Source organism: Streptomonospora arabica, assembly GCF_039531585.1.
Classification (GTDB): Bacteria; Actinomycetota; Actinomycetes; order Streptosporangiales; family Streptosporangiaceae; genus Streptomonospora; species Streptomonospora halophila.
In genome coordinates, this window is the sequence record NZ_BAAAQI010000012.1 from 57,407 (window position 1) to 158,093 (window position 100,687).

Genomic DNA, 100,687 nt, shown 5'->3' on the forward strand with positions numbered 1-100,687 from the left:
GCGGGCGTCGGTCTCCTTGTCCAGCTGCTTGGAGGTGGTGCCCGAGGAGACCAGGCTGTGGAAGCCGGAGACGGCGCCGCAGGCGATGGTCACGAACAGCAGCGGGAACCAGGGCGGAGAGCCGGCGGGCACGTCGTTGACGACCGGGGCGACGATCCTGTCCCAGCCGACCACCACGCCCAGGAAGATGACCGCCAGCGCCAGCACCATCTGCAGCTGGTTCACGTAGTCGCGCGGCTGCAGGAGCATCCACACCGGCAGGCGCGAGGCGAAGAACGCGTAGACGAAGATCAGCAGCACCCACAGGGTCTGGGCCGACATGCCCAGCGCTCCGGCGAGCGGGTCCAGCGAGACCGGCACCGCCACGCCCAGCGGGATGAAGGCGTAGACGACGACCAGGCAGATGATCGAGGGGACCAGCGCCGCGGTCCGGCGGCGGTAGACGATCTGGCCCAGTCCGATGGCCAGCGGGATGGTGACCAGCACCGGCAGCACCGCGGCCGGGTTGCCGTCCAGCAGGATGCCGATGACCACCGCGAAGACCGCGTTGACCATGGTGAGCAGGAAGAACAGGATCAGCAGGAACAGCACGCGCGAGCGGGCGCTGATCACCTCGCCCGCCAGTGTTCCGATGCTCTTGGCCTTGTGGCGCACCGAGACCGCCAGCGCGCCGAAGTCGTGCACGCCGGCGGCGAAGACCGTGCCCGCCACCACCCAGAGCAGGGCCGGTCCCCAGCCCCAGAAGACCGCGACGGCCGGCCCCACGATCGGGGCGGCTCCGGCAACCGAGATGAAGTGGTGGCTGAAGACGATGTGCTTGTTGGTGGGGACGAAGTCGATACCGTCGCGGTAGGTGTGGGCCGGTGTCACGAACGCCGGGTCGAGCGCGTAGACGCGCTTGGCCAAGTACGCCGAGTAGTACCGGTAGCCCAGTGCGAATATCGCGAGGACCACGACCATGACTACGGCTGCTGGCATTGGCTGTCCTTAGGTCACACGTCTGCACACGCGGCCTGCACCCCTTCCGAGCCGCGCATCGGCCCGGCATCGGATGGAGCGGCCGATCGCCGAGGCGCCGCGGACCGGGACACAAACCATCGAAGATCGAATAAAGTCTCCAGAAATTAACACGTGTCTCCTCGCGTACAAAGGGCTGGCCTTGCTGAACATGGTCACGGTTTGGCGGCGATCGACGACCGCCGAGATGTGCTGGTCCGGGTCCGACGGCCCCGTCGGCATCCCGGTGGTGCCGCTCGTGTGGGACGACCTCCCGTGCGTGGCGCTGCCCATGGCCCACCTGGACGCGGTCGACACCATGACCTCGGGGCGGGCCGCCTTCGCCGTCACCGAGCAGGCGTCCGAGGACGCTTCGGGCGGGACCCTGGCCGCGGGACCGGTCGACATCCGCTTCGACCTCGACGGCAAGCGCTTCGCCGACCACCTGCTGGAGCAGGAGATCGTCAAGCACCCGCCGACGCGGCTGCGCGCCGACGGGCTGATGGCGCGGCGCGAGAACTGGTGGTGGATGCCGCGGGTGCTGATCACCCTGACGGCGCTGGAGCAGGAGCACGAGATCCCCGCTCGCAGGCGCGGCGAGGACGCGCTGCTGGTGCGCCCGGGCGCCGAGGGCGCGGCGCCGCGCGTGGACACGGTCACCGCGCGCGCCTGGCCCGAGGAGCCCGGCGGCGCGGTCGAGCTGTGGCGCCGCGACGGTGCGGCGCTGGAGGGCGCGGGGGAGCCGGCCTTCGCCTTCGCCCACCGCCACAGCCCCGACTTCGAGCGCTGGGAGCGCTGGTGGCGCACCGGCCGCACCGAGGGCGAGCACCTCGCGGTCACCGGCGGCACCGGAACCCCCGCCGAGACGCCCCTCCCCCCTTACAACCTGCCCCCTTACAACCTGCTCTCGCGCTACCGCAACCACCGCGACGTCGTCCGCGCCTGCCGCCAGGGCATCGCCAGGGCCGAGGCGCGCAGCGCGGGGCAGACCTGACCTGCCGGCGGCGGCCCGGCCCGACGGGCCCTCGCATGCGCGGTCGCGCCGATGACGGCGAAGACCGGAAGCGGCGCCGGGGCGGCGCCGGGGTCCGCTGCAGACGGGTGACACCCGGCCGCTGACCCGCGGTGCGGGCCGGCAGGCGGAAGACGGTTCGTCGTCCCGGTCCGGGCACGGCCGGTGGAACGCGGCGGACGGCACCGGTCGCGGCTCCCCGGCCGTGCGACGCGGGCCCCGCCTCGAACGAGCACCCGGAGTGCGACCGCGTCGACCCGTCGTGTCCGGATTCGGCCAGCTGCTGCGCGGCACCCGCGCAGCGCCCGGCCCTGCACTGGGAGGACTCCGGCCCCTCCCCCGCCCTCGGCACCGGCCGGGATTTGCGTTTCCGCAATACGGGACAAACTTCCGATTTCATCCGCGATGCGCGCTCTAAGGTAATACCCGGACTGCCCCGGAAAGGCGTGGCGAAAGGGTAAACGGGTGAATACGGAGATCCCCCCAGGCCTCGCGGACGGCATCGACCCCAGTGCGATCACGATCCCCCCGGTCAAGGTCGAGGACCTGGAAGAGGCGGCACGCGCCGTCAAAGGCGACGGCCAGGACGTCTCCGACATCGGCAACGACATCAAATCCGCCTGGGGCGGCCTGCAGGGCATCTACAGCGCGCCCGAGGACGAGACCCTCTTCTCCGCGATCGACCCCGTGGCCACCAAGGGCGACGAGGTCGGCGACGCGGCCAGGACCGCCGGCGACGCCCTGCTGGACTTCGCCGCCGATGTGCGGCCCATCCTGGAGCGCTGGCGCGCCCTCAAGCACGACGCCCAGGACATGCAGGACCACATCGACGCCGACGACGACTGGCGCTCCGACGAGGACAAGGTCGAGGAGTTCAACCAGCTCAACAACGACCTCATCAAGGTCCAGAACGACTTCATGGCCGCCGAGCGCGAATGCGCCAACAAGATCACCGCCCTGTTCGGCGGCACGACGTTCGTGGCCACCGACCCGGGATCCGAGCCGGACCCGGGAGAGGGCGAGCAGGCCTACGGCTACACCGAGGCCCACCAGGACGTGGCCACGCCGTGGGCCGTGCCCCAGGAGCACGATGCGCCGTGGTACGCCGACGTCGGCGCCGCCGTCGTCGACCTCACCTGGGGATCGGTCAAGGACACCCTGGCCCTGGCCGGACTGCACGACGGCCAGGGCGACTGGACCCTCGACCCCGCGACCATGTGGGGAAACGCCACCCAGACCTGGAGCGACACTTTCGCGGGCGCCGGCATGCTCGCCGGCTACGGCCCCGACGGCTTCAGCTGGTCGACGGCGGGCACCGCCTGGACCGAGGTCGCCCACTCCATGGTGCCCTGGAACGAGTGGGGAGACCGCCCCGGCTATGTGATCACCCAGAGTGTGGTGAACATCGGCAGCATCGTCGCCGGCGTGGCGCTGACCGCCTCGGGGGTGGGCGCCGTGGCCGGCGTCCCGCTGCTGGCCTGGCGGGGCACCCGCGTCATGCGCACCCTGGGCAGGCTGGGCGACCTGGGCCCCGGCTCGGGCCACGGCGGCGACAGCGGGGACGGCGGCTCGGCGTCCGGTTCGGCGGCCTCGGGCGGCCGGCCCGACTTCGACCTCAAGCTCGACGGCGCCGGGCCGAGCAACGGGATCCCCACCGCCCGGGAGATCCAGGACCAGCTCACCGACTGGGAGGACATGGCGTCCGAGCTCGGCTGGGAGGAGACCATGCGGCGGGCGGGCGACCTCGCCGAGACGGTCGAGCAGCGCGAACCGGCCCTGGTCGGCGCCCCGAACGACACCCCCGGCGTCCAGGCCAGCGCCGAAGGCCCGAACGATCCCCCTTCGACCAAGCCCAAACCCGCCCCGCCGACGACCGAGTCGCCCTCCTCCGGGTCGCCCTCCGAACGGCCGTCGAGCCCGTCCCCCAGCCCCGCCGGCGGTGACGGCCCACCCGGAGGCGGCCCACCAGGCGGCCCACCCGGGGGCGGCGACCGCCCGCAGGTGCCCGAGGGAGACGACGAAGGAGACGGTGGCGACGAGGATCAGTCCCCGACCGAACCCGGCGAGTCCCCGACCGACGAACCGTCGGCGTCCCACGAGGGTTCGGAGGATCCTGCAGCCACCTCCCAAGACGACTCTCCCTCCGGTGAACCGGATGAGCGGGAAGATCCGCCGTCCGGGTCGCAATCGGATCCACCGGAGAACGGTGCCGCCGACGCACCGCGCGGCGAACAGCCGGGCCGTCCCATGCTGGACAGTCAGGAACCGGGAGTGCGGCAAGTACTTCAGGATGCCGGGCTGAACGGTCAGCAGATCGATGAGATCGTGACGATGCTGAAGGACGATTCGGGTGCGGTCGGCACCCAGGTAGGCAGGCAGGTCGCCGACATACTTCTGGAAGGACGCGTCGCCGGGGTCAAGAATTTCGCCGAGTTCGCAACCGATTTCTCAAACCCGGGAATGGTGCACAATTCGGGTGCCGAGCTGCGCTTCGTTGACCACCTGATAGACAAAGGCTACCCCGTCGATCGACTCGAGTTCGCCGACAAGAAGAGCCAGGAGGAAACCGCGGATCCCGCCGGCAACGCCGATGTGGACACTTTCATCAGGTCGTCCGACGGGTCGGACGACTACGCCTACCAGATCAAGAGATTGGAAGTCAGGGGCGATGAGATCAAGGGAAGCCAGCTCGTGAATAATTCCGGCAAGATCGGGAAGCAGTTGCGCGCCGTCTCGGATGAGGCACACCCTGTCGGCATACTCGAAGCGAACGCCCCGCTGGAGGAGCTGACCGAGAAGCAGTACAATAATATTCTTAAGAACGCGCGGAGATTCGGCATCACCTATCGGATCTACCATCCTGATGGGCAACTCACGATTCCGCCGGGCAATCAGGTTTTCCCGAATCTGGAGAACGGGTAAGGGTGCATGTCTGTGTTGGTCCGATCCCGAAAGCCGGCGGCCACCTGGACATGGGTGGTCGAGCATGAGGAGGGGATGGACGGCTTCGTGGCCGGCGCCCCGGTCGCGGTCGACATGGTGGAGGTGCTGCGCAGGTCCGGTGTCTTCCTCCCCGAAGGGCTCGACGTGCAGTGGAACCAGGACGACGTAGGCTCCCTCGGCGTCGACTCGCGGATGACCGGCGTATCAGGGCTCACTGCCGACTCGCTGGTCGACAGGGTGCTGCGCGCGCGGCCGCAGGCTTACCCGCTCGCTGAGCCCACCACCCTCGAGATTCTCGGTACGGGGCGATGGATCGCGGCCGACGGCACCGAGAAGGAGGAGCCGGGTCTGCTGGCCGTGTCCGTCGACGTCGTCCACGAGGACACCGTGGTGGAGCTCGGCGTGCACCACGACATCTGGATGGAGAACAGCTTCTCCGGGGTTCCGCACCCGCAGATCCATGCGCTCAACGCTCCGCGGCTTCGGGAGGTGCTCCAGTCCGTCGAAGAGCAGCTCGGTGTGGAAACCGAGCCCGACGGGGCCACTGCGCTGGGCACGTCGTTCAACTACGGTGTGCGTGCGCACAGGCGGCCCGACGGCGGCCCCTTCGACGCGACAAGGTGGCTCTAGCGGGACCGGCCCGCATGCGTCGCCGGCATAGGCCGCCTCGGACCGCGGCCGGCCCAGTCCTCAGCCCCTCACACCTTGCGCCACTTGGGGGTCCAGGCTCCGTCCTCTACCTCGTAGTCGCTGAACAGGGCCGGGGCCTCCTCGCGCATGAGTGCGCCGATCTTGCCGAAGAGCAGGCGGATCTCCTCCTCGGCGCCGGGGGCGGTGCGGGCCTCCAGGGTGTGGCGCAGGGTGCGGACGTTGGCGGTCCACACCAGGCCCGTGGCCACGCCCTCGGGAGCGAAGCGGCGCATGAAGGATGTGCGGTGCTTCTTCTCCGCGAACTTGACGCCCTCCTCATCGAGGCCGAAGTGCTCGGCCATCCACCGCTGGAAGCGCTCCATCTGGTCGAGCATCTCCGTGGCGCGCTTCATCAGCTCGGGGTCGTCCTTGGCCCACTCGGGGAACCAGAACGGCAGGTCCTCCAGCCGCACGAACCGCATCGACTCCTGGGAGACCGCGGTGCCGGGTCGGTGCCGAACGAGTTCATGGGTCATGACCCTGCTGACGTTGTGCAGCACGAAGCTGAAGCTGACGTGCTCCAGGACGGAGCCGTGCAGGCTGGCGAGGAGGTTGCCCAGGTACTGGTCCTGGTCGGTGCGCACCCGGGTCACGTTGGGGTTGAGGCCGGGCTCCCAGGAGCGGTAGCACAGGCGCCCGGCGAACTCCGCGAGGTTCTGCGGGTCGTTCAGCGCGGAGTCGAGCTCGCCGCGGTCGAGCCGCTCCAGCCAGCTCTGCCCGCCGACGTCGGCCAGATAGCCGGCCACCTCGTCGTAGTCCAACTGCGGGCGGGCGATCAGGCGGACCTCGGGCTCGACGCTCTTCACCGTGCTTAACTCCCCCATCGGCGGGCCCGGCGGCCCGGCGCGTGCGTGCGGCGGCGACCGCCGCATCCGGAGGGAGCGCCGTCGGCCGCGGCGAGCGGCGTCGGCGGTGGTCCGGGCGGCGGTGTCCGTCCGAACGTAGCAAAGCCCGGGGACGATGGTCGCAGGCCCCGTGCCGCGCCGTCGCGGCGGCGGGGCCTGCGAGGACGGAGTGGGGATGGCCGGTGCGAGGTGGGGCGGGGCCTGGACGGCCCCGGTTGTCCGCCGGTTGCGATGGTTCCGTGACCTGCACGCCCCCGAGCCGGGCCGAGGGGTCGGCCCGGGCCGACTTCGCCGGTGATCCCTGCGGAGCGGCCGACCAGGGGGCGGGCCTCACCCGATGAGGAAGCCGCCTGGCGCGACGATCACTCCGACGACGACGAGGACGATGCCCCACAGCATCTGGCGGCGCAGCAGAGCGAAGATGCCCGCGACGATCAGTACGATTCCGATTATCAGTGCGATAGTGCTCATGGCCCGGTCACTAACCCCACCGAAGATCTCTTAACGCCTGCCGCGCAACGGACCGCGCGGCGGCCTCATTCCTGCAGGTAGGGCAGCACGGCGTCGGGTCCGGCGAAGTCGCCGCCCTGCGGTCCGCCGTGCCAGAAGGGGTCGTCGTCGGGGAAGTCGCCCGCGTAGGCCGAGGCGTCGTCGACCGGGCGGTAGCCCAGTTCGCTCTCGCCGACGCTGAGGTCCCAGAACCTGCGGGCGTTGCCGGAGACCGCGTAGGCGGCCACGAAGTTCACGTTGGACGCGGTGATCGCGGCGCGCACGAACCCGACGCAGTCGCGCGGGCTGAGCCAGGTGGCGAGGTGGCGGGTCTCGGTCGGCTGCTCCTCGAAGGAGCCGACGCGCAGCGCGACGACCTCCAGTCCGAAGGTGTCGGCGTACATCTGGCCCAGCGCCTCGCCGGCTACCTTGGTGACCCCGTAGAAGCCGTCGGGGCGGGGCGGCTCGTCGGGGAAGACGTGGTGGTGGATGGGGTAGTTGCCGGTGACCCGGTTGCTGGAGAAGAGCACGACGCGGGACACCCCGGCCTGACGCGCGGCCTCCAGGACGTTGAGGGTGCCGCGCACGTTGGCGTCGAGCAGCTCGTCGAAGGCGGCCTCGCCGGGGATCGCGGCGAGGTGGACGACCGCGTCGGCGCCTCTGAACGCCTCGCACAGGGCGGCGCGGTCGCCGATGTCGGCCTTGACCGCTGTCTCGGCGCCGTCCTCGGGTTCGATGTCGGCGATGTCGACCAGCACCAGGTGGTCGGCGTCCTCCCGCAGTCCCTCGCGCACGGTGGCGCCGATCTTGCCCGCCGCCCCGGTGATCACGACCCTGCCAAGTTTCACGTCCATGCATTCGAGCCTATGGGGAAGGCGGGGTGCTGGGCACACGGCCTGGCGCGTTGCGGACGAACCGGCCTGCGGCGGACACGGACGCCGTGGCCGGCGGACGGGGCGCGGGCGGGGCCGCCGCGGCGGCGCCGGGCGCGGGTGCGCCGGTGTCCACGCGCGGCGGACCGGGCGCGGCCCCGGCTCCCCCGCCGCCCGCACGCGCCCGGTCCGCTGCTCAGCGCGCCATGCGCAGGACCCGCTCGATGATCTCCTCGCCCACGCCCGCGGAGAGGATGGACTCCGGGTGGAACTGCACCGCCCACTTGCGCGCGCGGGGGTCCTCGACGGCCATGACCACGGGCTCGGCGCCCTTGCCCTCGACGACGGCGGTGACGGCGAAGCCCTTGACCCGCTCGGGCGTGGTGTACGTGGAGTGGTACCGGGCCGCGTCGAACCCCGTGTCGAGTCCCAGCCCCTCCAGCAGGTCGCCGCCGACGACGCGCACGCGCCCCGGTTTGCCGTGGACGGGCTCGTCCAGGGTCAGCAGATCGCCGCCGGCGTGCTCGACCATGGCCTGCAGTCCCAGGCACACGCCGAAGACGGGCAGGCCGCGCGCGTCCAGCTCGTCCAGCAGCCCGGCGGCGCCGAAGTCGGCGGGCAGCCCCGGTCCCGGCGAGAGCACGACCAGGTCGGGGGCCAGCTCGTCGAGCAGGGCGGGGTCGAAGCCGTGGCGCACGGTGGTGACCTCGGCCTGATGGCGGCGCACGTAGTCGGCGAGGGTGTTGACGAAGGAGTCCTCGTAGTCGACCAGCAGGACGCGCATCCCCGCGCCGGCGGGCTCGGCCGCGGCGGCCGGTTCCGGCCGCTCCTCGGGCTCGGCGGCACCGGCGGCGGCCTCGTCCAGCGCCAGGGTCTCCAGCAGCGCGCGGGCCTTGAGGAAGGTCTCGCGCTCCTCGGCGTCGGGGTCGGAGTCGTAGAGCAGCGTGGCCCCCACGCGCACGGTAGCGACGCCGTCGCGGATGTGGGCGGTGCGCAGCGTCAGGCCGGTGTTCATCGACCCGTCGAAGCCGATGACGCCGACGGCTCCGCCGTACCAGCGGCGCGGGGTGGTCTCGTGCTGCTCGATGAACCGCATCGCCCAGGTCTTGGGCGCGCCGGTGACCGTGACGGCCCACATGTGGGTGAGGAAGGCGTCCAACGCGTCGAACTCGGGGCGCAGCCGCCCCTCGATGTGGTCGACGGTGTGGATGAGCCTGCTGTACATCTCGATCTGGCGGCGGCCGATGACGCGCACACTGCCGGGCTCGCACACCCGCGACTTGTCGTTGCGGTCGACGTCGGTGCACATCGTCAGCTCCGACTCCTCCTTGGCGGAGGTGAGCAGGGAGCGGATGTTCTCGGCGTCGCCGAGGGCGTCGTCGCCGCGGCGGACGGTCCCGGAGATGGGGCAGGTCTCGACCCGCTGCCCCTGCCCCGGCGTGCCGGTGACCCGCACGAACATCTCGGGCGAGGCGCCGACCAGGTACTCGCCGCCGCCGAGGTTGAAGAAGAACTCGTAGGGCGCGGGGTTGCGGGTGCGCAGGTGCTCGTAGAAGCGGGCCGGGGACTCGCAGGAGCCGTAGGTGCGGTGGCCGGGGACGACCTCGAACAGGTCGCCGCGGGCGAAGCGCTTCTTGGCCTCGGCGACGATGCGGGCGTAGCTGCCGGGCTCGGGCTGGGGCGGGACCTCGGCGGTCCGCACGGCGGGCGTGGGCTCGGTGGCGCGCTCCAGGCCGTGGGTGGAGCGCGCCGCCGCGCGGGTGCCGGCGGAGTGGTCGCCCGCGGCATCGGGCACGGTGAACTCGTAGGTGTAGCGCAGGCAGGTTTCGCGCTTGCGGTCGTGGACGATGACGGCGTCGGGCAGGTGCAGCACGAGGTCGCGGTCGGCGGGGTCGCGGTCCAGGACCGGTTCGACCGGCTCGAACTGGAAGGCCAGGTCGTAGCCGAACGCGCCGTACAGCCCGAGGTGGGGGTCCTCGGCGGCGAAGAACAGGGCGGTTACCGTGCGCAGGACGGAGAACACGCTGGGGCGGCGGCTGCGCTGCTCCTCGGGGAAGAACCCGTCGGGCTCGGGGACCGTGACCTCGATGGACTCCTCGGCCGCGGGGAAGGTGGCGCCGTGCTCGGCGAAGGCCTCGGCGATCAGGGGCAGCAGTACCCGGCCGCGGTCGTTGAGCGCGGTGGCGGTCAGCCGGCGGCCGCGCGCGGCGATCTCCAGGCAGGGGTCGACATAGCCCAGGTGCCAGCGGCTGTACCGGCCGGGGTACTCCATCCCCGAGGACAGCACCCCGCCCCGCCGGTGCTCGACCGAGGTGACCAGGTCGGCGAGGAGGCCGGGGTCGCAGGGGGCGGCGGTGCGTTCGACGGCGATCCCGCCGCCGGTGCGGTAGGAGCTGCGTTCGCCGCCCGGGGCCGCGGCTTGCCGGGGGGTGGCGGTGGCGTCAGGTGTGGTCACGGCCGGTCCTTTGCGCTGGGCTGTGTGCGTGGAGCCGCGCCGGACCGGGGCCGGGAAACGCGAAAAGCGGCCGCCGGTACGGGCGGCCGCTGGGCTGAGCTGGGAGATCGCGTACCTGCAAGCGCCGCCTAGGAGCGGCGCCACCACTGTCGGCGGGCGGGTGCGATTCGCATGGGGCAGAGCATAGCGCATCGGAGCGGGTCCGCGAAGCGGGCGGGCGCGAGCGGACGGCGGAGCCGCACACGCGCCGACGCGGTCGGGAGGAGAGAAACCCGGTGCCGCGGGAATGAACCGTCGTCCTGGTACGCTCTACGGATACCTGACAAAGGAAATAGAACGCACTCGCCTCGGCTCAAGGATACCACTGACATGGTAGAGGATCAACACGTTCACCACAGAGGCCTTGACAACGGCCGGGCGGACGCTCGCCGCGTAGAGCAGGACTACGTCGACCTGCTCTACGCGCGGCTGGACGAGCTGCGCGCCCGGACCTCCCGCGGCCTCTCCGATGCGCTCGCCCGCGGCGGAGGCGGCGGCTACGCCGCCCGGACCGAGCGCGAGGCGCGAGCCGACGAGAACGCCACCCGCCTGGCACGGCTGAGCGCCGTGGAGAACGGCCTGTGCTTCGGCCGCATCGACCTCGCCGGCGGCGCCCCGCAGGCCGCGGAGACCCGCTACATCGGCCGCATCGGCCTGCGCGACGAGGACCACGAGCCGATCCTGATCGACTGGCGCGCGCCGGCCGCGCGCCCCTTCTACGCCGCCGCCCCCGCGTCGCCCGGCGGCCTGGTGCGCCGCCGCCACCTGCACGTGCGCGACCGCGAGGTCGTCGGCCTCGACGACGAGGTGTTCGACCTCGACGGACTCTCCGAAGACGACCGCCGCTCCCTGGTCGGCGAGGCGGCGCTGCTGGCCGCGCTGAGCCGGGGGCGCACCGGGCGCATGGGCGACATCGTCGCCACCATCCAGGCCGAGCAGGACCGCGTCATCCGCGCCGCGCTGCCGGGCGCGCTGGTCGTCCAGGGCGGACCGGGCACCGGCAAGACCGTGGCCGCGCTGCACCGCGCCGCCTACCTGCTCTACACCCACCGCGCCGTCCTGGAGCGGCGCGGGGTGCTCGTCGTCGGCCCCAACCCGACGTTCCTGCGCTACATCGGGCGGGTGCTGCCCTCCCTCGGCGAGACCGACGTGGTCGTGCAGACCGTGGGGCAGCTGCACCCGGGCGTCGCCGCGACGGCCGAGGACGACGACGCGGCCGCCGCCGTCAAGGGGTCGCTGCGCATGGCCGCCGTCCTGGAGGCCGCCGTGGCCGACCGCCAGCGCGTACCGGAGGAGGGCCTGGCGGTACGGGCCGACGGCGTCGACCTGCGGGTGCCCCGCGAGACCTGCGAGCGCCTGCGCGACCGGGCGCGGGGGCTGGGCCTGCCGCACAACCGGGCGCGCAAGCTGTTCGTCAACGAGATGCTGTGGGAGCTGGCCCGCGCGCAGGACGCGTGGCTGGAGGAGTCGCTGCACGAGGCGGAGGAGCTGCTCGAAGCCGCCGGCGACACCGGCCGCTCCGAGCTGGAGGACCCCGACGCGCGGCTGCGCACCGACGAGGACACGGCCTATGCGCGCGAGACGCTGTGGGCCGACGCCGCGGTGCGCGCGGCGCTGGACGGGCTGTGGCCGCTGCTCACCCCCGAGCGCCTCGTCGGCGAACTGCTCAGCGACCCGGGGCTGCTCGCCTCGGCGGCCGCGGGCGCCGCGCACCTGCCCGACGGGCCGGGACCTGCGGAGGAGGAGTGGCGCGCGCTTCTGCGCCCGGCCCACGCGCCGTGGACGACGGGCGACGTCCCGCTGCTGGACGAGGCCGCCGAACTGCTCGGCACCGACGACAGCGAGGAGCGGGCGCGCGAGCGCGCGGAGCGGCACAAGCGCGAGGAGTTCGAGCGCTACGCCCAGGGGGTGCTGGAGTACACCGGGCTCTACGAGGCCGGGATGCTGGACGCCGCCGGGCTCGCCGATCGCCAGGAGCGGGGACCTGCGGGGACCACGGCCGAGCGCGCGGCGGCCGACCGCACCTGGGCCTACGGCCACGTGATCGTGGACGAGGCGCAGGAGCTCTCGGAGATGGCCTGGCGCACCGTCATGCGCCGGGTTCCGGCCAAGTCGCTGACGGTGGTGGGCGACCTCGCCCAGACCGGGAGCGCGGCGGGCGCCCGCTCGTGGCAGGACATGCTGGGCCGCTATGTCGGCGGCCGGCTGCACGAGGAGCACCTGCTGGTGAACTACCGGACACCGGCCGAGATCATGGCGGTGGCCGCCGACGTGCTGGCCGAGATCGCCCCCGACCAGCGGGTGCCGGAGTCGGTGCGCGACGGCGGCGCCCCGCCGCGTGCGGTGCGGGTCGCCGCGGAGGGCGAAGCGGCGTCCGGGGCCGGTGCGGAGCCGACCGGCGCCGAGGGGGCGGACGGGATCCCCGAGCGGCTGCCCGGCCTGGTGGCCGAGGAGCTGGAGCAGATCGGCGAGGGCCGGCTGGCCGTCATCACCCCGGCGGCCAGGCACGCCGAGGTGGCGGCCCTGCTGCCGGAGGCGGCCGCCGAGGCCGGCCCGGACGCCCTGGACCACCCGGTCGCGGTGCTCACCCCCACCGGGAGCAAGGGGCTGGAGTTCGACTCCGTGGTCCTCGTCGACCCCTCGGGCATCCTGGCCGCGTCGGCGTCGGGAGGACGCGACCTCTACGTCGCCGTCACCCGCGCGACCCGCCGCCTGACCGTCGTCCACGAGGGCGACCTTCCCGGGATGCTCGCCCGCCTGCACACGGGGGACGGCACGGAGACCGCCTCCGCCGCGCGCTGATCGGAAGCGCGGCGGCGGGGGCCGGTTGCCGGCCTGGTCGGAGGGGGCTCTCTGCGGCACACCGCCGCTCGCCGCCGCCGCTCGCCGCGGTTTGCACATCGGTGCCGCGGTTAGTCGCGGCGGGTGAGCCGACCGCGCACGGGGGATGCGGTCGGCACGGCAGCACGGGGGGACGCAATGATCAGAAAGCTCCGGGAAATGGGGATCACGGCGGACGTCGCCTATGGGGCCGGTCTGGTCTCCATCGGACTGACGGTCGTGGCTTGGGCCGCTTCGAAGAAGGCCGAGGACAAGGCCCGCGCCGACAGGTGGGGACTGTTCATCGGGGAATGGGCGCCGACGTTCTTCGCGCTCGGGATCGCCCTGCAGTTGGACGAGCACTCCGAGAAGTAGTGGCGGTCCGGGGCCGCGCTGAGAGGGCCGCCGGACGGGGAGGGCGGGCGCGGCGCCGGAAGCGCGCACGCGCCCGCCCTCCGGGCGGTTTCGGGCGTCCACGGAAGGCGGTCCGGCACCGGCCTCCTGGCCGCCGGGGCGGCGGGGGCCCGCTGAGAGCGGTCTCCTGGTCTCCGGTCGGCGCAGTGCCGCGAGGTGGAGCAGCGGCGCGGCGCACGGCCGCGGCACCTCCCGAGTCGCGGATGCCCGGGCCGGGACGGCGTCGACCGGTCGTGTACCGCCCTTGCCCGCGGTTGAGCGATGTGTGATCCTGGCAGTACTACGTAGTACTGCCTCCCGCCGCCGACCGGAAACGGACCGCCCGTGCTGCAGTCGTATTCGGCCCTGCTCCGCAAGCCGCACGTCTTCGCGGCGCTGGCGACCAACATCGCGGGCCGGCTCCCCAACGGCATGGCGGTCCTCGCCCTGACGCTGCTGTTCCGCCACGAGGGCGTGGACTTCGGCGTCGTCGGCGCGCTGATCGCCGTCTACGGCGTCGGGACGGCCGTCGGCGGGCCCGTGCTGGGCAGGATGGTCGACTTCCACGGCCAGTCCGCCGTGCTCGTGATCAGCGGCGCCGTCTCCGGCGCCGCCTTCGTCGCACTCGCGCTGGCCCCCGGCGCGCCGCTGGCGGTGACCCTGCCGCTGACCGCCGCCGCCGGCGCCCTGACCCCGCCGCTGGAGTCGTGCCTGCGGTCGGTGTGGCCCACGCTGGTGACCGGCGAGCGGGAGCGCGAAACCGCCTACTCGCTGGACGCCGCACTGCAGGAGGTCATCTTCGTGGCCGCTCCGCTGCTGGTGAGCGCGGTGGCCGCGCTGTTCCTGCCGATGCACGCGGTCCTGGCCACCGCGCTGATCACGGTGGCCGGCGCCGGCGTCTTCGCCGGGCTGCGCCCGGTGCGCCGGTGGCGGCCGGTGCCGCGCAAGGCCAACTGGCTGGGTCCGCTGATGGAGCCGCAGGTGCGCCGCGTCCTGGTGTGCTTCGTGTTCGTCGGCGCCGCGCTGGGGGCGCTGGCGGTCGGCGCCGTGGCCTACTCCGAGGAGGCGGGCAGCCGCGACGTCTCCGGGCTGCTGCTCAGCGCCAACGGGTTCGGGGCTCTCGTGGGCGGGCTGGCCTATGGGGCGCTCCGCGTTCCGCTGCCTCCCGCCCGCCGGTTCCGCGTCCTGCTGGGCGGGCTCGCGCTGTGCTACCTGCCGCTGCTGCTGATGCCGGGCCCCGCGCTGATGGCGGTCCTGGCGGCGCTGGCCGGGCTCTTCCTCGCGCCCGCCCTGGCGTGCACGTTCCTGCTCCTGGGCCGCCTGGCGCCGCAAGGCACCACGACCGAGGCGTTCTCCTGGTTGATCTCGGTGTTCATGTGCGGCAGCGCGCTGGGCACCGCGCTGGCCGGGCTGGCGGCGGACGAAGCGGGGGCGCTCGGGGTCTTCGCCGTGACCGGTGCGGTGACGGCGGCCGCCGCCCTGCTGTCGCTGCGCGTCGGTGGTGGGCGTGCGGCGGTGGAGGCGCCGGAGGAGGCGGCCGCGGCGTGAAGGGTCAGCCTCCTGCCGCCGGGGGCGCCGTCGAGCCGCGGACGAGCAGCCGTGCGGGCAGCCGCACGCACTCGGTCTCGGTCTCCGCGGACCCGCTGCGCGCGCCCGCGGCCTGCCCCGCTCGGGCCCGGGGCCCGTCGCCCCGTTCGGCTCCCCGCTCCAGCCGCGCGATGAGCCGGCGCATCCCCGTCGCGCCCAGCTCCTCGCCGGGCAGGTGGAGGGTGGTCAGCTCCGGCGTGACAGCGGTCGCGAGGTCGACGTCGTCGATGCCGGTGACCGAGAGGTCGGCGGGCACCGCGAGGCCCGCGTCCGCCGCCGCCTTGTAGACGCCGACCGACAGCACGTCGTCGTCGCAGACCACCGCGGTGAACCCGGGACGCCCGCCGGAGCCCGCGTGCTCCGCCAGCAGCGCCGACGCCGCCTCGCGCGCGGAGCCGGTGTCCAGCGCGCAGGAGGCGTGCACGCGGGTCATGCCGTGGCGCTCACAGGCCGCGTCGACCGCCTCGGTCCGCTCGCGGAAGGTGGCGGTGCGCACGTCCGAGCGCAGGTGGGCGATGCGGCGGTGGCCGAGCCGGTGCAGATGGTCGACCAGCTCGGTCAGCACCGGCGCGATGTCGAAGCGGACGGATCCCTGGCCCTGGGGCGGCTCGGCGTCCAGCACGACCGCGGGCACGGGGTCCTCCAGCGGCCGCCCGCCGTCCTCCAGCGAGCAGGCGAGCACCGCGTCGATCTGCTGTCCGGCCACGTCGGCGGCGACCGAGTCGAGGTCGCGCTGCACGGACAGCACCACCTGGAACCCGGCCTCGCGGGCGACGGCGCGCGCGCCGGTGAACACCCGCGCGAAGAACGGGTTCACGATGTCGGGCACGGCGATGAGCACCATGCGCGGGCCGCCGACCCGCAGCCGCCGGGCGTCGGCGTTGGGGCGAAACCCCAGCTCCCGCGCGGCGTCGAGCACGGTGCGCCGGGTGCGCTCGCCGACCCGCCCGCTGGAGGCACCGCGGAACACCAGCGAGACGGTCGACTGCGAAACCCCGGCCAGCCGAGCGACGTCGTGGCTGGTGGGCGCTCTGCCGTTGCTCACACCGACAGCCTAGCCCCGGCTGTGCCCCGCGTGCGGGCGCGGCAAGGCGCGTCCGCACGCGGTGGCGGCGCCCCGCACCGCGGCTTGTCGCCGGGCCCGGCGCGGCCTACTCCGGCTGCATGCCCTCGGGCGGGCCGATGGTGCCGGCCTCGGGGCCGAACCGCTCGGTGTAGGCGTCCATCAGCTCGCGGAAGCGGCCGGCGACCTGCGGGGGCTCGCCCTCCAGGTGGCTCGCGAGGGCGTCCAGGCAGACGTGCCAGCCCGTGGTGTCGCGGGCGGCCTTGCCCAGTTCGTCGAAGGTGTCGGAGAAGACCAGCTCGGTGCCCGCACCGTCAGGGCGCAGCTCGAATCGGAGCAGGTCGCCCGCCCAGTCGAACTCCAGCAGCCGGGGCGGGTCGTAGACGATCATCCGTCCCGGCATCGGCTCGTCGACGCCCTCGAAGTGGAACAGCAGCTCGGCGCCCGCCTCGCGCGGGCCCTCGACGCGGCTGGGAAACCAGGCCGCCAGATGTTCGGGCTCGGTGATGGCCCGCCACACCTTCTCCGGCGGGTGCGGCAGGCGGCGCACCAGGCGCACGGTCCACCGCTCCCCCGCCTGAGCGAGGCGCCCGTACGCCTCCTCGGCCTCCGGGCGCGGATCCGCGCCCGGCCCTCGTTCCGTTCCGCCCGTTGCGCCCGTTGCGCCCGCTGTCCGCGGGTCGCGCGGGTCGTCGCCTGCGTGCACGTCGGCACCCCCTGTCGGCCCGCTTCAACCGCCTTCGGGCGGCCGCTCGGGCCCGTCGTCACGGTCCTCGTCCATGGTCGCGAGATGGCGTTCGAGGTCGTCGAGCCGCGACTCCCACAGCATCCGGTAGGGCTCCAGCCACGCGTCCAGCTCGCGCAGCGGTTCGGTGCGCAGCCGGTAGAGGCGGCGCTGCGCCTCGGAGCGCGACTCGACCAGGCCCGCCTCGCGCAGCGTGCGCAGATGCTTGGAGACCGTGGGCTGACTGACCCCCAACCGGTCGACGAGATCCCCGACCGGCCGCTCGCCGCGGCGCAGCACGTCGAGTATTCGGCGCCGGTTGGGTTCGCTCAGGACCTCGAACACCCTCTCCATGGGGCTCAATATGCACCTACAGAAATATTGATGTCAAGGCATACACGGGGCGGGTTCCGCGCCGCCGGGAATCGGGCGGACGCGGCGTCCGGATCACCCGCCGACGCCGCTCTCCCGGGCCGCCGGGCCGTACCCGGCGATCGCGCCGACGACCGCGGAGGTCAGGTCGTCGACGACGGTGTCCGGCGCGACCTCCGGATGCTCCAGCCACCACTCCCCCGCCGCCTGCACCATGCCCACCACCGCATGGGCGGTGATCTGGGCGCGCACCGGGTCGGCCACGCGCAGGTCGTCGCGGAGCACGCCGGCCAGCTCCTCGCCCAGGCGGCGCACCATCATGCCGAGGTCACCGCGCGTACGCGGGTCCTCGGAGGTGGCGCGGTCCATCAGGAACCGGTAGAGGTTGAGGTTGCCGCGGATCATCCCCAGGTAGGCGCCCACGGTCGCGCGGGCGCGCACGCGCAGCGAGGACCCGCCGTGCAGCTCACCGCGGACGCGCTCCATCAGGGGGTCGACGTGCCGCCGGGCGAGGGCGCGGTAGAGGCCGCTCTTGTCGCCGAAGTGGCGGTAGAGGATCGGCTTGCTGATGCCCGCCTCGGCGGCGATGGCCGACATCGAGGCGTCGGGGCCGTCGCGCTGGATGACGCGGTCGGCGGCGTCGAGGATGGCGCGACGGCGCTCGGGGCTGCGCCGGCGGCCTGCGGCTGCGGTCTGCGGTGCGGGATGGGAAGCCACCCGTCAGACGTTAGCGCCCGGCGCCCGTCCGCGCAGGAGGGGCCCGGGCGTCGGCCCCGCGCAGGGGGGCGGGCGCAGGCGCGCGGTCGGGCGCGGCCGGCGCTTCGGGAGGCGCCCGGCGCGCCCGGTGCGGCCCCGGCCGGTCAATCCTTGCGGGCGAGGCCCGCCATCATGATCCGCAGGTGCGGCTCCAGCTCCCCGACCTCGGGGACCTCGCGGTCCGGGTCCTCGGGGAACCAGCGCGAATGGAAGTCCAGCCGGGCTCGACCAGCGGGTAGCCGACGAAGTGCCGGCGGATCTCCTCGGGGGTGCGGATCCAGCCGTTGCCCAGGGTCGCCGGCCCGGCGCGCTCGATCGCCTTCTGCACCTCCTCGCCGGTGTCGGCGAAGTCGGTGATGAACAGGTAACTGCCCGAGGGCACGGCGTCCATCAGCTCGGCGACCTTGCCATGGCACCCGTCCGACGTTCAGGGGCGTGCCGCACGCCGGGCAGGGCGAGCGCCTCTCGCAGCGGCGGCGGTCGGTCCGCCTCGGTGCGGCAGACGGGCTCCTCGGTCACCGGGGCCTTTCTCGGGTCGCCTCCGCTCGGCTCGGCCGACGCCCTCCGGAACGCCCGGCGACCGCTCCCGGGGCGGCGGGCGGCGGCCGTGCGTGACGGCGGTGCGGACCGGGCGGCGGCTGCCGGGGGCGCTAGGTGGCGTCCTCCTCCCAGGGCTCGATCGACTGCCGGTGCCGGAACACGTTGTGCGGGTCCCAGCGCGCCTTCACCTTGCGCAGCGCGGGGTAGGCGTCCTTGTAGTACAGCTGCGCCCACGTCTGCCAGGAGCCGTTCCACTCGTCGTCGCCGAGGTCGGCGTCGGGGTAGTTGATGTAGCAGCCGTCGGTGACGGCGTCGTCGCCGCCGATCTCGGGAACCCCGTTCGTCGCGGCGAAGGTCGCGGCGTAGGTGTCGCGGATCCACCGGATATGGGTGGGCTCTTCGGGGTCTCCGGTGGTCCAGTACACCTGGTACTGCATCTTCATGATCGAGTCGCGCTGCGCGACGGCGGTGGCGGCGGGCCCGACCTCGTTGATCCGGCCGCCGTAGCTGTCGATCTGGATCACGGCCCGGGGGTTGCGGTACTTCGTGTAGTGGCCGTTGCCCAGGTAGTCCCACATGGCGTCGATCTGCTCGGCGGTGAACGGCTTGCGGATGCAGGCGGACTTGTACTTGCCGCGGCTGTTCTCGCCCGAGGAGTTCAGCGCCTGGGTCGCGGTGAGCCAGGGCATCACCCGCGGGATCTTGGCCCCCTTGACGGCCGGGTGGTCGCCGGTTCCGCTCTCCTGCCCGCTCGACTCGGGTCCGATCGCGCCGTCGACCGCCGCCAGGAACTCGTCCATGGCGAGCTTTCCGGGGTCGTTGTTGTCGGGGCTCTCGCAGTCGACCTGGGCGGTGAGCAGGATCTCGCCGTTGCTGCGGTGGTTGAGCTTGAGCAGCGCGAACAGCCGGCCGCTGTGGGTCGATGGGTCCTGGTTGTCCCGGAAGTACGTGCCGTAGGCGGTGAGCAGCTTGTGGAACTCCTGCTGGTCGAAGTCCTCCCACTTCCAGGCGCGGCCGCACAGCCGGACGAACGCCGGCGGTTCGGGCAGGTCGCGGAACCACAGCTTGGTGAGGACCCCGAAGTTCCCGCCGCCGCCCCCGGTGTGCGCCCACAGCAGCCTGCGGTGGTCCTCGTCGTTGTCGTCGGCGGTGGCGCGCACCCGCCGGGCCATCCGGTCCTTGTCGGCCACGACGACCTCGACGCCGTAGAGGTAGTCGACGGTGAGCCCGTGGTGCCGCGACAGCAGGCCGAAGCCGCCGCCGGGCACGTGCCCGCCGATCCCGACCGAATAGCAGGAGCCGCCGGGCAGGGTCACCCCGGCGGCGGGATAGAGGTGGCTGTAGGCGTGCCAGTTGGTCGCCCCGGCCTCCACGCAGTACGCCTCGACGTCCTCGTCCCAGTACACGTCGTGCATCGGGCTGGTGTCGAAGATCACCCGGACGTCGTCGCCGCACACGAAGTCCTCGTAGCAGTGCCCGCCGGAGCGGACCGTGATGCGGCCGGACTCGTCCTTGCGTTCGTCCAGCGCCTGCTGGAGCGCCTTGACGGCGTCGTCGGCGGAGTAGACCATCCGCACGTAGTCGGGCTTGGCGATCCACCGCTGGTTGAACCCGCGGCTGAGGGCGGGGAATCGGGGGTCGTCGGGCCGGATGGTCTCACTGGGCGATTCGGGGGTCGCGCCGTCCATGGTCGTATCACCTAGCGTGAGGGGAACATTACGCGGCGGGTATCCCCCTTCCACCACCAGCGGAAAATCCGGAGGCCGCTTCCGCCGAGATTCGTCCCGAAAGCGGATGACCGCAAACCGGGGAAGCGTGGCACGGGGGCGCCGCGGCGGGCCGCCGGGCTCCGTACGCTGCCGGGCCGGTTACGCTCCGGGTGCTGCCGCGGCGACCGCCGAACGGACCTCAGGGCTCGGGGGCGCAGGCCGCGGCAGACGGCGCTCGATGCCGGACCGGCCCTCGTCCGTCCAGCGGCTCCGCCGCCACCGGACCGACGCGCGCCGACCCGCGAGGGGACGGCGGAGCGGCCGGAGCGCGCCGCCGCGGCAGGCGCCGGGCACCGGTCACCGGACGCACCGGCGGTCCGGGCCGCACCGGCTGAGAACCGCGATCAGGACCGCCCGTAACCTGCGCTCCCTCGACGTGTGCACCGGGGTCGGGACGCGCCGGGCTCCGGCGTGCGGACGGCGGACTCCGCGCGGGCACCCCGCACCGGTGCGCCGCGGACCGGCCGTCCGCCGCAGCAGTGCGGCGGCGGACGTATGCTGGCCGCCGGCTCCGCAGGGCCGCACGCGGCGGAGCGGGAGGCGGAGCGCGAGTCGCCGGCGCCGGACATACGGGCCCCGCGCAGTGCTCGGTCGTCGAGGCCACGGAGAGGACGGCCCGTGTTCACCATGCGCCCCGCCACCGCAGCAGACGTCCCCGGTGTGGCGGCGATGCTCCGCGCGCGCTGCGACTGGATGGAGGAGCGCGGCATCCCGTCATGGCGCGGTAGCGTCGACGACCTCGCCGGCCAGGCCGCCAACGGCGCCATGTGGGTGCTCGGCGACGGCGGCGGGCGCACTGTGGGATGCACGACGGTCCTGCCCCGGGCGCCCGCGACGGACTGGACTCCCGACGAGGTGGCGGAGCCCTCGCTGTACCTGTTCACCACCGCGACCGACCCCGCGTACCGGGAGCACCGCCCCGGGACCCTGATCGCGCTGTGGGCGGTCGACCGGGCGGCGCGCCACGGCCGCTTTTGGGTCAGGCGCGGGTGCTACGACCCCGCACTGGCGCGGTACTACCAGCAGCAGGGCTTCACGCTGGTGCGGGAACGGCCGCGCGAGGGCCTCCGTCTGTACCTGCTGGCGCGCCGCGCGGAACACCTGGATCTCGGCGTGCTGGGGCCGGCGCGGGACTCCGCGGCGCTCCGGGACCGCTGAACGAACGCGTTACCCGTGCCGGGCGACCGGCGAGGGGCCGCATGCGCCGCTCGGCCATCGGCGGCGGCCGCCCGGCGGCCGCCGGGGCACCGGGACCAACGCGACGGCGCGTCGGCGGGCGCGCCGCCGAGGCGGGCGCGCACACCGGGCACCGGGTTAGCAGGGTCGGGGCGGGCTTGCGGACGGCCCGCCCGCAGCGCGGGGCGCAGCGGACCGGGCCGGCGGCTCGGCGGGTCGTGTGCGGTCAGCTCAGGCCGAGCGCAGGGGCGAGCTCGCGCAGCGCCGGCAGCGGGTCGGCGGAGGGGTCGCCGCCGACGATCTGGACGAGCACGTGGTCGGCCCCCGCGTCCAGATGCCGCTTCACCTGCGCGGCGACCGCGTCGGCGCCGCCCATGGCGACCATGCCCTCGGCCAGCTTCTCCGAGCCGCCGACGACCAGGTCGGACTCCGCGAAGCCTTGGCGCAGCCAGGAGTTGCGGTAGTTCGGCAGCTGCGAGTAGATGTGCAGGTGCTGGTGCGCGCGCTCCAGGCCCGTCCGCCGGTCGGTGGTGAGCGCGACGGCCTGCTCGCTGACCAGCCACTTGTCGGGACCGAGCAGTTCGCGGGTGCGCGCGGTGTGCTCGGGCGTCACCAGGTAGGGGTGCGCCCCGTCGGCGGCGGTGGCCGACAGCTCGATCATCTTCGGGCCCAGCGCGGCCAGCAGCCGGGCCGGGCGCTGCCCGCCCGGTTCGACCTCCGGCGGGACCGCGTCCATGGTCGCCAGGTAGTCCCGCATGGTGCTCAGCGGCTTGGAGTAGGAGCCGGCGTAGCTGTACTCGACCAGCGGAGCGTGGCTGACGCCGAGCCCGAGCACGAACCGGCCCGGGTGCAGGGCCCCGAGCGTGCGGGCGCCCGCTTCGCCGGCCGGGGCGCTGCGGGCGTGGATGTTGGCGATGCCGGTGCCGACCACGAGACGATCGGTACCGCCCAGCAGCGCGGCGGCCTGCGTGAACGCCTCCTTGCCTCCGGCTTCGCCGTAGAACAGGGAGGCGTAACCGAGCTGCTCGATCTCTCGGGCGCGGGAGAGCACCTCGTTGACCGGCCACCGGTCGCTGCTCCACCAGACGCCGACACGAGACCTGAAGTCGATTCCGCCCATGCGCCGAGACTACGCCCCGTTCGGCTTCTTCGTGACAGTCGTCGACGGGCTCGTCAGGCGAGGACTCGACGGGTTCGCCCGCAACGGCAGGGGACTCACCGGCGCGTGGCGCGGGGAGTCCGACGCGAACGGCAACCCTGTGTCGAAGCGCGCCATCTGCGCCGGGGTGATCGGGTGCCGGTACCCGCCCTGCGCCGACCGATCATCGGGGCGGCCGGCTACGCCTGGTGGACACAGGCCGGCCGCCCGGACCACTCCCGCTTCGGTCTGACCGTCTCGCCGATCGGCCGGGAACTGTGGCTGGACTCCCCAGAGACAGTCCTCCAAAGTCCGGCGCCCCAGCGAGATCAGGATCGCGGCGCGTGGGACCGCGCCGTCCTGGACCGCGGCCCGCTTACGCCTCCCGATCGCCTTTGATGCGCACGATTGCGGCCCCGCAGCGCCGGCCGCGGGGCAGTCAGTCCGATGTTTTCACCAGGCGTTCAGGCCACGCCTTCACCCGCGACCGAGCCGACGGCTCCACGCCGGGGCCCCGGCCCACGCTGACCCCCTCCACAACTCGACACACACGCCTTCCGAGCGTCAACGCGATCGTCAACACTCATCCGCGAGCGGCCGGTCAATCGCGGGGAATCTCGGTAACAACATCCCGCTACCCACACCTGCGTCCGGCCCCGTACGAACCGAACAACCATTCGCTTTCGGAACCGTGACCCGGTTAAACGTCACCGCACCGGGAGGCCGGTGACGGCTCGGCCGATGATGAGGCGCTGGATCTCGCTGGCGCCCTCGAAGATGGTGAAGATGGTGGCGTCGCGGTGCCAGCGCTCGACCGGGTATTCGCGGGTGTAGCCGTTGCCGCCGAGGATGCGGATGGCGTTCTGGGTGACCCAGGTGGCGGTCTCGCTGGCGAAGAGCTTGCTCATGGAGCCCTCGGCCTGGGCGAAGTCCTTGTCGTTGCGGGCCATCCAGGCGGCGCGCCAGACCAGCAGGCGGGCGGCGTCGATGCGGGTGGCCATGTCGGCGAGGGTGAAGGCCACGGACTGGTTCTCGGCGAGGGGCTTGCCGAACTGCTCGCGCTGCACGGCGTAGTCGCGGGCGTACTCGTAGGCGGCGCGGGCGCAGCCCACGGCCATGGCGCCGACGCTGGGGCGCGAGGCCTCGAACGTCTTCATCGCGGCCTGACCCTTGGAGCGGCGGCCCTCGCGGGCGCGGGCCAGGCGCTCGTCCAGGCGCTCCTTGCCGCCCAGCAGGCAGCGGCCGGGCACGCGGACGCCGTCGAGGACGACCTCGGCGGTGTGGGAGGCGCGGATTCCGTGCTTGGAGAACTTCTGGCCCTGGTGCAGGCCGGGGGTGCCGGGCGGGACGACGAAGCTGGCCTGGCCGCGCGAGCCCAGCTCGGGATCGACGGAGGCGACCACGACGTGCACGTCGGCGATGCCGCCGTTGGTGGCCCAGGTCTTGGTGCCGTGGAGCACCCACTCGTCGGTGGCCTCCTCGTAGGTCGCGCGGGTGCGGATGGCGCTGACGTCGCTGCCGGCGTCGGGCTCGGAGGAGCAGAACGCGCCGAGCTTGATGTCGTCGGCGGTGCCGAACATCTGCGGCACCCACTCGAAGAGCTGCTCCTGGCTGCCGTTGCCGGCCACGGCGACGGCGGCCAGCGCGGTGCCGGTGATCGACAGCGCGATGCCGGGGTCGCCCCAGTACAGCTCCTCGAAGGCGACGGGGATGCCGACGCCGCTGGGCTCCAGCCACTGGTTGGCGAAGAAGTCCAGCGAGTACAGCCCGATCTTGGCCGCCTCCTGCAGGACCGGCCAGGGGGTCTCCTCGCGCTCGTCCCACTCGGCCCCCGCCGGGCGGATGACGTCGCGGGCGAAGCCGTGCGCCCAGTCGCGGACGTCGCGGACGTCCTCGTCGAGTTCGAGGCTGAACCCGGTGGCGGGGCTGTCGGCGGTCTCGCTCATCTGCACTCGTCCTAACTCGTCGGGATACTGCTGCTGGGCCCCGGCGGCCGGGCGGGGGCGGCGGGGGTGGGGAGGTCGCCGCCCGGCCGGACCCGGCGCCGGGCCGACCAGGCGAGTGTTACCAACGGTAACATGGGCGATCGCAGCTCGAAAGCACCCCCGGCGCCGCCGCGCCGTCCCGCCGGCCAGCGACGCCGGCGCGGCCCTCATCCGGCGGCGGCACCCGCGCCCTCGGCAGCGGCACCCGCGGCCGCGGCGCCCTGGGCGGGGTCGTCCGCCCACTCGGCGCGCAGCCGCGACGGCGTGCAGCCGGCCAGGTCCGCGCACTCGCGGCTGAAGTGGGCCTGGTCGTAGTAGCCGCAGTCGGCCGCGACCTCGGCGAAGGAGACGGGCCCGGGAACGCGCAGGCGCGCGAGCGCGGCCCGGAAGCGCAGAATGCGTGCCATGGTCTTGGGCGGCAGCCCGACCTGCTCGCCGAACCCGGCGGCGAGCAGGCGGCGGCTGCGGCCGGTGTCGCGGCACAGCTGCCCCACGCCGGCCCGGCCGCGGCTGGCCGCCAGCACCGACCACGCCCGGGCGATGTCGGGGTGCGGCAGCGCGGCCGTGTCCAGGCGCCCCAGCAGCGCGGCGTCGAGGAGGGCGAAGCGCTCGCTCCACGCGGGCGCCTCGGCGATGCGCTCGACCAGACCGCCGGCGCCCGGGCCCAGCGCGTCGGCCAGGTCGACGACCTCGCGGGCGTAGACGCGGGCGGGCGCGCCCAGCAGCGCGTAGGCGCCCAGCGGGGACAGGTTGAGCTCGATGCCGCTCTGGGCGCCCGCGTCGGCGGTGAAGGCGGCGGTGTCGTGCACCCCGGCCACGAACCCCGTGGCCTCGCGCGCCCGGTGGCAGGCGCCGGGCCCGCGCGAGACCCAGCCGACGTCGAACGAAGCACCCAGGTTGAGCACCACCGTGACCACGCCCATCGGCGGCTCGCGCCGCCACACCGGGCGCCCGGCGTCGTAGCGGTAGCCCCAGTAGGCCTGGAGCAGCGGCGCCAGGGCGGCGTGGGGCCGGCCCGCGGTTAACTCCAGCGCGGGTTGCACACCCGCGCCTGCGCTGTGGGCCATCGCCCCTCCCTCCCCCGGGACCGCCTCGGACCGTGCCGCGGGCTGTCGCGGCGGCCCCCGCCCGCGGCCCCGCTCTCCCGCGAGCCGCACCCGCCCACCGGCCACCCGGCCACCCGGCCACCCGCGGTCTGACCACCAGCATCGCCCGCCCCGGTGACATTCGGGCAAAGTGCGGCCCCGGACCGCGGCGCGGTCCGGGGCCGGCGGCGTACATCGGCGCGGCCGGGCCTACTCCTCGGCGTGGCGCTCCAGGAAGGTGTAGACGTCGGTCTCGTCGACACCGGGGAAGGTGCCCGAGGGCAGCGCCGAGAGCACGTGGGAGTGGGCGCGCGCCGAAGGCCAGACGTGGCCCTCCCAGCGGGCCGCGAGGTCGCCGGGCGGCCGCACGCAGCACTCGCCGGTGGGGCAGTTGGACTTGGTGCGGTTGGTGGTCTCGCGCCCGCGGAACCAGCGCGACTCCTTGTAGGGCACGCCCAGGGTGATCGCGAAGTTGCGCTCGCGGCTGGGGTCGACGTGGGCCACGCACCAGTGGGTGCCGTTGGGCTTGTCGGTGTACTGGTAGTAGATCGAGTACCGGTCCGGCGAGGCGAAGACCTGGCGGCCCGACCAGTAGCGGCACATCCGCTGGCCCTCGATGGCGCCGGTGTCGTCGGTGGGGAAGATCAGCCCGTCGTTCTCGTAGGCCTTGTAGATGATCCCGGTCTCGTCGTTGCGGATGAAGTGGCAGACCAGGTCCAGGTGGCGGTTGGCCAGGTTGGTGAACCGGTGCGCGGCCATCTCGTAGGAGACCGAGTACACGTCGCGCAGGTCCTCCACCGACAGGTCGCGCGCCTTCTTGGCCCCCTGCAGGTAGGGCACCGCGGTGGCCTCGGGGATGAGCACGGCCGCGGCGAAGTAGTTCGCCTCCACCCGCTGGCGCAGGAAGTCGGCGAAGTCGCGCGGCTGCCCGTGGCCGAGCACGAAGTGGCCCAGCGTCTGCAGCAGGATCGTGCGCGGGCTGTGCATGCCCAGCGACTCCCGCTTGAGGTAGAGCCGCCGGTTGCGGGTGTCGGTGACCGAGCGCACGGAGCGGGGCAGGTCCTGCACGTAGCGCAGGGTGAAGCCGTGGTGGGTCACCATCGACAGGATCTGGCCCTGGGAGAGCGCGCCGCTGCTGTAGCCCACCGCGTCCAAAGTCTCCTGGGCGGCCTTCTCGATCGCCTCGAAGTAGTTGCCGCGCTCGCGCATCTGGCGCCGCAGGTCGGCGTTGGCCCTCCGCGCCTCCTCGGGGGTGGCGGTGGGCTTGATGCTGCGCCGCTTGAGCTCGTCGTAGAGCCCGACGATGTGTTCGAGCACGTCGTTGGGCACGCGCTTGCCGACCTTCAGGTGCGGCAGGCTCAGCGACTGGTAGACGGGGTCGCGCTGGGCTTCCTCGACCGCGATCTCCAGTTGCGCGCGCCGGCTCGGGGGCTGGCGCGAGAGCAGCTCCTCCACCGAGACCCCCAGCGCCTGTGACAGCGAGGTCAGCAGCGAGAGCTTGGGTTCGCGCTTGCCGTTCTCCAGCAGCGACAGCTGCGAGGGCGCCCGGCCCACCCGCTCGCCCAGGTCGGAGAGGGTCAGGCCGCGCGTGCGGCGCAGATGCCGCAGTCTCTGGCCAAAGGTGACCAGATCCAGGTCGCCCGGCAAAGACGGTATTTCTTCAGTCCCGAAGTACGCCATGGGTTCATGGTAGGGAAAGATGTACAGATCTTCACCCCAGAAGGCCTCGAAAAACCCTGGATCTTTGCCAAGAATCGTAGTTACCGGCGGGGAACATAGCCGCGGCAGGGCGCAGAGCCCGTGCCCGGCCACCCCGGCCGACACGACTTCCAGGGGATACACGTAAGGCGGTGACAGGCCATGAGCATCAGCGGTCGTCAGCAGGAAGCGGCAGCGGCGCTCCGGCAGGAGTGGGAGACCGACCCGCGCTGGTCCGGCATCGAGCGCACCTACTCGGCCGAGGACGTGGTCCGGCTTCGCGGCTCGGTCACCGAGGAGCACACGCTGGCCCGCCTCGGCGCCGAGCGGCTGTGGAAGCTGCTGCACACCGAGGACTACGTCAACACGCTGGGCGCCCTGACCGGCAACCAGGCCGTCCAGCAGGTCCGCGCGGGGCTGAAGGCGATCTACCTCTCCGGATGGCAGGTCGCCGCCGACGCCAACCTGGCGGGCCACACCTACCCCGACCAGAGCCTGTACCCGGCCAACTCGGTGCCGCAGGTCGTCCGGCGCATCAACAACGCGCTGAAGCGCGCCGACGAGATCACCTGGTCCGAGGGCGACGAGGACGCGCCCTACTGGATGGCGCCGATCGTCGCCGACGCCGAGGCCGGCTTCGGCGGTGTCCTCAACGCCTTCGAGCTGATGAAGGGCATGATCGCCGCCGGCGCCGCGGGCGTGCACTGGGAGGACCAGCTCGCCTCCGAGAAGAAGTGCGGCCACCTGGGCGGCAAGGTGCTCATCCCCACCGGCCAGCACGTCCGCACGCTCAACGCCGCCCGGCTGGCCGCCGACGTCGCCGGGGTGCCGTCGCTGGTCATCGCGCGCACCGACGCCCAGGCCGCGACGCTGATCACCAGCGACGTCGACGAGCAGGACGCGCCGTTCATCACCGGCGAGCGCACCGCCGAGGGCTTCTACCGGGTCCGCAACGGGCTGGAGGCCTGCGTCGCCCGCGGCCTGGCCTACGCGCCCTACTCCGACCTGCTGTGGATGGAGACCTCCACGCCCGACCTTGAGGTGGCGCGCCAGTTCGCCGAGCGCATCAGGGCGCAGTACCCCGACCAGATGCTCGCCTACAACTGCTCGCCGTCGTTCAACTGGCGCCGCCACCTGGACGACTCCACCATCGCCAAGTTCCAGCGCGAGCTGGCCCACATGGGCTACAAGTTCCAGTTCATCACCCTGGCCGGGTTCCACTCGCTGAACCACTCGATGTTCGACCTGGCCAAGGGCTACGCCGAGGGCGGCATGAGCGCCTACGTCAAGCTCCAGGAGCGGGAGTTCGCCGCCGAGGAGCGCGGCTACACCGCCACCCGCCACCAGCGCGAGGTCGGCACCGGCTACTTCGACCTGGTCAGCACGGCGATCACGCCTGAAGGCTCGACCACCGCTCTCACCGGCTCCACCGAAGAGGACCAGTTCTCAGCGGCTCACTGATCTGGTCCTCGTCCGCCGACGGCGGCCCGCCCCGCTTTCGTGGCTGGGGCGCGGCGGGTCCGCCGTCCCCTCCGCCGGCCCCGCGGCATCCGTGTCACCCGCGGGGCCGGCGGCTTCTCCCTGCGCGCCGCCGGAGCCGGATGCGGGGGTCCCCCCGCACGCGCCCCCGCCTGCATGCGGGCGGGCGCGCGGGGCGTGCGATCATCGGACCATGCCCGAGCCCACCTCCGACGAGCGCGACCGGCGGTTCACCGACGACGGCTCCGAGCCGCCGCCACCGCCGCCGGAGGCCCCGGCCCTGCTGGCGGCGGCCCCACTGACGCGGCGGATGCTGGCCGGCGAGGTCCTGCTGGTGCTGGCTCTTTCGCTGGCCGCCTCGGCGGTGGCAGCGCTGATCTCCTTCGTCGGCTCGCTGACGGCACCGGAGGAGCTCGCCCAGCAGACGGCCAGCCTGGTCGGCTCGCAGGCCTCGGCCGAGCGGCCCTGGCTGGACCTCTCCCGCCAACTCGCCTCCCTGGTCTTCTCGCTGGCCCCGGTGGCACTGGTGGTCTACCTGCTGCACCGCAGCCGCGAGTCGGCGCGCACCATCGGCTTCGACGCCACCCGCCCGGGGCGCGACCTGCTCGGCGGCGCCGCCCTGGCCGCCGTGATCGGCGGCGGCGGGCTGGTGGTGTACCTGGTCTCCTACCAGCTCGGCCTGTCGGTGACCGTCGCGCCCAGCTCCCTCAACGAGCACTGGTGGGCGGTACCGGTGCTGCTCCTGCAGGCCGTCAAGAACGGCGTGCTGGAGGAGGTCATCGTGGTGGGCTACCTGATGCTGCGCCTGGACCGGCTGGGCTGGTCCCCGATGCGCGCGGCGGTGGCCAGCTCCCTGCTGCGCGCCTCGTACCACATCTACCAGGGCGTGGGCATGTTCTTCGGCAACCTGGTGATGGGGCTGGTGTTCTGCTGGTTCTACCGCCGCTACGGCCGCGTGATGCCGCTGGTGGCCGCCCACTCGCTCATCGACATCGTGGCCTTCGTCGGCTCGGTCTACCTGATCGGCCACGTGGACTGGCTGCCGACCGGCTGAGCCGCGTGAGGCGGCGCGGCGGCGGGGTTGGCGACGGCACCCGCTCCAGCGGCGCTTCCCGGCCCTCTCGGCGCCGGTTCTCACGGGACTCTCCCGATCCTGCTCCGCCGAGCGAACACCGAGCCCGGCGAAACGGGGCGATCCGCCCCTTCGCCTCCGCATCGCATCGGCGGGAGACCGGCGCGCGCTAGGGGCCGGGGCGCACGACCGTCCACGCGCACGACGCGCAGATGACGACCGAAAGCGCGATGGCGACCGCATGCAGCCAGACCGCGCCCTTCGAGTCGAGGATGTCGGCGTACTCCGGGTTCGCCGGATCGTAGGCCACGGTGACGTGCTGGCCGGTGTGTACCGTGCGGACAGCGCTCTTGATCTTGGGCCTCACCTCGACCGCGCGGCCGTCGACGGTCTCGAATCGGAAGGCGATGTCGATCGTCTTGTCCACGCCGGGACCCTCCGACGTCCGGACGACCCTGTTGCTCCGCTCCGCGGAGACGACCGTCCCGGGCACGCGGGTCCCGTTCCGGCGCAGCCGCAGGAGCGCCCGGAGGTTTCGCACCTCGAACACCGCCAGTGACGCGAAAGCCGCTGTCAAGAGAACGAGCCATCCCATGCGTGCCAAGCCACCCCTCTTCGCCTCCCGCCCGTTCGCCTACCACCCGTTCGCCGAGCGCCCGGCGATACGACCGTCCGCGTCGGCACGGCAACTGCGCACAGCGTGCCAGCAAGGGCCGAGCGAGGCAATGGGAGCGCTTCCATTCACCTACGGGGACGCACCGCGCCCGGCCGCGCGAACGCCTCCGCGGCCTACTCGGGCAGCGAGTCCTCCAGGTAGCGCGGGCGGCCCAGCAGGAGGCCGACCGCCAGGTTCGCGGTGACCATGACCGCGACCAGCAGCAGCGGGGCGTGCCAGCCGCCCGTCAGCTCGTGCAGCATGCCGAACAGGAACGGCCCCGCGCCGGCCATCAGGTAGCCGATGCTCTGGCTGGAAGCCGACATCGCGGCGGTGGCACCGGAGGTCCGTGTGCGCACCGCGAAGAACGTCAGCGCCAGCGTGAACGCGGCCATGCCGATCCCGATCAGCGTTGTCCACACCCAGGTCCCCTCCAGCGGGGACACCCACAGCCCCGTCAGCCCGGCGGCATAGCAGGCGAAGAAGACCGCGACGAACGCGCGGTGGTCGCGCACGCGCGCCATCAGCCCCGGCAGCACGAGGGACAGGGGGATCGCCAGCGCCGTGAGATAGGACAGCATCAGCCCCGCCTCGGCCGCGCTCATGCCCTCGTCGCGCAGCATCTCGGCGTACCAGCCGAACATGATGTAGGCGACCGCCGACTGCGTGCCGAAGTACAGCACGCTCTGCCGGCCCATGGCCGTGCGCAGCACCCGGCCCAGCGCCACCGGGGTCGAGCCGGAGCTGCGCGGGGGCTCGTGGCGCAGCAGCGCCAGCCACGGGACCAGCGCCACCAGACCGAAGGCGCCGTAGACGCCCAGCGCCAGCCGCCAGCTGCCGCTCGCCTGCAGCACCGGCACGGTCGCCGCGGCCGCGACGGTGGTGCCCAGTGCGAGGAACGTGGTGTAGACGGTGGTCATCGCGCCCACGCGCTCGGGGAAGTGCTGCTTGACCAGCGTCGGAAGGAGCACGTTGCCCACGGCGCCGCCCGAGAGCGCCACCGCGCTCAGCGCCAGGAACGGCAGCGGGGCGTCGACCAGCGTGCGGGTGGACAGGCCGAGGGTGAGCGCCAGCAGCGCGGCGGCCAGCAGGCGGTGCTCGCCGAGCCTGCGGATGAGCATGGGCGTCAGCGAGCCGAACAGGGCGAAGCACAGCACCGGTAGCGTCGTCAGTACGCCCGCCACGGCCGCGGACATGCCCAGGCCGCTGCTCACCTCGGTCAGCAGCGGGCCGACACTGGTGATGCCGGTACGCAGGTTCAGCGCGGCCAGCGCCACACCGGCGACGAGCAGCCACACGACGTGGCGGGGGCGTCGGCCGGCGGGCACGGAGGAGCCGCCTTCGCCCGCCGACTGCGCGGCGGTCTCAGCTGAGGCGCCGGACACGCTTGCCTCCAGGACATAGAGATGGGATCACAGGATCTACATCATGACCGTAACGCATTCGGCGCGAGTGCCGCCTAGCGGCCGGATCTGATCTAAGCTCCCGCCTAAAGCGCCCGCACATCCGACCGGCCATGCCGCCTGTGGCCGCCACCCGTAGGAGGTAATCGCGTGCCTCTCGCTTCGACGCGCCGCACCGGCCTCGTCGACCAGGTCATCAGCCAACTGCGCGCCCAGATCGACTCGGGCGAGTGGGGCATCGGCGACCGCATCCCCACCGAGTCCGAGCTCTCCGACCAGCTGGAGGTGGGACGCAACACCGTCAGAGAGGCGGTCCGCGCGCTGGCGCACGCCGGCCTGCTGGAGATCCGCCAGGGCGCGGGCACGTTCGTGCGGGCCTCCAGCGAGCTGGGCGGGGCGCTGCGCCGCAGGTTGGAGCGCTCCCGGCTGCGCGAGAACCTGGAGGTGCGGCGGGCACTGGAGATGGAGGCCGCCCGACTGGCCGCGATGCGCCACACCGACCAGGACCTGGCCGACATCGAGCACGCCGTGGCGCTGCGCGACTCCGCCTGGAACGAGGGCGACATGGCCGCCTTCGTCGAGGCCGACTTCACGTTCCACCGCACGATCGTCCACGCCACGCACAACCCGCTGCTGGTCGACCTGTACGACGACATCGCCCAGGCGGTCTACGACAGCATCGCCCACACCGCCTACGGCCTGCCCGGCTCCGACTCCGAAGAGGGAAGCGCCGGCACCGGCATCGACCACAAGGGGCTGGCCGACGCCGTGCGCGAGGGCGATCCCGACCGTGCGCTTCGCGAGGCGGCCTGCTACCTGGACGAGCTGCTGTCCCTCGCGGGCGAGTGAAGGAGAAGGCTGGAGCCCACCCGCCACATCGCCTCCAGCAGCTCGGCGCGCGGCGGATCGCCGTCGCCGCTGAGCGCCTCGGCCATCAGCTCGCGGAACGCGCCCAGGGTGGCGGCCGCGGCCAGGCGGGGTGAGAACGAGCCGTCCAGCTCCCCCTCGCGCTGCGCCTTGGCGATGCTGCGCGCGGCGATGTCGACCTGGCGCGCCAGGCGCTCGGCGTCGGTCTGCGCCGCGGCGGGTTCGCGCAGCCGCCGCCCGATGATCATCCGGCCCAGCGGGGCGTCGCACAGGAAGTCGATCTCCCGGCCCAGGCGCGCGTGCTCGCGTTCGGGCCAGCTCAGCGAGTCGTCGAGCCGGGTGTTGAAGACCTCGAAGTCGTAGCCGTCGTAGAAGTCGTCGACGACCGCGGCCACGAGACCGTCCTTGCCCGCGTAGTAGCGGTAGAGCAGCCCGGCCGAGACACCGGTGCGGCGGGCGACCGCGGCCACTTCGAGCGTGCCGCCGCCCTCCAGGATCTCCGCGCGCGCACCGGCCAGCAGCCGCGCCCGGGTGGCCCGCCCGCGCGCCGAAACGGCGCCGCCGGCACCGACCGCGCCCGCGGCGCCGTCGCCGCCCGCATCCGAATCGTCGCTCATCGTGGTCACCGGCTCCGTGGATCTACCGAGGTTCTGCTGAGACCGCCGCACCAGTCTGCCGGTAGCGCGCGTCGTGCGGATGCGTGTAGCCGGATCCGGCCGCGCCCCTTCGGTTCACGCGCATCCGTACGAGGCGAGCGGAGCTTTCGCTCTGCTGCTCACCGGGCTCATCCGTCGCCGGGAGGGGCGAGGGCGGGGATGTACGGGCGCACCCGCGGCGCGCGCCGGAGCGGGCGGCGCCTGCCGTGCGGCGGGGACGGCAGGGGTTGCGGGGGCAGTGGCGGCAGCGTGTGGTTGGCCGCCTCTGGGTTGCCGCAGTAGCCGCAGGCCTCGCGCCCGGGTTCGTTGGCGCGGGTACACAGGCGGCAGTCCCACGCGGGTGTCCGCCGGTCGGTTCGTGCCGGTGTGTGCTGTTCCATGACTCACTCCGAGGGCATGCGCGGCGGCGGGACGCGGTCGGGCGGGAAGTCGAGCAGGCGCTCCATGCAGATGTGGGACTCAGAGCCGAGCGTGGGGGCGAACCGGCTGCCGGTGCGGTTGAGGTACGGGCGGAGGCTGGCGTAATAGGCGCCGAAACCGCCGTCGTCGTTCCGCGACGCCCAGACCCGGTACATGGAATTGACCCGGTTGAGGTCGATGAGTCGGATTTGTATTTCTCGAGGAAAGTCGGAGTAGTCGTCGGGTGCCATGGGGACTCCTTCCTTTTTCGGAGATCGCTGATGTTCACAGCATCCGATCTCGACCTATCTCTCGGCTACCTGTCACTACCGACGTGGGCAGACTTCTGTTACCGGGTATTGCTGGGAGGTAGTCGGGTAGTACAGGGTTCTGGCATGGACCTTAGGTTCGGCTTGGAAGTGCGCCGCCTCCGAGAAGAGGCGGGACTTTCCCAGACCCAGCTCGCCCGGAAGGTGCCGATTTCCCAGTCGCAGGTCTCCGCGATCGAACGCGGCGCAAAAGGGACGACTGCGTCTCAAGCGATGCGGCTCGACACCCTGCTCAACGCCGGTGGAAAGCTGGTGAGGAGATGGGAGGACTCTCAACGCAAGGCACGCAGGTACGCCGACTGGTTCGCCGGAATAGCGGTGACGGAACGGGAGTCGGCCGAGATCCGGGAATACTGTCCGCTGATCGTCTCCGGACTTCTGCAGACGAAGGCCTACTCCCGTGTGGTCTTCCGGCAGGGGCGTCCCCTCGATACTGAGGAAGAGATCGAAGAACGCGTCAAGGCGCGCATGGAGCGCCAGGAGGTGCTCTACCGGGATCGGCCGCCGCTGCTACGGGTGATCATCGAAGAGCACGTCCTCTACCGTCCGATCGGCGGTAAAGACGTCATGGCCGCCCAGCTCGATCACCTGCGAGCCATGGCCGAGCGGCCGCACGTCCAGATCCTCATCGTGCCGATGGAGTCGGAGACGTGTCCGGGCCAGGACGGCGGGTTCCTACTATTCACCGTGCCCAAGAAGGGCGTGCTCGCATTCACGGAGACGAAGGTCAGCGGTCACCCGTCGGACCACCCGGACATAGTCAGCTCCTATCAGACAGTCTTCAGCGACCTCGCAGCGGTGGCGCTTCCCCCTTCCGCATCGCTGCGCCTTATCAGGGAGAATCTCAACCATGATCAACAGTGAATGGGGCAAGAGTTCCTACAGCGAAGGTGCCACCAACTGCGTCGAGTGCCGCTCTGATGAACACTCCGCCCAGGTCAGAGACACTCAGCACCGCGACCACGGGCACCTGACCTTCCCCCCTCATGAATGGGCCGCCTTCGTCGGCGAACTCCACTCCCTCTGACCGTCCCCCCTCGCGCCGTCCGCCCTCGCGCCGGCCGGCACCCGCCAGCGCCCCCGGCACCTCTCTGCCGGGGGCGTTCTCCTGCCGAGGCCTTTCCCTTCTGTTCGGCGGTCTCCGCCCGCTTCTGCCAACCTCCGCGGTTCCGGCGTCCCGGATCTGCTCCGCAGGGCCGTGCCATGAGCTCGACCCGGCGAGGAGGGCACGGCACGGTGCGGGTGTATGTCGCGGTGTTCGGCCACGGGCTGGCCGCTTCTCGGAGTACCGCGCGGCCACGGCCGCCGGGGTCTTCACCAACAGCGTCTTCGGCGCGATCAACGCCATGGTGCGGCTGGCCGTCTTCGCCGCCCAGCCGCGCATCAACGGCTACACCGCCGCCGACGAAGTCACCCAGGTCTATGACGCCCAGGCGCTCATCGGCCCCACCGCGATCATGGGCCCGCCGTGACTACCGCGGGCGAGGCCGAGGGGCTGGCAAGACCTTCACCGTGGCCGAAGGCCGCTGCTGCGCCGCAGCCGGCGCCGCCGATCGAGGTGGACGGCGTGCGAACGGCGGCTGTCGAGGGACCGCGCCAGTGGCTTGAGCTGCACGGGAACCCCGCGAACGTGATCGCCGCGGTCACGCCCGATACCGGTCGCCGGCATCACGCTGCGCGAACCCGGCATCGAGGAGGTGTTTCGGCGAATCTACTCCGGAGCGTGACGGCGACGGTGTGTCACGGAGACTTCACCACAGCGTGACCATAACCTCGTCCTGCGGCCATACCGGGACCGGAGCATCACCTGCGGACATACCGCCCAACCGCAGCACGACCCTGCTGGAGGTCAGCCTTGTCCGTCACCACGAGACACCTTATCGCCACCTCCGCATCGCATTCTGCCCGGTCGCGCATGGCGCGCCGGCGCTTCCTGGGCATCGGCTCGGCCTCGGCCGCCGCCGTCGCGCTGGGCACCGGAGTGTTCTCCGCCACCGCCTCGGCCCAGTCGGCCGAACCGAAGGGCGACTACCCGTTCACCCTCGGCGTCGCCTCCGGCGAGCCCGCCGAGGACGGCGTCGTGCTGTGGACCCGCCTGGCGCCCGACCCGCTGGCCGCCGACGGCAAGGGCGGCATGCCGCCGCGCGAGATCACCGTCGAGTACCAGGTGGCGCTGGACTCCCGCTTCCGCCGGATCGTCCACCGCGGCAGCGCCGTCGCCGGACCCGAGCTCGGCCACTCGGTGCATCCCGAGGTCTCCGGCCTGTCACCGGGCCGGGAGTACTACTACCGCTTCCGCGCGATGGGCGACATCAGCCCGGTCGGTACGACCCGCACCGCTCCCCCGGCGTCCTCGATGGCCGGCTCCCTGTCCTTCGCGTTCGTCTCGTGCCAGAAGTGGGACCACGGCCACTACACCGCCTACAAGCACCTGGCCGAGGAGGATCTGGACCTGGTGCTGCACCTGGGCGACTACATCTACGAGTACCCCATCGAGGGCGACCTGCGCGGCGGCGTCCCCGACCACCTGCTCGTCGAGACCACCCGGCTGGAGCACTACCGGGTGCGCTACGCCCTCTACAAGTCCGACGAGCACCTGCAGAACGCCCACGGCCGCTTCCCCTGGCTGGTCACCCCGGACGACCACGAGGTCGACAACAACTGGGCCGACGAGCTCTCCCAGGACGACGACCCGCCCGCAAAGTTCCTGAGCCGGCGCGCCGAGGCCTTCCAGGCCTACTACGAGAACATGCCGCTGCGGCGCACCTCGATGCCCGCGGGCCCCGACATGGGCCTGCACCGCCGCATCGGCTACGGCCGCCTGGCCGACTTCACCATGCTCGACACCCGCCAGTACCGCGACAATCAGGCCTGCAGCGGACGGCTGGAGGAGGACTGCGACGCGCGTTTCGACCCCTCCCGCAGCATCCTCGGCGAGCGCCAGCGCGACTGGCTGCTCAACGGCTTCGGCGACTCGCCCGCGCGCTGGCAGGTGCTGGGCAACCAGTCGCCCATGACCCAGACCGACAACACCCCGGGCTCGGGCACCAGCGTCTGGATGGACCCCTGGGACGGCTACGCCGCCGACCGCGAGCGGGTGCTCGACGCCGCGACCCAGCGGGGCGTGCGCAACCTGGTGGTGGTCACCGGCGACCGGCACCAGAACTACGCGGCCGACCTGAAGGCCGACTACCGCGACGAGAACGCGCCGACCGTGGCCACCGAGTTCGTGGGCACGTCGGTCTCGACCAACGGCGACGGCGAGGACCTCGGCGCCGACGGGCAGCGCTTCCTGGAGGCCAACCCCCACTTCGCCTTCGTCAACGAGCAGCGGGGCTACGTGCGCTGCACCCTCACGCCCGAGCAGTGGCAGACCGACTTCCGGGTGGTGCCCTACGTGACCCGCCCGGGCGCACCCGTGTCGACCCGGGCGAGCTTCGTGGTCGAGGACGGCACCCCGGGTGTGACGGCGAAGCCGTGATCCCCCGCGGTGCGCCGCGCCGACTGCGCGCCGCCGAAGGCCCCCAGCGCCCGCCGCGCGTCCGGCGGAGGCCCCGGCGGCGCGTGGCGAGCCCGGGTGAGGCGAGGGGGCGGCGCCCGGCTCGCGGGGCGGGGGCCGCTCCGGCGGGCGCGGTGGTCAGCCCGCCCGCTCGGCGGAGCGGGCGGCCGGGGCCGCGGGCGCGCCCTCCCAGCCGGCCACGCGCGAGGGGTCCAGGTTGAGCAGGTCCAGCGTGCTCGCGCCGGCGGACAGCGCGTCGACCATCCGCTGCTCGGCGGCGACCGCCTCGACCGTGTCGGCGACGATGGCCGTGGCCCGCCCGCGCGGCAGGCACACGGTGCCGTCGTCGTCGGCCACGATCCAGTCGCCGCGGCGAACGGGCACGGGCGCGCGGCCGTCGTCGAGCCGGACCTCCCGCCCGACCTCGCCGCCGGCCTCGTGGCCGGGCGCGCGCACCGATACGCCCGCGCTGACCACGGGGACTCCGGAGCGGGCGATGGCGGCGACGTCGCTGACGCAGCCGTCGACGACGATGCCGCTGATGCGGCGCATGCGGGCCGCCACCGCCAGGATCTCGTCGACGTAGCCGTATTCGGGCTCGCCGGAGACGTCCACCACCAGGGCGGTCTCCGGTGCGGCCTGGGCGACGGCCACGTGCAGGGCGAGGTTGTCGCCGGGCGCGCAGCGCACCGGGAGCGCCGTGGCGGCGAAGGACGCCCCGGGCCAGACCGCGAAGAGGTGGGCCCCCAGCGGTCGGGCACCGCACCGTGTCAGCGCGGCAGTGCCCATCGCAGTCATGGTGTCCGCAAGCGCCACGTCAGCCTCCCATTGCAAGCGCGCCTCGCGGGCCGCTGCGCCTCATCGCACCCGGCGGGGCCCGTCCCCGGCCGCGGGCGGCGCTGCCTGGGAGAGCCGGGGCTCTCCCCTGCGACCCGACTGCTCTTATACTCATGGGTAACTTAACCGGCACGCAAGACGTGTGAAGCGGAAAATACAAAAATGCGCTACCGGCGGTTACACCCTCCGACCTCCACCGGCGGGCGCGCTCAGGCCTGCCACGGCGTCGAGAGCGGCGCGTGCCGCCCCCGCATCGTGCACGCGGAAGACCCGCGCGTCCTGCCATGCCGAGACCGCCAGCGCCGCCAGCGTGCCCGGCCCCCGCTGCTCCACGGGCGCGTCCAGGGTCTCGCCGATGAAGTCCTTGTTGGAGACCGCGACCAGGACGGGCCACCCGGTGGCGGCCAGCTCGCCCATGCGCCGGGTCAGCTCCAGCGAGTGGTAGGTGTTCTTGCCGAAGTCGTGGGTGGGGTCGATCAGCACCCGGTCGGGGCGCACGCCCAGCGCGACGGCGCGGCGCGCCAGGCCCGTGACGGTCTCCAGGACGTCGGCGACCACGTCGGCGTAGTGCACGCGGTGCGGGTCGGTGCGCGGCGCCAGGCCGCCGGTGTGGCTGCACACCAGCCCGGCCCCGGCCTCGGCCGCCACTCGCGCCAGGTCGGGATCGGCGCCGGCCCAGGTGTCGTTGACCAGGTCGGCGCCCGCCTCGGCGCAGGCGCGGCCCACCTCGGCGCGCCAGGTGTCCACCGAGATCACCACCTCGGGGTGGCGTGCGCGCAACTCGGCCACGAACGGGGCGGTGCGCTCGATCTCCTCGGCGGCGCCGACGTGGGCGCCGCGGCCGGCCTTGACGCCGCCGACGTCGACGATGTCGGCGCCGCTCGCCACGGCGGCGTCGGCCGCGGCGAGCGCGGCGCCCCAGTCGTAGGTGGCGCCGCGGTCGTAGAAGGAGTCGGGGGTGCGGTTGATTACCGCCATCACCGCGTGGCTGCCGGGGCCGAACTCGCGTCCGCGCAGACGCAGCACCCCTCCCGGCGCCGCCTCGTCGCTCATCGCCCCCCGCTGCTGCCCGTGTGCCCGTGTACCGGTGCGCCCGCCGGCCGCACCGCCGCCCCTGCGGCGCGGGCGCGTCCCCGCCGCGAAGCCGCTCGCGGCGGGGACGACCGAAATCCGCGCCCGGGGCCGGAGCGCTCAGGCGGCCGGTGCGGCGTCGCCGCCGTAGCGCTCCTTGGTCACCGCGAGATGCTCCCAGGTCTCGACGTAGGTGACGTCCGAGCAGGCGCGTACGGCCTCCAGGGCCTCCACCAGCGCGGGGCGGTCGGCGGCGCTGGCCGAGCCGATGACGTCGTAGCGCCCGAAACCCGTCGCGAGGAAGGAGACCCCTGACAGGCTACCGAGCCGTGCCGCCACCGCGCCCGAATCGCCGCGGCAGCGCAGGCCGAAGCCCACCTGCTCGCTGGCGCCCACCGCGGCCGGTTCGGCGATGGCGGTGACGTGGATGACGCCGGCCTCGATCAGCCGCACCACGCGCGAGCGCGCGGCCGCCTGCGAGAGGCCGACCCTGCGGGCCAGCTCCGCGTAGGACGCGCGCCCGTCGCGCTGGAGGTGGCGGACCAGCCGCCAGTCCAACGGGTCGATCGCCACGTCGCGCAGCTCGCGCACGCTGCTGTAGGCGTCCTTGGCGATCTGCCCGCCGCGGAAGGCCTCGGCCCCGGTGACCCCGCTCAGCGAGCGGAGCGCCCCCAGCTCCTTGGCCAGCGCCTCGTCGTCGCGAACCCGGACGTGGGCCACCACCGGGAAGCGCCCGGCGGTCTGCGCGGCGAAGACCACGGCCTCGCGCTCGGCCAGCTCCTCCAGCAAGGGGCCCACGGGGCCCGAGACGCGGAAGGATACGTGTGCGAACACCTCCATCCCCAATACACCGGCGTGCAGCACTCCCACGATCCGGATGGCGCCCGCGCCGACCAGCTGCTTGACGCGCGCCCGCACCGCTGTCCGGGACAGCCCCACTCCGTCGGCGAGTGCCTGGTATGTCGCTCTTCCGTCCCCCTGCAGCGCTCTGATCAGCGCCGCGTCGACCGCATCGAGCACGATTGCATGCCTTTCCCTCACATGACGGCGCCCCTTCCCCCCGGGCGCCGCCCCCTCCTGCGGCCAGATCATGGCAGTTGTTGCGACGGTTAACTACTGATCACGAAAGAAACAAGGACGACTTTGACCGTCCATCCCCGGAGATCCGGACAACGAGCCGGGTATACCGACATCCCGGGCACGTAACAAACATGCCGTGGTCGGCCCCTCGTGTGCGAACAACTCCGGCAAAGCGAGACACTGTTCTGCGGCATGTTCGGCGCCGTGCGCGGTAGGAGAGGAACGACGTCCCACCGCCCGACGACTCCTGTCGTCGACGGCGCCTCGGGGACGGGGCAGTAAGAAGGGGAGTCCATGGCATACAAGGGAGATCCGCCGGACCGGGGGACGTCCGAGTCCGCCTCCCGGCCCGCGAACACCTGGCGGGCGCTGCTGTGGACTGCCGGATCGCTGCCCCTGCCCGGCCTGGCCCACCTGCGCATGGGGCGCCGCGTCCCGGGCTGGACCATCCTGGGCTGCTACCTGGTGCTGATCGCCGCGGCCGCCGCGGGGGCCTTCGCGATCAACGGCGACGCCCTGCGCGGCGCGCAGCTCGCGGTCCAGGGGCGCTGGCTGTTCACCGCGGCCGCGGTCGCCTTCGCGATCGCGGTGCTGTGGATGACCGTGATCGTGCACTCGTGGGTCATCCTGCGGCCGCCGGGCTCGCGCAGGCTCGCCCGCGCGACGGGCGGCCTCGTGGTCCTTGCGCTGTGCCTGGCGGTGGCCGTCCCGGCGGCGGCCGTGCTGCGCACCACCTACACCGCCTACGACACGATCAACTCCGTGTTCGGCCCCGAGCCCGAGGGCGAGCCGCACGACGAGGCCGACCCGTGGACCGGGCGCGACCGGGTCAACGTGCTGCTGCTGGGCGGCGACGCCGGCAGCAACCGCTACGGGCTGCGCACCGACTCCATGATGGTCGCCAGCATCGACGTGCACCGCGGCGACGTGGTCCTGATCGGGCTGCCGCGCAACCTGGAGAACACGCAGTTCCCCGAGGGGACGGCGCTGGCCGAGCGGTACCCGCCGCCCTACGGCTTCGACGACCTGCTCAACGAGGTCTACCAGACGGTCGCCGAGAACCCGAAGAAGCTGGCGATCGACCCGTCGGCCCAGGACCCGGCCGCCGACACCCTCAAGCGCGTCATCGGCAACCTCGTCGACCTGGACCTGGACTACTACGCGCTGGTGGACATGCGGGGCTTCGCGTCGCTGATCGACGCGATCGGCGGCATCGACGTGCACATCGACGAGCCCATCCCCTACGGCCAGGAGGGCGACGTCCTGGAGGCGGGCGACCAGCACCTCGACGGCTACGAGGCGCTGTGGTACGGCCGGAGCCGCACCAACAGCGACGACTACGCGCGCATGGGCCGCCAGGGCTGCCTGCTGATGTACGTCGCCGAGCAGACCGAGCCGACCACGGTGCTGACCAGCTTCCAGGAGCTGGCGGGCGCCACCAAGAAGACGCTGCGCACCGACATACCCCAGTCCAAGGTGCCGGCCTTCATCGACCTGGCCGACCTGGTCACCGACAAGGGGCGGATGTCGACGCTGCAGCTTTCCCCGCCCCAGGTCAACACCGCCCACCCCGACTGGAAGAACATCCGCTCACTGATCGCCGACGCCATCCGCGAGCAGGAGGACGCCCAGTCGGCGCGGCAGGAGGCCGAGGAGAACGGCGACGACGAGGTCCCCTCGTCCTCGCCCACGCCCACGCCCACTGGCGGCGCCTCCGACGAGCAGACCGGCCAGGACGAGCAGACCGAGTGGCAGGAGTACACCGGCCTGGACGAGCCCTCCCCGCCGCCCGGCCGCCAGGTCGGCGAGGACGCCACCGCGCTGGAGGCGCTCTGCCCGTGACCCGCGGCGCCGGCACCCCGGGGCCGCCGGTCCGCTGCGGCCGACGGCCCCGCTGCGCCGCGCGGGCCGCGGGCGCCTCCCGGCCCCCGGCACCGCCGTCCACGGTTCGACGGGCCGCAGCGCGAGGGGCGGGGACCGGGGGCGTCGATGCTCCAGCGGCGCGCGCTCGAACCCGGCGCCGGCGAGCATGCCCGCCGGTGACTCACCGGGTCCGGTCGAGCTGTGTGCTGCCCGCCCGCGCACGTCAGGCTCACCCGCTGGACCCGGCCCGGGTGTCCCAGACGCCGGTTGCGGCCGTCTCGTGCGCATACTCCGCGAAGTCGCGGGGCGAGCGGCCGAGAACGCGCTCGACGGTGTCGGTCACGGCGGCTCTGCGCCCGTCGAAGACCTCGGCCATCAGGCCGGCCAGTTGCGTCGCGTACTCGGCCGGCACGCCTCGTGCGGTCAGGGACGAGATGAAGTGCTCGGGTGTGACCGGCATATAGCGGACATCCCTGCGGGCCGCCCGCGCGATCTCGCCGACGGCCTCGGCGAAAGTGAGCAGTCGCGGTCCGGTCACGTCGTGGATCCGGCCGCCATGGCCGTTCCCGGTCAGCGCCGCGACGGCGACATCCGCGATGTCCTCGGCGTCGGTGAACGGTTCCGCGACGCCCCCGGCCGGAAGCGCGACCACACCGGCCCGGACCGACTCAGCGAGGAACGCCTCGCTGAAGTTCTGGGTGATGAACCCCGCCCGCACGACGGTCCACTCCGCCCCCGAGTCCCGCACCGCCTGTTCGCACCGCTCGGCCTCGCCGGCACCGCGGTCGGCGAGCAGGACGAGGCGCCGGACGCCGCAGTCCACTGCCAGGTCCGCGAAGGAGCCCACGGTTGCGGCCGCTCCGGGGAACGCCGCGTCAGGATAGAAGGCCACATAGGCCGCGTCGATGCCGTGCAGCGCGGGTTCCCACGTGGTGTCGTCCTGCCAGTCGAATGGCGTATCGGCGCGCCGTGAGCCGACCCGTACCGGAACGTCGTGCGCCAGGAGTCCGGACGCGACACGCCGTCCGGTCTTGCCCGTCCCCGCGAGGACCAAGGTCGTCTGAGCAGTAGGTGTCATGATCCGCAGTCCACCGCAGCGCCGGGCCGAAGGCCATGATCGAGGCTCGCAGGTCCATAAGGGTGCGTCTTAAACTGCTCCGGTGGACCCCTTGTCGATCCTGCTCGACGGCGCCAGGGCCAGGGGCGCGTTCGTGCTACGGACTATCCAGAGCTCGCCGTGGTCGGTACAGGTACGCGACCGGGCGCCGCTGAACGTCGTGGCGATCCTGAGCGGGACGCCCTGGGTGGTCCCCGGTGCCGGCGGTGCGGTCCGACTGGAGCCGGGCGACATCGCGGTGATGCGCGGCCCCGACGCGTTCAGCTTCGCCGACGATCCACGTACTCCGACCCAGGTGGTCGTTCGGCCCGGCCCCCGGCGGACGACCCCCGCCGGTGCGGAACCGGCCGAGGTCGCGGACACGGGGGTGCGCACCTGGGCCAACGGCATGCGGACCGGTGATGACGGCGCGGACGGCTCGTCGGTGCTGCTGATCGGCAAGTACCGCCGACCGGGCGAGATCGCCGCGCGCCTGCTCAGCGCGCTGCCTCCGCTTCTGGTCGTCCCCGGGGCCGCCCACGGCGAGTCCGCGCTGGTGTCGCTACTCGCCGAGGAGACCGTACGCAACGAGCCCGGTCAGGACCTCGTCCTCGAACGGCTTCTGGACCTCCTGCTGGTCGCCGTCCTCCGCGCACGGTTCACCCGGTCTGATGCCGAAGCGCCACACTGGTACCGGGCAGACCAAGATCCCGTCGTCGGACCCGTCCTGCGGCTCATACACGCCCACCCGGACCGCCCCTGGACCGTGGCCGGGCTCGCCGGGCGGACCGGGGTCTCGCGAGCGACGCTGGCCCGCCGCTTCACCGACCTCGCCGGCATCCCGCCGATGGCCTACCTCACCGAGCGGCGGATCGACCTGGCCGCCGATCTCCTCGAGAACTCCGACGCCACGATCGAATCCATAGCCCGGCAGACGGGTTACGGCAGCGCGTTCGCGTTCAGCGCCGCGTTCAAACGAGCCCGCGGGATCAGTCCGCAACGCCACCGCAACCGGTCGTGACCGCCGGTCGGGCCACCCATGTCGGGCGCCCACGCTCACCGGCACCCACCGGAAGAGCCACGGCGAGCCGCGAAGGCAAAGGAGAGGTCGCCGCCGGGTTCACCCGCACCCGACCGCCGCCCGACCCGACCCGCCGACCACCGTCTGCCGGGTGCTCTCAGGCCGAGAACCTCCCGTAGCGCCCCCGCTGATAAAGCAGCGGGCGATCGGCCTCAGGCGACACTCGGGCCTGGGCGACCCGGCCGACGACGAGCCAGTGGTCGCCGACGGCCAGCACGTCGTGCTTGCGGCAGAGCAGGTGGCCGATCGCGCCCTGCAGCAGTGGTAGGGCGTCGGGGCCCTGCTGCCAGCGCGTGGGCGGGGCGAACCGGTCGACGCCGCGGGTCGCGAAGCGCGAGGCGACCTCCTGCTGGTGCTCACCGAGGATGTTGACCGCGAAGCAGGGCGCCTCGCGCAGGCCCGGCCACGTCGAGGAGCCGTCGCCGATGTAGAAGGAGACCAGGGGCGGGTCCAGGCTCACACTGGTGAAGGAGGTGGCGGTGACCCCGACCGGGCCGTGCGGCGCCTCGGCGGTCACCACGACCACGCCCGCGGCGTGCGCCCCCATGACGCGGCGGAACCCGTCAGCGGCGACTGCGCCCTCCTGCGGGAGCCGCCCCGACCTCCCGGGCTCCGAGCCGGCTTCCGCCTCCGCCGATCTGCGCAACGCGCGCCTCCATCCGTGGTCCGGGCCGTCGTGGTGGGCGTACGCCCTCGGCCGCCGTCGCAGACGTCCTACGTCCGGTCAGCCTCCCGTGCGGGCGCGCTATTCCCGCGGAACTCCTCATGTGCGCAGGTTCTCACACGGCGGGGTCGGCGGCCTCGGGCCGGACCGGCGGAGCACGAGGTCGGAGGGAGGTCACCGGGGGTGGCCGGTTTCGCTCACAGCGAAACACCGGGCATCGACCCGCATGCTCCGCGGAAGCCCGCACGTTGGCGGCCTCCACCAGCCCCGCTCGGGCTCGCCGGTGACGCGCCGCAACCGGTTGGAGCGCGACTTCGCCCACCAGGCCGACTAAAGTCCGGAATATGCCCACTCCCACCTCCCGGGGCCGCCGTGTCCTGGTGATTCTGGCGGTCCTGGCCCTGTGCGGAGGCGGGCTGGCAGCGGTCGGCCCCTGGCTGCTGGCGCGCGCGGGGATCGACGGAACAGCCCTACCGTGGGCCGACCCCTGCTCGGTGGACACCGCCGACGGCACGGTCATGCTGTCGCTGGAAGACGCGCGCCTGGCCACCACGGCGGTGGCGCTGCGGGCCCGCGGCGCCGAGGCGCCCGACACCCCGGGTATCGACAGCGCGGTGCTCAAGCGGCTGCGCGACGGCCCTCCCGCCGGTCCCGGTCCCAGTCTGACCTGCCGTGCCTCCTCGCCCGAGGGGCTGCAGGAGCAGGACCTCACGGAGAGCGGGCTGACACCGCGCGCCCAGGAGGTGCTCGACTCCGTGACCGAGGTGTTCGGCACCATGAGCGTCGGCGGCTACGAGCCCGGCGGCGTTTCCAGCGGGCACGGCGAGGACTCCGCGCATTACGAGGGCCGCGCCATCGACTTCTTCTACCGCCCCGTCAGCGAGGAGAACAGGCGCGAGGGGTGGCTGCTGGCGCACTGGCTGGTCGCCCACGCCGAGGAGCTGCACGTCGCCAACGTGATCTTCGACGACAAGATCTGGAATTCCCGCGGCTCACGCGGCGGCTGGTGGCCCTACCAGGCCCCCGACCCCGACAACGCGATCCTGCGCCACCTCGACCACGTCCACGTGGACGTCTGGGAGGCGTGAATCGGCGGCCCCGGTGGGCGTCGAAGGCCGCGAGGAACCGGCGCAGAAGGCGGTCGGCCCCTCGACCGTCCCGGCCGCGGCCGGCGGCGCCCGCAGCCGGGACGACGCGCCCGCCCCCTCCCCCGCGCGCAGCCGCTGGGTCAGCACGTTCCGGCCCCTGCCGAGCAGCCCTTGGCGCGGGCCGGCGAGCCGATTCGGCGCCCCCGCCGAGGCCACGGTCGCCTGCGCGACCCCGCGATCCTCGGCCCCGTCATCACCGCCTTCCACACCGACTGAGCACACGCCGGAGCCCGGACCCGCCGGTGCGAGTCGGCACCGCCGGGCGCAGCCGCACGCAGGGAACATCGACGTCGCCAGCGTGCAGTCACCCGTCCAGCGTCCGCCGCGAGGCACGTGCTCCGGGCACTCAGCGCCCGGCGGAGACGGCGTGCCCGTCCGCCGGCGCCTGCCGGGCGGCGCCGTCGGCGCCGCCCCGTGCTGCCGTGCGCACGGCCCGCGCCGCCACCGCGAGCGGGGCGAGGGCGGCCACCGCCACCAGTCCGGCGGCCACGGCGAGCGCGCTCATCCCGGCGGCCTCGATGACACCGCCGCCGACGATTCCGCCCAGGCCCATGCCCAGCCACACCACGGAGACGTTGAACGCCACCACCGAGCCGGCGGCCTCGGGCGCCGCGTCGAGCAGCTTGGCCTGAACGGCGGGCAGGATGCCCCAGCCGCCCAGACCCCACAGGGCCAGCGCCATACCGGTGAGCATGACCGAGCCCCCGACCAGGGGCAGCGCGACCAGCCCCGCGCCCAGCAGCGTCAGCGCGATGAGCATCGCCCAGAGGGCGCCGATGCGGTCGGTCACCCAGCCGGCGCCGGTGTTGCCCAGCGACCCGGCGACGCCGTAGACCACCAGCAGCACGCTCACCGTCTGGGGAGCGGGGTCGCCCACGTGCGACAGCAGCGGGACCGCGAACGTGTAGGCGGCGAAGTCGCTGACGGAGGCCAGGAGGGAGACGGCGAGCACGGCGGGGACGAGCACGCCCTTCAGCGCGCCGAACCCGGTGCGCAGCGGTACGCGGGGCACGCCGCCGCTGCGGGGAAGCGCCCGCAGAGTGGCCAGCGCGCCCACGCACAGCAGGCCGATGCCCGCGTAGACCCCCTGGTGGCCGAGCGGGCCGGCGAGCATCACGCCGGCGGGCACGCTCAGCACCGTGGCCAGCGTGGACCCGGTCACCACCAGCGCGACGGCGCTGCCGCGCCGGTGCAGCGGTGCCAGGTCGGCGGCCATCACGATGGCGGCGGGGGCGTACAACGCGGCTCCGACGGCCGCGAGCACCCGGGCGGCCGCCAGGGTGGCGAATCCGGGCGCGAGCGCGGTGAGCACGTTGCCCACGGCCGACAGCACGAGCGCGGCGGCCAGCAGCCGCCGCCGGTCGCTGTGCCCGAACAGCGCCGAGAGCACAGGCGCAGCCACGCCGTAGGTGAGCGCGTAGACGGTGACGAGCTGCCCGGCCGCAGAGACCGCCACGCCGGTATGGGAGGCCACGTCGGCCAGCATTCCGGCGATGACGTAGGCACCGGTGGCCACGGCGAAATTGCCCAGTGCGAGGGAGAGGATCCTCACCGGCATGGCGGCTCCTGCGGACAGTGGAGAACGACGGGTGGAAGGCGCGACGCATCCGCTGGGAGCGCACGGCACCGCCGCCGCGTTGGGGTCGGCGGTATTCGGGCATGCCGAACAAGCCGACGGTTCAGCGCCGACGAGCCACCGGTTTCCGGGCAGGACGAACGGACCCGGGATCCGTGCCGCGCAAGGCGGTCGGATTCGGGCGTGGGCTGCCGGGGCTGCGCACCGGTTGCGGATATGCGGATACGGGGTGTGTGAGAACGCCGCGGCGCGGACACGGTCCGATGCGTTCCGCTCGGCCGAGGGGCCGACCGAGTCGGGACGTCGCTGCCCGTGGACGACGCACGCGTGTGCGCCGACTCGTCTCAGGATTCTCCGGCGCGGAGGCCTCCGCGCCGAAGGGGTGAAGCCGCCCGGTCGGCCCGCGGACGCGGACCGTCTCGACCGTGCGGCGAATCCACGCTAACAGGGCGAAAATCCCCTATGCGACCTGCGAACGCTCCGCTTTCCGTGTCGCGTGCCACACCCCGCGCGCGGCCGTCGCCCGGTGCCGCGCGACGGCGCGCCGCGCCGTCCGAGGCCCCCTTGCGCGAACGCCTGCGCGACCGGGCGCGAGCCCGCCGGAGGGCGGCGGGAGAACGTCCGAAGCGCGGGGAAGCGCGGCCGCGGGCGTTTCCGCATCCGGCGCGAAGGCGCCGCCGGGAGCCTCCTCCCGCCTCTCCCCGCCTTCCCAACCTCCCGACTCCCCCGCTCACCCCCGTCCTTCCGCACCGCCGAAGCCACCGCGCCGCCGAGACCACACCCCCCGCCCCGCTGTCCCGTTCATCCCGGTGAAACGCATTCCCGCCCACCCCCGGCGATCCATTGGTGCCACCCTGCCCGCGGCCGACAACGCAGGTACAGCGGCCGACAAGCCGCATCCGGCGGCCCGGCGAGCGGAACACGGGCAGTCCCCCACAAGCGCGGCTACGGGCGAATCCGCACCCGGGGCGAAAGCGCCGCCCGCCGGGAGCCTCCTCCCGCCTTCCCGACTCCCCCGCTCGCCCTCCTCCATTCGCGCCGCCCGAAGCCACCGGGCCGCTGAGACCACACCCCCCGTCCCCGCTGTCCGGTCGCCCCCATCATCCGCATTCCCGCCCACCCCGGAACGACCCAGTCGGAGCCACCCCGCCCGCGGCCGACAACGCACCGCGCCAGACCACGCAGGTACAGCGGCCGACAAGCCGCATCCGGCGGCGCAGCGGAAGATCGAAGGCGGTTCCCACACAAGCGCCGCCGCGGCCACGCGCGACCAGGCGGCCCTCGGCCACGCGGACCGGGAGGCGCCCGAGGGCCCGCGGCGGGGATCACCGCTTCGGCCCCGAAGGAGGCGGTTCGGCAGCGGCGGGGCCGTCGCCGCGGTGTCGTCCACACGAGGGGACTCTTGCTGGCACCGGGCCCCGGTGGCTCGCTAAGTTGGCGAGCGTGCCTGATATCGATGCTGACTTCCTCGCCCTGCCGATGCGGCGGCTCGCCGACGCGGCGCTGCAGCGGGCCCGCGACCTGGGCGCCGAGCACGCCGACTTCCGCTTGGAGCGGATCCGGGGCCGCTACCTCACACTCACCGACGCCGAGCTCGACAGCGAGTACGACAGCGATACCCTCGGCTTCGCCGTTCGTGTCGTGCACGACGGCGTGTGGGGCTTCGCCGCCTCCACCGAGCTGAGCCCCGACTCGGCGGCCGCCGTCGCCGAGCGCGCCGTCAAGGTCGCCGCGGTCTCGTCCGCGGCGAGCACCGAGCGCATCGAGCTCGCCCCCGAGCCCGCCCATTCCGACGCCACCTGGGTCTCCTCCTACGAGGTCGACCCCTTCGATGTCGGGCCGCGCGAGCAGACCGCGACTCTGGCCGGCTGGAGCCGCCGCCTGCTCGACGACAGCCGCGTCGACCACGTCGACGCCTCCGTGCTGGCGGTCAAGGAGCAGAAGTTCTACGCCGACACCGCCGGCACGACCACCACCCAGCAGCGGGTGCGGATCGCACCGGAGGCCGAGGTGTTCGCCACCCGCGGCGGTGTGCTCGACAGCATGCGCACGGTCGCGCCGCCGGTCGGGCGCGGCTGGGAGTACCTCGCCCAGGTCGAGCCGCAGCTCGACCCGCTGCCCGAGCTGCTCGCCGAGAAGCTGGCGGCGCCCAGCGTCGAGCCCGGCGACTACGACCTGGTCGTCCACCCCTCGAACCTGTGGCTGACCATCCACGAGTCCATCGGCCACGCCACCGAGCTCGACCGGGCGCTGGGCTACGAGGCCGCCTACGCCGGGACGTCGTTCGCCACACCCGACCTGCTGGGCAGCCTGCGCTACGGCTCCGACATCATGAACGTCACCGGCGACCGCACCGTCGAACACGGCCTGGCCACCATCGGCTACGACGACGAGGGCGTGGCCACCACGTCCTTCGACCTGGTGCGCGACGGCGTCCTGGTGGGCTACCAGCGCGACCGCCGCATCTCCCGCCTCCAGGGCTACACGGCCTCCAACGGCTGCGCCCACGCCGACTCCCCCGCCACGATGCCCATCCAGCGCATGGCCAACGTCTCGCTGGCCGCCGACCCGCGCGGGCCCTCCACCGACGGGCTGATCGAGGGCGTCGAGCGCGGCATCTACATCGTCGGCGACAAGAGCTGGTCCATCGACATGCAGCGCTACAACTTCCAGTTCACCGGCCAGCGGTTCTACCGGATCGAGAACGGCCGGATCACCGGGATGCTGCGCGACGTGGCCTACCAGGCCACCACGACCGACTTCTGGGGTGCGATGCGCGCGCTCGGGGGGCCGCAGACCTACGAGCTCGGCGGCTCGTTCATGTGCGGCAAGGGACAGCCCGGCCAGGTCGCCGCGGTCAGCCACGGCTGCCCCACGGCGGTCTTCTCCGGCATCCGCGTCCTCAACACAGTGCAGGAGGCAGGGCAGTGAGCGGGATGACTCCCCAGGCGGTGGTGGAGCGCGTGCTGGAACTGGCGCGCGCGGACGGCTGCATGGTGCTGGTCGAGGAAAGCGCGCGAGCCAACCTGCGCTGGGCCGGGAATTCGCTGACCACCAACGGCGCCACCAGATCGCGCACGGTCACGGTGATCGCGCTGAGCGCCTCGGGGCGGGGGGTGTCCATCGGGGCCCGCACCCGCACCGGCGGGGCCGACGACGACCTGGAGGACCTGGTGCGCGCGGCCGAGGAGGCCGCCGGCCAGGCGCTGCCGGCCGAGGACTCCGCGCCGCTCCTCGAGCCCGGCGAGGCCCGGGTGCCCGAGGCCGCCGACTGGGACGCACCGGTGCCCACCACCGACATCTTGGTGTTCTCCGGGTTGGCGCCGGGGCTGGGCCGGGCCTTCGAGCGCGGCTCGGCGGGCGGTCGCCGGCTCTACGGCTACGCCGAGCACACCGTCGACTCCGTCTTCTTCGGCAGCTCCACCGGGGTGCGGCTGCGCCACGACCAGCCCTCGGGCACGGTGGAGCTGAACGCCAAGACCGGTTCGTCCTTCTCCTCCGCCGACGGCGGCCACTCGGCGTGGGCGGGCCGTGCTACGCGCGACTTCACCGACGTCGACACGGCCGAGCTGGAGGATGAGGTGGCGCGGCGGGTGCGCTGGGCCCGGCGCCGGGTCGACCTTCCGGCGGGGCGCTACGAGACCCTGATGCCCTCCAGCGCGGTCGCCGACATGATGTACTTCCTGTACTCGGCCGCCACCGCGCGCGACGCCGCCGAGGGCCGCACCGTGTTCTCCGGCGGCGAGGGCGGCGGCGCCACCAGGATCGGCGACCGGCTCGCCGGCATGCCGCTGACCCTGCTCAGCGACCCCGCCTACCCGGGGTTGGAGTGCGCGCCGTTCATCGCAGCGCCCGCGGCGGGGCGGCGGGTGACCGCCTTCGACAACGGGGTGCCGCTGACCCGTACGGAATGGATCTCCGGCGGCAAGCTCGCGGCCCTGCCCCAGACCCGGCGTTCGGCGCAGCTGACGGGGCTGCCGCTGACTCCGCACATCGACAACCTGGTGCTGGAGGCCGGCGGCGGCACGGCGGGCCTGGAGGAGATGGTCGCCCAGACCGAGCGCGGTCTGCTTCTGACGTGCCTGTGGTACGTGCGCCAGGTGGACCCGCAGACCCTGCTGCTGACGGGCCTGACGCGCGACGGCGTCTACCTGGTCGAGGACGGCGAGGTCACCGGGGCGGTGAACAACTTCCGGTTCAACGAGTCGCCGGTGTCCCTGCTCGACCGCGCCACCCAGGCCGGAGCCACCGTCCCCACCCTGGGACGCGAGGTCGGCGACAGCTTCCCCCGCACGGCCATGCCGCCGCTGCGGATCCCCGACTTCAACATGTCCACGGTCAGTCAGGCCTCGTAGCATCGCCCGGTGCGGCACGCGGGAACGTCGGCGTCCGCGTGCCGCACCGGGCCGGGCCGTCTCGCAGGCGGCGGCGCTGCCGGAGACCCGCCGACACCCGCATCCGGCACCCCGGGCCCAAGCCCCCGCATGGCCGGAAGCCGGAGCGGACAGCGCGCAACTCGGCACGCCCCGGCGGTGCGGCACACACGAGCACAGCGGCGACGCGCAGCCGACGGTACGCGGCACGGCGCGACGCCCAGCCGGGCCTTGGGCGCCGCGCCGCCTCGCCCGGCGCGGCGGGCGAGGCCGTCCCCGGTCGCCGGGGCGCTACTCGTCGAGGCGGAAGCCGACCTTCATGCCGACCTGGAAGTGGGCGATCGCGCCGTCCTCCAGGTGGCCGCGGATCTCGGTGACCTCGAACCAGTCGAGCTGGCGCAGGGTCGCCGACGCGCGTTCGATGCCGTTGCGGACGGCCTGCTCCAAGCCGTCGGGCGAGGTGCCGACGATCTCGCTTACGCGGTAGGTGTTGTGCGACATGGGCACTGCCTCCTCCTGGGACGTCTCCCGACACACTCTCCGCCGCCCGCTCCGCGGACAACGGGGCACGCGGACACCGCTGACCGCTTGACGCGCGGATAACCGGCGCGTTGCCCGATCTTGGGTGCGCTGCGTAACACGTGTGAACCATGCCGGATTGCTCACGTTTTGGGACCTGGGACCACCGGGCCGCTGAACTCTCCCGAGATCACGTCGTAACTAAGTCTTGACGTACACAGGGGATGTGCGGTGTACATTGGGATCCAGCGCTTCGGTCCCCCGTCGGAGCGCTGACGCGGTGTTTCGAGCCCCCGTCGGAACACCGGTTGCGACGTCGGGTGGTTTGCCCCCGTAGCCACCCGACGTCGCTTTTTCGTGCCTGCCGGCCGGTACTTTGCGTAGCGGCCGGATGCCCCGGACGTCGAGCGAACGTGGAGCGCACCAGGTGACCGAAGGCCCGGCCGCGCCCGAGGAAGAAGCGCCGCACTGCTCGCGCAAGGGCTGCCGCGCCCCCGCCGAGTGGGTGCTGGTGTGGAACAACCCCAAGGTGCACACACCCGAGCGCCGCAAGACCTGGGTGGCCTGCGACGAGCACCGCGCCTACCTCGCCGAGTTCCTGAACGTGCGCGGCTTCCTGCTGGAGACCGTCCCCGTCGCCGACTTCTCCGGTTAGCGCGCGTCCCGGGCGGCCGAGCCGCTCCAAGCCGCTCCGTGCTCGCCGTACTGCGCGTCACCCGCGTCCGTCGGGGCCGTCCCGGCCGGACGCACGGGCGCGGGCCAGCTCCTCGGGGGTGTCGCAGTCGAAGGCCGCCCGCGCCGCGGTGCCCTCGGCCGCGACCTGGCGGGGCTCCAGCGGGCCCAGCAGGCCGCGCAGCGAGCGTCCCGTGTAGTCGGCGAGGGCGCCGCGCACCGCATCGGTGCGCCATACGCCCAGCAGCCACTGCACACGCCCCTGGGCATCGACGAGCACCGCGCCGCTGCGGCCGCGGGCCGCGCGCCGCAGCGCGCCGACGTCGTCGGGCGTGAGGAACGGAAGGTCCCCGGCCAACAGCGCGAAGCTCGGGTGCGCGACCTCGTGCAGTCCGGCGCGCAGCGCCGGCACCGGTCCGTCGCCCGGCGGGTCCTCGCGGACGTAGCGGGCGGCGGGGCGCTCCCGGTGCGGGCCGACGACGACCAGCCGCTCGGCATCGCCCACGGCGGCGGCCACACGCTCGACCAGGCTCAGGCCGCCGACGTCCAGACCGGGCTTGTCGCCGCCCCCCATGCGCCGCGCGGCGCCTCCGGCCAGGATCACCGCGTCGAACGGCACAGGCTCACTCATAGCATCCCCTCCCCGCCCCGGCTCTCCCGCCCCAGCATGCCACCCGCCTCGCCGCCGCGGCCGCGCGCGGCCGCGGCGGCGAGGGCCCCGGCTATCCCTTGACGCAGACGACCTGGCGCAGGTGGGCGACCACCTCGACGAGGTCGGTCTGGGCGTCGATGACCGCGCTGATGTCCTTGTAGGCGCCCGGGATCTCGTCCAACACGCCCGCGTCCTTGCGGCACTCCACCCCGGCCGTCTGCGCGACGAGGTCCTCGCGCGAGAAGTGGCGCTTGGCCCGGTTGCGGCTCATCCGCCGCCCGGCCCCGTGCGAGGCGGAGTCGAACGAGTCGACGTTTCCCAGCCCGCGGACGATGTAGCTCCCGGTGGCCATCGACCCGGGAATGATCCCGTGCTCGCCCTTGCCCGCGCGGATGGCGCCCTTGCGGGTAACCAGCAGCGGCACGCCGTCGTGGGTCTCCTCGGCCACGTAGTTGTGGTGGCAGGAGATCCGCTCGCCGAACCGCACGCCGGGCACCGTGCTGCGCAGCACGTCGCAGGCCAGGCCCAGGATGACGTCGCGGTTGCGGCGCGCGTACTCCTGTGCCCAGAACAGGTCGCGCCGGTAGGCCTCCATCTCCGGGGTTCCGGCGACGAACACCGCCAGGTCGCGGTCGGGCAGGTCGCGGTTGTGCGGCAGGCGGCGGGCGCGCTCGATGTGGTGCTCGGCCAACTCCTTGCCGATGTTGCGCGAGCCCGAGTGCAGGATGAGCCACACAGCGCCGTCGTCGTCCAGGCAGACCTCCAGGAAGTGGTTTCCGCCGCCGAGAGTGCCCATCTGGTGGGTCGCACGCTCGCGGCGCCGGTGCACCGGCTCGGCGAGGCCGTCGAACCCGGCCCAGAACCGGTCCCAGCCCGAGGTGGCCAGCCCGTGCACGCGCCGCGGGTCGACCGGCCGCTGGTGCGCGCCGAAGCCGACCGGCACCGCCTTCTCCAGCCCCGAGCGCAGCCGCCCCAGGTCGTCGGGCAGGTCCTCGGCCGACAGGCTGGAGCGCACCGCGGTCATTCCGCAGCCGATGTCGACGCCGACGGCCGCGGGCGAGACCGCGTCGCGCATGGCGATCACCGACCCCACCGTCGCGCCCTTGCCGTAGTGGACGTCGGGCATCACGGCCAGGCCGTGCACCCAGGGCAGCCGCGTCACGTTGCGCAGCTGGTCCATGGCCTCGGGATCGACCGTGTCCGGGTCGGCCCACATGCGGATGGGCACCCGCGCACCGGGAACCTCGGTGTAGGCCATTGTGCGCCTCCTCCATCGGACTCCACCGACCCCGCTGCCCGCGCGAAGGCTCGGCCGTGCCCGTTGATGAAGCCAGAGGGCCACCGGCCCGGGCAACCGGTTTTCCCGCGCCGGCCCGCCGCCGGGGTTCCCGTGGCCGCCGCGGCCGCAGTGTCCGACCGGGGCCGCCCGACTCACTTGTCCGCGCGCGCCCCCGGACCCCCGCCACGCCCGATCGGTTCACCCGCTGTCCGGCACCGGCCTATCCCCGCAGTCCCCGCACCGCAGGCGCGGGCCCGGTCTACATTCGGCGCTACCCGGGCACCACGCCGAAGGAGAGCGCGCCATGAGCTACAACGTCCCGCCGCCCCCGCCGCCGATCCACAGCCGGCCGCAGCGAAGCGGCGGGCTCACCACCGGAAGCAAGATCGGCCTCGGGTGCGGCATCGCCGCGATCGTGGGATTCGTCCTGCTGGTGGGCGGGTGCACGGCCGTGATCGTGGCCGCGCCCGGCGGAGACGCCGTCGAGCCCAAGACCCCGCCGCAGGCCGATGGCGGCACCGGCGCGGAGCCGACCGAGGGCGGGTCCAGCGGCGGGGACGATGAGCCGGCAGCGCTCGGCGACGCCGTCGAGTCCGGGGCGTTCTCCTTCACCGTCACCGACGTGCAGACCGGCGTCATGGAGGTCACCGACGAGTCGGGGTTTCTGACCGAGACCCCGGACGGCCAGTACGTGGTGGTGTCGGTGACCGTGCAGAACGTCGGCGATGAGGCGGGATACTTCGACTCCGGCTCGCAGACGCTGGTGGACGTCGAGGGCAAGGAGTACTCGACGGATACGGCGGCGGAGATCACCGGCGGCGCCGAGAGCTTCCTCAACGAGATCAACCCGGGCAACACGGTCGACGGCGAGCTGGTGTTCGACGTTCCGCAGGGCGTGCAGCTCGACACGTTGGAGCTGCGGGGCTTCGTCAGCTTCGACGACTCCGCCGTGGTGGACCTCTCGGGGGTGTGACGCGCCGGTCGGGGCAGTGCCGCCCCTCGGACGGCCGGCGGAGGCGTTGCCACCCGGTCGGCCTGTCCGAGAACCGCGGTTCCTACCGGAGGCGTCCACGGCCGCCGCCGTGCCCTCGACGCCCGGCGGCGGGCCGATCGCGTCGACCGGCGCCGCCTAGTGCTCCCGGCTCCCCTCGAGGTGGGCGCGGCGGCGCTCCCGGTGCTCCTCGTCCCAGCTCTGCAGACCCGCACACGCCACGGCGGTCATCATGGCCGCCAACACAGCGAACCCGAGGAGGAAGGCTCCCGTGACGGCGAGGCCCAGGGAGAAGCCGGGCGACGGGCCGATCGCCGCCTCCTCCCGACGCAGGACGAAGTCGTGGGCCGTGTTTCCTACCAGGAAGAGGAACACCCCGAAGCCGGCCAGCCGCACCGCGGCGCGGCGGACGTCCGCGGCGCCGGTCGGCATCCACCGGTGCGGGCTGCTGATCGGCGGACGGTAGGCGCCGCCCAGCTTGGCGGCGAGAGCGGCGCGCACGCCCATGCCGGCCGCCGTCGCGGCGACGGCCTGGTAGAGGACCAGCCGCGCGATGTCGGGTGTGCCCAGCAGCGGACCCCATATGAGCCAGGCCGCGGCGATGCCCGGAGCGCACCACATCGCGACCCAGACCGCGCCCCGCCCCGCCGCTCGCCACCGGGCCGCGGGGGCGAGGCGGGCCGCCTCGTAGTCCCGCCACTCCTGCTCGCGGCGCCGCCGCTCCTCGACGGCGGAGCGCCGCCGGCGCCCGAGCTCGTCCTCGGTGCGCGCGCGGTGGCGCTCCGCGCCCGCGACGCGCATCGCGAAGGCGCCGCAGGCCGACCGCGCCACGAGCGCCGGCGGCCTCTCCGGCCCGCCCATGGCCTCGACCAGCCGGGGGTACCACGGACACCAGTGTGCGTCGGCGGTGTCCGGCTCCGCGGTGGCGGCCGCGGCCTCCCGCAGCGCCTCCGCGGCGCGCGCGTAGGGAAGGACCGTCAGCAGCAGCGGCCGCCGGGCGTCCGCCCCGGCCCAGGCGCGGATCTCCTCGGGGAGCCCGGGGACCCTCTGCGCCGCGGCGCGCCAGGTGCGCCAGGCGTCGTCCCACCTGCTCTGCACGCCCGTGAGCGCGCGCAGCCGGGTGAACCGGGCGAACACGTCCAGCAGGCGGTGCTTGCGCACATCGGCGTAGAGGCCGGGGTCGCCGCCCCGGTCATCCGTCGGTCCCGGGCGGCAGGCGTCGATCAGCAGACCGGCGCCGATCCTCCGGCCCCGGTAGACCACGGGCCCCTCCGGGGCCAGCCAGCGCAGCAGGTGCAGCAGCTTCACGTCGGGGCTGAGCGCGGTGTCCTTGAGGTAGTGGTCGATCAGCTCGATCCGGCCCTCGACGTCGTCGTGGTCGGGGTCGTCGAACTGCCGCAGCCACGAGACGAGGTCGCTCCAGCCTTCGGAGGGCGCCTCGGGGGTCCCCATGGCGGCGAAGAACCGGTGCCGGGCCTGGCCCCAGTGGCCGCGCAGCGTGGCGGCCAGTTCGTGCCGGGTGAGGTGGGGGGTGCCGGCCAGGATCAGCGGCCGGGGAGCGGCCGGATCCGCGGGCGAAGGCCCGTGCACGTGGATACCGCCGTGCACGTGTCCCGCCTGGATCACGTTGGCGGCGTCGCCGGTCGACACATTGCGGATGCCGCCCGGTGCGCCGGTCTCGTCGTCCTCGTCGTCGCCCTTCATAGCTAAGGAGTCTCGCCGGACTTCGCGGGGCCGACAACCGGTGCGGCAGGAATCGGCGGAACAGGGTGCACCGGCCGGCGGCGCCGGGGCCGCCGGGCGTGCGCCCCGAGCCGCCGGTGCCGAAGGCTCCGGCGGCTTGTGCGGTGGGGCGCTGTGTGCCGGGGCTCTCAGCCGCCGATGGCCGACATCGGCCGGGAGGGCTGCAGGAAGCTGGGGTCGTTGATGCCGTGTCCGGGCAGCTTCGAGGCGACGGCGGCGCGCCAGCGTTCGGCGATCTCCTCGTCGGTCGCGCCGCTGCGCAGCGGTGCACGCAGGTCCGACTCCTCGCGGGCGAACAGGCAGTTGCGGATCTCGCCCTCGGCCGTCAGCCGCACGCGGTCGCAGGCGCCGCAGAACGGGCGGGTGACCGAACCGATCACCCCGACGGTCTCGGGTCCGCCGTCGACGTAGAACAGTTCGGCCGGAGCGCTGCCGCGCGTGTGGTCGTCGGCGGGATCCAGACGGTAGGCGGCGCCCAGGCGGTCCAGGATCTCGTCGGCGGTGACCATGGTGTCGCGCCGCCAGCCGTGCTGGGCGTCCAGCGGCATCTGCTCGATGAACCGCAGCTGGTAGCCGTGGTCGAGGCAGTAGCGCAGCAGGTCGGGAGCCTCGGCGTCGTTGACGTCGCGCATCAGCACGGTGTTGACCTTGACCGGGGTGAGCCCGGCCGTGGCGGCTCCGGCCATGCCTTCGAGGACGTCGGGCAGCCGCCGGCGGCGGGCGAGCCGCTCGAAGACGTCGGGGCGCAGCGTGTCCAGCGAGACGTTGACGCGGTCCAGCCCGGCCTCGGCCAGGGCCGGGGCGGTGCGCGCCAGGCCGATGCCGTTGGTGGTCAGGGCGGTCTGGGGACGGGGGCGCAGCGCGGTGCTCGCGGCGACGATGCCGGTCAGGCCGCGGCGCAGCAGCGGCTCGCCGCCGGTGAAGCGGATCTCCTCGATGCCGAGCATGGTGACACCGATGCGGATCAGGCGGTTCACCTCGTCGTCGGTGAGAACCTCGTCCTTGGGCAGCCACTCCAGGCCCTCGGGCGGCATGCAGTAGGAGCAGCGCAGGTTGCAGCGGTCGGTGAGCGAGACCCTCAGGTCCGTGGCGACCCTTCCGTAGGAGTCGGCCAGCATGGGGCGTCACCTCTTCTGTCTCGTGTGGCCGTCCGGCCTCGGCGATGCGTTCGCGTCAGCGGTGACGTCACTTAGGTGGTTCCCGGCGCAGCTCCAGCCTAAAAGATGCCTGCTTGGTCGCGTCTGTCGATCACTGAGCCGTTAGTGGTGATTATTCCGATCGGCGAACATCGTCCTCTGAGGAGTAATGCTACGTCGGCACCGCACTCCTGTATACAATCCTACCAATCGCGCCGCCGGCGGCGGCTTTGCAACTCCCGGCCGGATCGGGCCACGCCGCGACCTGCCCCCGACCCCCTGCCTTCCCGGGGGGCGCACCCCCGGGCGCGCCGCCCGCACACCTGTGGGCACAACCGCCGCGCGCCCCCGGGCGTAGCGGGACCCGCGCCGGGAACATGTCGTCCATGGAGGTCACTGAAGTACTTCTGCCCGGAGTGGGCATCCGCTACGAGTTCACCACCTCGCGCGGCGCGCGCGTGGGGGTGATCGCCCGCCGCACCGGCGACGCCGAACTGCTCGTCTACGGCAGCGGCGATCCCGACTCGCCGCGCCACCTGATGCATCTGAACCGCGACGAGTGCGAGGCCGTCGCCGAGATGCTGGGGGCACCGCGCGTGGCCGAGCGCTTCGCCGACCTCACCCGCGAGGTCCCCGGCCTGGTCTCGGGCCAGATCGAGATCGGCGAGCACTCCCCCTACCGCGACCGCACCCTGGGCGACACCCGGGCGCGCACCCGCACCGGCGCGTCGATCGTCGCGATCGTGCGGGGCGACCACGTCATCGCCTCTCCGACCCCCGCCCAGGCGCTGCACGCAGGCGACGTCCTGGTCGTGGTGGGCACCGACGAAGGCATCGCGGGCGTCGAGCACATCGTCGGCGCCTCCTAGCCGGCCCCCGACATGGAGATCTCCGTCCCCCTCTTCCTCGAACTCGGCGCGGTGCTGGTGGTGCTCAGCCTGATCTCGGCCGCCGCGCGGCGCTTCGGCCTCTCCCCGGTTCCGCTGTACCTGCTGGCCGGGCTGGCGCTGGGCGAGGGCGGAGTGGCTCCGGTGCCGGCGGCAGGCGACTTCATCGGCACGGGGGCGGCGATCGGGATGGTCCTGCTGCTGTTGCTGCTGGGGCTGGAGTTCTCCCCCGAGGAGTTCTCGCAGAGCCTGCGGCTGCACCTGCCCTCCTCAGTGCTGGACGCGGTGCTCAACGCGCTGCCCGGAGCCGCGGCGGGCTGGCTGCTGGGGCTGGACTGGCGCGGCGTCGTCGCGCTGGCGGGGATCACCTGGATCTCGTCGTCGGGCATCGTGGCGCGGCTGCTCCACGACCTGGGGCGGCTGGGCAATCGCGAGACGCCCTCCGTTCTGTCGGTGCTGGTGCTGGAGGACATCGCCATGGCGGTCTACCTGCCGCTGCTGGGCGCGGCGGTGGTCGGCAGCACCTGGGGACGGACCACGTTCACGCTGACCACGGCACTGGTGGCGGTGGCGGTCGCCCTGTTCGCGTCCCACCGCCTGCACGAGCCGATCAACCGCATCCTCGACACCGGCGACTCCGAGCAGTTCCTGCTGCGCATCCTCGGCCTCACCCTGCTGGTGGCGGGCGCGGCCGAGGCCGCCCACGCTTCGGCCGCCGTGGGCGCCTTCCTGGTCGGACTCGCGCTGAGCGGCCAGCTCGCCCAGCGCACGCGCCTGGCCATGGAACCGCTGCGCGACCTGTTCTCGCTGGTGTTCTTCCTGGCCATCGGGCTGACCATCGACCCGCGCAACCTGGTTCCGATGCTGCCCGCCGCGGCCGCGCTGGCCGCGGTGACGGCGCTGACCAAGACGGCGGTGGGCTTCTACGCAGCCGGCCGCGACGGCGTGGGCCGCCGCGGCCGGCTGCGCGCGGGCACGGTGCTCATCCCGCGCGGCGAGTTCTCCGTGGTCATCGCCGGGCTGGCCGCGGGTGCCGCGCCGGGCCTGGTCCCCTTCGCCGCGGCCTACGTGATCATCCTGGCCGTCGCGGGCCCGGTGGTCACCTACCTCGCGGGAGTGGTGCGCACCCCCGTCTGGGCGGGCGGGGCCGGCAACGGCGCCCAGGCCTGACCGCCCGAGGGCCCGAACCTCGGGGCCGGTCCGCCCGCGTCAGCTCCCGACGTGCTCCAGCAGCGCCGCCGCCACGTCCTCCGGCGCGTCCTCGGGCAGGAAGTGGCCCGCGTCGGGCACCGTCCGCAGGCGGGCTCCGGGGATGGCGGCGGCGAGGCGCTCACCGGTCTCCGGCGGCAGCCACGTGTCCTGCTCGCCCCACAGCACCAGCGTGGGAGCGGCGACGGCGTCCATGCGCCGGACCGCTTCGCGGGTGTCCTCGTGGTGCACGGCGGCCACCTGGTCGACCCAGCGCCGCTGCCCCCGCCGCCCCGCCCACGGGGCCAGGTAGGCGGCGGCGACCTCGTCGGGCAGCGGCGTCCGCGTGGCGCTGCGCAGGCGCAGGGCGGCCAGGTCGGCGAACACGTCGGCGGGCATGGTGCGGTACGCCTCGGCGTAGCGCTGCTGGTGGTCGGTGAAGGGGGTGTTCCACGGTCCCAGTACGGCGGCGTCGACCAGCCCCAGCGCGCTCGCCGCCACACCCTCCACCAGGTGGGCGCGCGCGAGCACACCGCCGCCGATGTCGTGGCCGACCAGGGCGGGCGCCTCCAGACCCCAATGTTCGACCAGTTCGGCGAGTACGGCGGCCTGGCGGGCGATCGTGGGCGCGACGCCGGGGGCGGGGTGGGAGTCGCCGTAGCCGAGCATGTCCCACAGGTACACGGTGCGGTGCTCGGCGAGCCGTTCGGCGACGCCGCGCCACAGATAGGACCAGGCCGGCGTCCCGTGCACCAGGACGACGGGCGGACCCTGGCCGAGCACGCCGGCGGCGACGCTGCCGCCCGAGACGGCGACGCGCTCGGGCAGGCTCCAGGCGGCAAAGACGGGCGGGATCGACGCGGACGCGCCGGCGGTGGTCGGCATGAGACCCTCCGGATGTAACCTTCAAACTTGGTATTTAGCGGTTACGATAGCAGATGGTAATGCTTGAATAAACCTTTTTCCGGTTACACCCCCCGCGGGTTCAGCGATCGCCGCTGCGCCGCGCCGACCGCCATCACGCGCCGGCGGCCGCGGGGCCGGGGCACGGGTGCGTGTGCCGGGCGCGGACGGGTCGTTAGGCTGCCCGCGACAGGGTCGTCCGGGAAGGATCAGGAGTCGCAGTGGTCGTATCGCGCGAATGGGAACTGCCCGGCGGCAGCAACGGCTCCGAGCGCCTGTACGCGCGGGCGTGGGCGCCCCAGCGCGCCGAACCCGCGTGGCTGGCGGTGCTGGTGCACGGCTACGGCGAGCACATCGGGCGCTACGAGCACACCGCCGGGGCGCTGTGCGCCGGCGGCGCCGCCGTCTACGGGCTCGACCACCGCGGGCACGGCCGCTCCTCGGGGGAGCGGGTGCACGTCGACGACTTCGACGGGGTGGTCGAGGACGTGCACCGGCTCGTCACCCAGGCCCGCACCGCCTACCGCACGCTGCCCCTGGTACTCGTCGGCCACTCCATGGGCGGCATGATCGCCGCCCGCTACGCCCAGCTGCACCCCGGCGGGCTCGCCGGGCTCGTGCTCTCGGGCCCGGTGCTGGGCCGCTGGACCAGTGCGAGCGAGCTGTTGGCCGCGCCCGAGATCCCCGACGTGCCGCTGGACGCCTCCACGCTCTCGCGCGACCCGCAGGTGGCCGCCGACTACACCGCCGACGACCTGGTCTGGCACGGCCCCTTCAAGCGGGAGCTGCTGCAGGCCCTGCACACCGAGCTGGCGCGCATCCGCGAGCACGGCCGCCTCGGCGGCACGCCGCTGCTGTGGGTACACGGCTCGCAGGACAGCCTGGTGCCGATCTCCGACACCCGGGTGGGCATCGAGGAGCTCGCGGGCGAGGACGTGGCGGTGCGGATCTTCCCCGGCGCCCGGCACGAGGTCTTCAACGAGACCAACCGGGAGGAGGTGCTGGAGGAGGTCGTGCGCTTCGCCGGGCGGTGCGCCGCCCGGGCTCAGCCGGCGTAGAGCCCGTTGATGGCGTCGGCGTACTTGCGCTGCACCACCCGGCGCTTGACCTTGAGCGACGGGGTCAGCTCCCCGCCCTCGACCGTCCACTCCCCCGGCAGCAGCCGCCAGCGCCTGACCCGGTGGGCGCGCGCCAGCCGGGCGTTGGCGGCGTCGACCGCACGTTCGACCTCGGCCAGCACGTCGGGGTGCGCGGCGAGCACGGCCGGGTCGGTCTCGCCGAGCCCCTGCGCGAGCGCCCAGCCCGGCGCCGCCTCGGCGTCCAGCGTCAGCAGCGCCGCCGCGTGGGGGCGCCCGTCGCCGCAGGCCATGGCCTGGCCGATGAGCGGGTGCTCGGTGAGGCGGCTCTCGACGGCGGCCGGCGCGATGTTCTCCCCGCCCGAGGTGATGATCAGCTCCTTCTTGCGGTCGAGCACGTAGACGAACCCGTCGTCGTCCACGGAGCCGAGGTCGCCGGTGCGCAGCCAGCCGTCCCCGCAGTAGAGCGCCGCGGTGTCGTCGGGGCGGTTGAGGTAGCCGGCGGTGTTGACGGGGCCGCGCACCAGGATCTCGCCGTCGGGGGCGGTGGCGACCTCGACGCCGTCGCAGGGTCGGCCGACGCTGCCGAACTTGTAGGCGCCGGGGCGGTTGACGGTGGCCGGACCGCAGTTCTCGGTCATGCCGTACACGTCGCGCAGCAGCACGCCGAGCCCGCTGTAGAAGCGCAGCGTCTCCTCGGATATCGGCGCGGCCGCTGTGGTGAAGGAGGTGCAGCGGTCCAGCCCGATCAGGGCGCGGATGGGCGCCAGCACGGCCGCGTCGGTCTCGGCGAAGCTCCGCTCCAGCTCGGGGCCGCGAGTGCGCCCGTACTGGCCGGCCTCCAGATAGGCGCGGGCGGTCTCGGAGGCCTCGGCCATGGCCATGCGCTGCTCATCGGGCGCTGCGTCCAGGGCGGCCGCCAGGCGCGACTGCAGCTTCTCCCACACCCGCGGCACGCCGAACAGCGCGTGCGGGCGCACCAGTCCCAGGTAGGTGCCGAGCTCGGCGGGGTCGGGGCAGAAGTGCACGTGCCCGGCCACCTGGATCGGCAGGTACACGCTGAGGATGCGCTCGGCGATGTGGGCCAGCGGCAGGTAGGAGACCGAGGACCCGCCTAACGGCAGGTCGTTGGCGCGCAGCGTGGTCGCCGCCTGGAACAGCACCTGCCGGTGGGTCTCGGGCACCCCCTTGGGCCTGCCGGTGGTGCCGGAGGTGTAGAGCAGCGTGGCGGTGTCCTGCGGGCCGAGCGCGTCCGCGCGCTCGTGCACGGCCGCGGGGTCGGCGGCGTAGCGCTCGCCGCCGGTGCGGCGCAGCTCCGCCCAGCTGACGAACGCGGTGCCGCCCGGGCCGGGTCCGGCCGGTACCGCGCCGGCGTCGAGCAGGACCACGGTGCGCAGCCGCGGCAGGCGCTCCAGGGCGGGGCGCCAGCGCTCCAGCTCATCGGCGCCCTGCAGCACGGCGGCGGCCGCGCCGCAGTCGGCGGCGACGAACTCGACCTGCTCGGGCGGGAAGGTCGCGTAGACGGTGAGCGGGACGCCGCCGGCGTGCACGGCGCCCATGTCGGCGACGAGGTGCTCGGGGCGATTGGGCAGCATCAGGGCGACCACCTCGCCGGGCCGCAGGCCGTAGGCGATCAGACCCGCCGCCGTCTCCAGCGCGGCCCGCCGGTACTGCGCCCAGGTCAGCGTCTCCCACTCGGCGCCGGTGCCGTCGGCCCCCGCGACGCGGCGCGAGAGCGCCGGGAGGTCCCCGTGCTCGTCGGCCGTCCGGCGCAGCCGGTCCACGAGGGTCGGGCCGACGATCTGCGCGTCGATCTCCCGTTGCAGCCGCAGGACCTCGGTGTCGGCGCCGCCGGTGTCGTCCATCACGGCCTCCCGATGTGGCGCGGGTCGCTTCCGGTGCGCTCATCGCACCACGGCCCGCGGGCGGCCGCAAGGACCCTGCGGGGCGGACTTTCGACAGGCGCACCGGCCGCTGCGCAGGCGGCCCCGGAAAGGCCGGGCGGGCCGATTGGGGCCGAGCCCGAACGGTCAGCCCAGCAGGCCGTGGTGCACCCGGCCGGGCCGGCTCGGCGTGTGGGTCCAGGCGCGCGCCAGCCGGTCGACGCCCTCGACCAGCACCTCGGGTGCGTGCGCGTAGGACAGGCGCACGCGCCGCTCCAGCGTTCCGTCGGCGCCGAACAGCGGCCCGGGCGCCACGTACACGCCGTGCCGCGAAGCGCTCTCGGCCAGCGCGCTGGCCGCGGCGCTGGGCAGTCCCGCCCACAGCACCAATCCGCCCGAGGGGCTGCTGAACTCCCAGTCGGGCAGCTTCTCGCGCAGCGCGGCGACGAGGGCGTCGCGGTTGCGGCGCAGCTGCCGGCTGCGTTCGGCGCGGATGCGCAGCGTGTCGGCGAGCAGGTGGGTGACGGTGAGCTGGTCGAGCAGCGAGCTGGAGAGGTCCAGGCGCTGGCGTGCGGTGGTCAGGCGCTCGACCATGGGCGGTGTGGTGCGCACCCAGCCGATGCGCAGGCCGCCCCAGAAGGACTTGGCGGCCGAGCCGACGGTGAAGACGCGCCCGTCGGTGTCGTGGGCGGCCAGCGGCGCGGGCAGGTCGCCGGAGTCGATCGCCAGTTCGGCCGCGCCCTCGTCGACGATCAGCGCGCTGCCGGCGCGGCGGGCCTCGGCGGCCACGGCGGCGCGCTCGCGGTCGTCCATCAGCACGCCGGTGGGGTTCTGGAAGTCCGGGATGAGGTAGGCGGCCGCGGGCCTGATGCGGCGGAACGCGTCGAGCACGTGGTCCATGTCCCAGCCGGAGGGGGTGACGCCGACGGTGCGCACGCGCGCCTCGAGCCGGCGCGCGGCGTCCAGGGCGTGGGGGTAGGTGGGCGACTCGACCAGCAGGCTGCTACCCGGCTCGGTGAGGATGTCCATCAGCAGTGCGACGGCGTGCATGGCGCCGCTGGTGACGAAGATCTGCTCGGGTGCGGTGGGCAGGCCCCGTTCGACGTAGCGCCGCGCGATGGCGTGGCGCAGCTCGGGCAGCCCCCGCACGTTGTAGCCGATGCCCCCGACGTGCACGGCCAACTGGTCCACCGCCAGGCGCGCGGCCTGCTGGATGCCGTCGACGGCGGACGGCGCCGCCACGCCCAGGTCGATCCGATCGGTGCGGGGCATCAGCACCCCGGGCGCCGAGCCTCCCTCGGGCAGGACGGTCCAGCTGCCCGCTCCCTGCCGGCTGTCCAGGAACCCGTTCTCCCGCAGCCAGGTGTAGGCGGCGGTGACCGTGTTGCGGCTGACGCCCAGGGCCGCGGCGAGGTCCCGCTCCGCCGGAAGCCGGGTGAAGGTGGGCACCCGGCCGTCCAGGACGAGGCCGCTGACCGCCCGGCCCAGGGCGAGGTAGTAGGGCCGGCCGTCGGCTTCGGGGCCGACCAGCCGGGCGAGGAGATGGCCGTTGATCCGCCGCTCACCAACCACGAGGGTGCCACTTTCCGAAATTGGCGCTGTTTTTCCCGGATTGTGCGGAGCCAACATAACCCCTGCGGCCCATCTGCCGCGCTCACCCACTCGGAAAGGCACCCACGTGTCCACTGCATCCCGGCCGATCAGGATCGCGCGGAGCGTGCTCCTCCACCCGCTGCTGCCGCCGCCCCGGCCGCGCCGCCTGGTGCAGCTCTACGCGGGGCTGAGCGCCTTCGGGCTGGGCTGCGCGCTGCTGATCAGCTCCCGCCTGGGCGCGATGCCCTGGGACGTGCTGCACCAGGGCCTGGCCCTGCACACCGGCCTGTCCGTGGGCGCCTGCAGCATCCTGACCGCCGGCGCGGTGATGCTGCTGTGGGCGCCGCTGCGCCAGCGGGTGGGGCTGGGCACCGTCAGCAACGCCGTGGTCGTGGGACTGGCGGTGGACGCCTCGCTGTGGGTGCTGCCGGAGGTGGAGGGCCTCGCGGCGCGCTGGGCCGTGCTGGTGGCCGGCATCCTGCTGACCGGCCTGGCCACCGGAGCCTACATCGGCGCCCGGCTGGGCCCGGGCCCGCGCGACGGGCTGATGGTCGGCCTGGCCGCGCGCACCCGGCTGTCGGTGCGCACCGCCCGCACGGCCATCGAGGTCGCCGTGGTGGTCGCCGGCGCCCTGCTCGGCGGCACCGTGGGGGTGGGCACACTGCTGTTCGCGGTCGCCATCGGGCCGCTCGCCCAGCGCGCGCTCCCGCTGCTGAGCATCGGCGGGCCGGAGCCGGCCGAGGCCGGAGCCGGCCCGCACGAACGCCGCTGACCGGCCGATCCGCCCGGCGCGGGGCCGATCCGGTCGGCCCTGCGCGGCCCTCGCCGGGCGCGGAATCGGTCGCCCGGAAAACGGATCCGGACCCCGATTTCAGCGGCGCTCACCGCACCGCACCGATCACGTCGAAATAACGGATCCTCAGTCGCAAACCCCCGGCTGCGCGCGATCGCGGCATCAGGAGAGGCCCGCGCCCGTGCCCGCGAAAAGCCCGTTCTTCCCCGGGGCTTCCCGAACGCATCGCGCGGGTATCTGCTAGAGCACATTTAGTCGGCCCTCCACCTGGGAAAGCGCTTCAACCGGTAGCGTGACGGCAGCGGGCGACGCGGCCCGCACAGCCGACCGGCCCACCGCGACTCCGGACTCCGGCGCGGATACCGTCGCCGTGGCGCGTGCACGCGTCGCTCTCGCGTGTCCGCGGGGCGGTTCGGAGTTGGATACGGTACGTCCGCGTGGACGTGATCTTGGTTGAGAAGGGGGTGAGCCGCGTGTCCGGCTGGATTGAGGATTACGCGCTGATCGGCGACATGCAGACCGCAGCTCTCGTGGGGCGCGACGGCTCCGTGGACTGGCTCTGCCTTCCCCACTTCGACTCCCCCGCCTGCTTCTCCGCGCTTCTGGGCGACGAGCAGAACGGCAACTGGTGGATGCGGCCGGCCAACGGCGAGCCCCGCGCCGCGCGGCGCCGCTACCGCCCCGAGACGCTGGTCCTCGAATCCGAGTGGGACACCCCCGAAGGCTCGGTGCGCGTCATCGACTTCATGCCCCCGCGCGGCGGCGCCCCCCACATCGTCCGCATCGTCGAGGGCCTGGCCGGCACCGTGCGGATGCAGACCGCCCTGCGCCTGCGCTTCGACTACGGCAACGTCGTCCCCTGGATCCACCGCAGCGGCACCGAACTGGTGGCCATCGCCGGGCCCGACTCGGTCTGGATGAGCTCCCCCGTGCCGCTGGAGGGCCACAACTTCCTGCACGACGCCACCTTCACCGTCAGCGCCGGACAGCGCGTCCCCTTCGTCCTGACCTGGCATCCCTCCCAGGTCGAGGAGTCCGACCACCTCGACGCCGAGAAAGCCCTCTCGCGCACCGAGCGCTTCTGGCGCAACTGGGTGGACCAGTGCACCTACGAGGGCGAGTACCGCGACGCCGTCGTCCGCTCCCTGATCACCCTCAAGGCACTGACCTACCGCCCCAGCGGCGGCATCGTCGCCGCGCCCACGACCTCCCTGCCCGAGGACGTCGGCGGGGTGCGCAACTGGGACTACCGCTACTGCTGGCTGCGCGACGCCACCATCACTTTGGAGGCCCTGATCCGCAGCGGCTACACCGACGAGGCGCAGGCCTGGCGGGAGTGGCTGGTGCGCGCGGTGGCCGGCGAGCCCCAGCACATGCAGATCATGTACGGCGTGCGCGGCGAGCGGCGGCTGTCGGAGTGGGAGGCCGACTGGCTGCCGGGCTACGAGGACTCCCGCCCGGTGCGCATCGGCAACGCCGCCGTGGGCCAGTACCAGCTCGACGTCTACGGCGAGGTCATGGACGTTCTGCACCTGGCGCGGCGCAGCGGCCTGCAGGGCGGCGAGCACGTGTGGGGACTGCAGCGCTCGCTCGTGAACTACCTGGAGTGGTGCTGGGACGAGCCCGACGAGGGCCTGTGGGAGGTTCGCGGGCCCCGCCAGCACTTCGTGCACTCCAAGGTCATGGCGTGGGTGGCCGCCGACCGCGCCGTGCGCATGATCGAGGACTTCGGCAAGGAGGGGCCCATCGAGCGCTGGAAGGCGCTGCGCGACACCATCCACGCCGAGGTCTGCGAGTACGGCTACGACGCCCGCCGCAACACCTTCACCCAGTACTACGGCAGCAGGGAGCTCGACGCCGCGCTGCTGCTGATGCCCGAGGTGGGTTTCCTGCCCTACAGCGACCCCCGCATCGTCGGCACGATCGAGGCCATCCGCGACGACCTGATGATCGACGGCTTCGTGATGCGCTACCGCACCGACCGCGAGGAAGCCGCCGACCACCTGCCCGGCAACGAGGGCGCGTTCCTGGCGTGCAGCTTCTGGATGGCCAACGCGCTGCTGTCCATCGGCCGCGAGAAGGAGGCCCGCGAGCTGTTCGACCGGCTGCTGGCGCTGCGCAACGACGTGGGGCTGCTCGCCGAGGAGTGGGACGCCTCCAGCGGCCGCCAGGTGGGCAACTTCCCGCAGGCCTTCAGCCACGTTCCGCTGGTCACCACCGCGCTGAACCTCTCCCACCAGAACGGGCACCGGCGCGGCTGACCGCCGGCGTTCCTCCCCGGCGTCCTCCCGCGCCGCTTCGGGCGGGAGGACGGCGCCCGCCGCGGGTAGCTGTGGGCCATGGACGGATTCGCGGAGAACCTGGAGGGCCAGGGGCCGGCGCAGCTGATCGCCCTGGCCGTCGCGCTCGTGCTGTGCACGCTCATCGGCCTGGAGCGCGAGCTGCGGCAGAAGAACGCGGGCCTGCGCACGCACACCCTGGTGGGCGTCGGCGCGGCCCTGTTCATGGTGGTCAGCAAGTACGCGTTCTTCGACGTGATCGACGAGGACTCCATCACGCTCGACCCCTCCCGCGTGGCCGCCCAGATCGCCTCGGGCATCGGGTTCATCGGCGCCGGCGTCATCTTCGTGCGCCAGGACATCGTGCGCGGGCTGACCACCGCCGCGACGATCTGGGTCGCCGCCGCCGTGGGGACAGCGGCGGGAGCGGGGCTGTGGCTGGTGGCCGCGGCGGTGACGGCCGCCCACTACCTGGTCGCCCTGGGCTACCCGCCGCTGCTGCGGCTGATCACCCGCCGGCGCCCGCAGACCGCCCCCATCCGGGTGTCCTACCAGGACGGGCAGGGCGTGCTGCGCGCCGTCCTGGCCGACGTCACCGAGCGCGGGTTCTCGGTGCAGGAGGTCGACACCCGGCGCAAGGAGGACGGCGACCCGCGCGCGGCGGTCATCGAACTGATCCTGCACGTCCGCGGCGGCAAGGGCACGCAGACGCAGGATCTCGCAGCCGCGCTCGCCGAGACCCCGGGGGTGCTGTCCGTGCGCATCGGCGAGCCGGCCAACGAGGAGTGAGCTGAGGAGCGCGCGGCGGCCCCGGCCGCCGCGGTCCGCGCGGCCGGCGCCGCCCTCGCCCGCACCGCCGTGCCGGATGGCCCGCTGCGGCGGGCGTGCGGGCCTTCGCGAGCGGGCACGGACGTCCCCGCCGGCCGCTAGGGTGCTGCCATGCCAGGACGACCCTTGAACGAAGTGATGGACGACGGCTGGGCCGCGGCGCTCGCCCCGGTGGAGGACCGGATCACCCGGATGGGCGAGTTCCTCCGCCAGGAGGTCGCCGCGGGCCGCACCTACCTGCCCGCCGGCGAGAACGTGCTGCGCGCCTTCCAGCAGCCCTTCGAGGACGTGCGGGTCCTCATCGTGGGCCAGGACCCCTACCCCACCCCCGGTCACGCGGTGGGGTTGAGCTTCTCCGTCGCGCCCGACTGCAAGCTCCCCGGAAGCCTGCGCAACATCTTCCAGGAGTACAGCGACGACCTCGGTCTGCCGATGCCCTCCACCGGCGACCTCTCCCCCTGGACCAAGCAGGGCGTCCTGCTGCTGAACAGGGCGCTGACCGTCGCGCCGGGCAAGCCGGCCGCGCACCGCGGCAAGGGCTGGGAGGAGGTCACCGACCAGGCCATCCGCGCCCTGGCCGAGCGCGGCACCCCGCTGGTGGGCATCCTGTGGGGCCGCGACGCCCGCAACCTGCGCCCGCTGATGCCGGGCGTGCCGTGCGTGGAGTCCACCCACCCCAGTCCGATGTCGGCCAAGAACGGCTTCTTCGGCTCGCGGCCGTTCAGCCGCGCGAGCAGGCTGCTGGAGGAGCAGGGGGCCGAGCCGGTCGACTGGCGGCTGCCGTAGAGGCGGAGCGCTCCCGGAGCCGGCCGGCCCGGTTCGCAGGCGGCGGGCGGCCGCGGGCGGCCGGATGTGGCCGCCCGCGCCGATGCGCCCGCATTGAGGGGCGCGCGCCCGCCGTACTTGAATCGTCCCGTCGGGATGGGAGCACCCGCGTACGACGCGCGGCACAACAGGAGAGGGCGCCCGCGCAATGGCCACAAGGCTCGGCTACGCCGACGCGCTGAGGGTTCTGGGCCAGGACGACTCGATCGTGCTGGACTTCGCGGAGAAGCTGGCCGAAGGCGGGCTGGGCGCCCTGGGGATACCCGGACTGTCGAGCGCGGGCGGGGCGATCGCGCAGATGGGGCGCCGGGCGCTGACCGGCATCCGGGAGAAGGTCACCGGGATCAGCCGGATGGACCGCACCGAGCGGGTCGCGATGGCGTACAGCACCCTGGTCGCGGTCGCGGTCTCCGAGGCGCTCGACGAGGTGCTCCGGGACCCGCCCGGGCGGCTGCCCGCGGAACTCGAGCTGACCCGCGAGGAGCGGCTGAGGCTGGAACAGCGCCTGCTCGGCGAGTACCGCTCGGTCGCAGCGCACGACAGGGCCGAGGTGGCCTCGTGGGCGCTCATCGACGTCATAGCGGGCCTGGCGGCCTGGGAGCGGTTGGACCCCGCGACCCGCGTCGAGGCCAGGCGGGACCTCGAGAACCGCCTCCCCGCACTCGCGCAGCGGCGCTTCGACGAGTCGTTCCGGCAACTGGCCGCGGACGTGCCCGAGTTCGGCGTGTGGGCCCAGGCGGCCGAGCACGCGGCCACGCGCCGGGACGTCGCCGAGATCGGCACCGGCATGGGCCGCCTGCGCGACCTCGTCGAGGAGATGGCCTCCGCGGCGCCCGCCCCCGACCGGCGCCGCGCCGAACTGGCCGCCGTCTACCGGGCCGCGCTGGGACGGCGGCTGCTGCGTTCCGCCGACGCACCCGCAGGACTGGTCCTGCCGACGATGGAGTCGGCCTACCTGACCCCGCGCGGACGCTTCAACCGGGTGGACGCGGCCGCCCAGCCCTCGTCGGAGCGGTGGTGGGCCGACGCACCGCTGCACCACGACGTCGAGTCGCTCCTCGCCCGGCTGCTGACCAGCCCTGAGGTGGTGAAGGCCCCCGTCGTCGTGCTGGGCCACCCCGGCGCGGGCAAGTCGGTGCTGACCGAGATGCTCGCCGCCCGGCTGTCCACCGCCGACTTCTTCGCCCTGCGGGTGGAGCTTCGCGCGGTGCCGCCCGAGGCTCCCCTGCACGCACAGATCGAGGAGGGCCTGGCCGCCACGCTCCAGACGCGGGTCGCGTGGCGGGAGCTGGCCGAGTCGGCCGGCGGCGCGCTTCCGGTGGTCATCCTGGACGGCTTCGACGAGCTGGTGCAGGCCGGCGGGGTGAACCGGTCGGACTACCTGGAGCAGGTCCAGGAGTTCCAGCGCCGGCAGGAGGCCGTGGGGCAGCCGGTCGCGGTCATCGTGACGAGCCGGACCGTCGTCGCCGAGCGCACCCGCTTCCCCGACGAGACCCCGGTACTGCGGCTGGAACCCTTCGACGGCCGGCAGATCGCCCGCATGGTGGAGATCTGGGGCGGGTCCAACGAGGCGGCCTACGCCGAGCGCGGGCTGCGGCCGCCCGCCGCCGGCGCGCTGCTGGCGTTCGGCGAGCTCGCCGCACAGCCGCTGCTCCTGCTCATGCTGCTGGTCTACGACTCCGGCGAGAACGCGCTGCAGCGCTCCGGCGGCGCGCTCTCGCGCAGCGAGCTCTACGAGGAGCTGCTTCGGATGTTCGCCGAGCGCGAGGTCCGCAAGCACCGGCCGAACCTGAGCGACGACGCCATGGCCCGCTCCGTCGACGACGAGCTGCACCGGCTGGAGGTCGTGGCCGTCGCGATGTTCGTCCGGCAGCGGCAGCACGTCAGCGCCGCCGACCTGGACGGCGACCTGGCCGTGCTGATGCCCGCTACCGCGGTGCGCCCCGCCGAGACCGATCCGCACGGCGCGGTCGGCGACGCGCACCAGGTGCTGGGGCGGTTCTTCTTCGTGCACGAGTCGCAGGCGCGCCGGGAGTCCGGCATTGCGAGCGTCTACGAGTTCCTGCACGCGACCTTCGGCGAGTACCTGGTGGCGCGCGCCGTCACCGACGCGCTCGACGACCTGCTGCAGGCCCGCCGCTGCGCGGCGCTGCGGCCGCGCGCCGCGCCGCCGGTGGACGACGGGCTGCTCTACGCGCTGACGTCCTACGCGCTGCTGGCGGGTTCGGCGGCGATGGTGGAGTTCGTCCAGGACCTGCTCGACCGCCGCTTCGCCGGCAGCCCGGACGAGCGCGCCGAGTACCGCGAACTGCTGGTGGAGCTGTTCCGCGAGGCCCCGTATCCGCCGGAGAACCGCTCCTACACGGCCTACCGGCCCCGCCGCGTGCCCGTCACCGAGCGCCAGGCCGCCTACACCGCCAACCTCGTCCTGCTGCTCACCCGCGTGGCGCCGGACGGCCTGGACATCGCCGAGCTGTTTCCCCACGAGGAGGGGTGGGGCCACCTGAGGGACTGGCGCGCGCTGGCCGGCCAGTGGCGCGGCCTGCCGAACGCGCAGTGGCACGGACTGCTGAACGCCGTCCGGCTGCGGCACATCGGCTACGGCGGCGACGCCCCGCACACGCTGCTGTATCCGGTGGAAGAGGGCGCCGACCTCAACCTCGGGGAGTGCATCGGCTTCGACATCGACGGCCGCGAGACGCTGTCGGTCACCGACCCCTACTCGGTCACCCTGCCCGCGGGCGGGCTCACGACGAACCTGATGCGCTCGTCGGCGATGCGGATCAACGGCACTCCGGCCCGGATGGCCCTGATGCTGCTGCCCTACCTGGCCCACGTCGGCGGCGAGCCGCTGCGGTGGAGGGAGGACCGGGAGGAGGGCACGGTCTTCGGTGAGGGCCACGACGTGCTGGAGCTGCGGCTCGCCGCACCCTCGTTCGACGGCGGCGCGTGGAGGGGGCGCCTGCGCCGCTTCCAGCGGCTGCTGGAGGGATCGGACCGGTTGGGCGCCTGCGAGTCGCTGGTGCTGCGCCAGGCGGCCGAGGACCTCTCCTACGCCGCCCGCGTCGCGGCCGACTCCGGCCCCGGCCCCAGCGCGGCGGAGTCCTACAGCCGCCTGCTCCGATTCGTCGTGGAAGCCTATGTGGAGGAGGTCGTCGTCGTCGCTCCCGCGGCGCCGGGCTCGGCGGCGGCCCTGCGCACGGTGTTCGACGAACTGGGTGCGCACTTCTCGGGCTTCGAGCACAGCATTTACGGGCGGCACGCCGCCCTGATCCTGGAGGCGGCCGACGCGGCGGCGGAGTCGGGCGCCGAAGCCGTGGTCGCGCTCCCCGAAGAGCTGCAGGAGGCGGACGGCGGTCGGGGCGGCGCGGCGCCCCGCCGAACGTCGCGGCGGGGGCGACCGGTCGCCGACCGCTCCGCGCCCTTCGGGTACGCAGAGCACGCCGACAACAGCCGGAGCTGGGGCTCGGGGTAGCAGCGGGCGCCGCCTTGTGCAGGCGGTTCGGCACACGGGGCCGGCCGCAGCGGAGAAGGCGGCCACCGTGGAACCCCGCCGCCACGCGGCGACGCGGCCGGGCATGCGAACCGGATGTTCCCGTCCGCCGCCCGAGCCCGCCGCCGCGGGCCCGCCGCCGCAGCCCGGGCCGACGCGCGGCTCCTATCCCGCCGCGTCCAGCGCGTACTTCGCCAGTTGCGGCACCACCTCGCCGATCGGGTCGCGCAGCACCGCCCGCGCGCTGCCGTCGTAGGGGGTCGGCTCGGCGTTGACGACGACCAGCGGCACGCCGTTCTCCAGCGCGACGTCACACAGCCCGGCCACCGGATGCACCGCCAGCGAGGTCCCCACGGTCACGAAGACCGAGGCCTCGGCGGCCGCCCGGACCGCCGCGTCGAGAACGGCGGGCTTGAGGCGCTGGCCGAAGGAGACGGTGTCGGCCTTCTGGATGCCGCCGCAGGCCGGGCAGCGCGGGTCGGACTCCTCCTCCAGCCGCGCCAGCACCTCGGGCGTGGGCGTGCGGGCGCCGCACTGCATGCACACCACCTGCTTGATGCTGCCGTGCACCTCGATGACGCGGTCGCGGGCCGTGCCGGCGGCCTGGTGCAGGCCGTCGATGTTCTGGGTGACCAGGGCGCGCAGCCGGCCCGCGGCGTCGAGGTCGGCCAGCGCCCGGTGGGCGGCGTTGGGGCGCGCGTCCCAGGCGGGGTGGTCGCGGCGCATGAGCCAGACCTTGCGGCGGACGTCCGCGTCGGACATGTAGGTGTCGAGGTCGAACAGGGCGGCCGCGCCGGGGTCCCGGGTCCACACGCCCTGCGGACCCCGGAAGTCGGGGATTCCCGAGTCGGTGGAGATTCCGGCCCCGGTCAGAACGGTGATGCCGCCCGCTGCGGCGAGCAGGGGCGCAACGTCGGCGGGGCTGGCGGCTGCGGTCATGGGCGGTCCCTCGGTCCTCGGCGTCGGGGGTCGGCCGGGTGGTTCGCCTCCCATTGTGGCAGCGCCGCATGCGCGTGCTCACGGGAAGATCACGTATCCACCACGTCTCATCCACCACCCCTTCGGACATACCGCCGCATGGCGTACTTCGCGGTAATCTCGCCTCACAGCGGTGACACGCAGTGCGGCATGAGAGAGTCCGGGTGTGCCCGGCCGAGGAGGGGCGGCGACGCGCCGATCCCCCAGGAAAGCGGAGGTCACTCGAGACCGATGGGGTTCGCTGGGATCAGTGGGCAGCCGGCCGCGCCGGTTCCGGAAGGCTGCGAATGGCCCAGAACCCGCCGAAGAGTGCAAAAATCTCCTTGCTCATGAAACAGCCGCCCTACATCCTCATCGTGAACGGGACCAAGGTCCGCCGCCCCGTGTTCGTCCTGGGCGCGCCGCATTCGGGGGTGGGCCTGGTCGCCCGCGCCCTGGGCAAGGCCCCCGGATTCCACGTCGGCGCGGGCCACGGCGCCGTACAGGACGCCGTCCACGCCCTGGCGCGCCGACCGTCCATCGCCGAGGAGCGGGCTCAGGGCACCGCGTCCCTGCTGCGGGCGGCGTTCGCCGAGTCCTGGCAGCTCACGCCGCTCACCTGCCCGCGCTGTCCCGGCGGCCCGGTGCCCGCGCGCGACGCGGCCGCGCCGTGCCGCCACGCAGGTGGCGTCGGCCGCTACGGCGACGCCAGCCCCGACCTGCTCTACTGCGCCGCCGCGCTGCAGCGGGCGTTCGAGGACGCCGTATTCGTGCAGGTCATCCGGGACGGGCGGGACGTGGCGGCGTCGATGCTCGGCGACGAGCAGGCGCTGTCGTGGTTCCGGCCCGCGCTGGCCAACCTCGACCACGAGATGCCCAACCCGTTCTTCGGGATCGAGGACGAGAAGGACCGCGCGCAGTACCCGAAGCTGTCCATCGCGGCCAAGTGCGCGCTGCGCTGGCGGGGCGCGGTGCGGCTGTCGGCGCGGCTGCGCGGGGCGCTGGGGGCCGACCGGCTGATGACGCTGCGCTATGAGGACCTGTTCGGCGGCGAGGTCGCCACCGCCGAGCAGCTGCGCGAGTTCACCGGTGCGCGGGTGTCGGCGGTGGAGCTGGTGCGCAGCGACTCGCCGGGCATCGGGTCCTGGCGCAGCAGGCTCAGCGCCGAGCAGCGCGAGGACGTCCGCACGATCGCGGGGTCCGAGCTCCAGCGGCTGGGCTATGCGAAGCAGCGCTGAGGTCCGAGCGGCCCGGAGCCCCGGTACGAAAGCGCTCTCGGGCGGGGCGGTCGGCGCGGCCGGTCGCGCGGGCGCGGGGTGCGGTGCTCGGGCCGCCTACGCCGACACCCGCTGCAGCCACTCCCCCGCCGCGTGCCAGGCGGCGTGTCCCGGATCGGCGACGGCGAAGTGGTCGGCTCCGGGGATCTCCGCGTAGTCGACCCGGTCGCCCGCGGCGCGGGCCGCCTCCGCATAGGTGCGGCTGTGCTCGACGGGGACCCGGTGGTCGGCGTCGCCGTGCACGATCAGCTGCGGAAGGCCGACGGGCAGGCGGTGCAGCGGGGCGGCCGCGGCGTAGGCGCGCTCGTCGGGGGCCGGGCCGAGGAAGTCGGCGACGGCGCCCTCGCCCAGGCCCGCCTGCGCCGCTGCGCGCAGGTCGGTGACCGGCGCCAGGCCGACGACCGCCGTCAGCGGCGAGTCGTGAGCGGCCAGCAGCGCCAGGTGGCCGCCCGCCGAATGGCCGACGGCGACCAGCCGGCCGGGGTCGCCGGGTTCAGCACCTTCCGCCAGGCGGGCGCCGAGCAGGTCGAGCGCGGCGCGGACGTCGTCGAGGGTCTGCGGCCAGCCGCCGCCGTCGCCGCCGGTGCGCCGGTACTCCAGGTTCCACACCAGCCAGCCGGAGTCGGCGAGGACGGCGGCGATCGGGTCCATCAGGCGCAGGTCGTGGGCATCGCGCCACCAGCCGCCGTGCAGCAGGACCGCCACGGGGAAGGGCGCGCTGTCGTCGGCATCGGGTTGGTGGATGCGGACCATCCGGCTGGGGTGCTCCCCGTATGCGAAAACGTGCGTGCTCGCCATCGTGCCTCCCACTCGCCCGCGGTCCGGTGGCCGCCGGCACCGTTGCTGCTCGCCCGGCTCCGCCGCACGACCGCGCCCCTGGCCAAAGTGTCGCATTCGCCGTGGCCTGGAGCGACCGCGCGATCACGCTTCGCCGAGGCGGGCGGGGCGGACGGGGCGCGTCGGATGCGGGACGGGTGCGGGCGGGGCCGGTGCTGGGCGCGCCGGAGGCGGGGCGGAGGGATGCATGCGTGTGCGGCGGGGGCTGGGGCCGGAGGGCCGCGGGACGGGAGCGGAAGCGGCCGAATGGGCCCGGAGTGGCGCAGCCGACCTGTGGACGCCTCCCGTTCCCCCGAACCCCTCCTCTAGCATGGTGCCATGGGAGAAATGGGAATCCTGGGCCTGATCGCGCTGATCGCAATCGTGGGGGTGCCCGCCTCCATCGTCGCGGGCGGGATCGTCTACGTGGTCCGGCTGGCCAGGCGCGGCACGCAGGCCACGCTCGCCGACGCCGCCAAGCGGCGCGAGGTGGCCTGACCGGGCCGCCCGGTCGGTAGCGCGCAGGGGCGGGGCCGCGGCCGGTCGCATCCGGGCGTGCCGCCGCGGCCCCGCGACACCGCTGAAGGCGGTACCGGACCCGTCGTGAGCACGCGGCGCCGCACGCGACGCGCAGCGGCCGACCGCCCCGGGAACCGGGGTAGTCGGCCGCTGCGCATGCGTCACCGCTCGGCGGTGTGGTCGGCGCACCGTCGGGCACGGCGACCGGCGGCTTGGTACAGCCTGCCCCGGAGGCGAGCCGCGAGGGCGCCGCCGGCGAGCGCGGGAAGGGTCGGGCGGCCGCCCGGTCCGGCTCAGGCCGCGTTCATCGTGTCCGGGTCGGGGCCGATGCGCCCGCCGTCGTCGAGCCCGGAGATCGTATCGACGTCGCCGCTGGACAGCTCGAAGTCGAAGACGCCGAAGTTGGCGCGGATCCGCTCGGGGGTCACCGACTTCGGGATGGCGACATTGCCCATCTGCAGGTGCCAGCGCAGGATCACCTGAGCGGGCGTCTTGCCGTAGGCCTCGGCCACCTTGGCGATGGTCGGGTCCTGCAGAACCTGGCCCTGGCCCAGCGGACTCCAGGCCTCCGTGGCGATGTCGTGCTCCTTGTCGAACCTGCGCAGCTCCTGCTGGGTCAGGCGCGGGTGCAGCTCGACCTGGTTGACCGTGGGCACGATGCCGCCCTCGTCGAGGATGCGGCGCAGATGGTCGGCGTGGAAGTTGGACACCCCGATTGCGCGCACGCGGCCCTCGGCGTAAAGCCGCTCCATGGCCTTCCAGCTGCTCACGAAGGTGTCGCGGGCGGGCATCGGCCAGTGGATCAGGTAGAGGTCCAAGAACTCCAGGCCGAGCCGCTCCAGCGAGGCGTCGAAGGCGCGCAGCGTGCTGTCGTAGCCCTGGTCGCTGTTCCACAGCTTGGTGGTCACGAACAGCTCGTCGCGCGGCAGGCCCGAGCGGCGCAGGGCCTCGCCGACGCCCTCCTCGTTGCCGTAGGCGGCGGCGGTGTCGATACTGCGGTACCCGGTCTCCAGGGCGGTGCTGACGACGTCTGCGACCTCGCCGCCGTCCACCTGCCAGACGCCGAACCCCAGTTGCGGGATGCGCACGCCGTTGTTCAGCGTCACGTCGGGAACCGTGGTCATGAGTCCTCCCCCATTCTCAGGTGCACGATCTGTCTCCCCCCGGCGGCAACCGCGTGCCCCGTAGGGCGCATTCCGGCGCCGCGGGCGATGTGCACAGTGCCACCCCGTCGCACCCGCGGCGGGGCCGGGGTCCCATTGTGCGACATCGGCGCACTTCAGGGGCATCTGAGGTGCGGCAGCTACGCGGAGTCCGACCGCGGCCGCGCAGCGGGGCGGGACCGGCGGGGCGTCACGCGCCGAACCGGTAGACCACGCCGAAGACCAGAAGCTCGTCGGGCGAAAGCTCCGGCGCGATGCCGGGGTAGTCGCCGACGCGGCCCTGGTGGAGGACGTAGGGCTCGCCGGGGCGCAGCTTCTCGATCTCGCCGGCCACGGCGGTGCGGGCCGCAGCGGCGGCGACCTCGCCCTGCGCGTCGCTCTCGGTGCCGGAGGAGCCCAGCGGGCGGTAGACCAGGTCGACGGGGCGCGCCTGCGCCGGGACGAGCGCGGCCAGGCCGCCGACCTCCTCCATCGCCGCGTCTCCCGAGTCCAGGCGCTGTTCACGCGTGTTCCCGCTCATGGCGCACCAACTCCTCAACCGCCGATCAGGGGTGCCGCCTGCCTTCCTCTGGTCTCCCAGTAACCCCCCGGAGGCCGCCCCAAACGGAGGCAGGGGTGAGAGGGGCGGGAGGGGCCCGGCAGGCGGACCGCGGTCAGGCCGGGAAGGTCGGGCCGGCCGAGCAGGTCGGGGGACGGGCCGTAAGGACGGGCCCGCAGGGACGGAGGGGCGGGCCGGAGGTGCGGCTGAGGGGGCCGCACGGCCGCCCTGAGGCCCGCCTCCCCCGTCGCGCGTGGGAGCCGCCCGGCCGGAGGCGTGCCTCGGGACTGAATGCCCGGGGAGGCCGTGCGCGTCGTCGTGCGCGTACAGGGCGGGGCGTGGCGGAGTGGCGGAGTGGCGGAGCAGGCGGGTGGGCGGGGGCAAGGGGCGGCGGGCAGACGGCGGGCCGCGGGCGACGGAGTGCCGTAGGCTCGACGGCGAAGGGCGGGCGGTCCCGGCGGCGGCGCCCGCGGGAACCGCGAATCCGCGGAAGCTCGGAAACGAGGAACCGCGGCACAGGAGCGCAGGAGCACAGGAGCACAGGAGCCGGACGGCAGGTCATGGACGGCACAGCAGACACACGCGCGGCGCACGGGTCCGGCACGGACGAGGCCGAGAGCCCGGCGAACGCGGCCGCCCGAGCCGGCGCAGCCGCTGCCGCCGACGCGCGGGAATCCGAGCGCCCGGCCGGCACCGAGGGCCCGGCGCCCGGGCGCATCCTGGTCAGCGCCTGCCTGCTGGGCGGCCGCGTCCGGTTCGACGGCCGGGCCAAGACCGTCGCCGCAGACATCGTCGACCGCTGGCGCGCCGAGGGCCGCATCGTCGCCCACTGCCCCGAGGTGGCCGGCGGCCTGCCGGTCCCCCGGCCCCCGGCCGAGATCGAGCCCGGCGCCGACGCCCGCGCCGTCCTGGAGGGACGCGCGCGCATCCTCACCCCGGACGGCGAGGACGTCACCCGGCACTTCGTCGCGGGCGCCCGCGCGGCCCTGGCCGCGGCCGCCGGCAACGGCGTGCGCACGGCCCTGCTCAAGGAGTCCAGCCCCTCGTGCGGCCTGAACCGGGTCTACGACGGCACGTTCACCGGAGCCACCGCACCCGGCCCGGGAGTCACCGCGCTGCTCCTCCAGGACCACGGGATCGCCGTTTTCCCCGAATCCGAGCTGGAAGCCGCCGATGCCCACCTGCGGACCCCGCCCGCCGACACCCGACCTCCCGCACGGGCCCACGATGCCCCCACCGGGCCCGCAAACCCGTCACAAGCAGCCCCGCAGATGCGATAGAGTCTTACTCGTCCGCAGGGCAGCAGCCCACCGGACACCGGGACGTGGCGCAGTTTGGTAGCGCACTTGACTGGGGGTCAAGGGGTCGTGGGTTCAAATCCCGCCGTCCCGACACAGATCAGAAGGGGTATCGCCAGGTGAGCGATACCCCTTCACTCGTTCACGGGCCCCAAACTGGGTCCCTATCTGTCGCAAGTAGGCAAACGGTAGGCAACGCCGCTCAGCCGAAGACGCCGTCCATCGCTTCCGCACCGCCCGTGATGACGGGCCGGATCTCCTTGCGATAGACCGCCTCGGTGACCGCGGTACCGCTGTGGCCCACTAGGCGCGCGATGTCCTCCAGCGGCACACCGGAGTCCGACATCAGCGAGACGAAGCTGTGCCGCAACTCCCGCGGCGTCCACTCCTTCGGCGCCAGGTTCGCTGAGGGCGGCACGGCCGGTCCGCGGCTGGGAAATCCGGATGACGACCGCCGCGTGCCGTGCCACGCTGGGCTCCCCCCGGCGAACGGAGGCCCCGTGGGTGCGTGCGTGTTCTGTCTGATCCGCGACGGCGAGGCCGCACACAGCCTCGTCTACTCCGACGACCTGGTGCTGGCGTTCATGGACCTGTACCCGGTCACACCAGGACACGTGCTCGTGGTTCCGCGCGAGCATCTGGTGGGTTTGGGCGAGATCGGTGACGAGCTGGGCGGTCGGCTGTGGAGCGTGGCTCGCCGCGTGAGCGAGGCCCTGCGCAGGAACGCCCTGAACACAGGGGACACGGACACAGGTTCCGGCGGGCCGATGCGTTGCGAGGGCGTCAACCTGTTCCTGGCCGACGGTGAGGCGGCCGGTCAGGAGGTCTTCCACGCGCACCTGCACGTCTTTCCACGCTATGAGGGCGATGCCTTCTCTGTGCACGCCTTATGGCAGGAGGCCGAACGCACCGAACTCGACGGCCACGCGGCCAGGCTGCGCGCCCTGCTGCCCTGATGACTGGCGGCCGTCGGTCGAATGATCCGTGTTCTCCAAGGTTCTCCCAGCTCCGGTCACTGTGTGTGGTCGCTGGGGGCGTAGCGGTTCCAACTCCCACCCGCCTGGGGTGATGGTATTGAACGGCATCCCAGCGCCTGGGCGATGACCGGTGCGGGAGCCTGGAGCACGAGTTGGCGCAGCGCGGAGGTGCGCACCGCCGTTCCGGGAACGCCGATGTCGCGGATCAGATCGGCGAGGCCGTGCGTTCCCGCGTCCGCGGGGCTCGGTCGGCCGTGTGCCCGGTGGCATCCTGAGGATTCGGTCCATCCCCACGTCCGCGGGGCTCGAACTTAACGACCTGGAGAAGCGTGCGCCGATACTAAACCTCCACCGAAATCGCCGACAGCGCGCCCGGCCCGGCGGTGGTGGGGCTCAGCCGGTCGGGCCCGGCGCCGAGGCGTAGTAGCGGCGGGAGGGCGGCACCAGCAGCAGGGTGAGCAGAATGGGGCCCGGCGCGGCACCCAGCAGGGCCAGCATCGCCGTACCGGGCGAGACGGCCAGGCAGGCCACCCCCGCCCCCGCCACGACCGCGAAGGCGACCAGGCTCCCCCACGGCACGGCCGAGGAGCGACAGCCCCCGATCCCGCCGACGACGAAGTACAGCACCGCCGCCGTGACCAAGGCCAGAGCCCCGATACCGATCTCGTTGGAGACGCGCTCGGCGTCCGTCCCCATGGCCGAGTCGAAGCGGGCACCCACCGCAGCGAGCCCGAAGACGAGCCCTGTCAGCATCAGGAAACCGCCGAAGACGAAAGCGCAGATGCGGGCGGCGATCACCGCGCCGGGCTGGCCGGACTTCTCGGGCCGGGGCGCATAGGGATAGGCGGGACCGGCAGGATAGGGCGCCGGGTATTGGGGGGCGGCCGGCGGATAGCCCGGCCCGATGGGCGAGCTGCCGCTCGGAGGCCGGGGGTGGCCCGTCCACGGCGCGGCCGGGGGTCCGTCACCCGGTGGAGGCTGGTGGCCCGGCCCGTAGGGCTGCCCCGAGCCGCCTGGAGCCGACGGCGGAACCGGGGGGCGCGCGGGACCGTGGTCAGGGGTGGGCATACGGGGATTCCTCTGTCGGTCTTTAGCGTAGTCGGGCAAACGTATCGGGATGTACCGACCGCCACGAGAACGGCCGGCCCCAGGCGCGGCCAACGCTTCGGTGATATGGGCGCGTGTGGTGACCGGCATCGCCCGCAGACCGGTCTGCAGAACTCCGCACCGCCCCGCCAGGACCCGCGAATTCAAATGGGAAACGGCCCTGACTGGGTGACAGGTCGCCGACACGTCGCGGACACAGCGGTGACACACTCCGACGTTCGCCCCTCATAGCGCAGCCGGCTGCTCAAGCAGCAGGCCCATTGCGGCCTCCACCTTCTCAGCAGGGATCTGCACCCGCCGCACCCACCGCCCCAGGCCGTCGCGCCGGGACAGCGCCCCGCCGCGGCACCACACCCCCGCCTGGGGCGTGGAGGCCACCGACACCCGCGCATCCGCGACCCACAGACGCGCCCCAGTCCGCGGGCGCACAGAGCCTCAGCAAGGCCCGCGGTTGCGGCCGCATCGAGCGCCGACCGCCGGTGCGATGCTTCATCGGCGGCCACGCGGGCCGGGGAGCCGCCCGGAGGAGGGCGGCGGCCGCTGCAGCAGAGATCCTCCGGGAGGAAGCTGTTACACTACGAGGTCGTTCGGGCGTGTCCACCAGCCCTAACCGGACTAAAGAAGGAGATCCCGAGAAGGCAGTATGGGAACAGGGATATTTAGCTCGTTTTATGTAGCGACTCATTAACACCCCCTGCCCAAAATCATAATCTCGGCCCCCTACATATTCTCCTCCTGGCACTCCTGCTGGTGGCATTTCTTGGAGTAGCAGCATTTTCAGTGAAATTCGGCTGGGGGCTTGCAGGAGTCCTGTTGGAGTTCATACGGTATCGGAGGAGCCCGACCCGCGATACCGATCACGGCAAGACTCGAAACACAGTCAATGGTCCAGTGTCGGGAACGACGGTCCAGGCCGGAACCATCGGCCAGATCCAACTCCATCGTCACTGCAACTGTGACTCACAGAAAAAACGCCGCGCTGGAGCCTCAAACCCGCCGGAGGCTTCCTCTCAGACAGACCACCACGAGCATGCCGTTTCGGGTAAGGTCAGCGACCCCCGCGAGGACCGGGCGTAGGCTTCCCGCCCCTTGGCAGAGTGAACGCCTTGAGGCGAAGTCGCCGGCGGGAACCCGCCCAGCCATGCCGGTGGCCCACGAGGCAGTAGCGCCCCCCGGGAGACATCGCCAACGGACTGCGCCCAGGCCGGTGCACACGCGGGAGCCGAGGGCCTGAAGTGGAGTGGGCGCCGATCGCCGCGGAACTTCGAGGACGGTCCACGGGCGGAGTTGAGGCTGCCACCGCATGCGTCCAAGGACTCGCCCCGGCGCCTGGCGTAGACGGCAGGATTGTGGACTGAGCGCCGCTCCGGTCGGTGGCCTCGGCAGCCACGCTGAGCTCACTGAAGGCGTCCACACAAGCGGGGGAAGCCCAGCAGGCGGCGGGATGGCCGGAGCTGGGGAATCGACGCGGTGCCGACCCCACCCTCACAGCCACCAGGCTCACGAGGAGAAAATTACTCTGATTCAGAATCCAAAGTATTCCCTATTGATAGAATAGATCAGCAACCCCACAAAAAACAAAGCAATCCCGGTAACGCCGAATCGACTCACCTGGTCACCCGCCCCACCCTTCATCCTGTCGTACTTCCGCACCAAAAACGGCAGCAGCATCGATGCTTTTTGCACCCTTTGCCAGTGAATGCAGTTCACCACAAAGAGGATTGCAATCAAGACGAGAACAACCGTCCAAAGAATATAGACAATCAGGCTCAACCCGCCTCACCTCAACTCGATCGATACACATTTCGTTTGGCCCGGCAACCGCACCGCCGCCGGTACGGCAGGCTCGTTTGAGGGCTCTTTCACGCTCCGCCCGTGAACCCCGCTCCCGAGGGCCGCTACGCGGCCGGCGAGGCCGACACCAGCGCCGCGGGGAAGCGGGCCCGGGTGGTGCCGCGCAGGTCGCCTGCGCGGAGGGCGAGTTCTGCGGGGCCGGTGTCCGGGCCGCGGGTTCCCGGTCGGCGCGGGCGCCTCAGCGTGGCGGGGACTGCGCGGGCACGTCGGCCGCTCGTGCGCGGTGGCCGCCGAGGATGCGCTCCCGGTAGCCCGTAGGCGACTCGCCGAACTCGGCCTTGAACAACCGGCTGAAGTGCGCCGCGTCGGGCAGGCCCCAGCGGCCCGCGACCCACGAGACGGGACGGTCCGCCAGCAGCGGATCCCCCAGGTCGCGGCGGATCCGCTCCAGGCGCCGGGTGCGGATCCACGCCGAGACCGTCTGCCCCTCGGCCGAGAAGATGGTGTAGAGGTGCCGGGTCGAGATGAAATGGGCGCGGGCGAGGCTCGCGGGCGTGAGGTCGAGGTCGCCGAGGTGGTCGAGGATGTACTCGCGCACTTCGCGCGCCAGGCTCCGGGCCGGGTTGGCCACGGGGCCCAAGCGGCGGTGCAGCTCCTGCGACAGCATGGTGACGAGCAGGTCCAGGCCCGAGTGGACCAGCCGCGTGGCGTGCGGCCCGGCCAACTGGTCCATGTTCCGCCCCAGTTCGACGAAGAACGGGTTGATCACCCGCCCCAGACCGGCGTCGCTGGGAAAGCACGTCGCGGTGACCCGGGCGACCTCGTCGCGCGGCAGGTCCACGAGCTCGTGCGGGAACATGATGACCATGGCCTGGTTCGCCTCGGGAAACGCCAGCGTGTACGGCCGGTGGGTGTCGTAGATGGCCAGGTCGCCGGGCCTCAGCTCGGCGGTGCGGCCGTCCTGCTTCAGGACCATCGAACCGGCCAGCTGGAGGCTCAGCTTGTAGAACCGGGGGTCGTCCTCGGAGATGAGGTCCGGGGTGCGCCGCACCGTATGCGGCGTCGCCACCATCTCGAACAGGGAGACGTCCTCGACCACGGTCCGGGAGAGGCGGCCTTGGAAGGCGACGTCACCGAGTTCCTCGATCTCCAGCGGCACCACGGTGCGCGCGACCGTGGACCTCCAGACCTCCAGATCGAAGGGCAGGCCGGGCATGTCCGCGACACGGCTTGTGCTGCCGGAATAGCGCATCGCTGCTCCCGTCGCGTGGGCTGGGACACCCATGATGATCAGAATCGCCCATCAGGTCCACCCCTGCGAGCTCGGTGACCGACGGTTCTCCGGCGGCCTTGTCGCAGGGCGCGACCCGCTTGACTCTGGGTGCCCGATCCGGCTCCAGCGCTGGGGCCGCGCTCTCTGTGCCGGGTATGTTCCCGCTACACGGGGCCGCGCCGGCGTCGGGCCCGGCCTCGCCGCAAGGCGCGCCCGCACACATCCGGCGCGCGGAAGCCGACCGCGCATCCCGGCCCCCGAAGCCCCGGGTTCACGGAGGAGGAATCGTTGGCGACGGACACCACCCCGACCGGCGCTGCGCCGTCGTCCTTCGGTGTGACGCACCCTCTCGACATGCTCACAGCCGAAGAGATCGCGGCCGCTCGGGAGGTCCTCGTCCGCGGCGGACTGGTGGGTGAGACCACCCGCTTCCCGCGGCTGCTGCCGATCGAGCCGGACAAGCAGACCGTCCTGGGCCACACCCCGGGCTCGGACGACTTCGACCGCAGTGTGCTCGCCACGCTGCTCGACACCGCGACCGGGCGGGTCAGCGAAGCCGTGGTGTCGGTGACCGCCGGCGCCGTCACCTCCTGGCGGGACCTTCCGACGGCGGAACCCCCTTACGGGCAGCCCCCTTACCTGTTCGAGGAGTACGACCGGGCCGCCGAGATCGTGAAGGCCGACCCCCGCTGGCGTGCCGCCATGGCGCGCCGCGGCATCACCGACACGACCCACACCTTCGTCACCCCGCTCGCGCCGGGGTTCTTCCCCGAGGCGGGCGGTGCCGGCCGGCGCATGATGCGGTCACTGACCTTCCACCGCCGCCATGCGGGCGACAACCCGTGGGCGCATCCCGTCGAGGGCGTCATCGCGCATGTCGATCTGACCTCGGGCACCGTGGTCCGCCTCGAGGACGACGGCGAGGCCCCGGCCCCCGTGCCCTGGGACGACTGGGACTACACGCCCGAACACACCGGTCCCGCCCGCACCTCCCTCAAGCCGCTGGAGATCACCCAGCCCGAGGGCCCCTCGTTCTCCGTGGAGGGCAGCCGCGTCCGGTGGGAGGACTGGACCCTGCGGATCGGCTTCAACGCCCAGGAGGGCCTGGTCCTGAACCGGATCACCTTCCGCGACGGCGGGGAGGACCGCCCCGTCGTGTACCGGGCCTCGGTGCCCGAGATGGTCGTGCCCTACGGCGACCCGGCGCCGGCGCGCTACTGGATCAGCTACTTCGACGCCGGCGAGTACTCCCTGGGCAAGAACGCCAACTCGCTCAAGCTCGGCTGCGACTGCCTGGGTGAGATCACCTACGTCGACGCCGTGGTCGCCGACGACCGCGGCGAGCCGATGCCGATCCCGCACGCCGTGTGCATGCACGAGGAGGACTACGGGATCCTCTGGAAGCACACGGAACCGGGGGAACCGCCCCAGGTCCGCCGCTCGCGCCGCCTGGTGATCTCCTACTTCGCCACCGTCGGCAACTACGACTACGGCTTCTTCTGGTACTTCTACCTCGACGGCTCGATCCAGATGGAGACCAAGGCGACCGGCATCGTCTTCGTCGGCGCCGCAGAGCCGGGGACCGAGAACCCCCACGCCCCCGAGATCGCACCGGGCATCATCGGCCCGGTCCACCAGCACATCTTCTGCGCGCGCCTGGACATGTCCGTCGACGGTCTGCAGAACTCGGTCGAGGAGGAGAACCTCGTCGCCGTCCCCACCGGCCCGCAGAACCCGCACGGCAACGCCTTCACCTACGAGCGCACCCGGCTGGCACGCGAGTCGCAGGCGGCGCGCGACGCCGACAGCGAGACCGGGCGCCGCTGGTACGTCACCAGCGCGCACCGGCGCAACGCCGTCGGCAGGCCCACGGCCTACCAGCTCACGCCGATGCCGGGTCCCCGGCTCATGGCCCAGCCGGGCTCCTCGGCCGCCGAGCGCGCCGGATTCGCCCGCCACCACCTGTGGGCGACCGCCTACGACCCGGCCGAGCGGTTCCCGGCCGGGGACTACCCGAACCAGCACGCGGGCGACGGCCTCGGGCGGTGGACGCAGGCCGACCGGGAGCTCACGGACACCGACGTCGTCCTGTGGCACACCTTCGGGCCGACCCACATCCCCCGGCCCGAGGACTGGCCGGTCATGCCCGTCGACTACTCGGGGTTCTGGCTCAAGCCGCACGGCTTCCTCGATGCCAACCCGGCGCTCGACCTGCCGGACTGGTCCTCCCGCAGCCGCGGAGGAGGCGGCGCGCACGGCGAGTGCTGTGAGTGACCGGGCGCGGTAGGCGAGGAGACGAACGAGCCGGCGGGCCGCGTCGTCAAGAATCCTCCCCGGCGGGCCCCCGTCGCCGCCGGCCCGCCCTCCGCCGAAGGGCCGGGGCGGACGGTGCGGACGGCTGCAGAGTCGTGGAGCCGCCGGCCCGCGCGCCGACGTGCCCGCGCACGGACGGACGGGAGGGGCTCCCGTCCGTCCGTGCGGCCCGCGGTCCGGCTCGCGGGCGGGCACGGCGGCCGGGCGGGCACCCCGGGAGAGGGAGTGTCCGCCCGCGGTCGGGCTCAGGTCGCGATCACCTGCGGGACCGCGACGGACTTCAGCCCCTCCGCGCCGAACTCCAGCCCGTAGCCGGATCCCTTGACGCCCCCGAACGGCACCATCGGGTGCACCGTCCCGTGCTTGTTGATCCAGATCGTGCCCGCCTCGATGCGCGACGCGACCTGCTTGGCCCGCTCCACGTCGCCCGACCAGACCGACGCGCCCAGCCCCACGTCGAGAGCGTTCGCGTGCGTGATCACCTCGTCGAGGTCGGAATAGGCGATGATCGGCAGCGCCGGCCCGAACTGCTCCTCCACAACGAGCGGTGCGTCAGCGGGCGGTCCGGTGACCAGCGTCGCCGGGAAGAAGTTGCCGGGAGCCTCCCGGTCGGGACCGCCGCCGGTGATCAGGCGCCCGCCCGCGGCCGCGGCCTGGGCCACGAGGTCGTCGACGATGCGGAACTGTCCGGCGGTGGTCAGAGGGCCGAGCATGCTGGCCTCGTCGGTTCCCGGCCCCATGGGCATCCGGGCCGCCACGCCGGCGAGTGCCTCGGCGACTTCGTCGTGGAGGGACTCGTGCACGTACAGGCGCTTGAGCGCGGCGCACGTCTGGCCCGTGTTGATGAAGGCGCCCCAGAAGAGGTCCTCGGCGATCGCGGCCGGATCCGCGTCGGGAAGCACGATCCCCGGGTCGTTGCCGCCGAGTTCGAGCGTGAGCCGCGGCAGGTTGGCGGCGCTCGCCGCGGTGATCGCCCTGCCCGTCCGGGTCGAACCGGTGAACATCAGCTTGTCGAACGCCGGATGGGCCACCATCGCGGCGCCGAGGTCCCCGCCCCCGGGCAGTACCGTCAGCACGCCCTCGGGAAGCACCCGGTTGACGATCGCGGCCAGTGCGAGCACCGACAGCGGCGTGTGCTCCGAGGGCTTCATCACCACGGTGTTGCCCATGCGCAGGGCGGGGGCGAACTGCCAGGTGGCGATGAGCGCCGGCCAGTTCCACGGTCCGATGGCGCCCACCAGGCCGGCGGCCCGGTAGCCGAGGGTCGCCTGCCCGGACTCGTCGTCGAGTACCCGTTCGGGCTCGAGCGGGGTCGCGGCGGTGGCGCGCAGCCAGGCCGACACCCCGCCCGCTTCGAACCGGCTGCCGGGGCCGTTCAGCGGCTTGCCCTGCTCCCGGGAGATGAGATGCGCCAGCGCCTCGGCCGACCGGTCGACGGCGTCGGCCGCGGTGTTCAGCAGCCGGGAGCGCTCCTCGTGGCCGAGCGACTCCCAGTCGGGCTGCGCCGTGCGTGCGGCCGCGACGGCCTGCTCGAGGTCGCCGGTACCGCGTTCCGGCGCCCGGCCGAGCACCTCGCCGGTGGCGGGGTCCGACACCGGCCGGCCGCCGTCCGCCGCCGTCACGGCGGCCAGCAGACTCTCGTAGGTCTCCATTGTCCTGTCTCACCTCTGTGTCGTCTCGACGGTCCGTGTCGGCACGCGCCCGAGCGGGGGCGTGCGGGCGTAGGAGGGGGCCCGCGCGGGCGCGCACGGCTCACGCGGGAAAGGCCGATCGTGCGGAGTAGCCGAAGTCCGCGGCCAGCGCCGCGCCGTGGATTCCGGCGGCGGCGGGGGACGCGAGGAACAGCACGTGCTCGGCGATGTCCTCGGGCCGATGGACGGGAAAGTCCGCGCCGCTGAAGTCACCGCGGTCGAGGTCGCCGCGGCTCATCGGCGTGTCGACGACGGACGGGCAGACGGCGTTGACACGCACCTCGCCGGCCGTCTCCACCGACAGGGCCCGCGCGAGCTGGACCACGGCGGCCTTCGACGCGCAGTAGGGGACCATCCCCGGGGCGGCGACGAGCGCGGAGTCGCTCGCCACCAGCACCGCGGCGCCGTGGGGCGAGCGGCGCAGGGCGCCGAGGGTGTGCTTCAGCGTGAGGTAGGCGCCGGTGGCGTTGGCGGCGAAGACCCGCTGCCAGTCCGCGAGGGAGACCTGCTCCAGCCGGCTGCCCACCGGACCGGAGACACCGGCGCAGGTGACGACGGCGTCGATGCGCCCGAGGCGCTGGAGCGCCGACGCGACGGCCGAACGCATCGACGCCTCGTCCGCGACGTCCGCGGTGATCGCCGGCGCCGGTCCGGCCCGGCCCGCGCGCAGTGCCTGCGCCTGCTCCTGCGCACCAGCGCCGTCGCGGTCCAGCAGCACCGGTGTCGCCCCCCGGGCGGCGGCCCGGCGGGCGACGGCGGCGCCGATACCGCTCGCCGCTCCCGTGATGAGGACGACGGCGCCGTCGAGGTCCGGGAATGTGCTCGTCACCGTGGTCTCCCGTTCCCCTCAGCCGAACGCCAGGGTGGGGACGTCGACGATGTGCGCGCCGCCGTCGACCACCAGGGTCGCTCCGTTGACGTAGCCGGCGTCGGGACCGAGCAGGAACGCGACCGCGCCGGCGACCTCCTCCGCGGCGGCGGGCCGGGCGAGCGGCACGTCGCGGGTCACGGCGGCGTAGGCGGCGTCGATGTCGGCGGCGCCCCCGCCGTCGACGAGGACCCGCATCTCCTCGTCGGCCATGGGCGTGCGGACCCAGCCCGGGCACACGGCGTTGGCCCGCACCCGGGGCCCGTAGTCGCGCGCCAGCGACCGCACGAGCCCGAGCAGCGCGTGCTTGCCGACCGTGTATCCGGCCGTCTGCGGTGCCGCCCGCAATCCCGAGAGGGAGGAGACGACCACGATGCTCCCCTGCGACGCCTCCAGAGACCCCAGCGCTTCGCGGGCGGTGACGAACGCCGTCGTGAGGTTGCCCTCCAGACTCGCGCGCCAGGCCTCGTCACCGGTGGCGCCGATGGTGTCGTAGCCGTGTCCTCCCGCGTTCGCCACGACGCCGTCGAGGCTCCCGCAGCGCTCGCCCGCCTCGTCGACGACGCGGCGCATGGCGGCGCCGTCCGCTGCGTCGGCGACCATCGCGGTGATGCGCGGGTGAGTCGCGGCGACCTCCTCCAGCGGTTGGCGCCGCCGACCGGCGATGACGACGTCGCCGCCGTCCGCGGCCAGGCGGGCCGCGATCGCGGCGCCGATCCCGGTGCCGCCGCCGGTGACCAGGTATCCGCTCATTCGGCCGCCTCCGTGATCGTTCTGCCGGGGGCGACGCGGTCGAGGTCCTGGTCGAGGGAGTGCCACACCTGCGGTCGGGACGACCTCAGCCGGAACCCGAGGATGACGGCGAGGACGGCGGCGATGGGCACCAGCCAGGGGAGCAGGGTGATGACCCGGCTGTCGCTGCCCGCGAGCTCGGGGAAGTTGGCGAAGGCGAGGACCGTCACGGTCCACAGCCCCGCACCGCCGACGAGCGGGAGCGCGAAGGTCGTGAGCCGGCGCGGGTCCCGGACCCGCCGGAAGTGCACCACGATGGCGGTCGCCGCGAGCGCCTGGAGCACGATGATGCCCAGTGTGCCGATACCGGTGAAGACCGCGACGAGGTCTCCGACCGGGTCCAGGCCGGCGATCGCGTGGGCCATCGCGACGGCGGTGGCGAAGACGAGCTGTGTCGTCGAGGCGACGACCGGCACCCCGTTCTCGCGCCGGGTGTGGGAGAGCGGACGCGGCAGCACGCCGACCCGGCCCAGGGCGTAGAGGTAGCGGGTGGCGGCGTTGTGCAACGCGAGCAGTGCCGCGAAGAGGCTCACCACCAGCAGCAGCATCATCACGTCGGTCATGCCCTCGCCGAGGTACTCGCGGGAGACGACGAGGACGAGGTCGCCGGCCTCGAGGTGCTGCAGAGCGGTCTCCCGGGTCTCACGCACACCGAGGGCGGAGACGATCGCCCACGTTGTGACGGCGGCGAACACGCCGATGAAGGTGATCGCGATGTAGGTGGCGCGCGGGATCGTGCGCTTCGGGTCGCGCGCCTCCTCGCCGAACAGCCCGGTGGCCTCGAAGCCGACGAACGCGTTGGCCGCGAACAGCAGCCCGAGCCCCAGCGAGCCTGCGAGGAACACCTCCGGCAGGAAGGGCTCGAAGGAGTAGCCGGTGGTGAGGAGCACGGCGACGTCGAGGACGACCAGGATCGCGACCTCGAGGATCAGGGCGGCGGCCAGCACCTTCGCCGAGAGGTCGATGCCGCTGCGCGTCAGCAGCCACACGGCCGCGACCGAAGCCAGGCTCCAGACCCACCACGGCAGGTTCAGGCCGAAGACGTCGGCGACGACCAGCGAGGTGAAGAACCCGCTGGCGCCGACCGCCCCGGCGACGAAGCAGTTGTAGCCGACCAGGGCGATGAAGGCGCCGACGAGTCCCGGGAGGCGTCCGAGTCCGCGGACGACGTAGGCGTAGAACCCGCCGGCGTTGACGAGGCCTTTGGCCATCTGGGCGTAGCCGACGGCGAAGAGCAGGAAGACGCCGGTGGCGAGGAGGAACATCATGGGCGTCCCGCCGCCGGCGCCCACGGCGAGGTTGATTCCGCCGATGACGATGATGCCGGTCAGCGGTGCGACGGCCGCCAGGACGAGGAACACGATCCCCGGCACGCCGAGGTGTCCCTGGAGTCTCGTTTCTGGGGTGGGGGACATCGTCTGCTTCCTTCTCCCTGCCGGTCGGGACGCCGCGGCGTCAGTGTTCGGTGGCGTTGAGGATCTCGGCGCGCGCTCCGACCGGGAAGTTGACGAGCGATTCGGAGTCGAAGCCCGCGTGGCCGAAGATCTTTCCGTCGGTGCGCATGCTGCCGAGGTCGATCAGGACGAGGCCGAGGGTCGGGACGACCTTCTCTCGCCAGACGAAAAGGGACAGCCGCTCCCGGAGCGCGACGTGGTGGCACCGGTCGGTGTCGGCGAGGCCCGCTTCGGCCCCGCTCAGGCAGTGCCAGGTGTACAGCTCCGGGGTGAGGTAGATGTGCTCGTAGACCTCACTCGGCGAGTAGGTGTAGGTGTTGCGCAGTCCGACGAGTGCCGCCGTCGGTGCGTGGGGGGCCGCGGCGGGGCCGCCGATGCCGCCGTGGACGATGCGCGCGGTCACGCCGGTGGGCTCCGCTCCCCTCCGGATGCGGGTGTAGGCGGACTCCCGCCTCGCTTCCGCGTCCGGCAGCCGGCCCTCCACACGGGTGGCGGCCCCCGTGTCGAGGTCGAGGACGAAGCTCGTGGACACCCCGCCCGCTACGCCGTCGACAAGGTAGACGCCGGAGCGGATCGAGGTCACCCGCGCGTCGGTGGCGCCGTGCCCGCCCCACGCGGCGCGGCCCTCGGCGATGCGCAGCGTGGTCGGAGCGTCGAAGTGCAGGGTGAAGGTCTGGCCGTCGAGGTCGGAGGTCGCGTCCAGGAGGTCACCCTCGGGGGAGAACTCCGCGCCGAGGGCGCCGACCGGGATGAATGAGCCGTTCATGGGCATTCCGTGTCGTCGAGCGGTGGAGCCGGATGCCGTTCACCATGAAGGAGCCCCGGCGAAAAGGGCTAGGACGAGCGCGCAGAAGCCTTGTCCACCGACGCGCGTCTTATCGAGCGGCGGCACGGTCCCGCCGGGGCCGGTGACCTCCGATGCGCGCTCAGGGACAAGCACGCCGCAGCCGGGCGCAAGACGCCGCGGCCCGCCTGAGCGCAGGATGCGGGCCAATCACTCATCGCCCTCGCGGCGCCGTGGCGGCACCGTGGGATGGGAGGCCACCGTGACCGAACGACCGAAGAACGTCCGACGCCGCAGGTTCCTGCAAGGCGCCGGAGCCGGAATCGCACTCGGGGCACTCGGCGGTGCGACCGCGGCGGCGGCCGGCCCCGGCCACGCCGCCGGGCGCGGGAAGGCGGACCTGCTGCTGCACAACGGCCGGGTCGTGACCATGGCCGGCGGGTTCGAGGCCGCCGAGGCCATAGCCGTCAAGGACGGCGTGGTGCAGGCGGTCGGGCGCACCTCTGAGCTGCGCCGATTCACGAACGCGCGGACCGGGGTCGTCAACCTCCGCGGCCGCACGGTCATCCCCGGCGTCAACGACGCGCACTTCCACCCGATGGGGCTGGGCACGAACCAGCCGCCGCTCACCCTCGATCTCAGCCGAGACGCGGTCAGCTCCATCGCCGAGATCCGCGACCTCGTCGCCGAGGCCGCCCAGAGCAAGGAGCCGGGGGAATGGATCCGCGGATTCGGCTGGGACCAGGGGTACCTCGCCGAAGGCCGCTACCCCACCCGGCACGACATCGACGAGGTCTCCCCGAACCATCCGGCCGCCCTGCGCGAATGGTCCGGGCACGCCCTGTGGGTGAACACCGAGGCGCTCGAGCTCGCCGGCATCACCCGCGACACCGAGGCACCGCCCGGAGGCGAGATCGTCAAGGACGGCGACGGCGAGCCGACCGGCCTGCTGCTGGAGGGGGCCGCCGGCCTCGTCAGCGTCCCCCCTTTCACCGAGGAGGAGCAGCGCCGGGGCATGCGGATGGCCGTCGACATCATGCACAGGTACGGCATCACCTCGATCACCGACGCGGGAGTCGCCCCCGGAATGGTCGACCTCTACCGCGACCTGCAGGGCTCGGGCGACATCCGGCAGCGGGTGACCGTGATGATCTCGGCGGCCACCGCCGATCTCCGCGCGGCGCTGCTCGGTGTGCGCGAGGTCGAGACGGACCCGGCCTGGCTGAACGTCCGCCAGGTCAAGGTCCGTGTCGACGGGGTGCCCACACAGGCGCGGACCGCCTGGCTGTCCGAGCCGTATGTGGGCGGCGGCACCGGAGGCCCGGTTCTTCCCGGCGACACCCTGGAGGAGCAGCTCGCCACCCTGCACGACCAGGTCATGACCGCACACGAGCTGGGGTTCCAGGTGGGCTCGCACACCACCGGCGACAGGGCGATCGCGGCGGCGCTCGACGCCTACGAGGCCGCGATCGCCGAATTCGGCGGCAAGGGCCTGCGCCACTACATCATCCACGGCGACCTGACGACCCCCGAAGACCTGGAGCGCATGGCCGAGTCCGGGTTCCCGGCGAGCTTCAACCCCCAGATCAAGCGCTCCCTCTCGCACCAACTGGTCGATGTGATCGGCCGGGAACGCACGGACTACCAGTGGCCGTACCGCAGCGCGCTCGATCTCGGGGTCTCCGTGGGAAGCGCCTCCGACTCCCCCGTGGTCGGGGTCGGGGACTTCCGCGAGGGACTGGCCGCGATGCTGACGCGCAAGAGCCTGGCGACCGGCGAGGTGTTCGGCGCCGATCAGGTCATCGGCCTCGAAGAGGCCCTGGCGACCTACACGACCGCGGGCGCGTGGCAGGACCGCGCCGAGGACTGGAAGGGCACGCTCGCCGAGGGCATGGCGGCCGACCTCGCGGTTCTCGACGGCGACCTCCTGGACACACCGGCGGAGGAGATCGTGGACATCCCCGTATCGATGACCGTGGTCGGCGGCGACGTGGTCTACGACGCCTCCAGCGACGCGCCTGCGCCTACCGCCTCCCCCGCGTCAGCGGCGAGCGGTCTGGTGAAGTACATGAGCACCGGCTGCTGCGACGTCTGACCTCCCCGTGAGGCGGCCCCGCCGACGACGCGGTGTGCAGGCGCGCGGCGGGCACCGGAGCACCCGCGCCCCCGGCCGACCGGCTCTCCTCCGGGACTCGGCACCGATCGTTGCCTACACTCGACGGTGACGCGACATGTCGCGTCAGGGGACGTGCTGGAGAATGCGCGCCCCCGAGAGCCTTCGACCACGAGGTGAGCACAATGGCCAACCTGCAACGCCTGCTCCGGCAGGTCTTCGGCTACATCCGCAAGAACCCCGGCAAGGCGAACCGGCATCTGCACACGGTCGGCGAGACGGTGAAGAAGCGCACCGGCGGCAGGTACAACCGGCAGATCGACAAGGCCACCGGCGCGGCGTCGAGGTACCTCGCAAAGCAGAGCGGGCGCGGGGGGCGCGGCGCTCCGGGCAAGCGCGACCCGCGGCACCGGCCCGACGGCCACGACCGCCGGCGGGACCGCTGAGCCGGCACGCTCCTCCGGCGAGGAGGCGCCAAAGGCCGGTCTCCGCCGCGCCCGGCCTCCGATGATCAGCGGCGGCCGCCCGTTGCCGGCGGGGCTCTCGACGGGCGGCGTCGTCGACCCTCGGAGGGGCGTGCGCGAACGTCGCGCGCGCGGAGCCGGGCCCGTGGCCGCCGCCCTCGCCCCGCCCGCACGGCCCGCTCCGGTGGCACCCCGCCGCTCAGCGGTGGGCCCCGCGCCCCTCGCAGACCGGGCGGTGGACCGGTGCACGCCCGTCCCGGCCGCGGCGATCCCGCGTTCTCCCGGAGCGATGCGGAGCGCATCACCGCCATCGTGCTCGCCGGGGTCCAGCCGCCCCGGACCGGCTCGCAGACCCGTGCCCTCCGCCCGCGGGCGACCGGCCGCCGCCCTTGCGCGGACGAGGGGGACGGGAAGCGCACGCACCGGCCGAGGCGGTGCGGGCCGGACGGGTCTCCGCCGCCGCCTGCGGGCTCATGGTGCTCCTGGCCGCCGCGACGGTCCGCCCGCGCCCCTTCGGCCCTGAGGCGCCGGGCGAGGGGTTCTAGTATGACCGGTGTGATCCGCGTACTCCTGGCCGACGACGAGTCCATGATGCGAGCCGGGCTCCGCTCGATCATCTCGTCCGCCGCCGACGACATCGGCGTCGTCGCCGAGGCGGGCGACGGACGCTCCGCCGTCGACGCCGCATTGGCGTTCAGACCCGACGTGGTCCTCCTCGACATCCGCATGCCCGCCATGGACGGTCTGAGCGCGGCCGCGGAGCTGCGGCGGCTGGTACCGGCCGCGGCCGTCGTCATCCTGACCACCTTCTGCGAGGACGAGTACATCGCCGGCGCCTTGGACGCCGACGTAGCGGGGTTCGTGCTGAAGTCGGGCGACCCCGACGAACTCGTGACGGCGGTCCGCGCGGCCCACGAGGGCGCCTCCTACCTCTCCCCCAAGGTGGCCCGCCGGGTCATGCAGCAGGTCAGCGGCAGCGCGATGACGCGGCGCTCCGCGGCCCGCAACCGCCTGGAGCCGCTGACGCCGCGCGAGCGCGAGGTGCTCGCCCTGGTGGGCGCCGGCCTGTCCAACGCCGAGATCGGCCGACGGCTCCACCTCGTGGAGGGGACGGTGAAGGCGCACGTCAGCGCCCTCCTCGTCCGGCTCGGGGCGCAGAACCGCGTTCAGGCGGCGGTGCTGGCCCACGAGGCCGGAATCGTGTCCGACGCCGACCCCGCGGGCGGATAGGTCACACGTCTCTGATCCGGACCGTCCACGCAGCCGCTGCCACCGCCGCGCCGGACCAGGCCAGCAGCACCAGCGCCTCCTCCCACTGGCCGGACACGAACCGCCAGCCGGCCGGCGAGGGCGTGTAGTCGGCGACGGTCGTGAGCCAGGCCAGGCCGAACCTGTCGGCGGCGAAGCCCAGCAGCTCGGGGACCAGGACCAGGAGCACGACGAAGATCGTCAGCGCGCCGGCGGTCCGGCGTACCAGGGTGCCGATGCCCAGGCCGAGCGTCGCCAGGAAGGCCGGGTAGAGGCCCATCCTGGCCACGTCGGCGGCCTCGGCGGCGCCCAGGTCCCCGAGCTCGTCGAACCGCGCCGCGGCCACGCCGACCCCCAGCGCCGCGATCGCGGTCCCGGCGACGAGCACGGCGCCGCCCACCACGAGCGCCTTGGCGGCCATGACGCGGGGGCGGGAGGGCGTGCACGCGAAGGTGACGGTGATGCTGCGCGAGGCGAACTCGCCGGTGACGGCCGCGATCCCGAGCGCGCCCAGGATGTACTGGACGAAGTTGGCCAGCGCCTGGACGGCGACCGGCACCGCGAGCACGGTGGCGGGGTCGCGGTCGTCGGAGGCGAGCACGGTGACGGCGAGCATGGCGGCGGCAGCGCCGCCGACGAACCACCAGGTGGAGCGGACCGTCACCAGTTTGTGGAGCTCGGCGGCGGTGGTCGCGAAGGTGGTCGCGGCTCGGGGGGTCTGCGCGGCGGGGGAGGCGGTCACGGCGTCCCTCCCCCGTGCGCCGGCCCGGTGCGGTCGGCGGCGTACTCGACGCTCTCCTCGGTCAGGCTCAGGTAGGACTCCTCCAGCGAGGGCTCCACGGCCGCCAGGCCGTGCAGGACGACGCCCAGCTCGTGCGCCAGCTCGCCCACCGCTTCCGGCCGCCGGTCCGCGACCCGCAGCTCCTGCGGCCCCGCCCATCGGGCGCCGTCGAGCGCGTCGGCAAGCGGCTGCAGCGCCGGGCCGCGCACCGCGGTCCCGGTACCGGTGCGCAGCTCCGCCATCGCGGCGTCGGCGAGCAGCCGCCCCCTGCCCACCACGACCAGCCGGTCGGCCGTCTGCTCCATCTCGCTCATCAGGTGGGAGGACACGAAGACGGTGCGCCCCTGCGCGGCCAGGCTGCGCAGCAGCGTGCGGATCCACCGGACGCCGTCGGGGTCGAGGCCGTTGACGGGCTCGTCGAGCATGAGGATCTCGGGGTCGCCCAGCAGCGCGCCGGCGATGCCCAGCCGCTGGCTCATCCCCAGCGAGTAGGTGCCGGCCCGGCGCCGGGCGGCCTGCGTCATTCCGGTGGTCTCGAGCACCTCCTCCACCCGCCGCAGCGGAATGCGCTGGCTCAGGGCCATGGCCCGCAGGTGGTCGCGTCCCGAGCGGCCCGGATGCACGGCCGTGGCATCCAGCAGCGCGCCGACGGTCCGCAGCGGCTGCTTCAGCCGGGCGTAGGGCACGCCTTTGACGAGCGCGCTGCCCGAGGTCGGCGTGTCGAGCCCGAGGATCAGGCGCATCGTCGTGGACTTGCCGGCGCCGTTGGGCCCCAGGAAGCCGGTGACGGCCCCCGGGTGGAGTTCGAGGTCCAGCCCGTCGACGGCGGTGGTGCCGCCGTAGCGTTTGGTCAGGCGTCTCAGTCGGATCATGCCGGAGAACCTATGGCCGCACGCCCCCTGCGCACCCGATCCGATCGTCGCCTGCCATCCCTGACTTTCGTCTAAGTGACTGTTGGGTATGCGGGTGATTACGCGGATCGGGTGGCAGGGCGATTACTCCAGCGTGCGCTCTGACCAGCCAGCCGTGTCGCCATCAGGCGGATCATCGCGATCTTGACCATGGTCTCGGAGTTGCCGGTCAGACGCTCGTAATCACGGGCCAAACGCCGGTTGCGCACCAGCC

At 73.3% G+C, this 100,687-nt stretch carries 86 protein-coding genes, 1 tRNA gene and 1 pseudogene (1 of these 88 only partly in view); 38 read left to right on the forward strand and 50 right to left on the reverse strand.

Annotated features, from left to right (window positions below):
- On the reverse strand, positions 1 to 978 hold the 5' portion of the coding sequence (locus ABD284_RS18245) for a carbon starvation CstA family protein (protein ID WP_344145018.1). It extends 762 nt beyond the left edge of the window; the window shows 978 of its 1,740 coding nt (coding positions 1-978); the start codon lies at positions 976 to 978; its stop codon lies beyond the left edge, outside the window.
- A gap of 190 nt (positions 979 to 1,168) precedes the next feature.
- On the opposite strand from ABD284_RS18245, the gene ABD284_RS18250 reads away from it, so the two are divergent.
- The 3 genes from ABD284_RS18250 (at position 1,169) to ABD284_RS18260 (ending at position 5,581) form a co-directional block, all read left to right on the forward strand.
- Positions 1,169 to 1,990 (forward strand): hypothetical protein, encoded by an 822-nt coding sequence (locus ABD284_RS18250; RefSeq protein WP_344145178.1) that lies wholly within the window; start codon positions 1,169 to 1,171, stop codon positions 1,988 to 1,990.
- 483 nt (positions 1,991 to 2,473) lie between these two features.
- Positions 2,474 to 4,930 (forward strand): hypothetical protein, encoded by a 2,457-nt coding sequence (locus tag ABD284_RS18255; RefSeq protein WP_344145020.1) that lies wholly within the window; start codon positions 2,474 to 2,476, stop codon positions 4,928 to 4,930.
- Positions 4,931 to 4,945: 15 nt separating this feature from the next.
- A complete protein-coding gene (locus ABD284_RS18260; RefSeq protein WP_344145022.1) occupies positions 4,946 to 5,581 on the forward strand; it encodes a hypothetical protein in 636 nt (211 codons plus the stop codon).
- A gap of 68 nt (positions 5,582 to 5,649) precedes the next feature.
- On the opposite strand, the gene thyX is transcribed toward ABD284_RS18260, so the two are convergent.
- From thyX to ABD284_RS18280, 4 genes are all read right to left on the reverse strand, one after another.
- Positions 5,650 to 6,447, reverse strand: coding sequence for an FAD-dependent thymidylate synthase (thyX, locus tag ABD284_RS18265; RefSeq protein ID WP_344145024.1), 798 nt, complete (start codon positions 6,445 to 6,447; stop codon positions 5,650 to 5,652).
- Between the two features lie 369 nt (positions 6,448 to 6,816).
- The gene (locus ABD284_RS18270; RefSeq protein WP_344145026.1) at positions 6,817 to 6,957 is read right to left on the reverse strand and encodes a GPGG-motif small membrane protein; all 141 of its coding nucleotides are present in this window, start codon (positions 6,955 to 6,957) and stop codon (positions 6,817 to 6,819) included.
- 65 nt (positions 6,958 to 7,022) lie between these two features.
- Positions 7,023 to 7,829 (reverse strand): NAD-dependent epimerase/dehydratase family protein, encoded by an 807-nt coding sequence (locus ABD284_RS18275; protein ID WP_344145028.1) that lies wholly within the window; start codon positions 7,827 to 7,829, stop codon positions 7,023 to 7,025.
- A gap of 214 nt (positions 7,830 to 8,043) precedes the next feature.
- Positions 8,044 to 10,302: an anthranilate synthase component I gene (locus ABD284_RS18280; RefSeq protein WP_344145030.1), complete on the reverse strand. Its 2,259-nt coding sequence runs from the start codon at positions 10,300 to 10,302 to the stop codon at positions 8,044 to 8,046.
- 369 nt (positions 10,303 to 10,671) lie between these two features.
- Between ABD284_RS18280 and ABD284_RS18285 the strand changes: the two genes are divergently transcribed.
- From ABD284_RS18285 to ABD284_RS18295, 3 genes are all read left to right on the forward strand, one after another.
- Entirely contained in the window at positions 10,672 to 13,143 is a 2,472-nt protein-coding gene (locus ABD284_RS18285) for a HelD family protein (protein WP_344145032.1), read from the forward strand.
- Between the two features lie 177 nt (positions 13,144 to 13,320).
- Positions 13,321 to 13,536 (forward strand): hypothetical protein, encoded by a 216-nt coding sequence (locus ABD284_RS18290; RefSeq protein ID WP_344145034.1) that lies wholly within the window; start codon positions 13,321 to 13,323, stop codon positions 13,534 to 13,536.
- A 363-nt stretch (positions 13,537 to 13,899) separates the two neighbouring features.
- The gene (locus ABD284_RS18295) at positions 13,900 to 15,102 is read left to right on the forward strand and encodes an MFS transporter (RefSeq protein ID WP_344145036.1); all 1,203 of its coding nucleotides are present in this window, start codon (positions 13,900 to 13,902) and stop codon (positions 15,100 to 15,102) included.
- Between the two features lie 4 nt (positions 15,103 to 15,106).
- Here the strand turns inward: ABD284_RS18295 and ABD284_RS18300 are convergent, their stop codons facing one another.
- The 6 genes from ABD284_RS18300 to ABD284_RS18325 form a co-directional block, all read right to left on the reverse strand.
- A complete protein-coding gene (locus ABD284_RS18300) occupies positions 15,107 to 16,186 on the reverse strand; it encodes a LacI family DNA-binding transcriptional regulator (protein WP_344145038.1) in 1,080 nt (359 codons plus the stop codon).
- A gap of 106 nt (positions 16,187 to 16,292) precedes the next feature.
- On the reverse strand, positions 16,293 to 16,763 hold the full coding sequence (locus ABD284_RS18305; protein WP_344145040.1) for an SRPBCC family protein: 471 nt from the start codon (positions 16,761 to 16,763) through the stop codon (positions 16,293 to 16,295).
- 171 nt (positions 16,764 to 16,934) lie between these two features.
- Complete coding sequence (locus ABD284_RS18310) at positions 16,935 to 17,282, reverse strand: ArsR/SmtB family transcription factor (RefSeq protein WP_344145042.1); 348 nt, start codon at positions 17,280 to 17,282, stop codon at positions 16,935 to 16,937.
- A gap of 93 nt (positions 17,283 to 17,375) precedes the next feature.
- Complete coding sequence (locus ABD284_RS18315) at positions 17,376 to 18,017, reverse strand: TetR/AcrR family transcriptional regulator (protein ID WP_344145044.1); 642 nt, start codon at positions 18,015 to 18,017, stop codon at positions 17,376 to 17,378.
- A gap of 169 nt (positions 18,018 to 18,186) precedes the next feature.
- Positions 18,187 to 18,447: an SAM-dependent methyltransferase gene (locus ABD284_RS18320; RefSeq protein ID WP_344145046.1), complete on the reverse strand. Its 261-nt coding sequence runs from the start codon at positions 18,445 to 18,447 to the stop codon at positions 18,187 to 18,189.
- Between the two features lie 259 nt (positions 18,448 to 18,706).
- Entirely contained in the window at positions 18,707 to 20,284 is a 1,578-nt protein-coding gene (locus ABD284_RS18325) for an FAD-binding oxidoreductase (RefSeq protein WP_344145048.1), read from the reverse strand.
- Between the two features lie 699 nt (positions 20,285 to 20,983).
- Here ABD284_RS18325 and ABD284_RS18330 point away from each other — a divergent pair.
- A complete protein-coding gene (locus ABD284_RS18330) occupies positions 20,984 to 21,523 on the forward strand; it encodes a GNAT family N-acetyltransferase (protein WP_344145050.1) in 540 nt (179 codons plus the stop codon).
- Positions 21,524 to 21,767: 244 nt separating this feature from the next.
- Here the strand turns inward: ABD284_RS18330 and ABD284_RS18335 are convergent, their stop codons facing one another.
- The 4 genes from ABD284_RS18335 to ABD284_RS18350 all read right to left on the reverse strand — a co-directional run bounded on the left by ABD284_RS18335 (position 21,768) and on the right by ABD284_RS18350 (position 27,396).
- The gene (locus ABD284_RS18335) at positions 21,768 to 22,661 is read right to left on the reverse strand and encodes an LLM class F420-dependent oxidoreductase (protein WP_344145052.1); all 894 of its coding nucleotides are present in this window, start codon (positions 22,659 to 22,661) and stop codon (positions 21,768 to 21,770) included.
- A 725-nt stretch (positions 22,662 to 23,386) separates the two neighbouring features.
- Complete coding sequence (locus tag ABD284_RS18340) at positions 23,387 to 24,625, reverse strand: acyl-CoA dehydrogenase family protein (protein ID WP_344145054.1); 1,239 nt, start codon at positions 24,623 to 24,625, stop codon at positions 23,387 to 23,389.
- A gap of 206 nt (positions 24,626 to 24,831) precedes the next feature.
- Entirely contained in the window at positions 24,832 to 25,731 is a 900-nt protein-coding gene (locus ABD284_RS18345; RefSeq protein WP_344145056.1) for a helix-turn-helix domain-containing protein, read from the reverse strand.
- Positions 25,732 to 25,959: 228 nt separating this feature from the next.
- A complete protein-coding gene (locus ABD284_RS18350) occupies positions 25,960 to 27,396 on the reverse strand; it encodes a helix-turn-helix domain-containing protein (protein WP_344145180.1) in 1,437 nt (478 codons plus the stop codon).
- A gap of 213 nt (positions 27,397 to 27,609) precedes the next feature.
- On the opposite strand from ABD284_RS18350, the gene aceA reads away from it, so the two are divergent.
- Positions 27,610 to 28,908, forward strand: a complete 1,299-nt coding sequence (aceA, locus tag ABD284_RS18355) for an isocitrate lyase (protein ID WP_344145058.1) — start codon at positions 27,610 to 27,612, stop codon at positions 28,906 to 28,908.
- 211 nt (positions 28,909 to 29,119) lie between these two features.
- On the forward strand, positions 29,120 to 29,980 hold the full coding sequence (locus tag ABD284_RS18360) for a CPBP family intramembrane glutamic endopeptidase (RefSeq protein WP_386699674.1): 861 nt from the start codon (positions 29,120 to 29,122) through the stop codon (positions 29,978 to 29,980).
- A 187-nt stretch (positions 29,981 to 30,167) separates the two neighbouring features.
- Here ABD284_RS18360 and ABD284_RS18365 read toward each other — a convergent pair whose 3' ends face one another.
- A complete protein-coding gene (locus ABD284_RS18365; RefSeq protein ID WP_344145060.1) occupies positions 30,168 to 30,593 on the reverse strand; it encodes a DUF3592 domain-containing protein in 426 nt (141 codons plus the stop codon).
- 194 nt (positions 30,594 to 30,787) lie between these two features.
- Positions 30,788 to 32,038 carry a CynX/NimT family MFS transporter gene (locus tag ABD284_RS18370; protein ID WP_386699675.1) on the reverse strand — a complete coding sequence of 417 codons (1,251 nt, stop codon included), beginning with the start codon at positions 32,036 to 32,038 and terminating at the stop codon, positions 30,788 to 30,790.
- A 168-nt stretch (positions 32,039 to 32,206) separates the two neighbouring features.
- Between ABD284_RS18370 and ABD284_RS18375 the strand changes: the two genes are divergently transcribed.
- Entirely contained in the window at positions 32,207 to 32,905 is a 699-nt protein-coding gene (locus ABD284_RS18375) for a FadR/GntR family transcriptional regulator (protein WP_344145062.1), read from the forward strand.
- Here ABD284_RS18375 and ABD284_RS18380 read toward each other — a convergent pair.
- Both ABD284_RS18380 and ABD284_RS18385 read right to left on the reverse strand, forming a co-directional pair.
- Positions 32,869 to 33,540 (reverse strand): TetR/AcrR family transcriptional regulator, encoded by a 672-nt coding sequence (locus tag ABD284_RS18380; protein WP_344145064.1) that lies wholly within the window; start codon positions 33,538 to 33,540, stop codon positions 32,869 to 32,871. The two genes, ABD284_RS18375 and ABD284_RS18380, sit on opposite strands and share 37 nt — an antisense overlap.
- 422 nt (positions 33,541 to 33,962) lie before the next feature.
- Complete coding sequence (locus ABD284_RS18385; protein ID WP_344145066.1) at positions 33,963 to 34,229, reverse strand: hypothetical protein; 267 nt, start codon at positions 34,227 to 34,229, stop codon at positions 33,963 to 33,965.
- A 144-nt stretch (positions 34,230 to 34,373) separates the two neighbouring features.
- Here ABD284_RS18385 and ABD284_RS18390 point away from each other — a divergent pair, with 144 nt between their 5' ends.
- The 4 genes and pseudogenes from ABD284_RS18390 (at position 34,374) to ABD284_RS18405 (ending at position 37,788) form a co-directional block, all read left to right on the forward strand.
- On the forward strand, positions 34,374 to 35,171 hold the full coding sequence (locus ABD284_RS18390) for a helix-turn-helix domain-containing protein (RefSeq protein WP_344145068.1): 798 nt from the start codon (positions 34,374 to 34,376) through the stop codon (positions 35,169 to 35,171).
- Positions 35,158 to 35,334 (forward strand): DUF397 domain-containing protein, encoded by a 177-nt coding sequence (locus ABD284_RS18395; protein ID WP_344145070.1) that lies wholly within the window; start codon positions 35,158 to 35,160, stop codon positions 35,332 to 35,334. Before ABD284_RS18390 ends, ABD284_RS18395 begins: the two co-directional genes overlap by 14 nt.
- Positions 35,335 to 35,543: 209 nt before the next feature.
- A pseudogene (locus ABD284_RS18400) lies at positions 35,544 to 35,773 on the forward strand (ABC transporter permease); the annotation flags it as partial.
- 449 nt (positions 35,774 to 36,222) lie between these two features.
- The gene (locus ABD284_RS18405; protein WP_344145072.1) at positions 36,223 to 37,788 is read left to right on the forward strand and encodes an alkaline phosphatase D family protein; all 1,566 of its coding nucleotides are present in this window, start codon (positions 36,223 to 36,225) and stop codon (positions 37,786 to 37,788) included.
- 156 nt (positions 37,789 to 37,944) lie between these two features.
- Here ABD284_RS18405 and ABD284_RS18410 read toward each other — a convergent pair whose 3' ends face one another.
- The 3 genes from ABD284_RS18410 to ABD284_RS18420 all read right to left on the reverse strand — a co-directional run bounded on the left by ABD284_RS18410 (position 37,945) and on the right by ABD284_RS18420 (position 40,734).
- Positions 37,945 to 38,595, reverse strand: coding sequence for an RraA family protein (locus tag ABD284_RS18410; protein ID WP_344145074.1), 651 nt, complete (start codon positions 38,593 to 38,595; stop codon positions 37,945 to 37,947).
- Positions 38,596 to 38,820: 225 nt separating this feature from the next.
- Positions 38,821 to 39,696 carry a dihydropteroate synthase gene (gene folP, locus ABD284_RS18415; protein ID WP_344145076.1) on the reverse strand — a complete coding sequence of 292 codons (876 nt, stop codon included), beginning with the start codon at positions 39,694 to 39,696 and terminating at the stop codon, positions 38,821 to 38,823.
- Positions 39,697 to 39,834: 138 nt separating this feature from the next.
- Positions 39,835 to 40,734 (reverse strand): Lrp/AsnC family transcriptional regulator, encoded by a 900-nt coding sequence (locus ABD284_RS18420; protein ID WP_344145078.1) that lies wholly within the window; start codon positions 40,732 to 40,734, stop codon positions 39,835 to 39,837.
- A gap of 354 nt (positions 40,735 to 41,088) precedes the next feature.
- Here ABD284_RS18420 and ABD284_RS18425 point away from each other — a divergent pair, with 354 nt between their 5' ends.
- Complete coding sequence (locus tag ABD284_RS18425; protein ID WP_344145080.1) at positions 41,089 to 42,636, forward strand: LCP family protein; 1,548 nt, start codon at positions 41,089 to 41,091, stop codon at positions 42,634 to 42,636.
- Between the two features lie 250 nt (positions 42,637 to 42,886).
- Here ABD284_RS18425 and ABD284_RS18430 read toward each other — a convergent pair whose 3' ends face one another.
- Positions 42,887 to 43,735, reverse strand: coding sequence for a Rossmann-fold NAD(P)-binding domain-containing protein (locus tag ABD284_RS18430; protein ID WP_344145082.1), 849 nt, complete (start codon positions 43,733 to 43,735; stop codon positions 42,887 to 42,889).
- A gap of 82 nt (positions 43,736 to 43,817) precedes the next feature.
- Here ABD284_RS18430 and ABD284_RS18435 point away from each other — a divergent pair, with 82 nt between their 5' ends.
- Positions 43,818 to 44,774: an AraC family transcriptional regulator gene (locus tag ABD284_RS18435; RefSeq protein WP_344145084.1), complete on the forward strand. Its 957-nt coding sequence runs from the start codon at positions 43,818 to 43,820 to the stop codon at positions 44,772 to 44,774.
- A 157-nt stretch (positions 44,775 to 44,931) separates the two neighbouring features.
- Here the strand turns inward: ABD284_RS18435 and ABD284_RS18440 are convergent, their stop codons facing one another.
- The gene (locus ABD284_RS18440; RefSeq protein WP_344145086.1) at positions 44,932 to 45,480 is read right to left on the reverse strand and encodes a flavin reductase family protein; all 549 of its coding nucleotides are present in this window, start codon (positions 45,478 to 45,480) and stop codon (positions 44,932 to 44,934) included.
- Between the two features lie 362 nt (positions 45,481 to 45,842).
- On the opposite strand from ABD284_RS18440, the gene ABD284_RS18445 reads away from it, so the two are divergent.
- On the forward strand, positions 45,843 to 46,586 hold the full coding sequence (locus ABD284_RS18445; protein ID WP_344145088.1) for a VldE C-terminal domain-containing protein: 744 nt from the start codon (positions 45,843 to 45,845) through the stop codon (positions 46,584 to 46,586).
- Between the two features lie 406 nt (positions 46,587 to 46,992).
- Here the strand turns inward: ABD284_RS18445 and ABD284_RS18450 are convergent, their stop codons facing one another.
- Positions 46,993 to 48,204, reverse strand: a complete 1,212-nt coding sequence (locus ABD284_RS18450) for an MFS transporter (RefSeq protein WP_344145089.1) — start codon at positions 48,202 to 48,204, stop codon at positions 46,993 to 46,995.
- 1,497 nt (positions 48,205 to 49,701) lie between these two features.
- Between ABD284_RS18450 and ABD284_RS18455 the strand changes: the two genes are divergently transcribed.
- Both ABD284_RS18455 and ABD284_RS18460 read left to right on the forward strand, forming a co-directional pair.
- The gene (locus ABD284_RS18455; protein ID WP_386699678.1) at positions 49,702 to 51,153 is read left to right on the forward strand and encodes a TldD/PmbA family protein; all 1,452 of its coding nucleotides are present in this window, start codon (positions 49,702 to 49,704) and stop codon (positions 51,151 to 51,153) included.
- 5 nt (positions 51,154 to 51,158) lie between these two features.
- Complete coding sequence (locus ABD284_RS18460) at positions 51,159 to 52,577, forward strand: metallopeptidase TldD-related protein (protein WP_344145186.1); 1,419 nt, start codon at positions 51,159 to 51,161, stop codon at positions 52,575 to 52,577.
- Between the two features lie 309 nt (positions 52,578 to 52,886).
- Here the strand turns inward: ABD284_RS18460 and ABD284_RS18465 are convergent, their stop codons facing one another.
- Positions 52,887 to 53,096 (reverse strand): dodecin, encoded by a 210-nt coding sequence (locus tag ABD284_RS18465; protein ID WP_311545266.1) that lies wholly within the window; start codon positions 53,094 to 53,096, stop codon positions 52,887 to 52,889.
- A gap of 445 nt (positions 53,097 to 53,541) precedes the next feature.
- Between ABD284_RS18465 and ABD284_RS18470 the strand changes: the two genes are divergently transcribed.
- Positions 53,542 to 53,769, forward strand: coding sequence for a hypothetical protein (locus ABD284_RS18470; protein ID WP_344145094.1), 228 nt, complete (start codon positions 53,542 to 53,544; stop codon positions 53,767 to 53,769).
- A gap of 57 nt (positions 53,770 to 53,826) precedes the next feature.
- Here ABD284_RS18470 and mobA read toward each other — a convergent pair whose 3' ends face one another.
- The gene (gene mobA, locus ABD284_RS18475; RefSeq protein WP_344145096.1) at positions 53,827 to 54,417 is read right to left on the reverse strand and encodes a molybdenum cofactor guanylyltransferase; all 591 of its coding nucleotides are present in this window, start codon (positions 54,415 to 54,417) and stop codon (positions 53,827 to 53,829) included.
- A 91-nt stretch (positions 54,418 to 54,508) separates the two neighbouring features.
- The gene (locus ABD284_RS18480; RefSeq protein WP_344145098.1) at positions 54,509 to 55,696 is read right to left on the reverse strand and encodes an RtcB family protein; all 1,188 of its coding nucleotides are present in this window, start codon (positions 55,694 to 55,696) and stop codon (positions 54,509 to 54,511) included.
- Between the two features lie 325 nt (positions 55,697 to 56,021).
- On the opposite strand from ABD284_RS18480, the gene ABD284_RS18485 reads away from it, so the two are divergent.
- Positions 56,022 to 56,690, forward strand: a complete 669-nt coding sequence (locus ABD284_RS18485) for a DUF4352 domain-containing protein (protein WP_344145100.1) — start codon at positions 56,022 to 56,024, stop codon at positions 56,688 to 56,690.
- 156 nt (positions 56,691 to 56,846) lie between these two features.
- Here the strand turns inward: ABD284_RS18485 and ABD284_RS18490 are convergent, their stop codons facing one another.
- Both ABD284_RS18490 and moaA read right to left on the reverse strand, forming a co-directional pair.
- Positions 56,847 to 58,412: a hypothetical protein gene (locus ABD284_RS18490; RefSeq protein ID WP_344145102.1), complete on the reverse strand. Its 1,566-nt coding sequence runs from the start codon at positions 58,410 to 58,412 to the stop codon at positions 56,847 to 56,849.
- 167 nt (positions 58,413 to 58,579) lie between these two features.
- Complete coding sequence (gene moaA / locus ABD284_RS18495; RefSeq protein WP_344145104.1) at positions 58,580 to 59,569, reverse strand: GTP 3',8-cyclase MoaA; 990 nt, start codon at positions 59,567 to 59,569, stop codon at positions 58,580 to 58,582.
- Between the two features lie 404 nt (positions 59,570 to 59,973).
- Between moaA and ABD284_RS18500 the strand changes: the two genes are divergently transcribed.
- Both ABD284_RS18500 and ABD284_RS18505 read left to right on the forward strand, forming a co-directional pair.
- On the forward strand, positions 59,974 to 60,456 hold the full coding sequence (locus ABD284_RS18500; protein ID WP_344145106.1) for a cation:proton antiporter regulatory subunit: 483 nt from the start codon (positions 59,974 to 59,976) through the stop codon (positions 60,454 to 60,456).
- A 12-nt stretch (positions 60,457 to 60,468) separates the two neighbouring features.
- Entirely contained in the window at positions 60,469 to 61,644 is a 1,176-nt protein-coding gene (locus ABD284_RS18505; RefSeq protein ID WP_344145108.1) for a cation:proton antiporter, read from the forward strand.
- Between the two features lie 39 nt (positions 61,645 to 61,683).
- On the opposite strand, the gene ABD284_RS18510 is transcribed toward ABD284_RS18505, so the two are convergent.
- Positions 61,684 to 62,547 carry an alpha/beta fold hydrolase gene (locus ABD284_RS18510; RefSeq protein ID WP_344145110.1) on the reverse strand — a complete coding sequence of 288 codons (864 nt, stop codon included), beginning with the start codon at positions 62,545 to 62,547 and terminating at the stop codon, positions 61,684 to 61,686.
- A gap of 239 nt (positions 62,548 to 62,786) precedes the next feature.
- Between ABD284_RS18510 and ABD284_RS18515 the strand changes: the two genes are divergently transcribed.
- Positions 62,787 to 63,623 (forward strand): alpha/beta hydrolase, encoded by an 837-nt coding sequence (locus ABD284_RS18515; protein ID WP_344145112.1) that lies wholly within the window; start codon positions 62,787 to 62,789, stop codon positions 63,621 to 63,623.
- On the opposite strand, the gene ABD284_RS18520 is transcribed toward ABD284_RS18515, so the two are convergent.
- Both ABD284_RS18520 and yczR read right to left on the reverse strand, forming a co-directional pair.
- Complete coding sequence (locus ABD284_RS18520; RefSeq protein ID WP_344145114.1) at positions 63,611 to 65,506, reverse strand: AMP-dependent synthetase/ligase; 1,896 nt, start codon at positions 65,504 to 65,506, stop codon at positions 63,611 to 63,613. The two genes, ABD284_RS18515 and ABD284_RS18520, sit on opposite strands and share 13 nt — an antisense overlap.
- A gap of 165 nt (positions 65,507 to 65,671) precedes the next feature.
- A complete protein-coding gene (yczR, locus tag ABD284_RS18525) occupies positions 65,672 to 67,096 on the reverse strand; it encodes a MocR-like transcription factor YczR (RefSeq protein WP_344145116.1) in 1,425 nt (474 codons plus the stop codon).
- Positions 67,097 to 67,202: 106 nt separating this feature from the next.
- Between yczR and yczE the strand changes: the two genes are divergently transcribed.
- From yczE to ABD284_RS18550, 5 genes are all read left to right on the forward strand, one after another.
- Positions 67,203 to 67,889 (forward strand): membrane protein YczE, encoded by a 687-nt coding sequence (gene yczE / locus ABD284_RS18530; RefSeq protein ID WP_344145118.1) that lies wholly within the window; start codon positions 67,203 to 67,205, stop codon positions 67,887 to 67,889.
- A gap of 494 nt (positions 67,890 to 68,383) precedes the next feature.
- Positions 68,384 to 70,171 (forward strand): glycoside hydrolase family 15 protein, encoded by a 1,788-nt coding sequence (locus ABD284_RS18535; protein WP_344145188.1) that lies wholly within the window; start codon positions 68,384 to 68,386, stop codon positions 70,169 to 70,171.
- 78 nt (positions 70,172 to 70,249) lie between these two features.
- The gene (locus ABD284_RS18540) at positions 70,250 to 70,978 is read left to right on the forward strand and encodes an MgtC/SapB family protein (RefSeq protein ID WP_344145120.1); all 729 of its coding nucleotides are present in this window, start codon (positions 70,250 to 70,252) and stop codon (positions 70,976 to 70,978) included.
- Between the two features lie 150 nt (positions 70,979 to 71,128).
- Positions 71,129 to 71,803, forward strand: coding sequence for a uracil-DNA glycosylase (locus ABD284_RS18545; protein WP_344145122.1), 675 nt, complete (start codon positions 71,129 to 71,131; stop codon positions 71,801 to 71,803).
- A gap of 187 nt (positions 71,804 to 71,990) precedes the next feature.
- Positions 71,991 to 75,317: an NACHT domain-containing protein gene (locus ABD284_RS18550; RefSeq protein WP_344145124.1), complete on the forward strand. Its 3,327-nt coding sequence runs from the start codon at positions 71,991 to 71,993 to the stop codon at positions 75,315 to 75,317.
- A gap of 183 nt (positions 75,318 to 75,500) precedes the next feature.
- Here the strand turns inward: ABD284_RS18550 and ABD284_RS18555 are convergent, their stop codons facing one another.
- A complete protein-coding gene (locus ABD284_RS18555; protein ID WP_344145126.1) occupies positions 75,501 to 76,274 on the reverse strand; it encodes an SIR2 family NAD-dependent protein deacylase in 774 nt (257 codons plus the stop codon).
- Between the two features lie 368 nt (positions 76,275 to 76,642).
- On the opposite strand from ABD284_RS18555, the gene ABD284_RS18560 reads away from it, so the two are divergent.
- Positions 76,643 to 77,530 carry a sulfotransferase gene (locus ABD284_RS18560; protein WP_344145128.1) on the forward strand — a complete coding sequence of 296 codons (888 nt, stop codon included), beginning with the start codon at positions 76,643 to 76,645 and terminating at the stop codon, positions 77,528 to 77,530.
- A 96-nt stretch (positions 77,531 to 77,626) separates the two neighbouring features.
- On the opposite strand, the gene ABD284_RS18565 is transcribed toward ABD284_RS18560, so the two are convergent.
- Positions 77,627 to 78,367, reverse strand: coding sequence for an alpha/beta hydrolase family protein (locus tag ABD284_RS18565; RefSeq protein WP_344145130.1), 741 nt, complete (start codon positions 78,365 to 78,367; stop codon positions 77,627 to 77,629).
- A 357-nt stretch (positions 78,368 to 78,724) separates the two neighbouring features.
- Here ABD284_RS18565 and ABD284_RS18570 point away from each other — a divergent pair, with 357 nt between their 5' ends.
- Positions 78,725 to 78,883: a hypothetical protein gene (locus tag ABD284_RS18570; RefSeq protein ID WP_344145132.1), complete on the forward strand. Its 159-nt coding sequence runs from the start codon at positions 78,725 to 78,727 to the stop codon at positions 78,881 to 78,883.
- A gap of 314 nt (positions 78,884 to 79,197) precedes the next feature.
- Here ABD284_RS18570 and ABD284_RS18575 read toward each other — a convergent pair whose 3' ends face one another.
- Both ABD284_RS18575 and ABD284_RS18580 read right to left on the reverse strand, forming a co-directional pair.
- Entirely contained in the window at positions 79,198 to 80,028 is an 831-nt protein-coding gene (locus ABD284_RS18575) for an aldo/keto reductase (RefSeq protein ID WP_344145134.1), read from the reverse strand.
- A 229-nt stretch (positions 80,029 to 80,257) separates the two neighbouring features.
- Positions 80,258 to 80,587: a hypothetical protein gene (locus ABD284_RS18580; protein WP_344145136.1), complete on the reverse strand. Its 330-nt coding sequence runs from the start codon at positions 80,585 to 80,587 to the stop codon at positions 80,258 to 80,260.
- A 734-nt stretch (positions 80,588 to 81,321) separates the two neighbouring features.
- Here ABD284_RS18580 and ABD284_RS18585 point away from each other — a divergent pair.
- Complete coding sequence (locus ABD284_RS18585) at positions 81,322 to 81,885, forward strand: 2-thiouracil desulfurase family protein (RefSeq protein ID WP_344145190.1); 564 nt, start codon at positions 81,322 to 81,324, stop codon at positions 81,883 to 81,885.
- Between the two features lie 38 nt (positions 81,886 to 81,923).
- Positions 81,924 to 81,997 (forward strand) — tRNA-Pro (locus ABD284_RS18590).
- Positions 81,998 to 82,105: 108 nt separating this feature from the next.
- Here the strand turns inward: ABD284_RS18590 and ABD284_RS18595 are convergent.
- Positions 82,106 to 82,321, reverse strand: coding sequence for a tyrosine-type recombinase/integrase (locus ABD284_RS18595; protein WP_344145138.1), 216 nt, complete (start codon positions 82,319 to 82,321; stop codon positions 82,106 to 82,108).
- Between the two features lie 94 nt (positions 82,322 to 82,415).
- On the opposite strand from ABD284_RS18595, the gene ABD284_RS18600 reads away from it, so the two are divergent.
- Complete coding sequence (locus ABD284_RS18600) at positions 82,416 to 82,859, forward strand: HIT family protein (RefSeq protein ID WP_344145140.1); 444 nt, start codon at positions 82,416 to 82,418, stop codon at positions 82,857 to 82,859.
- Between the two features lie 56 nt (positions 82,860 to 82,915).
- Here ABD284_RS18600 and ABD284_RS18605 read toward each other — a convergent pair whose 3' ends face one another.
- The 5 genes from ABD284_RS18605 to ABD284_RS18625 form a co-directional block, all read right to left on the reverse strand.
- The gene (locus ABD284_RS18605) at positions 82,916 to 83,056 is read right to left on the reverse strand and encodes a hypothetical protein (RefSeq protein ID WP_344145142.1); all 141 of its coding nucleotides are present in this window, start codon (positions 83,054 to 83,056) and stop codon (positions 82,916 to 82,918) included.
- Positions 83,057 to 83,273: 217 nt separating this feature from the next.
- Complete coding sequence (locus tag ABD284_RS18610; protein ID WP_344145144.1) at positions 83,274 to 83,948, reverse strand: hypothetical protein; 675 nt, start codon at positions 83,946 to 83,948, stop codon at positions 83,274 to 83,276.
- A 264-nt stretch (positions 83,949 to 84,212) separates the two neighbouring features.
- A complete protein-coding gene (locus ABD284_RS18615; protein WP_344145146.1) occupies positions 84,213 to 84,371 on the reverse strand; it encodes a hypothetical protein in 159 nt (52 codons plus the stop codon).
- 1,140 nt (positions 84,372 to 85,511) lie between these two features.
- Complete coding sequence (locus ABD284_RS18620) at positions 85,512 to 85,760, reverse strand: hypothetical protein (RefSeq protein ID WP_344145148.1); 249 nt, start codon at positions 85,758 to 85,760, stop codon at positions 85,512 to 85,514.
- A 259-nt stretch (positions 85,761 to 86,019) separates the two neighbouring features.
- Complete coding sequence (locus tag ABD284_RS18625; RefSeq protein WP_344145150.1) at positions 86,020 to 87,066, reverse strand: AraC-like ligand-binding domain-containing protein; 1,047 nt, start codon at positions 87,064 to 87,066, stop codon at positions 86,020 to 86,022.
- 324 nt (positions 87,067 to 87,390) lie between these two features.
- Here ABD284_RS18625 and ABD284_RS18630 point away from each other — a divergent pair, with 324 nt between their 5' ends.
- Positions 87,391 to 89,328 carry a primary-amine oxidase gene (locus tag ABD284_RS18630; RefSeq protein WP_344145192.1) on the forward strand — a complete coding sequence of 646 codons (1,938 nt, stop codon included), beginning with the start codon at positions 87,391 to 87,393 and terminating at the stop codon, positions 89,326 to 89,328.
- A gap of 284 nt (positions 89,329 to 89,612) precedes the next feature.
- On the opposite strand, the gene ABD284_RS18635 is transcribed toward ABD284_RS18630, so the two are convergent.
- From ABD284_RS18635 to ABD284_RS18655, 5 genes are all read right to left on the reverse strand, one after another.
- A complete protein-coding gene (locus ABD284_RS18635; RefSeq protein ID WP_344145152.1) occupies positions 89,613 to 91,019 on the reverse strand; it encodes an aldehyde dehydrogenase family protein in 1,407 nt (468 codons plus the stop codon).
- A 100-nt stretch (positions 91,020 to 91,119) separates the two neighbouring features.
- On the reverse strand, positions 91,120 to 91,887 hold the full coding sequence (locus ABD284_RS18640) for an SDR family NAD(P)-dependent oxidoreductase (RefSeq protein ID WP_344145154.1): 768 nt from the start codon (positions 91,885 to 91,887) through the stop codon (positions 91,120 to 91,122).
- An 18-nt stretch (positions 91,888 to 91,905) separates the two neighbouring features.
- Entirely contained in the window at positions 91,906 to 92,679 is a 774-nt protein-coding gene (locus ABD284_RS18645; protein WP_344145156.1) for an SDR family NAD(P)-dependent oxidoreductase, read from the reverse strand.
- Positions 92,676 to 94,133, reverse strand: a complete 1,458-nt coding sequence (locus ABD284_RS18650) for an APC family permease (RefSeq protein ID WP_344145158.1) — start codon at positions 94,131 to 94,133, stop codon at positions 92,676 to 92,678. Before ABD284_RS18650 ends, ABD284_RS18645 begins: the two co-directional genes overlap by 4 nt.
- Positions 94,134 to 94,173: 40 nt before the next feature.
- The gene (locus ABD284_RS18655) at positions 94,174 to 94,938 is read right to left on the reverse strand and encodes a MoaF C-terminal domain-containing protein (protein ID WP_344145160.1); all 765 of its coding nucleotides are present in this window, start codon (positions 94,936 to 94,938) and stop codon (positions 94,174 to 94,176) included.
- 280 nt (positions 94,939 to 95,218) lie between these two features.
- On the opposite strand from ABD284_RS18655, the gene ABD284_RS18660 reads away from it, so the two are divergent.
- The 3 genes from ABD284_RS18660 to ABD284_RS18670 all read left to right on the forward strand — a co-directional run bounded on the left by ABD284_RS18660 (position 95,219) and on the right by ABD284_RS18670 (position 98,763).
- Complete coding sequence (locus ABD284_RS18660) at positions 95,219 to 97,051, forward strand: amidohydrolase (RefSeq protein WP_344145162.1); 1,833 nt, start codon at positions 95,219 to 95,221, stop codon at positions 97,049 to 97,051.
- Positions 97,052 to 97,254: 203 nt separating this feature from the next.
- Positions 97,255 to 97,515: an antitoxin gene (locus tag ABD284_RS18665; RefSeq protein ID WP_344145164.1), complete on the forward strand. Its 261-nt coding sequence runs from the start codon at positions 97,255 to 97,257 to the stop codon at positions 97,513 to 97,515.
- 573 nt (positions 97,516 to 98,088) lie between these two features.
- The gene (locus ABD284_RS18670) at positions 98,089 to 98,763 is read left to right on the forward strand and encodes a response regulator (RefSeq protein WP_344145166.1); all 675 of its coding nucleotides are present in this window, start codon (positions 98,089 to 98,091) and stop codon (positions 98,761 to 98,763) included.
- A 1-nt stretch (position 98,764) separates the two neighbouring features.
- Here ABD284_RS18670 and ABD284_RS18675 read toward each other — a convergent pair whose 3' ends face one another.
- Both ABD284_RS18675 and ABD284_RS18680 read right to left on the reverse strand, forming a co-directional pair.
- The gene (locus ABD284_RS18675) at positions 98,765 to 99,523 is read right to left on the reverse strand and encodes a hypothetical protein (RefSeq protein WP_344145168.1); all 759 of its coding nucleotides are present in this window, start codon (positions 99,521 to 99,523) and stop codon (positions 98,765 to 98,767) included.
- Positions 99,520 to 100,434, reverse strand: a complete 915-nt coding sequence (locus ABD284_RS18680) for an ATP-binding cassette domain-containing protein (RefSeq protein ID WP_344145170.1) — start codon at positions 100,432 to 100,434, stop codon at positions 99,520 to 99,522. Before ABD284_RS18680 ends, ABD284_RS18675 begins: the two co-directional genes overlap by 4 nt.
- Positions 100,435 to 100,687 lie beyond the last annotated feature (253 nt).

What these genes read in the sequence shown, in the direction of transcription:
- ABD284_RS18565 (WP_344145130.1), bottom strand. Translation starts at nt 78,367, where the DNA reads ATGGCGAGCACGCACGTTTTCGCATACGGGGAGCACCCCAGCCGGATG.
- ABD284_RS18500 (WP_344145106.1), top strand. Translation starts at nt 59,974, where the DNA reads ATGGAGGTCACTGAAGTACTTCTGCCCGGAGTGGGCATCCGCTACGAG.
- ABD284_RS18550 (WP_344145124.1), top strand. Translation starts at nt 71,991, where the DNA reads ATGGCCACAAGGCTCGGCTACGCCGACGCGCTGAGGGTTCTGGGCCAG.
- ABD284_RS18580 (WP_344145136.1), bottom strand. Translation starts at nt 80,587, where the DNA reads ATGAGCGGGAACACGCGTGAACAGCGCCTGGACTCGGGAGACGCGGCG.
- ABD284_RS18490 (WP_344145102.1), bottom strand. Translation starts at nt 58,412, where the DNA reads ATGAAGGGCGACGACGAGGACGACGAGACCGGCGCACCGGGCGGCATC.
- ABD284_RS18430 (WP_344145082.1), bottom strand. Translation starts at nt 43,735, where the DNA reads ATGACACCTACTGCTCAGACGACCTTGGTCCTCGCGGGGACGGGCAAG.
- ABD284_RS18445 (WP_344145088.1), top strand. Translation starts at nt 45,843, where the DNA reads ATGCCCACTCCCACCTCCCGGGGCCGCCGTGTCCTGGTGATTCTGGCG.
- ABD284_RS18250 (WP_344145178.1), top strand. Translation starts at nt 1,169, where the DNA reads ATGGTCACGGTTTGGCGGCGATCGACGACCGCCGAGATGTGCTGGTCC.
- ABD284_RS18555 (WP_344145126.1), bottom strand. Translation starts at nt 76,274, where the DNA reads ATGACCGCAGCCGCCAGCCCCGCCGACGTTGCGCCCCTGCTCGCCGCA.
- ABD284_RS18270 (WP_344145026.1), bottom strand. Translation starts at nt 6,957, where the DNA reads ATGAGCACTATCGCACTGATAATCGGAATCGTACTGATCGTCGCGGGC.
- ABD284_RS18635 (WP_344145152.1), bottom strand. Translation starts at nt 91,019, where the DNA reads ATGGAGACCTACGAGAGTCTGCTGGCCGCCGTGACGGCGGCGGACGGC.
- ABD284_RS18665 (WP_344145164.1), top strand. Translation starts at nt 97,255, where the DNA reads ATGGCCAACCTGCAACGCCTGCTCCGGCAGGTCTTCGGCTACATCCGC.
- ABD284_RS18505 (WP_344145108.1), top strand. Translation starts at nt 60,469, where the DNA reads ATGGAGATCTCCGTCCCCCTCTTCCTCGAACTCGGCGCGGTGCTGGTG.
- mobA (WP_344145096.1), bottom strand. Translation starts at nt 54,417, where the DNA reads ATGAGTGAGCCTGTGCCGTTCGACGCGGTGATCCTGGCCGGAGGCGCC.
- ABD284_RS18650 (WP_344145158.1), bottom strand. Translation starts at nt 94,133, where the DNA reads ATGTCCCCCACCCCAGAAACGAGACTCCAGGGACACCTCGGCGTGCCG.
- ABD284_RS18680 (WP_344145170.1), bottom strand. Translation starts at nt 100,434, where the DNA reads ATGATCCGACTGAGACGCCTGACCAAACGCTACGGCGGCACCACCGCC.
- ABD284_RS18285 (WP_344145032.1), top strand. Translation starts at nt 10,672, where the DNA reads ATGGTAGAGGATCAACACGTTCACCACAGAGGCCTTGACAACGGCCGG.
- ABD284_RS18455 (WP_386699678.1), top strand. Translation starts at nt 49,702, where the DNA reads ATGCGGCGGCTCGCCGACGCGGCGCTGCAGCGGGCCCGCGACCTGGGC.
- ABD284_RS18320 (WP_344145046.1), bottom strand. Translation starts at nt 18,447, where the DNA reads ATGGACGCCGTGCCCTCGGGCAGTTACCTGTTCATCACCGACTTCGCC.
- ABD284_RS18655 (WP_344145160.1), bottom strand. Translation starts at nt 94,938, where the DNA reads ATGAACGGCTCATTCATCCCGGTCGGCGCCCTCGGCGCGGAGTTCTCC.
- ABD284_RS18460 (WP_344145186.1), top strand. Translation starts at nt 51,159, where the DNA reads ATGACTCCCCAGGCGGTGGTGGAGCGCGTGCTGGAACTGGCGCGCGCG.
- folP (WP_344145076.1), bottom strand. Translation starts at nt 39,696, where the DNA reads ATGAGCGACGAGGCGGCGCCGGGAGGGGTGCTGCGTCTGCGCGGACGC.
- ABD284_RS18340 (WP_344145054.1), bottom strand. Translation starts at nt 24,625, where the DNA reads ATGAGCGAGACCGCCGACAGCCCCGCCACCGGGTTCAGCCTCGAACTC.
- ABD284_RS18310 (WP_344145042.1), bottom strand. Translation starts at nt 17,282, where the DNA reads ATGGAGAGGGTGTTCGAGGTCCTGAGCGAACCCAACCGGCGCCGAATA.
- ABD284_RS18410 (WP_344145074.1), bottom strand. Translation starts at nt 38,595, where the DNA reads ATGGGCACTGCCGCGCTGACACGGTGCGGTGCCCGACCGCTGGGGGCC.
- ABD284_RS18345 (WP_344145056.1), bottom strand. Translation starts at nt 25,731, where the DNA reads ATGGCCCACAGCGCAGGCGCGGGTGTGCAACCCGCGCTGGAGTTAACC.
- ABD284_RS18610 (WP_344145144.1), bottom strand. Translation starts at nt 83,948, where the DNA reads ATGCCCACCCCTGACCACGGTCCCGCGCGCCCCCCGGTTCCGCCGTCG.
- ABD284_RS18395 (WP_344145070.1), top strand. Translation starts at nt 35,158, where the DNA reads ATGATCAACAGTGAATGGGGCAAGAGTTCCTACAGCGAAGGTGCCACC.
- ABD284_RS18425 (WP_344145080.1), top strand. Translation starts at nt 41,089, where the DNA reads ATGGCATACAAGGGAGATCCGCCGGACCGGGGGACGTCCGAGTCCGCC.
- ABD284_RS18510 (WP_344145110.1), bottom strand. Translation starts at nt 62,547, where the DNA reads ATGCCGACCACCGCCGGCGCGTCCGCGTCGATCCCGCCCGTCTTTGCC.
- ABD284_RS18625 (WP_344145150.1), bottom strand. Translation starts at nt 87,066, where the DNA reads ATGGGTGTCCCAGCCCACGCGACGGGAGCAGCGATGCGCTATTCCGGC.
- ABD284_RS18540 (WP_344145120.1), top strand. Translation starts at nt 70,250, where the DNA reads ATGGACGGATTCGCGGAGAACCTGGAGGGCCAGGGGCCGGCGCAGCTG.
- ABD284_RS18405 (WP_344145072.1), top strand. Translation starts at nt 36,223, where the DNA reads ATGGCGCGCCGGCGCTTCCTGGGCATCGGCTCGGCCTCGGCCGCCGCC.
- aceA (WP_344145058.1), top strand. Translation starts at nt 27,610, where the DNA reads ATGAGCATCAGCGGTCGTCAGCAGGAAGCGGCAGCGGCGCTCCGGCAG.
- moaA (WP_344145104.1), bottom strand. Translation starts at nt 59,569, where the DNA reads ATGCTGGCCGACTCCTACGGAAGGGTCGCCACGGACCTGAGGGTCTCG.
- ABD284_RS18385 (WP_344145066.1), bottom strand. Translation starts at nt 34,229, where the DNA reads ATGGCACCCGACGACTACTCCGACTTTCCTCGAGAAATACAAATCCGA.
- ABD284_RS18360 (WP_386699674.1), top strand. Translation starts at nt 29,120, where the DNA reads ATGCCCGAGCCCACCTCCGACGAGCGCGACCGGCGGTTCACCGACGAC.
- ABD284_RS18335 (WP_344145052.1), bottom strand. Translation starts at nt 22,661, where the DNA reads ATGGGCGGAATCGACTTCAGGTCTCGTGTCGGCGTCTGGTGGAGCAGC.
- ABD284_RS18450 (WP_344145089.1), bottom strand. Translation starts at nt 48,204, where the DNA reads ATGCCGGTGAGGATCCTCTCCCTCGCACTGGGCAATTTCGCCGTGGCC.
- ABD284_RS18560 (WP_344145128.1), top strand. Translation starts at nt 76,643, where the DNA reads ATGAAACAGCCGCCCTACATCCTCATCGTGAACGGGACCAAGGTCCGC.
- ABD284_RS18480 (WP_344145098.1), bottom strand. Translation starts at nt 55,696, where the DNA reads ATGGCCTACACCGAGGTTCCCGGTGCGCGGGTGCCCATCCGCATGTGG.
- ABD284_RS18485 (WP_344145100.1), top strand. Translation starts at nt 56,022, where the DNA reads ATGAGCTACAACGTCCCGCCGCCCCCGCCGCCGATCCACAGCCGGCCG.
- ABD284_RS18545 (WP_344145122.1), top strand. Translation starts at nt 71,129, where the DNA reads ATGCCAGGACGACCCTTGAACGAAGTGATGGACGACGGCTGGGCCGCG.
- ABD284_RS18290 (WP_344145034.1), top strand. Translation starts at nt 13,321, where the DNA reads ATGATCAGAAAGCTCCGGGAAATGGGGATCACGGCGGACGTCGCCTAT.
- ABD284_RS18465 (WP_311545266.1), bottom strand. Translation starts at nt 53,096, where the DNA reads ATGTCGCACAACACCTACCGCGTAAGCGAGATCGTCGGCACCTCGCCC.
- ABD284_RS18365 (WP_344145060.1), bottom strand. Translation starts at nt 30,593, where the DNA reads ATGGGATGGCTCGTTCTCTTGACAGCGGCTTTCGCGTCACTGGCGGTG.
- ABD284_RS18390 (WP_344145068.1), top strand. Translation starts at nt 34,374, where the DNA reads ATGGACCTTAGGTTCGGCTTGGAAGTGCGCCGCCTCCGAGAAGAGGCG.
- ABD284_RS18570 (WP_344145132.1), top strand. Translation starts at nt 78,725, where the DNA reads ATGGGAGAAATGGGAATCCTGGGCCTGATCGCGCTGATCGCAATCGTG.
- ABD284_RS18275 (WP_344145028.1), bottom strand. Translation starts at nt 7,829, where the DNA reads ATGGACGTGAAACTTGGCAGGGTCGTGATCACCGGGGCGGCGGGCAAG.
- ABD284_RS18645 (WP_344145156.1), bottom strand. Translation starts at nt 92,679, where the DNA reads ATGAGCGGATACCTGGTCACCGGCGGCGGCACCGGGATCGGCGCCGCG.
- ABD284_RS18520 (WP_344145114.1), bottom strand. Translation starts at nt 65,506, where the DNA reads ATGGACGACACCGGCGGCGCCGACACCGAGGTCCTGCGGCTGCAACGG.
- ABD284_RS18380 (WP_344145064.1), bottom strand. Translation starts at nt 33,540, where the DNA reads ATGAGCGACGATTCGGATGCGGGCGGCGACGGCGCCGCGGGCGCGGTC.
- ABD284_RS18325 (WP_344145048.1), bottom strand. Translation starts at nt 20,284, where the DNA reads ATGGACGGCGCGACCCCCGAATCGCCCAGTGAGACCATCCGGCCCGAC.
- ABD284_RS18575 (WP_344145134.1), bottom strand. Translation starts at nt 80,028, where the DNA reads ATGACCACGGTTCCCGACGTGACGCTGAACAACGGCGTGCGCATCCCG.